This is a genomic window from Pseudomonas sp. GW822-FHT03F04, from assembly GCF_058801405.1.
Genome location: NZ_JBXANF010000014.1, coordinates 53,248 through 151,504, shown reverse-complemented (window position 1 = coordinate 151,504; position 98,257 = coordinate 53,248). Strand labels below are relative to the sequence as shown.

The following is a 98,257-nucleotide window of genomic DNA, read 5'->3' as shown; positions in this document are numbered from 1 at the left end:
ATCAACCTTGGTTACCTGACCCATCCGCGTCCAAGCGGTGGCCAGCCACGCGGCGAAGGTTTCGAGTTAAGAACCGATCGCCATGGCGCGGTGCGTGCCGGTGCCGGCCTGCTGATCACCACCGAGCCGCGCCCGAACGAATCCAAGCACCACAAGGACCTGCCGGAAACCGCCGAACGCCTGGCCACCGCCAGCGATCAGCAGGACGGTTTCGCCACGCAGGCCAAAGAGCTGCAAGCCCAGGAAGCGGGCGACCAGGACGACGTGGCCAAGGCCTTGCACGCGCAGCACCAAGGCGTGCTCGGCTCGGGTCCGGCGAACCTCACCGCCAACGAATTCCCCGAGTTCACCGAGCCGCATCTGGTGCTCGCCAGTCCGGCCGGTATCGCCCTGACCACACCGCGCTCCAGCCACATCGCCACCGGCGAACACCTGGCGCTGAGCAGCACCGGCCACACCAGTTTTTCCATCGGTAAACGCTTGCTGGCGAGTGCCAGCCGTGGCATGCGCTTGTTCGTGCAGAGCATGGGTTGGCGTCTGGTGGCGGCGTCCGGCGACATCGACGTCAAGGCGCTCAAGGACAGCATCAACCTGCTGGCCAAACTCAACATCACCGCCAACGCCGACCGCATCACCATCACCGCCAAGACCGAACTGGTGATCCAGGGCGGCGGCAGCGCCACGACCTACAACGCCGGCGGCATCACCCACGCCACCAGCGGCCCGTACACCGCGCATGCGGCGAACTTCGCCTACACCGGGGCGAAATCCTTGGCGGGCGTGTTCCCGGAACCGCCGAAACCGGGCAAGGGCAATCTCGAATTATTCAACCAGTACGCCGGGCGTCAGGGCATCAAGGAGGGTGATTACGAAGTCATCGACGCCCTCGGCAAGAGCATCAAGGGCAAGCTCGACGGCAAGGGCTTTGCCAGTGTTGCCGGCGCCGCACCGGGGCCAGCGCGGGTGCTGTTCGGCAAGGACCCGGCGGACACCTGGAGCGAGGGCAGCTACATCGGCAAGCCGGAATGGCCGTTGAATCCGCCGGGCGCGGAAGATGTGCCGAGTCAGGTGCAGGCGATGGTCGCGCAGGCGCTGCCGAGCAAGAACTGGGATCTGTTGGAGAAGGGCAAGGAATTGGCACAGACAGGGATGGGCGCGGTGCAGACCGCACAAGGCGCGATGCAAACGGCGCAGCAGGTGAAAGGCGCCGTGCAGGGCGGAGCGGCGGGGCTGCCGAAACTGGCGAGTGCGGCGATGCCGAGTGCTTCCGGGCTGCTCGGGGCGGCGAGCAAGGCGGGCAAGTTGCCGAGTCTGCCGGCGCCGACGCTTCCAAAACCTTCCTTGAAAACCCCGGGCCTGCTGGCGGGTGAGATGCTGTCATGACGATTGAGGATGCTGTTATGAAACGTGAACCTCAGGTAACCCACAAGTCAATGGAGTGACGCAATGAAAGACGCAATTCGTTTGGGCGATTCCACCACTCACGGTGGCAAGGTGCTCGAAGCTTTCTCCCAAACCGACCTCAACGGCAAGGCGATTGCCGGGGTTGGCCACAAGGATAGTTGTCCGCTGTGCAAAGGGGTTTTCCCGATTGCCGAAGGCCGCAGCACCTACACCGTCGATGACACGCCCATCGCGCTGGATGGCATGAAAACCGCTTGCGGAGCTGCGCTGATTGCCAGTGGCCCGAAGGGCGCTGTCATCAGCTGATTTATCCCTAAACGTTTTGCTCTTGTCCTCAGGAAAGCGAATGCGCTAATGCCTGTGGGCCAGGGTCATGCACGCTCAAATACTTTCCTGAAATCCCGAGCTCCCTGCGGGTGAGATACTTTCATGTCGACTGATATTGTTATTGCTAAAAAACGTGAACCGCAGGTCGCTATTGTTCCATTGAACCTCGTCAAAGTGGGAGATGTAGGGCGCAGCGCCGCGCAATTTGACGCGTGGCTGCAGTCGACGAGTGGCGGTGTCGTCACTCTTGATCGTATTAAGAGTGTCGCCGGTGCGCTACCCGTGGTGGGTAACATCATGGCGTTAGTCGATGCGTTAAATGACATCGTCAAGCTGTCGGGCAGTTCTAAGCGCGACCCATTGGACTGGGTAAGTTTAGGTATCAACCTGATTGGTGTTTTGCCTGCGCCACCCACCATGGCCGCCGCTCGGATGAGTCTGCGTCCTACGTTGTTTCTGGTTCGACAGGAATTGAGTCTTGCAGGAAAAGCGCTGTTGGGCGATTCGGTGATTGAAATTATCATTGGCCATCTCAATGCCGATATCGTCGGCACCATTGATGATTTTGTTCAGCAAGCTCAGGCCAAGTTGGGTGAAATACTTCAATCCGCTGGCAAGCTTGGTGAAGAAGTAATCGAGGAAATCGCTTCTGGTTTGGAAAAGGCAGTCAATGGCAAACTTGACGCCAAAGGCAATCTGCAGGACGCCGAACATCTGGCTAGCACGGCAGGTGATCAGTTGTTGCATGATCCCAAGGCGGCCATTAGTAATATCTTCAGTGCAGTCGCCAGTATCTACAAGGCAGCGGGCAAGGGGGTTGCCAATAAAGCCTCCGAGCATCTGCTTCCAGATGAAGTGAAAAAAAAGGTCCTTGCAGGGACTTCATCGTTGCGAGCCATGGGTCCAGAACTGAGAGTTCAACTTAACAGGCTCAGCGATACTCAAATTCAGAACTCGGTCGGCGCGCTGTTAATGGTATTGGCGGGCGCTGTCGCCACTTGGCGTCTACGTAATGCCCATGGACAAAGTGGCAACATTAAACCCGACAAAATCAGCCAGGCAAAACGCAAGGCGGGCGAGGGTAAGACTGAGGTCAGCAAGCATGAGGTACCTGCGAAAAATCGCCCCAACAAAGAAAAGAACCGAGTGTGTGCGGCGACCAAAAGAAGCATCAGTTTCGCGTTGGGTTCAGAATCTTTGCGCCACATTGATTTCAGTTTGCCGGGAGCGTTTCCGGTTGACTGGACCCGCACTTATTGCTCGCGCTTGAAGGAATATGACCAGGACGTAATTGGCGCACGATGGATAACTCCGTTTACCACCCGATTTGATCGTGTTGACGAGGGCTTGGTGTTCCATGACTCTGATGGCCGAGACCATGAGTTCCCACTTCCCAAAGTAGGTCTGTTCCATTTCGACGCTATCGAAAATCTTACGCTCGTTCGTGTGAGTGAAGACCAACTTTTGTTATGCCGGGGTTTTGAACGTAAGGAGACATACATTCGAAATGGGCAGCGTTATTTGCTGAGTGGCGTGGTACTGCGCAATGGCGCCGGAATGATGTTGCATTATGAACACCACCATGGCGAAAGGATGGTGCTGTCAGACCTGATGACCTATCAAGGCGACGTTACCAAGGTCCAACTTCACTTGGGTACAATGATCGACGATTACGGCCGCTTGATTGGACTATGGGAGATTTTTGACGGTACTCCTCGACGCCAGCTTTGCGGTTATCAGTATGATGGCGCGGGGGACTTGATCCAGGCCCAGGATGAAAACGGTGCAGCCTGGAATTATCATTATCTGCATCACTTGATTACGCGCTACACGGACCGCACGGGCCGTGGCATGAATTTGGAGTGGTCAGGAGACGGTGCAGATGCTAAAGCTGTGCGCGAATGGGCAGATGATGGAAGTTTCGATACTCGTCTGGAGTGGGATGAGAATATTCGTCTGACCTATGTCACCGACGCCCACGGTAACGAGACCTGGCACTACTATGACAGTCTCGGTTACACCTATCGTATCCGTCATGCTGATGGGCGCTCAGAGTGGTTCTTCCGCGACGAAGCAAAAAATCTCATCCGTCACGTTCATGCTGATGGCAGTAACGACCGTTATAGCTACGATGACCGTAGTAACCTGTTAGAACATACTCGCGCTGACAATACTGTTACTTACTTCGCCTACGACGATCAGAATCAGTTAATCAAAACACGTGATGCTGAAGGCGGTCTCTGGCAGCGAGTGTATGACGATCACGGTAATGTGGTTGAAGCCATTGATCCGCTGGGCAACAAGACTGAATACGCCTACAACTCGGCGGGATTACCGACGGCGATAAAAGACGCCAGTGGCAACGAGAAAAAACTTGAGTACAACGACGCTTGTCTGTTGGTGAAGTACATAGATTGTTCCGGTAAGTCCAGCGTTTGGGAGTATGACGAACGTGGGTTGATGATCTGCTTTACCGACGCTTGCGGACAAAGTACTCGCTATCAGTATAAGGCGGGGCAACTGGCACTCATTCAGCATTCAGACAAAAGCGAAGAACGTTTTGAACGCGATGCAGAGGGAAGGCTGCTTGCCCATGTCGATGCGTTGGGGCGCTGTACCAGTTGGAGTTATACCGCTGCTGGACTGATTGCTGAACGAGTTGATGCTGCTGAGCAAACTCTGCGCTATCGATGGGATCGATTAGGCAGATTGCAAGCGCTGGAAAACGAAAACGAGCAACGCGTTCAGCTCCACTACGATCAGATGGGGCGGCTGCTGGAGGAGGTCGGCTTCGACGGGCGTACTACTCGCTATCAGCATGATCCGGAGTCTGGCCGATTGCGCTGCACCGTCAATGGGGAGCGACGTATTGATGTCAGTTTCGACCCTATGGGGCGGTTGACCGAGCGCCGTGCCACATTAGGTGAGCAGTCACAAAGCGAAGCTTTCGCCTATGATGGCAACGGCAATCTAGTCATGGCTACCAACGCCGACTCTCGCCTGGAATGGTTCCACGATGCGGCTGGCAACCTTCTGCGAGAACACCAGCATTATCTCGGCCTGGAAAAGCCGACGGTTGCAGTATGGCTTCACGAATACGATGTACTCAATCATCGTACTGCGACTACTCGCCCTGACGGCCATCGGGTCAGTTGGCTGACCTATGGCAGCGGTCATTTGCTTGGGTTGCGCCTTGATCAGCATGAACTGGTTGCCTATGAGCGTGACGATATGCATCGCGAAGTCACTCGTCATCAGGGTAATCATCTGTTGCAGACTCAGTGTTGGGACCCACTAGGACGTCTGCAGGAGCAAATGCTGGGACGTGAGGACGATAAGTCGACGTTACTGAAGCGTGAGTACAAATATGATGCAGCGAGTCAACTGACTGACATCAAAGATACCCGTCGCGGCACACTAACTTATGTTTATGATCCGGTCGGTCGCTTGCTGAACGCCACCAGCCGTCTGGGTATGGAGACATTTACATTCGACCCGGCCAGCAATTTGCTCAACGACAAAACCGCGCATATCCGACGACCATTAGATCAAGAGCAACCGCATAGCAAGCTGGTTGACAACCTGATCCGCGAGTACGCCGGTACCCATTATGAGTATGACGAGCGTGGTAACCAGATTCAGCGTTGGCACAATGGAAGTCGCTATCGGATGCAATGGGATCTATTTGATCGTCTCGTTCATTTTGACGACGCCCGATTGGCGGTGGACTTTGCATATGACGCCCTTGGGCGACGCCTGCACAAATTTTCCAGCGCCCATTACCAGCAACGACCGCAAGCCGGTTCGCAATGGAACAGTGCTGAATACGCCCGTAAACAACGAGAGTACGGTTGCGGCTTCACTCTTTACGGTTGGGATGGAAATAACCTTGCCTGGGAAAGCTCTCCGGCTCAGGTCGACGGTGGCTCGGGCCGCACTGTGCATTACATCTTTGAGCCCGGGACTTTCGTTCCAATCGCCCAGGCTCTAAGGCATGAGTCCATTCGCCTGCAGAACCAGCCGGATTACAGTGGCAGCTATAGCCTGGATGATGATCCGTTATGGAACCATAAGCCGATTGCGCAGCCGTTTGATTTATTGGCGTGGTATCAATGTGATCATCTCGGTACGCCACAAGAATTGACCGACCAAAACGGGGACATCGTCTGGAGTGCACATTACAAAGCATGGGGCGAAATCCGCGAGCAGCGTTCGACGTTGGCGCATCAGCATGGACTGACTAACCCGATCCGCTTTCAGGGGCAGTACCACGATCATGAGACGGGGCTGCATTACAACCGGTACAGATACTACGACCCCCATGTCGGTCGCTTTATCAGTAAAGATCCTATTGGTTATTTGGGCGGCCTGAATCTTTATGCCTTTGCACCCAATCCGGTCGAATGGGTTGACCCATTGGGCCTTTGGGGTGCAAGTCCCATAACAAAATACCGTCACAATGAAAATGGCACACTGAAGAGTGTAACAGCGAAAATCAGGCCAGAAGACTTAGGTACTGGAACCAATACCAACGCTAGCTCACGTGCGTTTGCTAGAGGTTTAGGTTGTGATACGGATGACGCCGGTCATGCCATTGGTAATCGATTAGGTGGAAGTGGTGGCAAGGGAAATATTTTCCCTCAGGCTCCGAATGTCAATCGTGGTGAGTTCCGCGATTTCGAGGGTGATATTGCTGAGGCCGTAAAGGGGGGCAGTAACGTTATAGTGCGTGTTACGCCTCAGTACGATGAAGGGGCAACTCGTCCCCATTCGATTCTGTACCAAGCGAGAATTGACGGACATACTGAAACCCGGATATTTCGCAACCCTTCTCCATGTGATTGTTGAGAGAGATTATTTATGTCGCCAACCGAAACAGTGCAAGACTTTCTGCGCCAGATGCTGAAATGGGAGATGGATTTCCATGCAAAAAAGAGGAGTGAGGCTTACAAGGGCGATCCTGAATATCGAAGATCGGCGGACGAAGCTGCCAGGTCCACCCTCACAAGCATATTTTCTGAACATCTGAGCACGAAAGCTTTGGCAGTGCTTGGATCGGCACGGCTCGACACGCTGGGTACGGGGCAGCCGCCAGAGTACGAGCAAACAGTTCTCACCGACACGGCGGAAGCGTCAGGCGTAGCGACCCATGTGGAAGCTGTAAGGATGAAAGGGCTCAAGCAACGTTACCGGTACTCGGTGATTGAAGAGCAGGGCACCCCGAAAATTGATGGGGTCAGCATTTGGCGCGCCAGCAGCGGGAAATGGGAGCGCCGCAACGCGATCTGAGCGAAAACGCTGAATAAAGGATACGTGAATAAAGGGGGCGGATTATGTTTGCATCACTTTTGCATTATATAAATCTGACTCCCTTTACGCAGTCACCTTTAACGCACAGGAGTTCAGGGGGGGCGGCAATCGATTTCAAGGGTATTGATTTTACCCCTTTGGAAACGGTTGTCTGGTCTGGGATTAGACGAATATGAAAGATGTAAAACCGGATTTTCGCCTGGTCGATAAAACCAACCCTGTTCATATTAAGGTATTTGCAGGCAGCCACTCTGATGGCCCGGTATACGAGGAGCTCCCGGCTCGTCATCGAGGCGCGACAACCTATGAACTGCTGTCCTCACCCGGGCTGGCGCTGAATATGGCTCGCGGAGACGTCATCTCGATCGAAAACAAAAACACCCATGCGGTGGTGCTTGAACGAGGTGGTAACTTTTGCATTCACATCTACGCCGATTCCATTTCTGCTGTGGATATCGCTGAGCTGGAAGGTGATGTGCGGCGTGAACTGGGTGGAACGCTGGACGGCGTGTTTGAGGGCAATCTTTCGTTGGCTGTTCCAGCGAGCAACGGGATGAACAAGATCAACGAGGTTTTTGACCGATTTCGCGATAGAACCGGGATTCAATGGTATTACGCCAACATCTATCAGAACCTGGATGACGATGATGACGAGACGCTGTTGAACTGGTGGCTCGAAGGCTGACGACCCTGCGCCACGGGCGCAAAATTCATCATCGATACCCAAGGGTACGAAGACGTGTGGATGGCTGAGTAACCAGGTCAAAGGAGAGACAACATGAAAGACGCAATCCGCCTCGGCGACTCCACCACCCACGGTGGCAAAGTCCTCGAAGCCTTCTCTCGGACCGACCTCAACGGCAAGCCGATTGCCGGGGTCGGTCACAAGGTCAGTTGCCCATTGTGCAAGGGGGTATTCCCGATTGTCGAGGGCAGCAGCACCTACACCGTCGATGGCACACCCATTGCGCTGGACGGTATGAAAACAGCCTGTGGGGCGGCGCTGATTGCCAGCGGGCCCAAAGGGGCCGTTGTCAGCTAAATCCATATTTGCACATTGATTGCCATCTCCATGACGCGGCCTTTTCGGCGCGTCATTTCAACAAGACTTGCTTCAACCAAAACATGCTTCACCCAAAAAAGAGTTCAAAACTCTCCAACATTTAAAGGAATAAATATGAAAACCGCTTCTTTGATTCTCGCCATGGCAGCCGCTTTTGGCACCAGCATGCTCGCCCACGCCGAAGGGCAAGACGCCGTCACCCTGAAAGGGATATACGACAACGGCCGCAACATGTCAGGCCTGATCAAAAGCTGCGTCGACAAGGGGTTCCTGAAAGCAGATAGCACCGAGAACGCCAACAAGATGGTTGCATTCGTTGGCAACATGCCTGGCGATTTCGACAAGCGTGACGGCGATAAAAACGAACAGTTTGGCCGTAAAGGCGAAGTGTTCACGGATGGGGAATACAAGAGCCTGGAAAGCAACCTGCCGCCGAACCTCACCCTCAAACAATGGTGCGAACAGGCTGATCAAGGCATGCGCGAAGGGTTGAAGCGCGTCGGTCTGTAGCCGTCAGCTGATTCAGGACCGACGGTAACGGCAAGTCGATTGCCGCGGTCGGTCCTGAGGTCAGTTGTACCCCCTCAATAGACAGACCTAAGCTAATGCAGAAAAGATATTTGTTCGGAGTTTTATATATCGTTTAGTTTTGATTCACAGACGAATCAAAGCATCAAACCGACAGACCCCCGATTGCCATGACGGCACACGCTGAATCGATCACAGGCTCTTCAGGTTTGATTCACACGGGAGTGAGTCATGCCGCACACCTCAGACATCACCGCATTACCCATCCTGGACTTGTCCCTGCTCGACGGTACGCCGCAGCAGCGCCAGACCTTTCTCGATGACTTGCGCCACGCCGCGCGCGACGTCGGGTTTTTCTACCTGACCGGCCATGGCATCGACGCTGGCTTGCTCCAGCAAGTGCAAGACCACGCCCGCCAATTCTTTGCCTTGCCCGACAACGAGAAAACCGCCGTCGGCATGGTCAATTCCCCGCACTTTCGCGGTTACAACCGCGCCGCTTCGGAGATCACTCGCGGCCAGCCCGATCAGCGTGAACAGTTCGATCTGGGGGCCGAGCGTGACGTCTTGCCGTTGACGGCCGACAGTCCGTTGTGGGCGCGCCTGCAAGGCCCCAATCAATGGCCGCAGGCATTGCCGCAACTCAAACCGTTGCTGCTCGATTGGCAGCAAGCCATGACCCAAATGTCTTTGCGCCTGCTGCGTGCGTTTGCCCAGGCGCTCGCGCTTCCGGAAGACGCCTTCGACCAGTTGTACGGCGATAAACCCAACGAACATATCAAGTTGATTCGCTATCCCGGGCAGCCTACGACGGCGAGCAATCAGGGCGTCGGCGCGCACAAGGATTCGGGCTTCCTCAGCTTCCTGCTGCAAGACCAGCAGGCCGGTCTGCAAGTGGAAATCGAAGAAGGTCGCTGGATCGATGCGCGGCCTCGCGACAACACCCTGGTGGTCAACATCGGCGAGCTGCTGGAACTGGCCACCAACGGTTATCTGCGCGCCACGGTGCATCGCGTGGTTTCGCCGCCAGCGGGTAGCGAGCGCTTGTCCATCGCGTTTTTCCTTGGCGCGCAACTCGACGCGGTGGTGCCGCTGTACCCGTTGCCGGCGGTGTTGCTGCGCGAAGCGCGGGGGCCGGCGAGTGATCCGCTCAATCCGTTGTTCCGTGACGTCGGCTGGAATTACCTCAAGGGCCGACTGCGCTCCCATCCCGATGTCGCTCAGCGCTTCTATGCCGATGCGTCGAATACCCGGACACCGCTTCGCAAGACCGCCAACGCCTGATTCATCACTCGCAAAAGGACTCTTCGCATGCTGAAAAAAACAGGTTTGACTCTGGCCGTCCTCGGCGCGCTGGTGACTTCATTCAGTGCTCAAGCGCTAGAGCCATTGCGCGTTGCCGCCGACCCGGTGCCCCACGCGCAGATTCTGGCGTACATCCAGAAGATCGATCCACAACTGAACCTCAAGGTGATCGAAATCCCTCAGGGCGTGAACTCCAACGAGCTGCTGGTTCACGGCGATGTGGACGCCAATTACTTCCAGCATCTGCCGTATCTGCAATCCCAGGAAAAAGCCCTCGGCGAGAAACTTGCGGTGGCCGCGACGGTGCACATCGAACCGCTGGGCATCTACTCACATCGCCACAAAACCTTCGCCCAAGTGCCGGACAAAGGCACCGTCGCCGTACCGAACAACGTCACCAACCTGAGCCGTGCGCTGTACCTGTTGCAGGACAACGGCCTGATCAAGCTCAAGCCCGGTTTCAACGACCCGGCAGCCGATCAGGCGACACCCAAGGACATCGCCGAAAACCCGAAACACCTGAAGATTCTCGAAATCGAATCGCCGCAACTGCCTCGTGCGCTGGACGACGTGGACCTGGCGGTGATCAACGGCAACTACGCGCTGGAAGCCGGGCTAGTGCCGGCCAAGGATGCGCTGGGCCTGGAGAAAGCCGAGCACAACCCTTACGCCAACATTCTGGTGACCACGCCGAAACTGGAAAACGATCCGCGCATTCAGCAACTGGCCAAGGACCTGACTTCGCCGCAAGTGGCCAAGTACATCGCCGAGAACTTCAAGGGTTCGGTGATCCCTGTGGCGGACGCCAAGCCATGATCCTCGTCGAGCAGTTGAGCAAGACTTACCCGTCAGCGCCGACACCGGCGCTGGATCAGGTATCGCTGAGTATTCCCGATGGTGCGATCTACGGGATTCTCGGGCGCAGCGGCGCGGGCAAGTCGACGCTGTTGCGCTGTCTCAATCTGCTCGAACGCCCGGACGCCGGGCGGATTCTGCTGGATGGCGAAGACCTCACGGCGCTGTCCGACGGTGAGCTGCGCCGGCAACGTCAGCGCATCGGCATGATCTTTCAGGGCTTCAACCTGCTGCATTCACGCAACGTGTTCGACAACATCGCAGTGCCGCTGGAAATCGCCAAAGTCGCCAAACCACAGCGTCACGAGCGGGTTCGGGAGTTGCTGGATCTAGTGGGGTTGAGCGACAAGGCCGAAGCCTTTCCTTCGCAACTGTCCGGCGGGCAGAAGCAGCGGGTGGGCATCGCCCGGGCCTTGGCGGCGCGTCCGGCGTATCTGCTATCGGACGAAGCCACCAGCGCCCTCGACCCGGAAACCACCGCGTCGATTCTGGAGCTGTTGCGCGATATCAACCGGCAGTTGGGTTTGACCATTGTGCTGATCACCCACGAGCTGGACGTGGTCAAGTCGATCTGCGATCACGCTGCGTCCATGGCCAACGGAAGATTGGTGGAGGCGGGGCCGGTCGCCCGATTGCTGGCGACTCCGGATTCCGCGCTCGGTGCCTCGCTGCGGCCCAGTTGCGGTTTACCGCTGGGGCACGACGCGCCGGGGCTCAGTTTTCTCCGACAATACGGCGTACGGGCGGCCCACTCATGAACCGTACCGTCGACTGGAATGAAATCCTGCAACTGGTGCTCAACGCCACCGGTGAAACCCTGTACATGGTGCTGCTTGCCGGGCTGTTCACGCTGTTGATCGGCCTGCCGCTGGGCGTTTTGCTGTTCATCAGTCGCCGCCAGGGTTTGTACCCGTTGCCCCGGATCAATCAGGCACTGGGCGCAGTGATCAACCTAGGTCGTTCGCTGCCATTCGTGGTGATGCTGATCGCCCTTATCCCGCTGACCCGGCTGGTGGTCGGCACCACGCTGGGCAGCACGGCCGCCGTGGTGCCGATCACCATCGGTGCCTTTCCGTTTTTTGCGCGGATCGTCGAAAACGCCCTGGACGAAGTTGAAAAGGGCCGGATCGAAGCGATCCTCGCCATGGGTGGCGACATTCGCCACGTGATTTTCAAAGTGCTGTTGCCCGAAGCGCTGCCGGCCTTGCTGGCGGGCATCACCCTGACGCTGGTGATGCTGATCGGGTTTTCCTCCATGGCAGGAGTGATCGGTGGCGGCGGACTGGGCGATCTGGCGATCCGCTATGGTTATCAACGGTTCAACAATGAAGTGATGGTCGCCACCGTCGTAGTGCTGGTCATCCTCGTCCAGGGCGTGCAGAGCCTGGGCGATCGGCTAGTGCGATCGCTGGCTCATCGACGTTGAAGGTCGGTTGCAGGCTTACTTTTTGAGGGGCGTGACGAGCGCCGTTTCGTCGGTGTCGAGGACGAACACCGCCAACAAGCGTGCAGGCTGGGTATCGCTGGCGTTGGCACTCACCAGGTGCACGGAGCCCGGCTCCTCGACGAAGTTTTCGCCGACGTGGTAGATCTTTTCCGGCTCGCCTTTGACTTTGATGCGGAACGAGCCTTCCAGAACCGTGGCGTAGATGAAGGCGGTTTTCGGGTGGGTATGGGACGGTGATGCCGCTCCCGGCCCGTATTCGACCACCACACCCCTCATGCTTTTGCCGGGGATGTTGGGAATCGGCCGATCAAAGACCACCGAGACCTTGCCGGCGGGTGGCTCGGCGGCCGATGCGGCGCTGATCGACAGCGCTGCAAAAACGGCGCTCAACAAAAATCGAATTACCATGATTTTTCTCCTTGGCAAAAAGGGAAGGGAATGGCGCGAATGACTATCGCGCTGTCGACCGAGCGATCCAGTCTTCAAAACGAATGGCACCCAGGCGCGACTGCTTGCCGGTGACCAGCGATTGATCGTCGAGCAACGTCCCGTAGTAGCGTGCATGCACGTCCGGTACGACCTTGCGGTTGTCCTGGCTCGCCTGCAGGAAGCGTCGGACCAATTCGTCCAGCGGCAGTGCTTCAGGCCCGCCGACATCCACTGAGCCGTTGAGCGGGGCGGCCAGGACGACGTCTGCCAGCGCCGCCACCACGTCGTCAGAAGCAATCGGTTGAATCAGCGCTGGTGGCACGCGAAGTTCATCGGCGACGGCAAAGGATTCAGCGATGCCACCGACAAATTCGAAAAACTGCGTGGCCCGCAGGATCGAGTAAGGCATGCCGGATGCCTTGATCAGGTTTTCCTGGGCCACCTTGGCGCGCATATAGCCGGCCTCGGGCAAGCGTTCACACCCGACAATCGACAGTGCAACGTGATGACGCACCCCGGCAGCAGCCTCGGCCGCCAGCAGGTTGCGGCTCGAGGTTTCGAAGAAGTCGAGGACGGCCTGATCCTCCCACGACGGAGCATTGGCCACGTCGACCACGACGTCGGTGCCGTCCATGGCGGCCGCCAGACCTTCGCGGGTGATGCTGTTGACGCCCGTGCTGGGGCTGGCGGCGAGCACGTCATGGCCGCGCTCGCGAAGAAGGTTCACCAGTTTCGAGCCGATGAGGCCGGAGCCTCCGATAACGACGATCTTCATGGGGTCTCTCCTCGATGACGCCAACCATTGGCGTCGTTGGAATGGAGAGTGCCGGTGCAGGGGAGAGAAGTCCTTGTGGCGACCTTGGGTTTGCCTTGTCGAACTCTTGCATTTTTGTCCAGCCTGCGCCCCGGAATGGACGCAGTAGCGTGTTCAAGTCAGGCGTATTATCGTTCTCGACTTCTCACCATCTGCCGCCCGGGACACGGAGTTGAAGGCGCGTCGCCAAGGGACGTTCGCTGTGCCATTCACGTTTGAAGACTATGTACTGGATCAGGAACGTCGCGAGCTGACCTTGCGCGGGCAGGTCGTGGCCGTCGGCCCGCAGGTCTTCGATCTGTTGCTGCTGTTCGTCAACAACCCCGAACGCGTGCTGAGCAAGGACGAATTGCTCGGCACGGTATGGAGCGGTCGCATCGTTTCCGAATCGACGATCACCAGCCACATCAACGCCGTGCGCAAGGCTATCGGTGATACCGGCGAGGAGCAGCGTCTGCTGCGCACGGTCGCTCGCAAGGGCTATCGTTTCATTGGTCAAGTCAGTTCCGATATGACCGAGCCGGTGCCTGACACCGACGAGAGCTCAACTGCATCTCCCCGCGTATTGGCGCTGCCGGACAAACCCTCGATCACCGTCCTGCCTTTCTACAATCTGAGCGGCGATCCCGAACAGGATTACTTTGCCGACGGTGTCGTGGAGGACATCATCGCGGCGTTGTCGCGTCTGCGCTGGTTGTTCGTCATCGCACGCAATTCGAGCTTCACGTTCAAGGGGCGCACGGTCGATGCCCAAGGGGTCGGTCAGGAACTGGGCGTGCGCTATGTGCTGGAAGGCAGTGTGCGCAAATGCGGAAACCGGGTGCGCATCACCGGGCAACTGATCGACGCCACGAGCGGGGCACACATCTGGGCCGAGCGGTTCGAAGGCACCCTCGACGACATCTTCAAGCTGCAGGATCAAATCACCGAAAGTGTCGTCGGGGCCATCGCGCCACAACTGGAGCGCGCGGAGATCGAGCGCGCCAAACGCAAACCGACGGAAAGCCTGGACGCCTACGATTACTACTTGCGCGCCATGGCAAAGCTGCACAGCGGCACCCAGGAGGCCATCGAGCAGGCGCTGCCGATGTTCTACAAGACCCTCGAACTCGATCCGGAATTCGCTTCTGCCTATGGCATGGCCGCCTGGTGTCACTTCTGGCGCAAGCTCAATGGCTGGATGACAGATCGGCCAGCCGAGATCGCCGAGGGCATACGCCTGGCGCGTCTGGCGGTCACGCTGGGGCGCGATGACGCTGTGGCGTTGACGCGCGGCGGACATGCGCTTGCGCACCTGGCGGGGGATGTGGACGCCGGCATCGCATTGCTCGACCGCGCGCGCCTGCTCAATCCCAATCTCGCACCCGCGTGGTTTCTTGGCGGAATCCTGCGTGCACTTCGCGGTGAAACCGCGCCGGCCATCAAGGACTTGAACCATGCTGCGCGCTTGAGCCCGCTGGACCCGGAAATGTTCAGAATGCACGTCGGCATGGCTCTGGCGCATTACTTCGCCGGGGACTTCGAGGCCTCGGCAGATTTCGCCGAAAAAGCCTTGGGCAACCTGCCCACGCTGTTGGTGGCGGCGGCGCTGGTGGCGGCCAGTCATGCGCTGGGCGGGCGTCCGGATAAAGCCCGCTGGGCGATGCAGCGTTTGCAGACGCTGAATCCGGCGTTGCGCCTTGGCCACCTCAAGGACTGGCTGCCGATTCAACGGCCCGAGGATTTTGCCCGGTTCATTGAAGGGCTTCGACTTGCGGGGTTGCCGGAGTGATGGCTTGAGTGCACCTGCTCCGATCTCGCGGACATGCACGGCGGTACCGGGCCTAAGCTAATACCAAAACGGTATTTGTTTGTTGTTTTTAAGATCGTTTAGCTTTTACTGACTCACCAATCAGACTTTCAAATAATAGAACCCTCGATTGCCATGACGGCACGCGCTGAATCGATCAAAGGCTCTGCAGAATTTTCTTGCTGATGGGCGCCACACACTGGCCCATCGACTTTAAGGATTTGTATGAGTGCGCCTGTCGCCGTGGCCTCCGAGCCGCTGATTCGTGTACGTGAACTGAGCAAGACCTTCGGCTCGAACCGTGCGCTGGATCGGGTCAGCCTGGAGATATTTCCTGCCGAAGTGGTTGCGTTGCTCGGTGCCAACGGCGCGGGCAAGTCGACGCTGGTGAAGATCCTCGCCGGCAGCCAATCGGCCGACAGCGGCGAGATTCAGGTCGACGGTCAGCCCCGGCAATTCAACTCGCCGCTATCCGCTCGGCGGGTCGGCATCGTTGCGGTTCATCAACAGATCAACGAAGGCATCGCGCCCGGATTGAGCGTGGCAGAAAACCTGCTGCTCGATGAACTGTGCCGGCCGGACGGCGACTTCTGGCTCAACCGCAAACGCCTGCTGGAGCGCGCCGCGAACATTGCTGCCGGGCTCGGTCTGGTGCTGCCGCTGGAACAACCGATCGAGCACCTCGGCCAGGCCGAGCGGCAACTGGTGGTGCTGGCCCGCGCCTTCGCGTTGCAACCACGGTTGCTGATTCTCGACGAACCGACAGCAGCGCTCTCGGATGCCGAAGCGCAGCGCCTGTTCGGCCTGATCGACACGCTGCGCAGTCGGGGCGTGGCGATCATTTATATCTCCCATCGCCTGTCGGATCTGCAACGGGTGGCGGATCGCGCCATCGTCCTGCGTGACGGGCAACTGGCCGGCGAATTCAGTGCCCGGCAATTGCCTCAGGCGCTGGAGGCCATGCTCGGCCAGGCGCTGGAGACGCATGTCTATACGCCGCGAGCGGCGGGGCGCGAAGTGCTGAAGCTGCACGACGTGAAACTGCTGCCGCGCACCCGAGCCTTTGACCTGACCCTGCATGAAGGCGAAGTCGTGGTGCTGACCGGATTGCTCGGTGCCGGCAAAAGCGAGATCGCCGAAGTGCTGTTCGGTCTGCGCAAACCCTTGTCCGGATCATTGCAACTGGATGGCGCCGACTGGCAACCGGGCTCGCCTCGGGTGGCGATCCAGAGCGGGGTGTTCTTCGCCGCCGAAGACCGGGCCAGCCAATCGCTGGTGCCGGATTTTTCCCTGCGTCGCACCCTGACCCTGCCGTTCCTCGAACGCTTCACCCGTGGCGGTTTCATCCGCAACCGCGCCGAAGCGGCAGCGGTGGAAGCGCAAGTCGCGGCGCTGGGAATCAAGACCGCCGGCATCGATGTGCCGATGAGCGCGCTGTCCGGCGGCAATCAACAGAAAGTCGTGCTCGGTCGCTGGCTGCTTGGCGAGGGCAGGGTGTTGATCCTCGATGAGCCCTTTCAAGGCGTTGATGTGCGTGCCCGACGCGAGATCGGTCAGCTGCTGCGTGATAGCGCCGACGGTCGTGCCACGCTGGTGATCTGTGCGGATGTCGATGAAGCCCTGGAAATCGCCGACCGGATCCTGCTGGTACGCGATCACGCCGTGGTGGCCGAGTACCCGCGTGCCGGGCTGGATCGCGCCACCCTGGTCGCCGCGCTGGCCGGCACTGATCCAGAAAATTCTTTTGTTCAAGCCGCGCCAAGGAGTAGAGCGAGTGCCTGATTCGAGTTCCCTGTTGTCATCCGCCCCGGCGCCGTCCGAGCGCTTCGTGCAAGCGTTGATTCGCTACGGCCTGCTGTGGGTGCTGGCGTTGATCGTGGTGTTTTTCAGTGTCGCTGAACCAGCGTTCCTGCGGGTCGGCAACCTGTTCAGCATCTTGCAGTCGGTGTCGATTGTCGCGCTGCTGGCGTTGGGTGTGACCCTGACCATGGCTGTCGGCGGGCTGGATCTGTCCATCGGTGCGGTGGCGGCCATGAGCCTGATGATCGCCGGTTACGTGATGGTGGTGCTCGGTTGGGGCGCGGTGCCGGCGGTGCTGATCAGCCTGGCCGGTGGCGCGCTGGTCGGGCTGCTCAACGGCTGGCTGATCGTGAAGATGCGCGTGCCGGACATTCTCGCAACGCTCGGCAGCATGTTCCTGGTGATCGGCGTGCAACTGATTCCCACCGGCGGACGCTCGATTGCGGTGGGCATGACCCTGCCCAATGGCGACGAAGCCGAAGGCGCGTTCAGTGCGTTGTTTCTGGCGCTTGGGCGCGGGCGGCTGTGGGACGTCGTGCCGATTCCGGTGTTGATCACGGCGGTTGTCGCGGTGGCGGTGTGGCTGTTTCTCGAACGCACGCGCATCGGTCGGTTGTTCTATGCGATTGGCGGCAACGAGCAGGCGGCGCGTCTGGCCGGTGCGCCGGTGCAGCGCTTCAAGCTGCTCGCTTATGTGCTCTCGGCGCTGCTGGCGTCGCTCGGCGGATTGTTGTTGGCGGCGCGCCTGGGGCGCGGCGATGTCAGTTCCGGCAACGGTCTGGTGCTGGATGCACTGGGTGCTGCGCTGATCGGCTTTGCCGTGCTCGGCGCGAAGAAGCCCAACGCGTTCGGCACGCTGGTCGGTGCGTTGCTGGTGGCCTCGTTGCTCAACGGCCTGACCATGCTCAACGCGCCGTATTACGCGCAGGATTTCGTCAAGGGACTGGTGCTGGTGCTGGCCCTGATGTTCACCTTCGGCCTCGCGCATCGGGCGCGCTGAGCCGGTTCATTGAAGCTTCAAGGAAAGATCCATGCACGGTTCAATCAAGCAGTTCGCACGCCATTGTCTCGCTGGTGCCTTGCTCTCGGCACTGGCGCTCAATGCCCAGGCCAAAGCCTTGCCGGGGGCGCCGGCACCGTTCGATAAAGGTCAGGTACAGATCGCGCTGGTGGGTTATCTGTTCTCCGGGGATTTCCCCGAAGCCTACCTGCGCGGCGTCGAGAGACAGACCGAAGCGCTGGGCGCCAACCTGCGGGTGTTCGACGCGCGACAGCAGGCGGCCAGTCAGGGCGAGATGATCGATCAGGCCGCCGACCTTGGCGTCGACGGGATCATCGTGCAACTGGGTCTGGCGGAAACTCTCAAGGGGCCGATCGACCGTGCGTTGGCCAAAGGCATCAAGGTGGTTGCGTTCGACGTCGACCTGAACACGCCACAAGTGACTCAGGTTGAGCAGGATCACCACGCGCTGGCGCGTCTGGCACTCGATCAAGCAGTCAAGGACAACGGCACCCGTTTCGACGCAGGCTACGTCTACATCAGCGGCTTCACACCGATGGAACGCCGCGACGAGATCTGGAGCCAGGTCAAGGCGAGCAATCCGGGGATCATCGAGAAGGCCCGTTTTGGCACGCTCAATCCGCCGATTGCCAACTCGGTGGCCGATCAGGCCAGCGCCGTGTTGCGGGCCAATCCGGGAATCAGCGTGATCTTCGCGCCGTTCGACGAGTTCGCCAAAGGCGCGAAAATCGCCGTGGACGAGGCGGGTCTGAGCAGCAAAGTGAAGATCTACAGCGCCGACATTTCCACCGCCGACATCCAGATCATGAAAGAGCCGAACAGTGCCTGGGCCGCGACGGCAGCGGTCAATCCGCAAGTGGCCGGCGCGATCAGCGTGCGCAGTCTGGCGCTGCTGATCGCCGGGGAAAGTCCGGGGCACAAGGTGCTGGTGCCGCCGACCCTGATCACCCGCCAGCAATTGCTGGATCTGGACGTGAAAAACGTGCGGGATCTGGGGCAGAAACTGCCGTCCTTCGGCGATACCGCCAATGTGGCGCGAGCGTCGTGGATTCCTGTGGCGAACTGAGGAACCGACATGCACGACAAGGCTGCGCGCCTGCGCAAAAGCCGTTCGCCGCAAGCCGATGTGGCGCTGGGCGAACGGCTGCCACCGGGGCAGGTGCTGACGGAGCGTTTCCCGATCCTGCACGAAGGCGAGGTGCCGGCGTATGACCTGGCGACGTGGTCACTGCGCCTGTTCGGCACCTTGGCAAACCCGGTCGAGCTGACCTACGCCGATCTGCAAGCGCTGCCGCAACGCTCGTTGCAATGCGACATTCATTGCGTGACACGCTGGTCGAAGTTCGACACCCGCTGGAGCGGGGTGCACCTGCAGGATCTGTTGCAGGCCCTGGACATCCGGCCGACGTCGTCCTTCGTCATGGCCCACGCCGATCACGATTACCAGACCAACCTGCGTCTCGAAGATCTGTTGCACCCGGACAGTCTGCTGGCCACTCATTACGACGGTCAGCCGCTGACTGCGCAACATGGCTGGCCGCTGCGTCTGGTGGTGGCAGGTAGGTACTACTGGAAGAGCGCGAAATGGCTGCGCGGGCTCGAGTTCACCGATCAGGAACAACCGGGCTTCTGGGAGCGCAACGGCTTTCATTTGCACGCCGATCCGTTCATTGAACAGCGCTTCAGCGGTGATGCGCTGGACATAGCCGAAGATGCCTGGCGGGAAAAGGATTTCGACTGACGGCATTTAACTTCGCGCCGAAAAAAACACAGATTAAAAACGTGCTCTACAACAGCGAGGCGTGAGTTTTTGTGCGTGATTAGTTGTTCGTTAGTTGGTTGTTCATGTTGTTGCGTAAACACAAGTGTTGCTCAGGCAACACTCCGTTCGTTGGGCATAACCTAAGCGTTATTGGTTCTTTTGCGGCGGGCGACCACTCATCTAGGATCGGTAAACAGGGGGTTCTACTAACTTTTGGGTTCTTGCACTCTAACAGTCGATAGTTGTTCGACACACTTCGCTGCCTTTCTGAACATCAAAACTACAGCAGAAATTACTGTGCACTGATTGCCGACGCTTAATGATTCGGCAGCGGCCGGTTATTAACTGCGATTCAAGGAGCTGTCGCATGATTCACCGTTCGCGTTCATTACTCGCCATCGCTGTTGTCAGTGCAATCTGGCAACTTCCTGCGCAAGCCGAAGAGACTTCCGCGCGCGCCGACGATGACACACGGCTGGGTACCGTGCTGGTCACCGGCACCCGGGGCACCGCACGTACGGTGCTGGATTCACCGGTACCGGTGGACGTGCTGACTGCCGAAGACCTGAAGACCGCCGGCGCCAGTGATGGCGAACTCGGTCAGGCGTTGCAGACGCTGTTGCCGTCGTTCAGTTTTCCGCGCCAGTCCAACTCTGGCGGCGCCGACCACGTGCGTGCCGCACAGTTGCGCGGCATGAGCCCGGATCAGGTGCTGGTGCTGGTCAACGGCAAGCGTCGGCACACCTCGGCGGTGGTCAATGACTCGTCGAAAATCGGTCGCGGCACGGCGCCGGTGGATTTCAACTCGATCCCGATCAGCGCCATCAAACGCATCGAAGTGCTGCGTGACGGCGCGGGTGCGCAGTACGGCTCCGACGCGATTGCCGGGGTGATCAACATCATCCTCGACGACGCCCCCGAGGGCGGTGAAGTGTCCACCAGCTACGGCGCCTATCACACCCATCAGGACGCCATCGGCAAAACCACCACCGACGGCCAGAACAGTGTGACCACCGCTAAGATCGGCACGCGGCTGGGCGAAGAGGGCGGCTTCATACGTGGCGGCACCGAGTACAAGAATCGCAACCCGACCAACCGTGCCGGCTACGACGGTTTTGCCGACACACCGAACCAGCGCAACTACGTGATGGGCGACGGCATCGCGCGGGACGTCAACCTCTGGTTCAACAGCGAATTGCCGCTGGCCGGCGGCAAGGCTTATTCGTTTGGTACCTACAACCAGCGGCACACTACAGGCGCCGAGTTTTATCGCTATCCGTCCGAGCAGCCGCAGTTCTACCCCAACGGTTATTTGCCGCAGTCGATCGGCGACAACAAGGACATCTCCGCCACGGCCGGCTTCAAAGGCCTGATCGGCGACGACTGGGACTTCGACAGCAGCGTCACCCACGGTCGCAACCGTTTCGATGGAGCCACCCGGCGCACCCTCAACGTCAGCCTGGGCGAAGACTCGCCGACCCGATTCGACACCGGCGATTACGAGTTGCGTCAGACCACCGCCAACCTCGATTTCAGCCGTGAACTGCGCCTGGGCGGACGCTCCTTTGTCCTCGCGCTCGGCAGCGAATACCGCTACGAAAACTACCTGACGTATGCCGGTGACGAGGCCTCTTACATCGGCTCCGGTGCAGACGGCGCCAACGGTTTGCGCCCGAGTGAAGAATCGGACCTGGACCGCAACGTGTTCGGCACCTACGCCGAATTGTCCGGTGATCTCACCGACCGTTTCTTCGTCGACGCCGCCACACGCTGGGAGCATTACGACGACGCCGGCAGCAAACTCACCGGCAAGCTCAGTGGTCGCTACAAGTTGACCGAGCAGTGGGCGTTGCGCGGTGCGGTATCGAACAACTTCCGTGCGCCATCGCTGGCGCAAAGTGGCTTCCAGAGCACCACCAGCAACTTCGGCGACGGCGGCACGCTCACCGACATTCGCGTGCTCTCGGTCAACGACCCGATCGCCCGTGCCCTCGGTGCGCAGAAGCTCGATCCGGAAACTTCGAAGAACTACAGCCTCGGCCTGACGTTCCAGTTGAACGAACGTTTCGACGCGTCGCTCGACGTGTTCCGCATCGACGTCAAGGATCGCATCACGCTGTCGCAACGCATCGGCAGCGACGCGCTGGAAAGCTACATCAATGACAACTTTGGCGTGGCGGGCGTGCACGATGTCAACTTCTTCACCAACGCCGCCGACACCAGCACCCACGGTGCCGAACTGGTGCTCAACTATCACCAGCCGTTCTACGAAGGGCAACTGGGCCTGACCACCGCGTACACCTACAACCACACCAAAGTCACCAGCACCAAGGGCACGCCGTCGCAACTGACCGCGTTGGGGATAGGCAACGATGCACTGGTCGGCGTCGAGGAAACCAACACCCTCACCGATGCGGCACCGAAGGATCGCTTCGTGTTTTCTGCCAACTGGGCCAGCGAACATTGGGGTTTGCTCGGCCGTCTGACTCGTCAGGGCGAGACCACCCGGGTGTTCGATTTCGGCGACTCGCAGCCTGAGCAAACCTACGGCGCGGTGTGGCAACTGGATGGCGAGGTGACCTACAAATTTACCCCGAAATTCAGCATCGCCCTGGGCGGCAACAACCTGACCGACAACTACCCGGAACGCTCCGGCTCGGCCATCAACTACGGCGGCAACCTGCCGTACGACGTGCTCTCGCCGATCGGCACCAACGGCGCTTACTACTACGCCACCGCCACCTACGGCTTCTGAGTCTTGCCGCCAAGGATGGCGGTTCATCAGCGGGAACACTCATGACTCAAACCAATGGCCCCAAGCGGCATCTGCCGGTATTCCAGGCATTGCTGATCACGCTGGGCATGGTCATCACCACCGACATCCTCAAAACCGCGCCGACCGTTGCCTTGAACGTCGGGCCGGAACACTTCTATTGGGTCTGGGTCCTCGGCGGATTGGCGTCGATGTTCGGGGCCTTGTGCTTCGCTGAGATGGCCACCGCGTTTCCGCATCCGGGCGGTGACTATCATTTCCTGCGCACCGCGTATGGCGAGCGCATGGGTTTCCTGTTCGCCTGGTCGCGCTTCTCGGTGATGCACACCGGGTGGATCGCGTTGTCGGCGTTCATGTTTGCCGACTATTTCAACGCGGTTTTTCCGCTGGGACAGTACGGATCGGGGCTGTTTGCCGGCGCGATCATTGCCGCACTGGTGCTGCTGAATCTGACGGGCAAGCACATCGGTTTCATCACCCAGACCGTGCTGGTGGGGCTGCTTGCCGTGGGCTTTCTGAGCATTGCCAGCGCCGGTGTGTGGCTGGTGTGGCAGGGTGTCGAACCGCTTGCGCCGAGTGCGCCGGTCACACCTGAGCACACGGGGGCGGCAGGATTTTCCGCTGCGATGATCTTCGTGTTTCTGGCCTTCGGCGGCTGGAGTGATGCGGCGACGCTGTCCGCCGAAGTGCGCGATGGCCGACGCGGAATTTTCATTGCCATGCTCGGTGCACTGACGGTGTTGATGGCGATCTACCTGGCACTGAACTGGGCGTTCGTCCAAGGCCTGGGGTTCGAAGGCCTGGCCGCGAGCAGCGCGCCGGCGGTGGAATTGTTGAACCGCGCATTCGGTGCGCCGGGGGTGATGCTGATTCTGTTGATGGTCGGTATCGCGGCCATCGCCACCATCAATTCAACGCTGTTGGTCGGTGCCCGCACAACGTACGCCGCCGCCCGCGACGTGCCGCAACTGCGTCGCTTCGGTGAATGGGACGAACGCGATGGCGTGCCGCGCAAGGCCTTGCTGGCCGAGGGCGCGGTGGCGTTGTTGCTGGTGTTGTTCGGCAGTTTTACCCAGAGCGGTTTCAACACCATGGTCGAGTACCTGACGCCGGTGTACTGGTTGTTCCTGAGTTTGAGCAGCCTGGCGTTGATCATCCTGCGCAAGCGCTTTCCCGAAGTGCCACGGCCGATCAGGGTGCCGCTTTATCCGATTTTGCCGCTGCTGTTTTTCGGGTTGTGCGTGTACATGTTGTATTCCAGCGTGACGGTGGTGGGGTTGGGGGCGTTTTTGGGGATTGGAGTGTTGCTGGTGGGCGCGCTGTTGCTGGCGGTGTTGAGCCGCCTGGTGTCGACACCTCGGCAAGCTCTGCAGCGTACCAGCGATTAGAACGATACCTGCGCCGGTTGCGACAAACGCAGCACCGACAGATCCCCTGTAATCCGTTTGTAAGCCAGACGAATCGCCTCGATGTCGCTCTCACGCTTCGGGCTGCCTTCGTGCAGGATCACAATCACCTTGGTCGCCAGCCGCTCAGGCGTTTTCGCATCATGGTCTTTCCACTGCCCATACGCATCGAACACGCTGAAACCGTCCGGAAAACGCGTCGTCACTTCCTGATCGAGAAACTCGCGCCAGCGCGCCGGGCTTACCACGCCTTCCTTGCCATCAATCGGCCCCACCGAGAAGTACAACTCGGTGCGCACCCACTGCGCCTGCGCCGGGCGTGTGGCATCGCCTTGCAGGGTTGAGCTGGCGGGGTCTTTGGTATGTACGGAAACAGGAGGAGGGCTGGCACAACCGGCGACCGCCAGGAACAGTGCTGCCATCAGGAAACGTTGCGGCATGGAACTTCCTTATTGTTAAGAACTGTCCCGAATTATAGGAGGAGGTGGTAATAGCAATAAAAGATTAAAAAGTGGATTAGTCGTTAACTAATGGAATAAGCTGGTGGCGTGAAAATAATTCCCGCTGGTTAGAACGATTATTTCTTTAAGTTATTTGCTTGGTATTGGATCGCATATCCAGGACGTTGAAAAACCTGTTCTTGCATTTGATAGATCTGTCATTGCGTCTACTCTGCTGCTGCAACGGTTCAAGGCGCACGGAATGCTGCACTTGAAGCGTTTGAACAGCACTTTTTGCTGCTCGATGGGCAGCTTGTTCCGGTTTGGCCAATCCTTAGAATCAGCCCCATCAACTTCTCATCCAGTTCTTAATCCTCAGGGAGCTTCACCATGATGAACGCCATGCAGATGCAAATGCCGATGAACGCCAACATGCCGATGATGCCGATGACAGGCATGCCGATGATGATGGCAACCATGTCCTGTGAAATGATGGACGACGGCATGATGTGCAAGATGATGCCGGCCGCCGGCATGGACATGGCGATGTTCAAGAACAGCTGCGAAATGATGCAGATGATGATGGACTGCGGCATGCCGATGATGATGCATTGCGGCAACATGAGCATGATGTGCATGTCCCAGGCGGCCATGGCCATGCCGATGATGAACATGATGATGCCGATGATGGGCATGCCGATGCCTTCGATGAAGTGCGTGATGGAATGCACCATGATGGCCGACTGCATGATGTGCAAAATCATGCCGATGCCGGGCATGAACATGGACATGATGAAAAACTGCTGCGCCCTGATGATGAAGATGATGAACGACTGCAGCATGCCGATGATGATGAGCTGCAACGGCATGCCGATGATGTGCTGCACCTGCTGATTTCTGACCGCGCATGAAAAAGCCCCCGCAGCTTGATGCTGCGGGGGCTTTTGCATTTCTGGAATTCGGTGAAGGCGTTTGTCAGTCCAGACGTTCGGGGTAGGTGACAACCAGATAGGCCACCGCCTCACTGTCAGCCGGATTGCGATAGCGGTGGGGCTGGTCGGCGTAGAACAGGATCGAGTCGCCGGTCGACAGCAGATAACGCTCGTCGTTGACGCTGATCTCCAGCACGCCCTGTGACACCACCAGATTTTCCTGCACACCGGGGCCGTGGCCCTCGGAGTGATCCTCACCCAGGGGGCTCAGGCGTAATTCGTAGAATTCCGATTGGCGCGCCACATCGAACGGAAACAGCGCCCGACTGACAAATGCGCCGTTGGCGCTTACCAGCCGTTTGCTCTGACTCGCCGACAACACGGCCACACCTTCGAACGCACGGTGCTCCAGAAACGCCGCCACCGACACTTTCAAACCCTTGGCAATTTTGCACAGCACCTTGATCGACGGCACGCTGCGGCCGGACTCGATCTGCGCCAGCATCGCCCGGCTCACGCCGCACTGGCGGGCGAGGGCATCCAGCGACAGATGCCGCTTGCCACGCAGGCGTTGCAGGTTCTGCGCGACGCGCTCGCAGATCGGGTCTTCTTCCAGTGATTCGAGGTTGTTCAGATCCAGCACGGGTTCGTCGGCGCTCGCCAGAAAGCGCGAGGGTTCACGTGCGTTCACGCTTGACGCGGCTCGTCGGAACGAGCGGCCTGCACCCACTGAAAAGCCTGGTAGCCGGCGTTGCGCGCATACATTTCCCACATGGCCCGGGCCCGTTGCTGAGCTTGACGGCGTTTGCGGTAGGCGGCGAAGTCGATCAGGTTGTCGGTTGGATTCATGGCGCACTTCACTGTGATCAATGACGGGATGAGCTGAGAGTACGCCGATATTTTTATAACGATAAATACTGATTTTGTATTTATTAATTCTTTTAGGTTATTTATTCAGCGCCCCTCATGCTGCTTGCGATAAGCCCCCGGTTGCACCCCCACCGACTTGGCAAACGCCCGTGTGAACGCGGCAATCGACTGATAGCCCACGGCAGCGCAAACCTGCTCGACCGTGTGATTGTTCTTCAGCAACTGGCAGGCATGGCGGATGCGCAGCGCCAGCAGTACCTGCCCTGGCGACTGCCCTGCGAGTTCGTTGAAGCGTTTGAAGAACGCCGAGCGCGAGAGTCCGATGCAGGCCGCCATGCTTTCCAGTGACCACGGCAGTTGCGGTTGCTCGATCAGTCGGTCCAGCAGCGGCGCGAATTGCGGATTGCGCGCCAGTGCTACCAGTCCGCCGAGTGACGGGTTGTCGGCCATCTGTTGGCGCAGCACATACAGAAACAGCAGGTGACTCAGCCGCTCCAGCAGCGCCGAAGAGGGCGTCGGCTGGCGTTCGCATTCTTCCAGGATCAACTCGAACAAGGCCCGCGCCGCACTCGAGGAAGGATCCCCCGCTCGCAGGACGATCCAGTGCGGCAAGCCTTCGATGATCAGCGACGACAGCCCTGACTTGAAGTGGAAGAACCCGCAGACCAGCCCGACGCCATCCTCTGCCTGGCTGTCCAGAGCCGTCATGGTCATGCGCGGCAAGGTCTGCGCGATGCCTGAGTCTTCAGCGCTGGACAGCCGATAGTTGAGGTCGCGCAGCAGGAACACCGCATCGCCGGCATTCAGGCGTAAGGCCTGAGTCTCGCCCTCGATGTGCAGCCAGCAATGGCCCTGAACGATGAGGTGAAAACTGGCCCGCGCCAGGCCATGCGTGCTGGCGTGCCAGCCGCCGCAATAGCGGCCGACATGGAACAGGCTGGCGTCGAGTTCGAGGCTCTCTAATAACCAATCAACCAGTGGGCTGGACGAAATCATCTAATGGAAACACTCAGGAGCAAGTAATCGCTACTTTAGAATATGGATCGGAATTCTTATAACCAACAGACTGGCCCGACACCCCAAAAGCAGGAGTCCAGCCCATGTCACGCGTCACGCTACACACCTTGCAAAGCGCGCCCGAAGCGGCCCGGCCGTTTCTTGAGAATGCACAGAAGAATTCCGGTTTCATTCCGAACCTGCTGGCCGTTCTGGCCAACGCGCCGGCCGCGCTGGAAACCTACGTTACGGTATCGGCGCTCAATGGCAAAGCCGAGTTGAGCCTGGCCGAGCGCGAAGTGGTGCAGTTGATCGCAGCGACTAACCATGGATGCGATTTCTGTGTCGCAGGTCATACCGCCGTCGCGCTGAACAAGGCAAAACTGCCACAGGAAGTGGTCAGCGCATTGCGTGAGCGGGCGACCGTTCCCGAGCAAAAGCTTGAGACGCTGGCGGCGTTCGCCCGTGAAGTGATCGCCACCCGTGGCAACGTCAGTGAACAGACCTACAACCAGTTCAAGGCCGCCGGTTACACCGAAGGCAACGCGCTGGAAGTGATTCTCGGCGTGAGCCTGGCGACCCTGTGCAACTTCGCCAACGTGTTCGCCGATACGCCGCTCAACCCGGAGCTGGCGCCGTACCGCGCGTGACCGGCGGATCGATTCAGGCAGCGTGGTCTATGGTTGACGCTGCGTACAAGGAGAGAAACGACATGCTCGATCCGGCATTGAGTCAATGGCTGGACAACCACGCCCAGGCCCTGGACCTGGGCGACAGCGACCCACAGCAGGTGCTGACGCAACTGGCGGCGGCCGATGTCCTGCGGGTTGGTATCAGTCCGTCATTGGGCGGCAGCGGCGGCGACATCAGCGACGCCGTGGAAGTGTTGGCCGAAGTGGCCAGTCATTCGCTGGCAGCGGCTTTCGTGTTCTGGGGCCAGCGGGCGTTTATCGAATACCTGCTGCAGAGCCCGAACGTGGCACTGCGCGAGCGGCTGTTGCCCTCGTTGATCAGCGGCGAACTGGCCGGCGCGACCGGGCTGTCGAACGCGATGAAATTCCTCTCGGGCATCGAGGCCCTGCAAGTGCGCGCTCGCACCGAAGGCAACGGCTGGAGCCTCGGAGGCCGGTTGCATTGGGTGACCAATCTGCGCAAAAGCGGCTTCGTCGTCGCCGCTGCGATTGAGCACGAGGAGGGCGGCTCACCGTTTGTACTGGCGATTCCCGGCGAGGCCACTGGTGTGTTGCGTTCGGCGGATCTGCAACTGATGGGCTTGCAGTCGAGCAACACGGCGGCCATCGATTTTGCCCAGGTGCAGGTCGGTCGCGAGTGGTTGCTGCATGACGATGCGCGGGCGTTTTTGCCGGCGGTGCGCCCGGCGTTCCTCGGCTTGCAATGTGGTCTGGCCATCGGTCTGGCGCGGCGCGCATTGAGCGAAGTGCAAAGCCATTTGCAGGACGGTCGCTCGATCCTGCTGGAGCCGCTGCACGAACAGCGCGAACAGTTGCAACAAACGGTGGAACAACTCAAACAGGGCCTGCTCGATGGCCGCTTCCTGGCAAGGCCCGCTACGTTGTTCCAGCTGCGCATCGCCCTTGCCGAATCGGCGGCCAGCGCGGTGCAACTGGAGTTGCAGGCCAGTGGCGGCAAAGCCTATCTGACCGAACATGGCAGCGGGTTCGCCCGGCGCTGGCGCGAGTCGGCGTTCGTGCCGATCGTCACGCCGAGCCTGGTGCAATTGCGCACCGAACTGCAACGGCAGAAGCGGGAAGCGGCGGTATGACTCAGCCGTTGCTGCATGCCCGCGATATCAGTCTCGGCTATCCGCGCGCCGAAGGCTGGCACACGGTGCTGGAGGCGTTCGACTTGCAGTTGCAGCCGGGTGAAGTGGTGTCGATCCTCGGTCCCAGCGGCGTCGGCAAATCCAGTCTGTTGCGGGTGCTGGCGGGGTTGCAACCGGCGCAGCGCGGCAGCGTCAGCCTGCTCGGTGAACCGCTGAGCGGTCCTCATCCACGGGTGGCGGTGGCGTTTCAGGACCCGAGCCTGTTGCCCTGGCTGACGCTGGAAAAGAACGTGGCGTTCGGCCTCGACTTCGCCTGTCAACCGCACCTGAGTGCCGAGCAACGCAAGGCACGGGTCGACCACGCCATCGCCGCTGTCGGCCTGGAACACGCCCGGCAGTTTCACCCGGCGCAGTTGTCCGGCGGCATGGCCCAGCGCACCGCACTGGCCCGGTGCCTGGCACGGCAGCCGCAAGTTCTGTTGCTCGACGAACCGTTCGGTGCGCTGGATGAAATCACCCGCGCCGACATGCAACAGCTGTTGTTGCAACTGATCGCCGAGCACAACACCGCAGCGCTGCTGATCACTCACGACATTGACGAAGCCCTGCTGCTTTCCGAGCGGATTTTGCTACTGGGTAACAGCCCGGCGCGGATCCTCGGCGAATGGCGCGTCGACCTGCCTCAGCCCCGCGCCGAGCTGGTGGACGAACTGGGTGCGCTGCGTATCGATATCCTCAAAACCCTTCGGCGGGCGAGCCGCAATCCACTTACCCAACCTTTGCCCGAACCGTCGGAGATTGATCATGTGCCTGGACGACTTCACTCACACACGTCGTGACTTCCTCAAACTCAGCGCCTTACTGACCGCAGGCGGCGCTCTGCCGCTGCTCAACAGCCTCAATGCCCGCGCTGCGTCGGAGCCGAACGCGCCGGTGCGCATCGGCTACCTGCCGATCACCGACGCCACGCCATTGCTGGTGGCGCACAACAACGGGCTGTTCGAAGCCGAAGGCATCCAGGCCGAGCGCCCGGTGCTGTTGCGCAGTTGGGCACAGGTGATCGAGGCGTTCCTGTCGGGGCAGGTCAACGTGATTCATCTGCTGTCACCAATGACCGTCTGGGCCCGTTACGGCAGTAAGGTGCCGGCCAAGGTCGTGGCCTGGAACCATGTCGGCGGCTCCGGCCTGACCGTGGCCCCAGGGATCACCGAGGTCAAACAGTTGGCCGGGCAAACGGTGGCGATTCCGTTCTGGTATTCGATCCACAACGTGGTGGTGCAGCAGTTGTTTCGCGATCACGGACTGCTGCCGGTGAGCAAACCGGCAAGCGCCGTGCTGGCCGCCAACGAGGTCAACCTGGTGGTATTGCCGCCCTCGGACATGCCGCCGGCACTGGCCGGCAAACGCATCGCCGGTTACATCGTTGCCGAGCCGTTCAATGCGTTGGCAGAAGAACTCAAGGTCGGGCGGGTGCAGCGTTTTACCGGCGACGTCTGGCGCAATCACGCCTGCTGCGTGGTGTTCATGCACGAGCAGGATCTGAACAACCGCCCCGAGTGGTCGCAGAAAGTGGTCAACGCAATCGTCAAGGCGCAACTCTGGACCCGCGACAACCGCGCCGAAGCCGCGAAGCTGTTATCCAGGGACGGCGACAACCGCTACACACCCCATGCCCAGACCGTGTTGAACCGCGTACTGGCGCCGGCCGCCGCAGATCGCGAGCAATACCTGGCCAGCGGCGCAATCCAGCACAGCCATTGGGACGAGCAGCGCATCGACTTCCAGCCGTACCCGTTCCCCAGCTACACCGAAGAACTGGTCAAGCGCCTCAAGGACACGTTGATCGAAGGCGACAAGGGCTTCGTCGCCAGCCTCGATCCGCAGCACACGGCCAGGGATCTGGTGGACGACCGCTTCGTGCGCAACGCCATTGCAGCGGTCGGCGGGATGCAGGCGTTCGGCCTGCCCGAAGGCTTTGAGCGCAGCGAGGAGTTCAGTCTCTGATGAGCAAGTCGAGTTCACCCATCGTCCACGGGTTGCTGGGCGCGGCAGGATTGCTGGGGTTGTTGCTGCTGTGGTGGTTGGGGGTGCATCTGGCCGGTGGGGACGATGGTCTGGCGGCGCGGTTTTCGCCGCAGGCGACTCTGGTCAGCCTTGTTGAGTTATTAGGGCGGGCCGAGCTCTACGAACATGTGCTGGTCAGCCTGAAACGGATCGTGGTCGGCTTGCTGCTGGCCTTGCTGATTGGCGTGCCGCTGGGGCTGATGATCGGCAGCTACCGGCATCTCGAATCGGCGACCACACCTGCCTTTCAGTTCTTGCGAATGATCTCGCCGCTGTCGTGGATGCCGGTGGTGGTCATGCTGATGGGCGTGGGCGATCAGCCGATCTATTTCCTGCTGACCTTCGCCGCGATCTGGCCGATCCTGCTGAACACCGCCGCCGGGGTACGCCAGCTCGATCCACGCTGGCTGCAATTGAGCCGCAGCCTCAGTGCCACACGCTGGGAAACCTTGCGCAAAGTCATCCTGCCCGGCGTGCTCGGTCACGTGTTGACCGGGGTTCGGCTGTCGATCGGGATTCTCTGGATCGTGCTGGTGCCGTGCGAAATGCTTGGTGTCAGCGCAGGGCTGGGCTACTTCATCCTCGACACACGGGATCGGTTGGCCTACTCGGAATTGATGGCGATGGTGCTGTTGATCGGTGTACTCGGATTTGCCCTTGATGCGCTGGCTCGAGGACTGCACCGGCGCTGGGCACCGGCCTGAACATCGAATGGCTGCTCAGGCCGGGACCGATCACTCAAAGACCTTGAGGGACCATTTTTTCTCCCAGCCTTTTCCGGAGAAGTGAAGGGGTACAAACAGTCCGTAAGTCTGCAGATACGCGTAGGTGATCGTGCCGTCACCGATGATGTCGTTTGCGCCAGTGCAACCGATGATTTTGGCAGTACCGGTCCAGGACGGATAAATCTCGTTGGCAGCCTTTTGTTCCTTTACGTCGCAGTTGAACTGTTTTTCGATCAGCGGCTTGGGCTCCTCGTACCACTTGTGAGGCCTTTGAATCGTGTAACTCAGATGCGCGCCGAGCGGCATGGTCGCCCAGTCGCCGGTGAACCTGAGATCGGTGAGGCCTTCTTCCTCTGTTTCCAGAGGTCTTTTATAAGCAAACGTGGATTTGGCGAGGGGGATCAATCCGCGAAAACTCAATTCGACCGACTGATGCAGATCGAAGCCTGAACGTTCGGTCAGTTGGCTGCCCGCCCTGGCCGGAAGGAATTTATTCATCGGCCCCATGCGTGGCGGCTCGCTTGGCTGGCCTTGGGAAGTAATGACCGTTGACTGTCGCAGACGAGCGACGCTTTTTTCCGGCTCGGGCATCTTCAAGGCTTCGATGGCCTGCTTGACGGTTGGCGCCAGCTCGGGCTCCGGCAACACAAAGGGCTTCAGCTCACGGCCGGTGAAAAGTCTGAGCTGATCCAGCGCCAGCGGCCTGGTGCAGACTTGCTGAAAGATCCGGCGCTGATCATCGTCGAGATTTTTCAGGTCAACCGGTTCGATCGTGGTTTTCAACTCCCCACCCAGCACTTGGCCATATCTGTTGAGCTGGAACATGCTGAGTGGAGTCAGTCGCTGCGAGACGCAGTCGGCTGTCCAGCGTTGCCGGACCTGTGAATACAAGGAAGACGAGCCTGGCGTCCGTATCTCGGCAGGTAGCACCCGGGCTGACCAGAACGTCACGGAATTACCGTCTGCTTTCAGGTTGGCCTGGTCGATCATTTGCCAGACTTGATCTTCGGCTGTCGAAAACACTCGCCATTGTGGTGTTGCGGTCTGGGCGCATGCGTCTTTGAATTGATTGCTGTGCAGGTATTGGCTCTTTTGCTTGTCTGGCAATTGTCTACGATCGCTGGCGCCCCGGCGTTCAGTCGTGAGTACCACGAGCCCGGATTTGGTCGCGTAGCCCATTTGTGCATCCGGTCGATGGCAGTCCGCATCAAATCGCGCGATGTAATTCAGCTTTCCGTTCGCGGGAGATGTCACAAAATAAGTGACGATGTCGGCCTCGCGCACGATCGAGTTGGGGGTGGGGAGCCCCTTCAGGGCGTCATCAAAGATCTCGAATGCAATCGGAGGCGGCTTGGGGGTTGTGTCTATGCCATAGAGCGACTGGCAACCGGACAGTGCTACAACCAGAAAAATCGGGGATAAACGTTTGAGATGATAAATCGTGGCGTCCATGCGGAGTCTGCTGAGGATTAAAATGGTGGCATATTAGCATTATCCCTTGCCATCACTGACGCCTGCCAGCGATCACCTGTTCCAGTCAGCAGGTCTGGAACAGGTGAGAGGGCAAGTTTGCTGCCTGTCTCTTACTGGCTGGCGTTCAACACAATCCGATACCGTGCCTTGCCACTGCGCAAATGATCGATGGCTTCGTTGACCCGGCTCATCGGAAATTCCTCAACCTGCGGCAGGATCTGATGCCGCGCGCAGAACTCCAGCATGGTCGCCGCCGTGGCAGGCGAGCCCACCGGTGAGGCGGACAAGGATTTTTGCTGGGGAATCAGATTGAACACGTGCACCGGAATCGCGTCGGGCACGATACCGACGAAGTGCAGCCGGCCTTTGCCGCGCAGGGTGGCGAGCATTGCCGTCCAGTCGAGGTTGGCGTTGGCGGTGATCAGCAGGAAATCCAGAGTACCGGCAATCGCTTTCAAGGCATTGCTGTCGGTGGAGGCGACGACCTTGTGGGCGCCGAGGCGCTTGGCTTCGTCCTGTTTGCTCAGTGACGAGGTGAATGCCGTGACGTCGCAGCCCCAGGCATTGAGGAAACGCAGCGCCAGGTGACCGAGACCGCCGATCCCGGCGACACCGACCCGGTCAGTGGGTTTGATGCCAAATTCCACCAGTGGGTTGAACACCGTGGAGCCTGCGCAGAACAGCGGGCCGGCGAGGGCAGGGTCGATGTTGTCCGGGAGCTTCAGCGCCCAGGCCCAGTGAGTACGCAGTCGATCGGCGAATCCGCCGTGGCTGCCGATGATCGTGGGTTTGGCGGTCGCGCAAAGGTGATGAGAGCCGCCGATGCAGGACGAGCAATGCATGCAGCTGCTCTTGTACCAGCCGATGCCGACCCGCTGGCCGACTTCCAGACCGCGTACCTGCGGGCCTGCACGCACAATGCGACCCACCACTTCGTGACCGGGAATGAACGGGTACTGGCTGATGCCCCAGTCGTTGTCGATCAGCGACTGGTCGGAGTGACAGACGCCGCAATATTCCACGGCGACTTCGACTTCTTCATCCCCGAGCGGACCGGGATCGTAGCTGTAGCGCTCAAGCGGTGCGCCGGCCGATGTGGCGGCCCAACCGGTAAACGTCGTCGGTTCGGTGTTATTGCTCATTGGACACCTCCAGGTCTGGCGACAGGGCCATGGCGGCCCGGTGCTGCGGGCGCAGCCTGAAGAGTCTAGCGGGTCATCGGGCGATCGCTAGAGCCAGGTGGCGAGGACGCGTCGGTCCAGTTCTTCCCAGTCCGCCATGCCCAGCACTCGCGTGGTATTGAGCCCGCGCAGATAGCCGCGCAATTGATTGGCGACGGCCCGCACCGACTCCGAATCGTCCGCTGACTGGCCCAGCACGGTTTCGTATTCGACGAGGTATTCGGCCACCCGGTCGCGGAATTCGGGCAGCACGGCATCGCGGATCAAATCAAAGGTTCGCACGGATAATCCTCATTTGTTTTCGTTGTGATCGAGTGTGCAGCAGTCTGCACGCTGCGCAACTATTGGTTCAAGTAATAGTGACCATCAAGAAACGCAAGTTCTGCTTTGCGGCCGACAGGCGGAAAATCGCCTCCATCGAAGACGCTGCTGAAGGAATTTGCGCGATGAAGACATTGACCCGACTGGCTGTGGTCGCCCTGCTGATGGGCGGGGTGGCCGTGACCGCACCGACTTACGCAAGCGACGCCGGTACGTGCCATTTTCTGCCCATCGCCGGCGCCAGCAGCGGGCTGCAGCATTCGCAAACCGTGGGTGTGCTGTACAGCGAAAACACGCTGGAGAACCAGCAATACCTGGAGCGTTATCACGACGTGGCGGTGAATGGTGCCAAGGATGCGCTCGATGCGCGGATCCGCGACGCCTTCGTCAACAGCTCCGATCCGGAACTGGCCATCGACTGGTTGATGAGTTCGCTGCAACAGCAATTTCTCTCGGTGACCGTCTACGACAACCTCGATTCATTGGTGCAAGCCCATCCAGATGTGGTGGTGATGCTCGACACCCACAACCGTTTGCTGACGCAACGCAACAGCCAGGTCGAAGCACGGTTCGCCGCACGCTTCTACGACGCCAACCTGCAATACATCGGCAAGGCGGAAGGCGCAGTGCAAAAGCAGATGCCTTCGGTGTGGGTCCACAACAAGGCAGCGCCCGAGATTGCAGCGCAGATTGAACAGCAACGGGATCTGCAATTCAGCGCCCTGAAGCAGTTCGATGACTCGCTCAAGGCCCTGGTGAGTGCTGGCTGAACACCCAAATCAAAAATCGCAACGGCAGCGCCCGTGACGCTGAACGTTGCTTGAGAACCGAACCGTTTATTTTCAGGATTTTATCCATGCGTGCCTTTTTTATCCCTGCCATGGCGTCTGCCACTTTGTTGCTGACTGCTTGCGCCTCCGCACCGAACGACCCGACGCTGACCTTGCAGACCCACAAGACGCCCGCCCAATACGCCGAATGCGTTGTGCCGAAATTGCAGCACGGTGCGATGAACCCGACGGTCTCGCAGACCCAGCGCAGCTACCGGATCGTGGTGCCGAGCAAAGTGTCGGCGGACAACGTGCTGGAAGCCTACAAGGCGCAGGACGGCGGCAAGGTGTTTTTGTACGAGCGCCACTTGCTGGCTTCAAGTTTCACACCGTCGAGTTTTGAACGGGCTGCCCAGGAGTGCCTGTAACGCCTGACGGTTAACGCTTTTGACGATGCTCCTTTGGTTGGCCGCAACCAACCAATTCCTTTGCCCCGCATCTTGCGGGGCTTTTTTTTGCCCGGCGTTTGGCGCAGTCGGCACTACGCTGGAGAGCGGATAAGGTTTTTCGGGAGAGTAAGGAGATGAAGAAAGACAGCAGCGACTCGGCGGCTGAACAGCCTTCTGCACTGATCGACGCAAGAATCCAGGAACTGAACGACTGGCGTGGCCAGAAACTGGCCGAGATCCGCGCGATCATTCACGAGGCCGACCCGCAGGTCGTCGAGGAGTGGAAGTGGCGGGGCGTTCCGGTCTGGTCACACAACGGCATCATCTGCACCGGGGAAACCTATAAGGCCGTGGTGAAAATGACCTTTGCCAAAGGCGCGGCGCTGGAAGATCCGTCGGGACTGTTCAATGCCAGCCTGGAGGGCAATACCCGGCGGGCGATTGATGTTCACGAGGACGACGAAATAGATGCAAAGGCACTGAAAGCGCTGGTGCGTTCGGCGATTACGTTGAATACGAAAAAATGATTTGCCGTTGAGGCAGAGGTGAAGCGGAGGAGGGTGAAACGAGGAAAAAATGGCAGGGGCGGCTGGATTCGAACCAACGCATGGCAGGATCAAAACCTGCTGCCTTACCGCTTGGCGACGCCCCTGTAGCTATTGGTTTCAGTCCCGAGAGGACCTCTGCAACAGTGGGCGGCACTTTACCAGCGCTCTTGCGTTCTGGGAACCCCTGAGGCAAATAAATTTCATGGAAAACAGCTACTTATTTCCCGGAGCGGTTGAAACGGCCGGATTTTCAAGACGCCTGAGGGGGCCAAGCGCCCGAATCCTGCGGGCGCTTGAACCCGATTTCATACCAAAGTACTCGGCGCCACCCCCAACAAACCCGTCAACGTGTTCATGATCGCCTGCTGACGGGCTCGGTCCGTCTGGTGCCGAGCCTCGGCGGCCGCGACGTCGGCGTGGCAGTGTGGGCAGATCGATTCGTGTGGGTGGATGTATTGCAGGCAGCTGCGGCACAGCGCCAGTTGCACGGGGATGCGTCCTTCCTCCGGGGATTTCTGGCCCTGATTGATCCAGGCGAGTTTGATCACCTGGCCGCTGTCACTGACGCTGCTGACGTGCTCGCCGGTGTCGATGCGTTCGGTGATCAGGTCAAAGCGTCCGACGGCGAAGGAACGCTGTGCCGCATCTTCGATCTTGACGATGCGCTCGCGCAGTCCGCGTTTTTGCAGTTCCAGGGTGCGGTAATGGCAGTACGGGTTATTGCCGGGTTTGCCCAGCAATGAGTGCGAAGTCCAGGTGCAGCCGCCCCGGCAAACGTCGTTGTAATAGCAGCTGCGGCAATAGCCCCACAGGTCGTCGACCGAGCGCAGGCGACCGAAGTGGATGCCTTCGCTGTAATGCCAGATATCGTGCAGGCTCATGTTGCGCACGTTGCCACCGGAGAAACCGACGGTCGCCAGTGACGGACAGCCTTTCACCGTGCCGTCGGCTTCGAGCGCCAGTACGGTCTGACCCGCTGCGCAGCCGCTCCAGTGCACGCGTTCGTCACCGAAACCGCGCCACAAATGTTCGTAAGGGCCGTAATAGCCGATGTTGTTGCCGACGTTCATCAGCAGGCCGCGATCCACACCTTCGCGGTACAACCGCGCGAGCAGCGGCATCACTTCAAGCAACTGGTAGGGTTGCAGCAACAGTTCCGGGTGATCCACCGCATTGCCCATGGCCACGGTGATCTGGATCTGCCAGTGGGTGGCGCCGAGTTCAATGATCGTGTCCATCAGCTCCGGCAAATCAGGCAACGTAGCCGCACCGATCTGGGTGTTTACACTGACGGCCAGCCCGGACGCCTTGGCCCGGCGCAGGGTGTCGACCGCCTTGTCGAAGGAGCCGGGGACGTTGCGCACCTGGTCGTGCAATGGTGCGAGCCCATCCAGAGAAATCCCGACCCCGTTGAGGCCCGCATCAACCGCCGCCTGCATCTTCGCCGGTGTCAGGTTGCGTCCGCCGGTCTGGATCGCGCAGTACATGCCGTGGTCGTGGATGGCCTGGATCAGTTGCGTCCAGTCCTTGCGCAAATAGGCTTCGCCGCCGATCAAAGTGATCTCGCGGGTGCCGAGTGCGGCGAGGGAATCGATCACATCAAGGCATTCACGGGTGTTCAGTTCATCGGGGCGTCGATGCCCCGCACGTGAGCCGCAATGCAGGCATTTGAGGTCGCAGGCCAGGGTGATTTCCCAGACCACGTGCACCGGCACGTAGCGTTTGAGATCGGTGTCATTGAGGTAGCGGGCAGGGCGGATGTCTGTCATGGGAGATCCTTGCGCACGGTCCTGTGCGCGGCACGATTGGACTGATCTCGATTCGCCGCAAGACCGGGCGAGGCCAGCAGTGACCTCGCCCGGGGCGTGCGGTTTAGCGTGCTTCCAGACGCGCGATTTCTGCGTTCAGATGCTCAAGGGCACTGCGTAATGCGCCTTGGTGGGCCAGTTGCTGCTCGCCCTGCTGCACCACGGTTTTCAGCTGCGCCAGATCGCCACTGGTTTGCGCTTGCTGCACGGCCACGGCATACAGCGGCTGGAAGTGACGCTCGTGCGGTTGCGGCTCGATGGTCGGCGCCTGATGCACAGCAACGTGTTTCACTTGATGCCCGTCGTAGCTGTAATCGACAAATCCGCTCTCCCAGGTGCCATCAAGGATGCCTTTGAGATGAAAAGTCTCGGCGATCTGGCTGTACGGGCCGCTCGGGCTGCCGTCGAGGACGAGGACGATGTGATTCTCGACCGCCGAGGTCAGTTTGGCCTCGCTGTAGTCGCCCCAGACTCGCGCCCGGAAATTGACCGGCGGCCAGGTGCTTTGGAAGACACTGGCAACTCCGCTGACCTTTTTGCTGACGGTATTGACCAGCAGGTCGAGGGTCAGAACCGGCGCGCCGAGCAATGAATTGCTGGCGATGAGGCGGGTATGGAAAAGTCCGATCGACATGGTGTTACTCCCTAAAGTGAATGATGGATTCAGTGGTCGGCTCAGCGTGCCTGCAACCGGCTGATTTCCTTCTTCGCGGCTTCCAGTGCGCTCTGCAATTGCGGTTGCTGGTCCAGTTGCTGCTTGGCCAGCTTCGCCAGATTCTTCATCTGGGCCAGGTCGCCGCTGGCGATGGCGCTCTGGATAGGAGCGGCATACAGGGGCAGAATCGGCGGGTAATGCTGAATGATGACCGGGCCTGGCTCAAACGGTGGGAAGACCTTTGACTGCACTTCCGCCAGGTGCACAGGGACGTTGTTGACCTCGACCCAGTGCGTGCCATTGAGGTATTGGTAATTGGCGATACCTTCTTTCCAGTCAGTACCGACCACCAGACGAATCTTGAAGTTGATGATGGAGTTGGAGCCGTGGCCGCCATGATTGCCTTCGGCGGTTATCAGGATTTTGCTGACGCCGGGCTTCATGACGGTCAGGTAGGTGTACTCGCCCCACACATCAGAGTGGATATCGAGCGGCGGGTTGGTCGCTTGAGTGACGGTGGCGCCGCCGCTGACCTCATGCTGCGGCGTGGACACTAACAGGTTGAGCAACAGACTTTGCGCGCCGGGCAGCCCCGTACCAATGCGGTAACTCAACGGGAACAAGCCGACATTTTGCTGAGTAGCTGACATAGTGATTGCCTCCATTGCAATGTGGGAAATGGCCTTAGTGTTTTTCCAGACGGGAAACTTCTTTGGCCAGTTTTTCGTACGCGGTTTGCAGCTCTTTCGCTTCCGGCTTCGTTGAATCGCGCTGTTTCAACAAAGTCTTCATCTGTTGCAGATCGCCTCCCGTGATAGCGCTCTGGATAGCGACGCCGTAAGGTGGCATGTTGTGTTTTGAGCCAGTCATATCGAGGTTTTCCTCGTGGTGGTTGCCAAACGTCCCCTTCAGGCGAGGGGAGCCTTCCCTGACAGGCAGGCGACAGCCAACGGCAAGAACGACTGGCGACAGTGGTTCCCGGCTACGTGAACGCCTGATCCGTCTGGATCCGGTGGAGCGGGTCAGTTGATTCGCGCGGGTTCGAGGTCTTTGTCTCGACTCACGCGCAGGCGTCGTCAGCCAAAACCGTCAGGCCTCGCGGCGGGCGTCAATAATGAGGTTTGCCGGAACGGCAAAGGGGGGGAGCTCACCTGTACGTTGGTCATCTTTCTGTCCTTGATAGAAAGCAACGAAACACAGGGATAGGTCGTAATAACCCGCAACCACAAAAACCATCCCTGATTTTTCTTCCAGTGCGGCTGATGGCGCCCATCGAGAGATGTTTGCCAAATGGCCAGCATATCGCCAGCCACGCAACCCTAGCCCCGTTTGTACGGGGCTGCCAGAAAAAGCGCCGAACGGTCATGGCCGCTGCTATCCTTCGCCGATTGCGAGATAAACAGTGGAAAAATTCGACCTGTGAACACGAATCGTGACCAATTTCCCTTGCCCGAAGACCTCAAGGTCTTCCTCACCGTCATCCGCAAGAACAGCTTCGCCAGCGCCGCCGATGAGTTGGGTTATTCGCCGGCCTACGTCAGCAAACGCATCGCGGTGCTCGAAACCACGCTCTCGACAAAGCTGTTGCACCGCACGACACGGCGTATTGCATTGACCGACGATGGTGAACGAGTGCGGATCTGGGCGGAAAAACTGCTGGGTGATTTCGATGACTTTCTCGGCGAGATTGCCCAGGCCCGGCACCAGCCGGCGGGTTCGCTGCACATTTGCAGCAGCTTCGGGTTCGGCCGCAATCACGTCGCGCCAGCGATCAGTGAACTGTCCCGAACGTGCCCGAAGCTCGACATTCGTCTGGACGTGTTCGACCGCGTGGTCGATCTGGTGGGCGAGGGCTTCGATCTGGAAATCCTCGTCGGCGATGACCTGCCGGGCCAGCACCTGGCGCGCAAACTGGTCAGCAATCGGCGAGTGCTGTGCGCCACGCCGGAGTACCTCGAACGCCGGGGTACGCCGCAATCGCTCGAGGACCTGAAGGATCACGATTGCCTGGTGCTCAAGGAGCGCAACAATTCATTCGGCATCTGGAACCTGACCCGCGACGGGCAAGAAGAATCGGTGCGGGTCAGCGGCCCGTTGTCCTCCAACAGTGGCGAAATCGTGATGGAGTGGGCCTTGAGCGGCGGCGGGATTCTGTTGCGCTCGATGTGGGACGTCAAACCGATGCTCGAACAAGGGCGGCTGGTGCAGGTGTTGGAGGATTACACCCAGAGCGCCAACGTCTGGGCGGTGTACCCGACACGGCTCAGCGAGTCGGCCAAATTGCGGGTGTGTGTGGAGTTTCTCGAAGAGTATTTCCGCGACTTGTCGGTTGAATGAAGCCGGGTGGTTCAGTGAACCGCCCGTTTTTTTGTTTTCAGCCCAACCAGGGATTTTTCGCGAGATGCCGCGCTTCAAAAGCGCGAATCTGCTCGGTGCGTTGCAGCGTCGTGCCGATGGCGTCCAGCCCCAGCAACAGTGACTGTTTGCGCAGCTCATCAATCTCGAAAGCGATCAATGTGCCGTCCGCCAACTCGATGGTTTGCTCGGGCAGGTTCACGCGGATGTGCGCGGTCGCCGGAACGCTGATGACGTCGGCGACCTGTTTGAACTGCTCTGCATCGAGTTGAATCGCCAGCACGCCGTTGCGCTGACAGTTGTCATAGAAAATCCCGGCAAACGTGGTGCCGATCAGCGCTCGGATCCCGACCTGCTTCAAGCCCCACACAGCGTGTTCACGGCTGGAACCGCAGCCGAAATTCGGGCCGGTCACCAGAAAAGCCGCTTCCTGCCAGGTGGGCTGATTGAGCACGAACTCGGGATCAGGCTCACCCGAGGCGAGAAAGCGCAGATCGAAAAACAGCCCCCGATCCAGCCCCTGACGATCAATGCCCTTGAGGAACTGCTTGGGCATGATCACATCAGTGTCGATGTTGGACGCGAGGAACGGCGCGGCACTGCCGCTGATGATGGTGAACGGTTGCATGGCTCAAACTCCCGGCGCGAAGGCGCGAACGTCAGTCAAATGTCCGGTGATGGCGGCTGCCGCGACCATCGCCGGGCTCATCAGGTGGGTGCGCGCACCGGCGCCCTGACGGCCTTCGAAGTTGCGGTTGGTGCTCGATGCGCAGCGATCACCTGGCGCCAGTACGTCGTCGTTCATCGCCAGGCACATGGAGCAGCCTGATTGCCGCCACTCGAAACCGGCATCGAGAAAGATCTGCGCCAGCCCTTCGTCTTCGGCCTGATCGCGTACCCGCGTCGAGCCGGGCACGATCATCGCCCGCACGTGAGCCGCGACTCGCTTGCCGCGCACCACGCGGGCCACGTCACGCAAATCTTCGATCCGCGCATTGGTGCAGGAGCCGATGAAGGCGTGGCTGATCACCACTTCGTTCAGCGGCGTGCCGGGTGTCAGGCCCATGTAATCGAGGGCGCGTTGCAGGCCCTGACGCAGAATCGGGTCGGGCTCGCCGGCCGGGTCCGGCACTCGTCCGCCAATCGGGGCGGCCTGATCCGGGCTGGTGCCCCAGGTGACCATCGGTTCCAGCGCGGCGACATCGAGGCTGACTTCACGATCGAACACCGCGCCATGATCGCTGTGCAGGGTTTTCCAGCGCTCGACGGCCTGTTCCCAGATTTCCCCTTTGGGCGTGCGCGGCTTGAGTTGCAGGTAGGCGAAGACCTTGTCGTCCGGCGTCATGAACGCACCACGGGCGCCAGCCTCCACGGCCATGTTGCAGATGGTCATGCGCGCTTCGACGCTGAGGTCGCTGATCGCCGGGCCAGTGAATTCGATCGCATAACCGGTGGCCCCTGAAGCGCCGATCTTTTCGATCAGGGCCATGATGATGTCTTTCGACGTGACGCCCGCACCGAGCTCGCCATTGACCGTTACGCGCAAGGTTTTCAGGCGTTTGTAGACCAGGGTTTGCGTCGCCAGCAGGTGCTCGATTTCCGAGGTGCCGATGCCAAAGCCGAACGCGCCCAGTGCGCCGTAGGTGGTGGTGTGGCTGTCACCGGCCGCGACCACCATGCCCGGCAGAATGAAACCCTGTTCCGGCGCCACGACGTGTTCGATGCCCTGGCGCTTGTCCAGCACGTCGAACAGCTCGATGCCGAAGTCGCGGCAGTTCTCTTCGAAATACGACACCTGCCGCGCACCGCCCGCGTCGGGCATGGTCGCGGTGCGGGTCGGCGCGGTGGGGTTCACATGATCGACCACCGCCAGCGTGGCAGCCGGGCGCCAGACCTTGCGCCCGGCGTCGCGCAAGCCGCTGAAAGCTTGCGGGCTGGTGTATTCGTTGGCGACCTGGCGGTCGATGTAAAGCAGCACGTGGCCCTGATCGTCGAGGGTGCAGACCGTGTGACTGTCGATGTGTTTCTGGTACAGGGTTCTCGGGCTGGGCATGGCGTGGGCTCTTTTCTGTCAGGTGCAAAAACGGCTACTGACAGAATATTGATCGCCGAAACGGCATCAAGAGCGCTTTGGTGGTGCCGTTGAACACGGATTGTGAGCAATTCGAGTTGCTCGCTGCCGCTTTGAACGGCAGCGAACCGTTACGCGGTCGCGTCGAAAGCCTCGTGATACTTCACGACACCGACCGGCAACTCACCGCCAAACGCCAACGCCTGAAAATACTCCGCCGGAATCCCCGGCAACTCCAGACCTGCATGGGCCTTGAAGCCAAAACGCCCGTAGTAGCCCGGATCGCCAAGCACCACGCAACCAATACCGCCGATACGCTGCAACTCCGCCAGCGAGGCTTTCATCAGCGCCGAGCCGATGCCTTGCTGCTGGCGGGTCGGGCACACGGAGATCGGGCCCAGGCCATACCAGTCCTGTGTTCCGGAGGAAATCGTCACAGGTGAAATGGCGACATGGCCGACCACCGTGTCGTTCTCGACGGCCACCAGCGAAACGCTGAGCTGACCGGCGCGGCGCAAGGCGTTGACGATGAATTGTTCGGTGTGGCTGGAGTGTTCTTCGCGCTGGAACGCGGCCTCGGTGATTCGGGCGATGACGTCGATGTCTTCGGGGCGTTCGTTGCGGATTGTGATGTTTGTGTTCATGCGTTCTCGGGTATCCCGGTCGATCAGGGTTCGAAGGGTTTCGAACAGCGGATCGGCGTTGGTGTATTGCTTGCCGTAGGCCAGGTTGAAGCCATAGTCGAAGTCTGGCGGATTCTTGCCTTGAGTGTGTTGTAAAAGTGTTTCCAGCTTGTCCAGCGCCTTCACCGCTTTGGCTTCGGGAGAACGGGCGTTTTCGTAGTCGTCCCAGAGCGCGAGGATTTCGTTTCTCAACGCGTCGTCCAGGGAACGGGTGAGCAGCAGCAAATCGTTGCGTTCCTGTTCGCCCTTGTCGGGGAAGTCGGCTTTGTTGACCGCCGGGATATCACCATTGATGGCTTCGCCGAGGTCGTGGATGACGCACATTTTCAGGACTTTCAGCAGGTCGAGCCCGGACAGGTCGTCGGCGAACACGATCACCATCAGGCACAGGCGCCAGCTGTGTTCGGCGGTGCTTTCGCTGCGTCCGGAGGAGGTGTGGGCGCTTCTGAGGACGTCCTTGAGCCGTTCCGCTTCGCGCAGGAAGTCGAGGCGTCCCTTGATTTTTTCGAGGTTCATACGGTGGCCGGAATAAAGAGAGCAGGGCTCAAAGCCTAGGCCCGGCCTCGATCATCGTCCACGCATAAAATATGCGGCACGCGGCCTACAGCGTTTCCACCAGCCGTGCGGCGGTGCCGTCCGAGAGTGCGATCCGCGTCCAGCGGCAAAGACTTTCGCGGATGGGAACAAGGGTTGAATCATTGTGGCCGGTGACGAATTCCAGTGCCGGCGGCGCCGGGACTTCTCGCCAACCGGTGTCATCCAGCAAGGACTCCTTGTGCTGGATTTCCGCCGTCGCAAAGCGCCACAACGATTGCCCCAGCAGATCGCTCAGTGGGCTTGTGAATTGCGCGGCGCGGGCCGGGGAACAGGCCAGCAGGCGATGGGTCAGGTCGCAGACGAGGTGAACCGGGCGTGCGCTGTCCGTGACCAGTCGCGAGAGGGCCTGATCGGCGGCGCTGTCGAGTCGTGCCGCGAGCAACGTTTCGAGTTGCCGATGCGCGTCTGGGTCCATCGCCTGCACGCCGCTTTCCCAGCGGGAAATCGTCGACTGGGTGACCTTGAACAACTCGGCGGCATGGCTCTGCTTGACGCGGTGCAGCACGCGCCAGCGGCGCAGGGCGATGCCGGGCAGGCTGGGCTTCAACAAGGTGTCGGACATGGCGATGGATCGCAAAAGGAAGGCGGGCCGACAGTCTGAAGTCTGTCAGCCCTTGCTGCAAATCGATGCGATGTCAGGTCATTCCGGCAGCCTGGCGATCACCTTGATCTCGAACTGAAACCCGTACAGCCACGTCACGCCGACCGCCGTAATGGTCGGATGCGGCGCTTCGCCCCAGAACTCGGGCACCACTTCCCAGATGGTTTCGAAGGTCGATTGCGGGTCGACCATGAACACGGTCACGTCCACCACGTCATCAAAGCTGCCGCCGGCCGCGCCGAGAATCGCATTCAGGTTGGTGAAGGCCAGGCGCACCTGTTGTTTCAGATCTGGCTCGGGCGAGCCGTCCTCAAGACTGCCGACCTGGCCGGAGACAAACAGAAAACCGTTGGAGCGTACGGCCGGCGAATAGCGGTTGCGCTCGTAAAGGGCATGGCGTCCGGGCGGGAAAACCACGTCACGTTTTGGCTGAGCGTTGGTCATGGAGTGTCTCCTTCAATGGGTTGAAAACCTGCGATGGAGAAACTCTAGGGACTTGCCTCGGCGCGATAAACGCGCAACCTTGGCGATCACTGTTTGTAAATCCCAAACAATCGAGCCGCTATTAGAGGTTGGCTATGGACCGTTTTGACGCGATGCAAGCCTTCGCCCGGGTGGTGGAGGCGGGGAGTTTCACCAAAGCCGCCGAAACCCTGCACATGAGCAAGACCACCGTGACCCATCTGGTGCAGCAGCTGGAGGCACGCCTGCGGGTCAAGTTGCTCAACCGCACCACGCGCAAGGTCAACGCCACGGCGGACGGCGCGGCTTATTACGAGCGGGTGATCAAGTTGCTGGCCGATATGGACGATGCCGAAACCAGCCTTCCCGGCGCGTCAGCCCAGCCCAAGGGTCGCTTGCGGGTCGATGTGCCGAGCCCCTTGGCCAATCTGATTCTGGTGCCGGCGCTGCCCGAGTTTTGCGCGCGCTATCCGGAGATCCAGATCGACATGGGCGTCAGCGACCGGATCGTCGACATCATCGATGAAAACGTCGATTGCGTGGTGCGCGGGGGCGAGTTGCGGGATCAGTCACTGATGGCCCGGAAAGTGGCGGATCTTCAACTTGGCGTGTATGCCGCGCCGAGCTATCTGGCCCGTGCCGGCACCCCGGCGCATCCCCGAGAACTGGAAGACAGCCATCATCGGGTAGTCGGTTTCCTCTGGGCGCGCACCGGCAAACCCGTGCCTTATGCCCTGCACAACGAACACGAAGATCTGCAGATCAAGGGCCGCCATGTGCTGGCCGTCGATGACGGCAATGCCTACCTGTCGGCGGGCCTCGCGGGGCTGGGCGTGTTGTGGTTACCCAAGTACATGTCCAAGGCTCACGAGGCGAGCGGTAATCTGGTGCCGCTGTTCGAAGACTGGCGCCTCGATCCGATGCCGCTCTATGTCGCCTACCCGCCGAACCGCCACATCAGCCGCAAGCTGCGGGTGTTCATCGACTGGATCGCCGAGGTAATGGCCCGCCACGCACCGGTCATGGATCGCTCAGGTTCGCCAGCAACCACTCGGTAAAACTGCGCGCCATCGGATCGCTCTCGCTGTCGCGGTGGGTCAGCAGCGCCCAGTTCGGGCCGCGAATGGTGTCGTCCACCAAGGGCTGCAACAGCCCGTCGGCCCGGGCCTTGCGGCTGAGCAACTGGCTGACCAGCGCGATGCCGAGCCCGCCGCACGCTGCGTCCAGCAACAGGCCCGGATCGGAGAAATTCAGGCCCTGATCCTGCTGGCCGACATCGATCCCGGATTCCACCGCCCAATGGCTCCAGTCCATTTCCCGCTCGCCGTGCAGGGTGGTGCGCTGTGCGGGTGGAACCTTCAGCAGGCTCGGGTGACACGCCGGATAGAGCCGGTCGGCGTGCAGCACTTTGAAGCTGCATTCGGCCTGGGAGCTGATGTCGTCGCGCACCGCCAGATCGATGGTCTGGGTCGCCATCTCCGGCACTTCGTCGGTGCTGAAAATCCACAGGTCCACATTCGGGTGCTGGCGGCGGAAATCCCCCAGCCGTGGCAACAACCAGTGCCGCGCGAACGCCGGCGTGGTGTTGAGCACCAGTTGATTGGGTTTCTGGTATTGCCCCAGCCGCCGAATCCCTACCGACAGTTGCTGCAGCATCGCCTGAGTGGTGCTGAGCAGATCGTGGCCGGCGTCGGTCAGGCTGACGCTGCGTCCGCTGCGGAAAAACAGCGGCTGCTCTAGATAGGCCTCAAGGCTGCGGATCTGCTGGCTGATGGCCGACTGCGTGAGGCTCAGTTCCTCGGCGGCTTTGTGAAAACTGCCCAGCCTCGCGGCGGCTTCGAAGCCGCGCAACGAGCTGAGGGGTGGCCAGTGTTTCAGCATGATCGATAAGTTCCTCTAATCAGTTTTCCGCTAAATCCATCGTTTGTTTGCCCGTAAGGCCGCCATTAGCATGCACGTCAACGCCGCCAAGGCTGTTTTCATTGAACACAATGGCTTAACTCAAAGGGCTTTTTACCATGCAGCAGAACAAAAACAACAACAACGGTTGGATGATGCCGGCAGAGTGGGTAACGCACGCCGCGACCTGGATGGTCTGGCCACACAATCAGGCCCTGTGGGAGTCGGGCTGGCGCGTGACCTTGCCGTTGGTGCAGGAAGATTTCGCCCGGGTCGCCAATGCTATCGCCCGGTTCGAGCCAGTGAAAATGGTCGTCGATCCATCGGCCATCGCCAGCGCCAAAGCCTTGTGCGGGCCGAACATCGAACTGATTCCGCTGGCAGTCAACGACAGCTGGTGCCGCGACTCCGGCCCAAGTTTCGTCGTGCATCCGGAGCAAGGTCTGGCCGGTGTGAGCTGGCGTTTCAACGCCTGGGGCGGCAAATCGGCCCACGATCTGGACGAAAGCCTGGCCCGCCGCGTGCTCAATCACCTGGGCGGCGAGTGCTTCGGCACGGCGCTGAGCAACGAGGGCGGCGCGATCCACGTGGACGGCGAGGGTACGCTGATCACCACCGAATCGGTGCTGCTCAACCCCAACCGCAACCCCGGCGTTAGCAAAGCCGAGATGGAAGAGATCTTCAGTCGCCTGCTCGGCGTGAAGAAAACCATCTGGCTGCCGGGCGATCCGGATTACGTCACCGGCGACATGACCGACGGCCACGTCGATGGCGTCTGTGCCTTCGCTCGCCCTGGTGTGTTGCTGGTGGACGCCACCCATGATCGCAGCTCGGTGTACGCCGAAGTGGTGCGGGAAAACCGTCGCGCACTGGAACTGGCCACCGACGCCCAGGGCCGCAAATTCGAGCTGATCGAGCTGTATGAAGCCACCGATGCGGTGGACACCGAAGCCGAAGTGTTCTGCGCCTCGTACACCAACTTCTACATCGCCAACGGCGCGATCATCATGCCGGCGTACGGCATCGAGGCCGACCATGTCGCGGCAGAAACGCTGGCCAAGGCGTTCCCGGGACGTGAAGTGGTGCCGGTGCAGATCAATCATCTGGCCCACGGTGGCGGCGGTGTGCATTGCATCACCCAGCAACAGCCAGCCTGGCCGGTGGAGGGTTGATCGATGACGATGCTGAAAGTCGCTACTACCCAGATGCCGTGCATCTGGGATCTGAAAAGTAACCTCGATCGCGCCGAGCAGTTGGTGCGCGAAGCGGCCGCACAGGGCGCACAAGTGATCCTGTTGCAGGAGTTGTTCGCCACGCCGTATTTCTGCATCGAACAGAGCCACCATCACATGGCGCTGGCCGAGGAGTTTCGCGACAGTCAGGTGCTGTCGCGCTTCGCCGCGCTGGCCCGTGAGCTCGGCGTGGTGCTGCCGCTGAGCTGGTACGAGAAGGCCGGCAATGCCTACTTCAACTCCCTGAGCGTGGCGGATGCCGACGGGCGCCTGTTGGGCGTGTACCGCAAGACCCATATTCCCAACGCCATCGGTTATCAGGAGAAGGAATACTTCAGCCCCGGCGACACCGGTTTCAAGGTCTGGGACACCGCGTTCGGTCGTCTGGGCGTTGGTATCTGCTGGGATCAGTGGTTCCCGGAGACCGCTCGCTGCCTGGCCTTGATGGGCGCCGAAGTGCTGCTGTTCCCTACAGCCATTGGCTCGGAACCGGGCTGCGCGGATCTGGATTCGCGGGACCACTGGCAGATGACCATGCGCGGCCACGCCGCTGCGAATCTGCTGCCAGTGATCGCCTCCAACCGCGTTGGCCGTGAAGTGGCGGGCACCGATGCTGCGCTGCAAATGAATTTCTACGGCTCGTCGTTCATCTGCAACCACAAGGGAAAAATGCTCGCCGAAGCCGACCGCGCCAGCACTGGTGTGCTGGTGCAAAGCCTCGATCTGGCAGCCATGCGTGAAGATCGCTTGAGCTGGGGCATCTACCGCGACCGTCGCCCGGAAATGTACGGCGCGTTGTTGAGTCAGGACGGCCGTCACCTTCACGCCCGCTGGAATCCTCAAGGAGTCTGATATGCACACCTCACACAAGTGGTTGCTGGGCGCTCTGGGTCTGGCGCTGGCTGGTTTGATGCCGGCCGTGCACGCCGAAGACAAGACCCTGCGGCTGTACAACTGGGCGGATTATTTCGCCGAAGACACGCTGACAAAGTTCACCGCCGAAACCGGGATCAAGGTGATCTACGACGTGATGGACGGCAGCGAAACCCTGGAAGCCAAGATGCTCTCCGGTGGCAGCGGCTATGACTTGATCTTCCCCGGCGACACCGTGGCCGAACGGCTGATGCGTGCCGGCAGCCTGTTGCCGCTGGATCCTTCGAAGGTCACGGCGATGAACGACATCGAGCCGGGCCTGCAAAAGCTGCGCAGTCATTACGAGCATTCGAACAAGGCCACGGTGCCGTACACCTGGGGCACCATCGGCCTGACCTACAACGCCGAGCAGATCAAGCAGCGCATGGCCGACGCCCCGGTCAACAGCCTCGACATGCTGTTCAAACCGGAACTGGCCGCCAAGTTTGCCGATTGCGGGATTTCGATGATCGACTCGCCGGACGAAGTGCTGGCCGTGGTGCTCAATTATCTGGGCCGCGACCCGCGCAGCGCCAAGCCTGCGGATCTGGCGGCGGCCAGTGACTTGCTGATGAAGCTGCGGCCGTATATCCGCAAGTTCCAGTCGCAACCGGTGACCGATCTGGTCAACGGCAACCTGTGCCTGTCCCTCGGCTACAGCGGCGACATGACCCAGGCCCAGCGCACCTCGGACAGTGCCGGCAAACAGACCCGCTTCCAGTACCGCGTTCCCCGCGAGGGCACCACGGTGTGGATGGACACCATGGCCATTCCGGTCGATGCCAAACACCCGGAGTACGCCTACGCGTTCATCAACTTCGTGATGCGCCCGGAGAACATGGCCGCGATCAGCAATTTCACCGGTTACCCGACCTCCAACGCCAAGGCCCGGCCAAACGTGGATGAGGCGATGCGCAATAACCCGGACATCTACCTCGACGAAGCGACCTATGCTCGTCTGATACCGGGCAAGGACATTCCCCAGGCCGACATGCGCGCCCGCATGCGCACCTGGACCAAGTTCAAGACCGCCACTGCAAAGTGATTTTTCCGGGCCGCTTCGGCGGCCCCTTACACATCAGGAACGTACACATGCCGACTCGTCGCGAGTTCATCAAACAGGTTTCAGTCGCCGCCGGCGTAGGCGCTGCCGTCATGGGCCTCGGCCTGTCCCCGGCGCGGGTGCTGGCGGCCAGCGAAGGTCGCTGGTTCATGCCCGACGAGGGCGACAAACACGAACGCGCCTACATGGCCTTCGGCGCGCAGGACGCGATCTGGGAAGACTTCACCGAAGACGTCCAGGAAGCGCTGGGCCGGATCGCCCGCGCCATCGCCCGTTACGAGCCGCTGACCATTTACTGCCGCAGCAGCGAACGCAGCCTGGCCGAAGAGATTTGCGGCACGTCCAACATCACCTACCAGATCGCCAACCTCGACGACATCTGGATGCGTGACATCAGCGCCAACTTCGTCATCGATGACAAAAGCGGCCTCGGCGCGGTGGACTTCAATTTCAGCGGCTGGGGCAACAAGCAGCAGCACTCCAAAGACGCGAAAATCGCCCAACGAGTGGCGCAAGACGCGCAAGCGACCTACATCCGCAGCGAACTGGTGGGCGAGGGCGGCGGCATTGAGGTCGATGGCCACGGCACCGGGATCATGACCGAAAGCTGCTGGGTCAACAGCAACCGCAACCCCGGCTGGAGCAAGGCTGATGTCGAGGCGGAACTGAAGGCACGCCTGGGCCTGCGCAAAATCATCTGGCTGCCGGGCATCAAGGACAAGGACATCACCGATGCCCACGTCGATTTCTACGCACGCTTCGTCAAGCCCGGCGTGGTGATCGCCAACCTCGACACCGACCCGAAGTCCTACGACAACAAGGTCACGCTGGCGCACCTGGAAATCCTGAAAAAGGCCACCGACGCCGACGGTCGTCCGTTGCAGATCCACACCGTGTCGCCACCGCTGAAACCGCGCAAGACCAAGTTCAACAAGAACAACGACGACTTCGCGGCCGGTTACATCAACTACTTCGTCATCAACGGCGCGGTCATCACCCCGGAGTTCGGCGACAAGGACGCCGACAAAAAGGCCTTCGACCTGCTCAAACAGCTCTACCCGAACCGCGACGTGGTGCAGATCAACATCGACGCCATCGCGGCCGGTGGTGGCGGGATTCACTGCGTGACCAGTCACCAGCCGGCGTAAGGGCCGCGTTCAGCGAAACCGTGGGGGAATCGCCTCGGCAAAGGGATAAAAGTCAAACCACGGTTTGGCTTCTTCAAGGACCTGTTTGAAAGCGGGGCGCTGAACCAGCCGCTCGAAATAGGCATTCAAGTGGCCATGGTCGCCGGGGAACGGCACCAGCGTGCTGGCGTAAAACAGGGCCGGGCTCGCGGAGCAATCGGCCATGCTGAAGTCCGGGCTGGCGATCCACTGACGGGTCGCCAACTGACGTTCGAGCATGCCGTACGCGGTGTTCAGCAGGGTGCGCTGGCTGGTCAGGTCGCCGCGTCGGTCGTGAATCCGGTCGGCGACGATCTGCGACATCGGCGTCATCACGTAGTTGTCGAAAAACCGGTCCCAGAGGCGAACTTGCAGGGCCGTGTCCCAATCGTCGGGGATCAGCCTACCGGCTCCGGCATGGTGGTGATCCAGATACTCGATGATCACGCTGGACTCCGGCACGCTGCGCTGGCGGGCACGATCATGCAGCACCGGGAATTTGACCAGCGGCCACAGAGCCCGCAGCTCAGCGCGCTCGGCTTCGCTGGACAGGTCGATGACACGCTTGTCGAACGCGGTGCCGTGTTCGTAAAGGGCGATCAACACCTTGTGGCAGTAGGACGACAACGGATGGTAATAGAGGGTCAAGTCCATGGTTCAACGCCTCGCGCTGGTGGTGAAAAGCACTACACAGGTATAGCGCGCCTGCGCACGGCCATGCATTTGATTTCCACCAGCAGCCCCGAACGCTGAATCGGGTCACTTCGCGCGAAAGTACCGGATCAGGTTGACCGATTTTGTGAACACCGCGTAAGCCACCGCTGCGATCATGAGTCCGGCCACGGCCGGGCCGACCGCATTGAGGCCGGTAATGAGCAGCATGTAGAGCGACAGCATCAGTATCAGCACGACATAACTGGCGAGTGTCTGTCTAAAGAACGCCAACAGCAGCGGGATGAATGCCACTGCCACCGAGTGGATGGCCACCGCCTGCAAAATCTCGATTATCAGATACGAGAAAGCATCTTCGCCGCTTGCTTGCGTGGCGATCAGCCAGGATTCGTTCATCAGCCAATTCAGGCCGCCAACCACCATCAGGCTGATGACGACAATCAGCGCCATGTTTTTTGCTCGGCTACTCATTGGTCTTCATTGCGCCCATGAGCGGCCGCCGCCAGTTGTTCGGTATCCACCCGAACAAACACCGAATCACCCACCGCCGTCAGCACCTCCCCGGCGTACACCTCGCAGATCACCCGGCTCTTGCGCCCGACTTCGCCTTCTACTCTGGCCTTCAACGTCAGCGGCACGCCCATCGGCGTCGGCTTGATGAACTTGATGCCGAGGTTGCCGGTGACGCAGTTGATCCGTGGCAGGCTTTCGGCCTCGCGATTTTCCGCGCGGTAGTGGTAAGCCATTGCGGTCCAGTTGGAGTGGCAGTCCACCAGCATCGCGATCAGGCCGCCGTAGACCAGCTCTGGCCAGCCGCAGTATTTGGCTTCGGGGATGTGCTCGGCCATGACGTGCACGCCGTCCTCATGCCAGAAACTCTTGATGTGCAAGCCGTGCGGGTTGCTGCTGCCGCAGCCGAAGCAGACGCCGTCGGGGGCGGCGGTGTCTTGCAGGGAAGTGTCGAGGGTGGACATGCCGGGGTCATCCTTAAACTGTTAGCCGAACCGGGCGGATTCTAACCCCGAATAAAGGATGAAGCGTGATTTAGTCCGGCGCCAGATCCCCATACCAGTAGGCCGCCGTGACACCACCATCCATGAGGAAGTCGCTGCCGGTGATGAACGTGCCCTCGGGTCCCATGAGCAATGCGCCGACGGCCGCCACTTCATCCGGTGTGCCGCCACGCCCGGCGGCGCTGCGTTCGATCATGCGCCGGTAGCCTTCACCGCGCGGGCCGCTCAACTCATCCCGGGCCAGTGGCGTGAAGATGATGCCCGGGCTGATCGTATTGACCCGTGCACCCCGTTTACCCCACCGCACGGCCTCGGCCATGACCCGCAGCGAGTTGCCGCGTTTGGAGACTTGATAGGCGTGCAACGGGTCGCTGATGCGCTCGGCCGACAGCATCGGCAACGCCAGCAGTTCCTCGGTCGGTGTCGTGGCCAGCGCCTTGTTCTGTTCAGCGCTCAGCGCCGGCAAGCGGTGACCGGATTGCGAGGCAATCACGATGGCCGAACCACCGGCAGCGATGACCTGGCCAAACTCTTCCAGTACGACGGCCGTGCCGTACAGGTCGACGCGCAAAATGGTTGCGGCTGACGCTTGCGAAGGCGAGACCCCGGCCGCTTGGATCACCCCGCTGATGTCACCGAGGGCGGTAGCGGTCTGGACCAGCGCTTGCACCGAGGCGCGAGAGGCGACGTCCACCACGGTGGTGGTCACGTCGAAACCTGCATCGAGCAAGACCTTTGCTGCTGCATCGGCGTTTTCCTGCTTGAGATCGGCCAGCACTACATGCTTGCCGGCACTGACGCGCCGGGCAATCGCCTGGCCGATGGCGCCTGCACCGATCACCACGATCACTTTCGCTGAATTGTTCATGGGTTCATCTCACGTGAGAGCCGGATTCCCGACGAGGTGAACGACTCTATATTGCTGCTGATTGCTCAACAATATAGGGTTGGCTGCATGCCTTAGTGAGGGATTTTCATCAATGTTGCGCGCAGATTTGCCGGGCCTTACCGCCTTCATCGCCATTGCCGAACAGCGCAGTTTCAGTGGTGCAGCGCGGGTATTGGGAGTGTCTTCGTCGGCGCTCAGCCATTCGATGCGCAACCTGGAGGCGCGCCTGGAAATGCGCCTGTTCAACCGCACGACGCGCTCGGTGTCGCTGACCGAGGCGGGGGAGCAGTTGCTTAACGGAGTGCGGCCGTTGATGAATGATCTGGCGAACGTGGTCAACGAGGTTACATCTGCCCGGATCAGCCCTTCAGGGTCGATCCGCATCAGCGCGTCGGAGTCGTCGATCCGGCCGCTGATTCGCCACGTGGTTCCTGAGTTCATTGCCCGCTATCCGAACATCCACATCGAGTTCGTGGCCGACGCTGCGCTGCAAGACATTGTCGGCGACGGTTTTGACGCCGGCATCCGGCTGATCGATGACGTGCCACGCGACATGATCGCCATTCGCTTCGGGCCGGACGTGTGTTTCGCTGCCGTGGCTTCGCCGGACTACCTTCAACAGCATCCGGCGCCACAAGCGCCGCAGGATCTCAAGGCCCATCGCTGCATTCGCTTTCGCTTCACCGGTGGTGGTCTGTTTCGCTGGGAATTCAAACAGGGCGAACAAAGCGTCAGCCTGGATGTGGAAGGTCAGTTGACGATGGACAACCTCAACTTGATGGTCGAGGCCGCGCTGGCCGGTGCGGGAATCGCCTGGGTGCCGCAGTCACTGGTGGCGGAGGCAATGCAGGCCGGGCGGTTGGTTCGTTTGCTGGAGCAATGGAGTCCGAATTATTCCGGGCTATGTCTGTATTACCCGTCTAACCGTCATCCGCCCACCGCGCTGCGGTTGTTCGCTCAGGCCGTGCGGGACTGGGCGAGCCAGGGTGTGTCGTAGCTTTGCGTCAGATCAACAACCCCGGCGTATCGCGGCGCATCAGTTGCGCTGCGCCAGGTTGCGTTGAAACTCTTCGAAGCTGCACGGCAGCGTCGTGGCCTTGCGCTTTTTCGACTTGTCGCGCTCGTCCGGCAGTTGATCGCTGAGCTCCCAGACCTCGAGCATCTTCGCGTACTCGAAGGCGTGGCGCGGGTCGGTCTGAATCCAGTGCTGGAATTCCAGGCGCTCGTCAGGCGTGCAGGTTTCGTCTTGCAGGCGCAGGCACCAGTGCGCCGCTTGCGTCAGGATTTCTTCGTCTGCGTCGTTCATTGACGGTTCCCAGGATGGCCGAAGCGAGCAATTTACGTGGCGTCTTGCAAAAAAAACGTCAAAGCACGGTGAGGATTTAGTCCGTGTCGCGGACAGAACGCGCGCCCGCCGGACAGATCGCGCCGCCATTTACGCTTTTCGAAGATTTGCCATATTCAGTCACATTGCGTTGTAGATAGTGGGCAGCCCAACCGGTTTCCAATGAGGCTGCATCGTGTTTCCACGTCTTCTGTGTTCGCTGTCCGTGTTGAGTCTGTCCATCGCCGCCGCCCACGCGGCCGACCTTGATACCCCGCGCCTGAAGGGCATCGACAACTTCCGCGATATCGCCGGTATCACCACGGCCTACTCAACGACCCACGACGGCACGATGCGCGCCGGTGTGTTCTACCGCTCCAACGCGCTGACGCCGACGGCGTCGGACCTGGCGACCCTCAACGGTCTGGGCATCAAGGCCGTTTACGACTTGCGCACCCCCAGCGAAATCGCCGGCACGCCGGACACGATGATCAGCGGCGCGACTTACCAGAACATCGACATCATCGGCGCCACCACCTCGGGTGCGAACATCACCACCGTCTCGTTCAAAAGCGCGGCCGATGCGGTTGCGATGATGCAGGAGACCAACCGTGCGTTTGTCAGCGACGCCGGCATGCGCGGTCAGCTCAATGTGCTGTTCAACGAACTGGCCGGCGTCGACGGTGCCGCGCTGTTCCATTGCACCGCCGGCAAGGACCGCACCGGCTGGACGGCGGCCGTGCTGCAAAGCATCGCCGGGGTCGACAACGCCACGATCATGAGCAACTACCTGGCGACCAACGATTACACCGCCACCCGTGTGGCCAAGACCCTGGCGATGATGCCGCCGAGCATGGCCGCGATCTACGCGCCGCTGCTGGGCGTGGAGGCGAGTTACCTGCAAGCCGGCCTGGATCAGGTGACCGCGCAATACGGCAGCATGGACAACTACCTCAAACAGGGGTTGGGTCTGTCTCAGGAAACCATTTACGTGCTGCGCGGCAAAATGGTCGAGTACAACAGTCTGCCCGGTCAGGCAGGGCTGATCGGCAACGCCGCGGCTGGCGCGCAACTGTTGCAGGAGTTGCAGAACAGCAAGCTGTCGGGCACCTACAGCGCCTACAACTACTACCTGCAATCGGCAATCGACGCCGGCACCCTCGGAGGCGTCGAATCCACCGTCGGCGGTCAAGTACACGCCGATGCGGCGAGTTACCTGCTGCGTCAAAACGCGATGATCGAGCAAGCCGCCGCGCCATTCGCCAGCGGTTCCGATCTCAAAGTCGGCCAGTACCGGTTGTGGAGCACCGCGCTCGCCGGCTACCTGGGCACCGACGGTTCGGCCCATGCGCAAAGCAGCAATGAACACAGTCAGGGCCTGATGGTCGGCGTCACCCAACGCTTCTCCGAGCAACTCAGCGCGCGCGGCGGCATCGGTTACAGCAAAGGCACTGTCGGCGGGGCGGGTGGCGAGGTCGATACCGATTTCACCTTCTTCGACCTTGGCGCTCGTTACGGCATCACCAGCCTGGAGCGTGGCCTATTTGTCGATGCCAACATCAGCGCCGGTTACGTCGATTACGACAGCAAGCGCGACCTCGGCGGTGGCCTCGGTTCGGCGAAGGGCGACACCCATGGCAATCTCAGTGGCGCCACCCTGGCGCTGGGTTATCGGATGCCGATGAACAGCGTGATTCTGGAGCCAAGCCTCGGCCTGCGCGTCAGTCGTCTGGATCTGTCGGGCTTCCAGGAGAAGGGCAGCGAACTGGCCCTCGACGTTGATGGCATCCAGCAAACCCGGCGCAGCGCCGTGGCCAATCTCGACGTCTCGTTTGCCCCGATGCCCATGGGCGCGTGGCAGCTGGTGCCGGGTGTGCGGGTCGGTTATGAGCGGGTGCTCGGCGATCATCAGGTCGACAGCGAAGGGCACCTGCTGGGGCTGGATATCGAACAACGCGCGGCGTTCGACAACCGCGATCAGTTCAGCGGCGGCGTCAACCTGATGGCCAACCTCGGCGCGCTGAGCCTGGGCGCCGAAGTCGGTGCCAGCGGCGGGGGCGACAGCCACGGCTTCAGCGGCGGGCTCAAGGCCAGTTATCAGTTCTGATCAACCTGAAGGTGAAGAAAAAGGACTGCCTCAGCGCAGTCCTTTTCGCATTTCTGCGGGGCTCACGCCGTAGGCATCCTGAAAATACTGGCAGAACCGGCCGACGTTGCTGAATCCGTATTGCAGGGCCACATCGGTCACCGAAGACGATTGGCCGTGCTTCAGTGCTTCGCAGGCCCGCTCCAGCCTGACCTGGCGCTGGTACGCGACAATCGACGTCCCGACGAACCGCCGGAAGCCTTCCTGCAAGGCACGCAGGCTGACGTTCACCAGTCCTGCCAGATCCGTCCCGCTGACCAGTTGCTCGGGATGCGCCTGAATGTATTCGATGGCCTGCTTCACATGTCGAGGTGCAATCGATGCCTCGGGGCGGCGCAAGGCTTCGCTGAAGTTGTGCGGCCAGGCTTCCAGTACCGCGTCCACCAGCATCTCCCGCAGGCGTGACGGCATCAGCGAACCGGCGTTCAACAACAGATCGAACTCGGTGCCGGTGGCCAGATCGATCAGCGCGCGAATACCCTGAAACGCAGGGCTGCCGAGGTCCACCCTCGGCTCGAAGTGCAGCTTGTGCACGATCGGTCGGCCCAACAGCGACGACAGCCGTTCGGTGAGCGCTGCGCGGCTGATCGACATACCGTGCTGGGCATGATTGTCGACGAAGCGCATCGAGCGCAGGTCCGCCTTGTCGATGGCCAGCCCGATGTGCGGCAGGCCCAGGGATTCGGCCGAGTCGTTGAAGATGATCCGGCCGGCAGTGGGAATCACAAAGGTGATTTCATCGTAGGGCTCGGGGAACGCCACGGTGAAATCACCCCGGTAATGCATGCGCCGGAAACTGACCCCGTCGTGCCGCCCGTAGACGCCGCCGATGATGATGTCCTTGGGCGGTGGCGGTGTGTCGCCATAACGATTGCCGAACATGCGGGAAAACAGCGCGCCGAAGTCGTCGCAGGACATGTCAGCGGATCTGAGGATGATGGTCTGGCGCGTCGGGCTTGAGTACACCGGGAGGGTCACCTTGGCAGTCGGGGCAAAGAGGCGCGAGGACGTTAGCAACCGTGAATGACAGCGACATGACACAAATGGATTACGCCGCTTGCCAATGCGCCTTCAGGAAATCGATGAACACCTTCACCTTGCGCGTATTGCGCCGATGGGCCTGGTACAGCACGTAGATCCAAGGGCCGAAGGCGCTGGGTTCACGCCAGTATTCGGGCATCAGTTCCACCAGTTCGCCCCGGGCGAGATACGGCGCGGCGCTCCACTGCGGGAGAAATTGCAGGCCCTGGCCGTCGAGCAGACAAGCCAGCAGGAAATCGTAATTGTCACTGGCAATGCGTGGCGTCGGCTGGGTCATGCGCAGGCGTCGCTCGCCCTGTTTGACCCACCAGAAATGCCGGTTGAGCAACGGATGACGGAAGATCAGCCAGTCGTGCTGGTGATAGTTGTCCAGTGACACATCGCTGCCCTTGCGCGCCAGATAGGCCGGGCTGGCGCAGAGCTGTACGCGGTTTTCCACCAGCGGTTGAGCGATCACTCCCGGCAGATCGATCGGCCCGTCACGCAGCGCAAGGTCGTAGCTGCCATCGACCGGGTCGTCGTAGTTGTCGCTCAGATCCACTTCGAGATTCACCTGCGGGTGCTCGTTCAGGAAGCGACAGCACACCTGATTGAGAAAGGCCGGGGCGAAGGAGGGCGGGGCGATGATGCGCAACTCGCCGCGCAATTCGTGCTTGAGCTGTTCGACACCTTCGCTCGCCAGTTGCAGTTGCAACAGCGCCTGACGCGCGCCTTCCAGATAGATCCGCCCGGCCTCGGTCAGCGCCATGCGTCGTGTCGTGCGGTCGAACAAGCGGCTGCCGAGTTCCTCTTCCAGTTGCGCCACGGCCTTGGTCAGGGCCGATGGCGTGTTGCCGAGCACCTCGGCGGCACGGCTGAAATTACCGTGTTCGGCGGTGGCGACGAACATGGTCAGGGCGCTCATTTTGTCCATTGATCTATTCCTGATGGGCACAGAAGTTGTGCGTGAGACGGCATTCAGTTATCCGGCGGGCTTGGCTAATCTGGCCTCAGCCTAACAAAAATAACGAGAACGCTCATGAAGCAGCTTCTGACCCTGATGGTGTCGTCCGCACTGGCTTGTGCCTCGCTGGAAAGTCTGGCGGCCACCGACCTGATCCTGCATAACGCGAAAATCTACACCGCCGAACCCGGCCAGCCGTTGCAGCAGGCTGTTGCCATCGAAGGTGACAAGGTCGTGGCGGTCGGCTCGGATGCGCAGGTGCTGCGCCTCAAGACTGCCGATACCCGGCTGATCGATCTGGGCGGCAAAGTGGTGATGCCCGGTTTCATCGACTCCCATTCCCACACGATCAAGGGCGGCTTGCAGATGCTTCAGGCCAATCTCGATGGGCAGATGCTGCCGCTCGATGAACTGGAATCGCGCTTGCGCCAATGGCGCGAAGACGGCAAGGCCCGGCGCGGCGAATTCCTCAGCGTCGGCGGATTGCCCTCGACCTACTGGAACCAGACCGACGCGCTGGAGAAACGTTTCAATCAGGGCGAGTGGGCTGATCAGCCGCTGTTGCTGCTGGGCTGGGACCTGCACACCGGCTGGGCGAATCGGGCGATGCTCAAGCGCGCCGGCATCGATGCGGCGCGCATTCAGGCCCTCAAGCCCGAAGAGAAAGACACCCTCGGTCATCACCCAAACGGACAGCCGAACGGTTTTATGGTGGACGCCGGGCTCTACCCGGTGCAGGCCCTGTTGCCGCCGCCGACCGATGAAGCGCTGCTGGCGGGCGGTCGTGCGGCGCTGGATTACTACAAGAGTCTGGGCATCACCGGGTGGATGGACCCGCTGGCCAACGAACTGCCCGGCGCCGATGTGAAAAACGACTCGCTGGGCGTGCTGCCGACGTACAAGAAGCTTTCGGAACACGGCGAACTCACCGCCCACGTCGCCGCGTTGCTGATGGCCGATTCGAAGGCCACACCCGCCGACCTCGATGAGCTGGACAAGGTCCGCCAACAGTTCCTCGGCGTGCACAACCTGACGCTGCCGGGCATCAAGGTGTTCGCGGACGGCGTGGCCGAATCGCCCGCGCAAAGCGCAGCCATGCTTGAGCCTTACAAGAACTCGAAAAAGTCCGGCGAGTTGCTGATCGATCCGGCGCACTTTGGCGAACTGGTCAGCGCCGCCGACGCCCGTGGCTGGCTGGTGCATATCCACGCCATCGGCGACCGTGCGGTGCGCGAATCACTCAATGGCATCGAGCAGGCGCGCAAGGATCGCCAGAGCGGCATCGCTCATTCGATCACCCATTTGCAGATGGTCAACCCGAAAGAATTCGCCCGGTTCAAGGCGCTGAACGTCATCGCCTCGATGCAGATGTACTGGGCCAGTGCCGATGAATCGAGCATGGATCTGGTCAAGCCCTACGTCAGCGCCATGGCCTTCATGTACACCTATCCGGCGCGCTCGCTGCTCAAGCAGGGCGCCACCATCGCCGGCGCCAGCGACTGGCCGATCACAACGCCCGAGCCGTGGAAAGCCATTTACCAGGCCGTCAGCCGCAAGGGCCCGAAAGGCGTGCTCAACGCCGCCGAAGACATCGATCGCCAGGTCATGTTCCAGGCCTACACCCTCAATGCCGCCAAGGTCCTGCGCCTGGAAGACAGCATCGGCTCACTCAAACCCGGCAAACAGGCCGACCTGATCGTGCTCGACCGCGATGTGTTCACGGTCGCCCCCGAAGCCCTGCGCGACACCCAGGTGCTCAACACCTTTTTCGCCGGCCGCGAAATCTATCGCCGCCAGCCGTAAGCCGCATTCCGATTACAACACCAAAATAAGGAAAACCTTTCGTGAACCTTCATTGCTTCGTCACCGACACTCGCAACCCGCAAACCCGTGGGCACCAGATCGGTGACGCGTTCAGCGCGCAGATTCGCCAGACCGTTGCGCTGTACCTGGACTTCTTCAATCAGCTCGACATCCCGCCGCAGCAAGTGCGCGCCATCGGAGAAGCCAGCCTGAAAGCCCTGGAAGACTGGAGCCCGGCACTGGCCGAGGAAATCGTCGCCATGGCCGAAGGCGCGGATCTGCCGCTGTGGCAGCTTGCGGCCCTGAATGCCCGCACCGAAATCCTTGCCGTTATGCCATCGACTGAAGGCGAATGCTCGACGGCGGTCTTCGCCCCCCAGGGCTCGGCGGCACCAAAAACGATTCAGACCTGGGACTGGCACGACACGCTGGTACCCAACGGCCTGATCCTGCAACTCACCACCGACGCCGGGATGACCGTCAAGCTGTTCACCGAATTCGGCATGCTCGGCAAGATCGGCGTGAACAGTGCCGGGCTCGGGCTGCACTTCAACATTCTTCACCATGCCAGCGACAACGGCGCCGCCGGTGTACCGGTGCATGCGATTGCGCGACGGATTCTGGAGCAGGCGCGCAGCGTCGATGAAGCCATCGAACTGGCGCGCTCGGCACGGGTCAGCGCGTCCACGGTGTTGACGGTGTTCTCCCGCGCCGACTCGACCCTTCGTGCCGCCAGCATCGAGCTGTCGCCAGCCGCCACAGCCGTGGTGTTGCCGAACGCCGAAGGCTGGATCACCCACACCAACCATTTCCTCGATCCGAGCCTGAGCGCTGGCGAACGCACGCCGGACGCCTCGACCACCTACGCCCGCATCGACCATGTGAACGCCTTGCTGAGCGGCATGACCGAGGGCGACCTGATACTTCGGGCCGATGCCATGTGCGGCGCGGCCGGCGAGGAAGCACCGATCTGCTTCCGCCCCGATCTGAGCATGCCGGCCACCGAGCGTTGGGAAACCTTGCTGACCATTGGCATCGACACCGAACTGGGCGTCCTCGAATACGCCGCCGGCAACCCGAAACAGTTGGCCAGAAACGGTTACCAGCGTTTCTGAAACCCTGAAGCAACGCCCCGAAAAACAACAACAAGAGGAGCACCCCATATGGCCAGTCACCCTGAACGCACGGCGGGTTCACCGTCGGCGCTGAGAACCTTCTTCGTCTCCGGCATGGGCACCGCCCTGGAGTTCTATGACTTCGTGATCTACGGAACCGCCGCCGCGCTGGTGTTCCCGAAGGTGTTTTTCCCGCAGATGGACCCGCTCACCGCGACGCTCGTTGCCTTTGGCGCGTTCGGCGCGGGGTTCTTCGCGCGGCCGTTGGGCGGCATGGTGTTCGGGCACTACGGTGACAAACTCGGCCGCCAGAAAATGCTGGTCATCACCTTGTTGTTGATGGGGCTCAGCACGTTTCTGATCGGGTGCCTGCCGGGCTACGCGTCAATCGGTTTGGGCGCGCCGGCGTTGCTGGTGTTGTTGCGGCTGGTGCAGGGCTTTGCGGCGGGAGGCGAGTGGGGCGGGGCGGCGCTGTTCGGCATCGAGTCGGCACCCGTGGGGCGTCGAGGGCTGTGGGGCAGTTTCACCAGCATGGGCATCGGCATCGGCGGGATTCTCGGCTCGGCGGTGTTCGCTGTGGTCAGTGTGGCGGCGAACGATGACCTTGCCGATTTTGCTTGGCGCATTCCGTTCTGGCTGGGCGGTGTGCTGGTGCTGGTCGGGCTGTATGCGCGGTTACAGAAACCGGCGCAGTCACTCAACGAACCGAACGTCCACGGGCGCATGCCGTTGATTGAAGCGTTGCGTGCGCGACCTCGGGCCATGTTGCTGTGCACCGGCATCGCGTTTGGCTACGTGACCATCGCCTACATCGGCAGCACGTTCTTCCTGTCCTACGCCACGCAGTTGGGTTATGGCAGCACCGATGCGCTGATTTTCGACATCGCGCTGTCGGTCGCCATTGTCATCACCGCGCCGCTGTTTGCCTTGCTTTCCGACCGCATCGGCCGGCGCAAGGTGATGATCCTGGGGGCGTTCATCATGGCGGCCGGGTTCTTCATGTTCTTCCCGTTGGTGGGCCTGAAAAGTCTGTTGATCTCCACACTCGCCTACATCGTGATCGGTGCGTTCATGGGCGCAACGCAAGGGCCGATCCCGGCGTTTCTGGCCGAGCAATTTCCACGGGACATGCGTTATTCAGGGATGTCGGCGGCGTACCAGATCGGTGCCGCGCTGGGAGGCGGGACGGCATCGAGTGTGGCCACGGCCATTCTGATCGCCAACAACCACGACGCGTTTGGCGTAGCAGTTTACGGCGCGGTGGCGTTGGGGATCGTGGCGGTCTGCTCGTTCTTCCTCAAGGAAACCGCGCACTTGAGCCTGGAAGAAATCGATGCGTCAGTGACGGCTGCTTCGACAATCCCGCCTGCCGTGCAACGCTGGGAAACACGGTGAGGCTGGCGCCGCCCCTTCTTTGCAGAAGCGGGCGGCGCTCTATCCTCAGGTGTGATGGATGTCCCGATCCTTGGTTTCCGGCATGAAGAAGATGCCGAGAATCGCCGTCATCACTGCGATGACAATCGGGTACCACAGGCCGTAATAGATATCCCCGGTGGCCGCGACCATGGCGAACGCCACGGTCGGCAGGAACCCGCCGAACCAGCCGTTGCCGATGTGATAGGGCAGCGACATCGAGGTGTAGCGGATGCGCGCCGGGAACAGCTCAACCAGCCATGCCGCAATCGGGCCGTAAACCATGGTCACGTAGATCACCAGCACGGTCAGCAGGAGCAGCACCATCGGGTAATTGGTCTTGGCCGGGTCGGCTTTTTCCGGGTAACCGGCCTCTTTCAACGCGGTGCCGAGGCTGGCGGTGAAGGCGTCGTTGCGGGTCTTGAAGTCGGCGGCTGGCATGGCGGTGCCTTCGAAACTTTCGATGACTTTGTCGCCGATACGCACCTGAGCCACGGTGCCCGGTTCCGCCACCACGTTTTCGTACGGAATCGCCCGTTTGGCCAGGATGGTCTTCGCCAGATCGCAGGAACTGGTGAATTTGGCCTTGCCTACCGGATCGAACTGGAACGAGCACTGGTCAGGGTTGGCGACCACTTTGACCGGGTTCTTTTCCTGGGCGACGAATACGTCAGGGTTACCGTACTGGGTCAGCGCGTGGAAGATCGGGAAGTACGTCACCGCCGCCAGAATGCACCCGGCCATGATGATGCCTTTGCGCCCGATTCGGTCGGACAGGCTGCCGAAAATCACGAAAAACGGCGTGCCGATCAGCAGCGAACCGGCGATCAGCAGGTTGGCGGTTTGCGGGTCGATCTTCAGTGTTTGCAGCAGGAAAAACAGCGCGTAGAACTGCCCGGTGTACCAGACCACCGCTTGCCCTGCGGTGCCGCCAAGCAGCGCCATGATCACGATTTTCAGGTTGTCCCAACGGGCGAAGGATTCGGTCAGCGGCGCTTTCGAGGACTTGCCTTCGGCCTTCATCTTCATGAACACCGGCGACTCGTTCAGTTGCAGACGGATGTACACCGACACCGCCAGCAGCAGGATCGACAGCAGGAACGGAATCCGCCAGCCCCAGGCCTCGAACGCCTCGGTGCCCAGCGCGGTGCGGCAGGCCAGAATCACCAGCAGCGACAGAAACAGCCCCAGCGTCGCCGTCGTCTGAATCCAAGACGTGAAATACCCGCGCTTGCCCTTCGGCGCATGCTCTGCGACATAGGTCGCCGCGCCACCGTATTCACCGCCCAGCGCCAGACCTTGCAACAATCGCAGGGTGATCAGAATGATCGGCGCCGCGACCCCGATGGTCGCGTAACCCGGCAGGAACCCCACAATCGCCGTCGACACCCCCATGATCACTATCGTGATCAGAAACGTGTGCTTGCGCCCGATCATGTCACCCAACCGCCCGAATACCACCGCACCAAACGGCCGCACCGCAAAACCGGCGGCGAAGGCGAGCAGGGCGAAAATGAAGGCCGTGGTCTCGTTGACCCCGGCGAAGAAGTGCTTGGCGATGATCGCGGCGAGCGAGCCGTAGAGGTAGAAGTCGTACCACTCGAACACCGTGCCGAGGGAGGAGGCGAAGATGACCTTGCGCTCCTCTCGGCTGACGCTGTGGTGCGGGGCACTGCCGGTGGACATGCTGTCGAGTACTGCCATGGGTGTTCTCCGTCGTGCTTGTTGTTGTAGGCCGGAGCACCTAACAGTGTTGCTGTACCCGTGGCCTGGGGGTGTTGCGCTTCACCGGGTGGGTGGCGCGCGGACAGACTGACGGCCTCGCAGATTGGGCGAGGTTCTATTGAGCATAATTGGGTTTGGGGGGATATCCAGTTGCGAAGAGCTATCAAACAACTCGGTGACGGCGGGGGGAGACCCCGCCGCTGGGTATTACTCGGTCGGTACGACCTTATCCAGAACCTGATTCACCGCCAGTTCCGCCAACATCACGACCTGCGCAATACCCTGCGCGGTCTTGCGGTGGGGGCCCTGGAGGAGGTCGGCGAAGTTGTTGAGCATGACGTTGGCCGAGCCTAGGGTTTCGACGGCGTCGACCAGCAGGGATTCGTTGTTGCTGGCCGGGTTGGCCTGGTAGAGCCGATTGGGGGAGTAGGGCGCGGCCATCATGTGGGCTGAGATCGGGCCGAGGTGGTAGTCGAGGGCGCGGTTGGCGGCTTCGTTGAATCTCTTGGAGTCAGGGCATTCGTAGGGGGAAGTCGGGTCGGTGATGCTGGCCGGTTCGGTGACTGGTGGATTTGGAGTCGGTTTGAACATGGTGGGTAACCTCTAATTGAGGCCGCGACCATATCGCTGCTAAACGAATGGAGGCAGCTGTGCGCAAGTTAGCAGACCGGCCAAAGTCACCCAAAAAACCGGCGCGTCCGAGGACGCCATGCGCACAGCCACCATCAAATACAGGTCATGACCTGATTGGATAATGCACGTGCAGCTTTGGGTGAAATACTCCGGGCTGCTAAACCCGATCACTGCGAATCAGTGACCCGATCCAAGTTACCGGCCGACCCCAAGGCGCACAAGCCGGCGGATTCTGGCGTAGCCGTAGGCTCTGGCGCAAGGATTTGTGGGCAATTGCGCGTAACTCCAGGTGTCTTTAAACACACGCATCGAAACCTGTTTATCAGCCAACAAAACACGCTGAAACATCCGTCAGAAATCACCCCGAAAACCGCCATGTCTTCAAACCCGCCGCCGTGTCTGTAAACTGGCCGCCCGAAACGGCGCGCGATGGCGCCGTCCTCACTGCCAGCGAAGGACTTTCCCATGGCCAACCAAGACATCACCTACACCCCGGATCCGGATGCAGACTCGATCTCTTCGGACGTGACCGAATTCAACGGCATCCTGATGTCGACCCAGATTCCGACCCGTGCCGACGGCAGCCTGGAACTGGGCGACGTCACTGCGCAAAGCGAATGCACGTTGCAGGCGCTGAAAGTCGCACTGGAAAAGGCCGGCAGTTCGATGGACCGCGTGCTGCACCTGACCATCTACCTGACCGACATGGCTGACCGCGCCGCATTCAACGAGGTGTACAAGCGCTACTTCGCCAAGCCTTGGCCGGTGCGCGCAGCGGTTGGCGTGGCGGCGCTGGCGGTTGAAGGGATGAAGGTGGAAGTGACTGCAATGGCCGCCAAGGCCTGAGTTTGCGGTTCGGTATGGCAACTCTGCCCTGAGCAGGGCTGCCACCCGGCAGCACAGGCGTGCCGGCCACGCGTTTCGCGGCTACAATGCGCGCCTCGACCGTGACAGCCTGACTAAAAAAACATATGTCCTTGCCCAAACATCACCTGGAACTGCTCAGCCCCGCCCGTGACGTGGCCATCGCCCGCGAGGCCATCCTGCATGGCGCCGACGCGGTGTACATCGGCGGCCCGAGCTTCGGGGCGCGCCACAACGCGTGCAACGAGGTGAGCGAAATCGCCGAACTGGTGGAATTTGCCCGTCGCTATCACGCGCGCATCTTCACCACCATCAACACCATCCTGCACGACAACGAACTGGAGCCGGCGCGCAAGCTGATCCATCAGTTGTACGACGCCGGCGTCGATGCGCTGATCGTCCAGGACCTGGGCGTGATGGAGCTGGACATTCCACCCATCGAGCTGCACGCCAGCACCCAGACCGACATCCGCACCCTTGAGCGGGCCAAGTTCCTCGATCAGGCCGGTTTCTCGCAACTGGTACTGGCCCGTGAACTGAACCTCAAGGAAATCCGCGCGATCGCCGATGAAACCGATGCCGCCATCGAGTTCTTCATTCACGGCGCGTTGTGCGTGGCGTTTTCCGGCCAGTGCAACATTTCCCACGCGCAGACCGGGCGCAGTGCCAACCGTGGCGACTGCTCCCAGGCCTGCCGTCTGCCGTACACCCTGAAAGACGAAAAGGGTGGCGTGATCGCCTACGAAAAACACCTGCTGTCGATGAAGGACAACAACCAGAGCGCCAACATCCGCGCACTGGTCGAGGCCGGTGTGCGTTCGTTCAAGATCGAAGGTCGCTACAAGGACATGGGCTATGTGAAGAACATCACCGCCTATTACCGTCAGCGCCTCGACGACGTGCTCAACGACCGTCCGGATCTGGCCCGCGCCTCTAGCGGCCGTACCGCGCATTTCTTCATGCCGGACCCGGAAAAGACCTTCCACCGTGGCAGCACCGACTACTTCGTCAGCGAGCGCAAGATCGACATCGGCGCGTTCGATTCGCCGACCTTCACCGGTCTGGCGGTGGGCACGGTCGAGAAAGTCGGCAAGCGTGACATGCAAGTCATCACCCACGAGCCACTGTCCAACGGCGACGGCCTCAACGTGCTGGTCAAGCGCGAAGTGGTGGGTTTCCGCGCCAACATCGCCGAAGCCAAAGGCGAGTTCGAGGAAGAAGGCGAGAAGCGCTACCGCTACCGCGTCGAGCCGAACGAAATGCCGGAAGGCCTGTACAAGCTGCGCCCGAACCATCCGCTGAACCGCAACCTCGACCACAACTGGCAGCAGGCCTTGCTCAAGACTTCTGCCGAGCGTCGTATCGGCGTGAGCTGGCTGGCGAAGCTGCGTGAAGAACGTCTGGAACTGACCGTCACCAGCGAAGAGGGCATCAGTGCCAGCGTTGCGCTGGAAGGCCCGTTCGGCGTCGCCAACAAACCGGAACAGGCGCTGGACACCTTGCACGACCTGCTCGGTCAACTCGGCACCACCGAGTACCACGCGACCTCGATCAAACTCGATGCGCCACAAGCGTTCTTCATCCCGAACTCGCAGCTCAAGTCGTTGCGCCGCGAAGTGATCGAAGCGCTGACCGCCGCCCGTGTTGCCGCCCACCCGCGCGGTGGACGCAAGGCTGAAACCACGCCACCGCCGGTGTACCCGGAGGCGCACCTGTCGTTCCTGGCCAACGTCTACAACCAGAAGGCTCGCGACTTCTACCACCGCCACGGTGTGAAGCTGATCGACGCCGCGTACGAAGCACACGAAGAGGCGGGCGAAGTGCCGGTGATGATCACCAAGCACTGCCTGCGGTTCTCCTTCAATCTGTGCCCGAAACAGGCCAAAGGCGTGACCGGCGTGAAAACCAAAGTCGCGCCGATGCAGCTGATTCACGGCGACGAAGTGCTGACCCTGAAGTTCGACTGCAAACCGTGCGAGATGCACGTGATCGGCAAGATGAAGGGCCACATCCTGAATCTGCCGCAGCCGGGCAGTGTGGTGGGGCATATCAGCCCTGAAGACCTGATGAAGACCATTCCTCGGGCACCGCACTGATTCAAAGGCAATAAAAAACCGGTGACGAAAGTCACCGGTTTTTTTATGCCCGCCAGAAACTCAACTGGCTTCGTAGCGTGATCCCGTTGTCGGCGCCGCTTCGCCACTCAACGCATCGACCATCGGCGGATGCTCCTGCGCGGCCTGACGCAGATCCTCGGTCACCCGCAGCTCGGCGCCGGTCGGCGAGAACGTCGCTGCTGCCGCGAACGGCGCCGGGTTGGCCGGCACCGGACGTTTGCCACGGCGCCAGAAGAAGAACGTCACCATGCTCAGGTTGACCAGCGCGAAGGCCCAGAACAGGCCGCTTCCGCCATGGGCGTTCATCGCGGGCGAAATCAGCAGCGGGCTCATCGCCGAGCCCAGCGAGTTGATCAGCAGCATGCCCTGAATCATCGGCACCAACGTTTCAACCGGCGCACGGTCGGCAGCGTGGCTGACGGCGACCGGGTACAGCGCGAACACGCCGCCGCCCAACAGGAACAGCGTCGCCGCGAGCAGGGCCGAGGACAGCGGCACCAGCACGATCACCAGCGACAGCACGGTGCACGCGGCGCACAGCACGGTCAGCACTTGCAGGCGATCCTTGCGGTCGGACCAGCGCCCGACCGGGTATTGCAGAAGCATCGCGCCGAGGATCGTCCAGGCCATCATGCTGCCGACTTCGCCGACGTTCAGGCCGATGCGTTGCAGGTACAGCGGCAGCAGGGTGTAGATCGCCGCGATGGTCACGCCGGAGCCGAAGCAGCCGACCAGCCCGGTCGGTGATACGCCCAGCAGTGCCCGTGGCTTGAGCGGTTCGACCTGTTCCAGCAATGGCGACACCCGCGGCAGGATCACGATCGGCAGCACCGACAACGTCGCCAGCATGCCGGCCACCATGAACGGTGCGGTATCGCCCAGGCCGGTGATTTTCCCCAGCGTGGCCTGGCCGAGCACGCCGGCGCCGTAAAGGACGATCATGTACAGCGCCAGCAGACGCCCGCGAATCTTCGCGTCGCCGGCCAGCAGCAGCCAGCTCTCGATCACCAGAAACACGCCGACCGTGGCCCAGCCGTTGATCAGGCGCAGGACGACCCAGCCCCAGGTGTCATAAAACAGCCCTTGCAGCAGGATGGTCGCGGCGATCAGCGAGGCGAAGCTGCTGTAGGCACGAATGTGGCCGATGCGCAGAATCAGCCGGTCGTTGAAGATCGCGCCCAACGTCAGGCCGATGAAGTAGGCCGAGGAGACGATGCCGATCATCGTCGCCGATTCGCCGGCAGCGCCCAGGCGCAAGGTGGTCAAAGAAGACAGAAAACCGTTGCCCAGCGCAACAATGAACAGCCCGAGCAGGGGCGCCAGCGCCATGGCCAGCAAACGCGGTGTCATAAAAACCTCAAGTGATCGAACAGCGGAACGTGCGCCTCTGCGCATGCGAGTGCCAAGCCGAAGTGTGTTGAAGACAAGCGACCGCCGAACGGGCAGGACGATTGAGCCTGGCGCACTGTGTGAAAGTGGCCGGCTGTTCAAACCTGAGGGTTGTCATGGCTGCGGGCAGGCGCCGGTCGGGCGACTGCAAGAGGAGGCGCGATTTTAAGCCTTGTGTGGCGTTTGCCAAGGTGCCGGGCCTGCGACGCTGGGACGCAGGCCCGGCCGATGTTGCCCCGAATGCCGGTCAGCCCACGGACTTCAACGGAATCGGCCCCTTGAGCCGGTCCGTCATCGTGGCGCAGTACCAGTCATCGAACTGGCAGACGCCGGTCTCCGCTGTTTCCGAGAACGGCCCCGGTTCATAGGACGGAGAGGTCACGCCACGCTGGGTACCTTCGACCAGCGTGCGGTCCTGATCGTTGGTGGCGACCCAGACTCGGGTCAGGCGTTCGAGGTCGTAATCCACACCTTCCACCGCCGTGTCCGGCACCAGCCATTTGGTGGTGACCATGGTTTGCGTGGCGCTGATCGGGAGCACCCGGAAGCTCAGGGCGTGGTCGCCGAGGAAGTGGTTCCAGGTGGACGGGTAGTGGAAGTACAGCAGCGCACCGATGTCCGGTTCGGCGGTCTTGTCCAGACGCCCTGCGACTGCAGGCTTGCCGTCCATGGTGTAGCTGACGGCTCCGGAGGACAGCGGGATGCGGGTCATGCGGTACTGGCCGTTGATGTCCATCACCAGTCGGCTCGGCAGCCCGGCTTTCTCGCAGGTGTTCCAGTAGGCCGTCAGGTGCGGATCATCTTCGCCGCCGGCGCCACCCACGGACGGGTTGTCGACGTAGGATTTCAGCAGTTCGGGGTGGGAGCCGTCGCAGTGGTAGCACTCGCGGTTGTTCTCGAACACCAGTTTCCAGTTGCCGTTCTCGATGATGGTCGACTCGAAAGCCACTTTGCAGTTGTCCAGATAATGCGGGGCAATGAACGGGCTGACGGCCTTGCGAAAGCCTTCGAAGTCCGGCGCCCTGGTGGCGACGCAGACATAGATGTAGCTGTGCACGATTTCGCAGTGCACGGATTTGAGGTTGTACTGCGCCTTGTCGAAATCCGGGCCCATGTTGCCGGCGTACAGCAGGTTGCCGTCCAGCTCGTAAGTCCACTTGTGGTAGGGACAGACCATCTTCGCGACTTTGCCGTGCTCGTGTTCGCAGATCTTGGCGCCGCGATGGCGGCAGGCGTTGTGAAACGCGCGGACTGCGCCGTCCTTGCCGCGCACCACGGCGACCGGGTAATCGCCGATCTGCAGGGTGAAGTACTGGCCGGGCTTGGAAATTTCGAAGGTGTGCCCGGCGAAAATCCAGTCTTTGTGCCAGATCTGTTCGAGGTCCTGGCGGTAGACGTTTTCATCCTTGTAGAGGGCGCCCGGCAGCGAGTGCCAGGGTTTGCGCTGGGCGATCAGGTCAACCACGGTGTCGTTGTTATTCATTGTTATCCTCGTCATGCGCGTAGGGCCGGAACGGGTTCCAGCCTATCTGTGCCAGGAAAGCCGTCACAAACGACATTTCCGGTGGGCAATCGATGCGTTGAGGTTATGGGTGAGGGCGCGCGAAAACCGGCTCGAGCGCGGCGATGGCCGACGCAGACTGATCCAGATTGCGAATGGCCTGTTTCACCGCGAGGCTGCGTTCGCGGCCGAGGCTTGAGGCGAACAGGTCAAACTTCTGCTCCAGTTCTTCGCGGCTCAGGGCCGTTTCGGGATCGCCGCGTGCGGCGGTGATCGGGCTGACGAGCACGCTGCCGTTTTTCAGCGTGACGGTCAGGCGCGACAGAATTTCATTGGGGAACCGCGCGGAAATATCGGCCGCCTCGACGATCTCGATGCGTGCGCTCAGGGCGCGAATGTCGGCGGCGTGGATGGATTCGCCGGTGACTTCGTCCGGCCCGAGTTTGCCCCTGACGATCAGCGCCGCCAGCGGAAAGGCCAGGGCGTATTGCGCCTGATCGGCATCCGCCGGGGTGTGACCTTGCAGGCACATCGACTCGTAGAAGGTCTCGACGCGGATCGTTTCGATCACCTCGGCATTGAGCGCTGGATTCTCCTTTTGCAGTTGCAGCATCGCGGTCAGCGCCGGTTGCGCCCAGCGGCACACTGGCCAGGGTTTGAAATACTGGCTGTCGATTTCCCAGCGCTCACCAAGGTCGCGCCAGTGCTCGGCCACCGAGGCGTCCTCGACGGTTTCTGCCGGCGCGCCGGTCACCCCTTCCTTGGCCATCAGCAGGGCATTCAATCCGACAAAGGCGCCGCTGCCGTGGGCATCGCGCAACATGGTCGGAAACGCGATCAGGCGCATCATCGGGCAACGGGCGCTGAAGTACTCGGCGATGCCGAGTGCATGGCGGAACGTCGGCTCGTCAAAACCCAGCAACCGGGCGCCGGCGCAGATCACACCAATCGCCGAAAAACCGCCGGACGCGTGATAAGTCGGGGAGGTCGCCATCAGGGCTGTTCCGGCGCGCAGTCCGGTTTCATAACCGAGGCACAACGCGCTCAACAGTTCATGCCCGCTAATGTCCTTGCCTTGGTGATGCAGGGCATCGGCGAGGGCAAGGAGAGCCGGTACCACGGTCGCGCCGGCGTGCCCCTTGGATCGGAAGTGGCCTTCGTGGGCATCGAGGCTGTCGGCGGAAAAGCCACCGGCCCAACCCGCGCCCAGCAGATTGACGCGCTGACCGTCGAACAGCAGGCGGCTGCCGTACTCGCCGGCGGGGTAGTGTGAAACGGCAAAACGGCGCAGCGCCACACTGGTGTCGTTGGACGCAGCACCGGCCATGACGCCGACGATATCCAGCAAACTGTTCTGCAGGATCTCCCGGGTCTTGGCCGGCGCCTGGAGGAAATCAAAGTCGCGGCAGAATTCGTAGAGTGACATTCAACAGTTCCTTCCTGTGAGGGGAACCGGCCAGATCCCGGCCGGCGCCGCTCCACAATGAGTCAGGAAGGTGATGCCGCTCCAACGACATTTTCGTCGGGCAATTGATAACTAAACCGATGGCTAGCGGCGCGGAAACTTCGACAGGATCCAGTCGCGAAACCGGCGCAGGGCGTCTTCGTTGTCCGCCGTCTCTCGGCAGCTCAGGTAGTGCCAGCTGTTGCGCAACTGCACTTCCTGTTCAATCGGGCGCACCAGCAAGCCGCGCTGCAACAGCGGCGCAACCAGGTGATTCCAGCCCAGTGCGATGCCCTGATGGGTCAGCACCATGCTGATCAGCAGGTTGTAGTCGTTGGCATTGAAAATCTGCGGGCTGGTCGCCGGGCGGTCGTCGATGTCGATGGACTGAAACGCCAGCCACACGCCCCAATCGACATGCTCGGCGACTTGCGAGCGACCATAAGGGCTCAGGTTCAGCAGGGCCGAATCGCGCACGCCTTCGATGGTCGAGATTTCCGGGTGCTGCTCCAGGTACTGCGGCGTGCACACCGGGTAGATCAGGTCGTGGCACAGCGGGTAGCTGCGATAGCCTTCGCGGATGCGCGAAATCTTGGTGATGAACACGTCGGGTTGCACGCCCGGTTCCATGGTCAGGAAATTCTGGGTGGTGATCAGGTTCAGTTCGATGCCTTCGCTCTGGGCGAAGAATTCCGGCAGGTGATTCGACAGCCACAGCGCAGAGAACGCCGGGGAACAGCAGATGGTCAGCACTTTCTTGCCGGACTGGCTGCTGCGGATGCGCTCGGCGGCCTGGGCGATGTTCACGAATGACAGCTGCGCGGCGTCGAAAAACAGCGCACCCGCCGAAGTGAGCTCGACGGCCCGCCCGACACGGGTGAACAACTGCGCCCCCAGGTAGCTTTCCAGTTCGCGGATCTGCCGGCTGATGGCGGCTTGCGAAACGCACAATGCTTCGGCGGCACGGGTGAAACTCTGATACTTGGCGGCAGCGACAAATGCCTTTACGGCCCTCAAGGACGGCATCTTCAGCAAGATGGTGTCAGGGTCGACATGCTTGGTCATTCGTACGGCCTCCTCACGATACGGCTCCCCGGCGAAGCGCGACGAGGGTAGCCCAAGCCTGCGCGCAGGGATATGCCGGCGTCGCAGCAAGGATAGTCGCAGTCGCTGGTGGGCGATGCCCGCTGCAAGGGGCGGATGCCGGCGTGATCGATAACCCGACGTTATCAACTTGCCCCTGTAAATGTCGTTGGATTAAGCGCGGGGATGCTAATAAATTTGAAACGTCCCTCGTTCCTGGGGTCCCAAAAATAATAAAAGGAAACCCGTCGTGACGACATATGACTATTACCGCTGCCGCTTAAAACCAGTTTCGCTCGATTGCATGTTGCTTGAACCCGAATATGCACAACGCGATGGAGGCAAGGTATGACTCGCTCCGACGAAATAATCTGCGTCAAGAATGTATATAAAGTCTTCGGCTCACAGCCAGCACTGGCCATGAAGTTGATAAAAGAAGGTGCATCGAAAGCCGAAGTCTTCAAAAAGACCGGGCAGGCCATTGGTGTGTTCGATGCCAACTTCTCGGTCAAGCGAGGCGAGATCTTTGTCATCATGGGTTTGTCCGGTTCCGGCAAATCGACCATGGTCCGACTGTTCAATCGCCTGATCGAACCCACCGCCGGCAACATCTTTCTGAATGGCCGGGAAATCACCGGTCTGGGCGACAAGGACCTGTTGCAGGTGCGCCGCAAAGACATGGGCATGGTCTTCCAGTCGTTTGCCTTGATGCCGCACATGAGCGTCATCGACAACGTCAGCTTCGGCCTGGAAATCAGCGGAGTCGGCGAAAAGGAACGTTACTGCCGGGCCATGGGCGCCCTTGAACAGGTCGGGCTTTCCGGGCAGGAAATGTGCTTCCCCCATCAGCTCTCCGGCGGCATGCAACAGCGGGTCGGCCTGGCCCGGGCGCTGGCTAACGATCCGGCCATCCTGCTGATGGACGAAGCGTTCTCCGCGCTCGATCCGATGATCCGAAGCGAGATGCAGGGCGAGCTGATCAAGCTTCAGGCCGAGCAGGATCGCACCATCATTTTCATCTCCCACGACATTGAAGAAGCCGTGCGCATCGGCCATCGCATCGCGATCATGGAGGGCGGGCGCGTGGTGCAGATCGGCACGCCCCGTGAATTGCTGTGCAACCCGGTGAACCAGTATGTCCGGGATTTCTTCAACGGTTTCGACACCAGCCGGATATTGCGGGCAGGCGATATCGCGCAAACCGATTCGGGCATTACGTATGACCCGGCCCGTCAAACCCCGATCAAGGCCGACGCTTCCTTGCGCGAGATCTTTCATATAGTCGCCGCTTCTTCAACACCGATGCCGGTGGTCGATGAAGTTGGACTTTATAAAGGGTCGATCTCGCAGGGGCATCTTTTAAGTTGTCTCGGTAATAACTGAACGCTTGTTTAACAGCGCTTCTGTTTAAAAAGAATGATCACGCAGTACGCAAGTGCGAGGTAGCGTCATGTCCGACTTTAACTTTCTGGATCCCTTCCAGAGTTTGAATATTCCTCTGGGGTCGTGGGTTGAAACCGCCCTTAAATATCTGGTGCATAACTTCCGGGATGTCTTCCGCTCGATTCGCTGGCCGGTCGATCAGGTGCTCGACGGCGTCCAGTGGGGGCTGCTTTCGCTGCCGCCGACGGTCTTCATCATCATCGCCGGGCTTATCAGCTGGCAGATCGGCGGCAAACGTATCGCGATCTTCAGTGTGGCGACGTTGACCGGGCTCGGACTGATCGGCGTGTGGAACGACGCGATGGTCACCCTGGCGCTGGTGCTGACCTCGCTGTTGTTCTGCGCGGTGATCGGGATTCCGCTGGGCATCCTCTGTGCCCGCAGCGACCGCACGGAAATGATCATCCGCCCGGTGCTCGACGCCATGCAGACCCTGCCGGCGTTCGTGTACCTGGTGCCGGTGGTGATGCTGTTCGGCATCGGCAACGTGCCCGGTGTGATTGTCACGATCATCTTCTCTGTCGCGCCGCTGGTACGGCTGACCAATCTCGGCATCCGTCAGGTGCCGGCGGACAAGGTCGAGGCGGCGCGGGCCTTTGGCTGCACACCGATGCAGATGCTGATGAAGGTTCAACTGCCGCTGGCCGCGCCGACCATGATGGCCGGGTTGAACCAGACCTTGATGCTGTCGCTGTCGATGGTGGTGGTCGCCTCGATGATTTCGGTCGGCGGGCTGGGGCTGATGGTGCTCAGCGGCATCGGTCGCCTCGACATGGGCCTGGCCAGTGTCGGCGGGGCAGGGCTGGTGTTGCTGGCGGTGTTCCTCGATCGCCTGACCCAGGCCATGGGTGAACGCAGCAGCGATCTGGCCACCGGGCAGCGCTGGTATGAGAGCGGGCCGGTCGGCCTGGTCATGAAGTTGAAGAAAAAGAAGAACGTTGCTCGTGCGGTCATTAACTGAACCTTTCTGCTCACCGATCAAAACTCCAAAGCGTGGTGAAACATGAAACTGGCAAATCTCAAGAAAAGCGTCGTGGCGAGTCTGGTTGCTTCAGTCATGGGCACGATTCTGTGTTCCGCAGCGTACGCGGCTGACGCCAACAAGCCCGGCGCCGGTGTGTCGATCACGCCGATTTTCCCGACCATCGCCGAAGAGCGTTTTCGCGGTGAAGTGGTCATGGCCGGGCTCAAGGAACTGGGCTACGACGTCAAGCAGCCTAAGGAGACCGATTACCCGGCGATGTTCCTGGCGCTTTCTTACGGCGACGCGGATTTCACCGTGCATGAATGGGAAAACCTGCACGAAGCCTTTTATGAAAAGGCCGGCGGTGATGACGTGATGGTCAAGGTCGGGCAGATCATGAAGGGCGTGTTGCAGGGTTACCTGATCGACAAGAAAACCGCAGACGCCTATCACATCAAGGATCTGTCGGATCTGAAGAAGCCGGAGATCGCCAAACTGTTCGACAGCAACGGTGACGGCAAGGCCGATCTGACCGGTTGCAACCCGGGCTGGGGCTGCGAGGTCATGGTCGAGCACCACATGAAGGCTTACGGCCTGGAACCCACCGTCGTCGACAACCGCGGCTCGTACTTCGCGTTGATGGCCGACACCATCGCCCGCTACCAGCAAGGCAAGCCCGTGCTGTTCTTCACCTGGGTGCCGCAGTGGATTTCCAGCGTGCTGGTCGAAGGGCGCGACGTGGTCTGGCTGCCGGTGCCGTACACCGACCTGCCTGACGGCAAGGAAAGCAAGGACACCTTCTACGAAGGCAAAAACCTCGGCTTTCCGGTGGACACGATCAATGCCGTCATGAACAAGGAATTCGCCGAGAAGAACCCGGTGGCCCGCAAGTTCCTCTCCGAAGTCAGCATCAGCACCGCCGACGAAAGTGCGCAGAACCTGAAGATGCAGCAGGGCGAGAAGTCCCTCGCCGACATCAAGCGCCACGCCGCCGAATGGATCAAGGCCCACCAGCAAAGCTACGACGGCTGGCTGAGCGATGCGCGCGCGGCGGCCAAGTAAGCCGGTTCGATTTGTCCTCCCTACGATAGACGGTTCAACACTATGAAAGTCAGTTCGCTACCTGCCGATGATGACAGTTGTGGCTGGTTCCACCTGAGCCGCCCACGCAGCCCCGAGCCCGGTCATCGGGGACATCGCTCGGCCCGTTGGGTGATTGTCGGTGCCGGTTTCACCGGGCTGGCCGCTGCCCGGCAACTGGCGCTGAGTTTTCCTGATGACGAAGTGGTGCTGGTCGAGGCGCAGGAAGTGGGGTTGGGGCCGTCCGGTCGCAATGCCGGTTTTGCCATCGATCTGCCCCACGACATCGGGGCCGAGGACTACATCGGCGATATCGACCTGGCCCGGACCAGTCTGAAACTCAATCTGGCCGGCCAGTCGATCCTGCGTTGCCTGGTCGACCGGTTCAACATCGAGTGCCAGATGAAAGCCTGCGGCAAGTATCAGGCCGCCGTCGAAGAGCGTGGCATTGCGGTGCTGGAGGCTTATCGCCGGGGGCTCGACAAACTCGGTCAGCCTTATCAGATGATCGATGCGGACGAGTTGCCCTCGCACCTGGGAACGCACTTTTATCGCAAGGCCTTGTACACGCCCGGTGCGGTGCTGGTTCAGCCTTCGGCGCTGGTGAAAGGGCTGGCGGACAGTCTGCCGGCGAACGTCACCTTGTACGAACGCACGCCAATTCTGGAAGTGGAGTACGGCCGCCAGACGGTTCTCAAGCACGCTTACGGCAGCATCACCGCCGACAAACTGATCCTCGCCAACAACTCGTTCGGCATGCGTTTCGGCTTTCTGCAGGGGCGAATGCTGCCCATCTACACCTACGCCAGCATCACTCGGCCGCTGACTGAAGAAGAGCAGGCGCGCCTGGGTGGCAAACCGTTCTGGGGCGCGATTCCGGCCGATCCGTTCGGCACCACGGTGCGCCGCACGCCGGACAACCGCTTGCTGATCCGCAACAGCTTCAGCTTCAACCCCGACGGGCGCAGCAACAGCAAATACAACGAGCGGTTCGTGCACCGTCACCGAGCCTCGTTCGATCAGCGCTTTCCGATGCTGCCGGGCGTGCCGTTCGAATACACCTGGGGCGGCGCGCTGGCCATGTCGAGGAACCACAACGGCTTCTTCGGCGAACTGGCACCGAACGTTTACGGCGCGCTGGGTTGCAATGGCCTGGGCGTGACCCGGGGCACGGTCACCGGCAAGTTGCTGGCCGACTGGCTGGCCGGGCAGCGTGACGAACTGATCGATTTCCTGCTGCAAGCGCCGGGGCCCAACGGCAATCCACCGCAACCGTTTCTTTCCCTCGGGGTGAACATGAACCTCAAGTGGGGGCAGTACCGCGCCGGTCGAGAAAGTTGAATGAGGTCTTCGAGTCATTGAGGGCTTAGCGATTGAACACTGCAAACACTGGAGAAAACCCTATGAACTTTGACGGCATCTTTACCCCCGCCATTACGCCTTTGTCCGCCGATGGCCAGATCGATTACTCGGCCTTCGCCGAGGTGCTCGAGTACCTGATCGAGTCGCGGGTTCACGGCATCGTTATCGGTGGTTCGACCGGCGAGTACTACGCCCACACCACCGCCGAGCGGTTGAAAGTGGCCGAGCGCGCCAGGGAAGTGATCAACGGTCGCATTCCGCTGGTGATCGGCACGGGCGGGATCCGCACCGAAGATGCGGTGGCCTTCGCCGAGCACGCCAAGTCGATCGAGGCCGACGCCATTCTGGTGGGCTCGCCGCCGTATGCCTTGCCGACGCAAAAGGAAATCGCCGCGCACGTGCTGGCCGTGGACAAGGCTGCCGGTCTGCCGATCATGCTCTACAACTATCCGGCGCGGATGGGCGTAGCGATGGGCCCTGAGTTCTTCGATGCGATTGCCGGTTGCAAGAACATCGTCGCGATCAAGGAAAGCTCCGGCGACACCGCCCAGTTGCATCGTCTGGCGCATTCGCATTCCTCGATCCAGCTGTCCTGCGGCTGGGACGACATGGCCCTGGAGTTCTTTGCCTGGGGCGCGCGCAGCTGGGTTTGCGCCGGTTCGAACTTCATTCCGGCCGAGCACATCGCGCTGTACGAAGCCTGCGTTCTGGAGAAGAACTTCGACAAAGGGCGGCGGATCATGTCGGCCCTGTTGCCGCTGATGGACGTGCTGGAAAGCGGCAAGTTCGTCCAGTCGATCAAGCACGGCAGCGAGCTGGTCGGCCTGCGTGCCGGTGGCGTGCGCAAGCCGATGCAGCCGCTGGAAGCGTCCGAGAAGGAAGTGCTGGAAAGCGTGATCAAAACCCTCAAACAGAATGTCGCGCGCATCGTCGCGGAGGTTTGAAATGGCCGAACTTCTGAGTCAAGCGCAATACCGCGAACTGGCGGCGAAGCTTGAGTTTCGCAATCAGACGTTCATCAACGGCGAGTTTCGCAGCGCGCTGTCCGGCAAGACGTTCACCACGACCAACCCGGCCACGGAAGCGGTGTTGACCGAGATTACCGCTTGCGGTGCCCAGGACGTGGACGTTGCTGTCGCCGCCGCCAAGGCCGCGTTCGAAGACGGGCGCTGGCAAGGGCTGGCGCCTTCGGCGCGCAAATCGGTGTTGCTGCGGTTCGCCCAATTGCTGGAAGACCACTCTCATGAACTGGCGGTGCTGGAAAGCCTCGACAGCGGCAAACCGATCCGCGAATGCCAGAACATCGACGTGCCCGAAACGATTCATACCCTGCGCTGGCACGCCGAGCTGATCGACAAGATCTACGACTCGACTGCGCCGACCGGTAACGGCGCGGTGACCATGGTGGTACGCGAACCGATCGGCGTGGTCGGCCTGGTGTTGCCGTGGAATTTCCCGCTGCTGATGCTCGCGTGGAAGATCGGCCCGTCGCTGGCCGCCGGTTGCTCCATCGTGGTCAAACCGGCCAAGGAAACCACCCTGAGCACCCTTCGCGTGGCCGAGCTGGCGCATCAGGCGGGGCTTCCAGCCGGTGTGTTCAACGTGGTGCCCGGCGGCGGCAAGGAGGCGGGCGAACCGCTGGGCCGTCATCCGGATGTCGCGATGGTCAGCTTCACCGGATCCACCGAAACCGGGCGCTTGTTCCTCAAGTATTCCAGCGAATCCAACCTGAAACGCATCGTGCTGGAGTGCGGAGGCAAGAACCCGGCGGTGGTGATGAACGATGTCGAAGACGTCGATCTGGTCGCCCAGCACGTGGTCAACGGTGCGTTCTGGAACATGGGCGAGAACTGCTCGGCTTCGTCGCGGCTGATCGTGCACACGGACATCAAGGAACAACTGCTCCAGCGCGTTAAGGTGCATCTGGCCGACTGGAAAATGGGCGATCCACTGGACCCGGAAAACCGTCTGGGCTCGATGATCAGCAAGGCGCATTTCGAGAAGGTCCGCTCGTACCTCGACCATGCCCGGGACGAGAATCTTTCGGTGCTGGCGGGGGGCAATACGGCCGACAACATTTTCGTCGAACCGACCATCGTGGATGGCGTCGGCCGTGACAGTCGTCTGTTCCAGGAAGAAATCTTCGGCCCGGTGCTGAGCGTGACCACGTTCACCTCCGTTGACGAAGCGATCAACCTGGCTAACGACACGGCTTATGGCCTGGCAGCCTCGGCCTACACCGGCAGCCTGCGCCATGCGCTGAAACTCTCGCGGGGTATCCGCGCCGGCATCGTCACCGTGAACTGCTTCGGCGAGGGCGACGCTTCGACGCCTTTCGGCGGGTACAAGGAGTCGGGTTTCGGCGGGCGCGACAAGTCGATCTGGGCCCATGACCAATACACCGAGTTGAAAACCATCTGGATCGACGCGTCCTGATCCATCGCGGTTCGCCGCAGGTCACTTTCGCCCCGATCGGCACGCGCGTGCCGGTTGGGGCGAATTGCGTTCATTCCCGAGTATTTTGCCGCCCCGGCGGTTAGCATGGCGCTACAACAATGAAACCGATGGACCACACCTTGATCGAACGACGCCAATTCAGCGGTGGCATGAAGGGCAAGAACCTTCGCTACCTGAACGAGCCTTCCTCCGGGGCGGGGCGCATGACCCGCACGGGTTTTGTGCTGCTGGAGCATTTTTCCCTGCCAGCGTTTACTCAGGCGCTGGACACCATCATTACTTCGAATCTGCTGCGCCCCGGTCTGTTTTCCACGCGAACCTTTGGTCTGAGCGATGGCGAGGTGATCAGCGATCTGGGTCTGGTCATTCGCCCGGATGCGCGACTGGAGGCGGGCGCGATACAAGAACTGGATCTGCTGGTGATCTGCGGCGGCTACCGCACGGAATTGAAGGCCAGTGACGAGTTTATCGGTCTGCTGAAAATGGCCGCCGAGGCGGGAGTGATACTCGCCGGGTTGTGGAACGGTTCATGGTTTCTGGGGCGGGCAGGAGTGCTGGAAGGCTATCGCTGTGCGATCCACCCGGAACATCGGCCGGCGTTGGCGGAAATCTCCAAAGCGACCCAGGTCAGCAGCGAGCCCTATGTAATCGACCGCGACCGGTTGACGGCATCGAGTCCGTCCGGCGCCTTCCACATGGCGCTGGACTGGATCAAGAGCCTGCACGACAAGGCGCTTGTCGAAGGGATCGAAGACATTCTGGCGTTCGAGGAATCGCGCTACCGGCGGATCAAACCCACCGAAAACATCAGCGTCAGCGCGCCGTTGCGCGAAGTGGTGAAGCTGATGGATGCCAACCTGGAAGAACCGCTGGAGCTGGAACAACTGGCGGTGTATGCCGGGCGTTCCCGGCGTCAGCTGGAGCGGCTGTTCAAGGAACAACTGGGCACCACGCCGCAGCGTTATTACATGGAACTGCGCATCACCGAGGCCCGGCGTCTGCTGCAGCACACCGAGCTGTCTCAGGTGGATGTGCTGGTGGCTTGCGGGTTCGTCTCGCCGAGTCATTTCAGCAAGTGCTACAGCGCCTATTTCGGTTATCGGCCGTCCAAGGAAAAACGGCTCGTCAAATGATAAGAACAAGGTGCATATCGTGGACACCCGAAGTCGCAGCGCTGACACGCTGCCGGAGCTCCACCGGATACAGTTCCGAGACCGGCCCACCGCGGCATGGGCGATAAGCCGGCAACGTTGCACGGTTCAACGCTTGAGCAGATCCAGCGCGACGTCGACGATCATGTCTTCCTGACCGCCGACCATGCGCCGCTTGCCCAGCTCGACAAGAATGTCGAGGGTCTTGAGACCATATTTGGCGGCGGCAATTTCGGCATGCCGCAAGAAGCTTGAATAGACGCCGGCATAACCCAGTGCCAACGTTTCACGGTCGACCCGCACCGGCCGGTCCTGCAGCGGGCGGACGATGTCGTCGGCGGCGTCGAGCAGCGTGTAGAGGTCGGTGCCGTGGTTCCAGCCGAGACGTTCGGCGGCGGCAATAAAAACCTCCAGCGGCGCGTTGCCGGCACCAGCCCCCATTCCGGCCAGACTTGCATCGATCCGGTCGCAGCCTTCCTCGACGGCGGTTATCGAGTTGGCGACGCCCAGCGACAGGTTGTGGTGGGCGTGCATGCCGGTTTCGGTTTCCGGTTTCAGAACGGCTTTGAAAGCCCGGAAGCGCTCGCGAACATCCTGCATGTTCATCGCGCCACCGGAGTCGGCCATGTACACGCAGGTGGCGCCATAGCTTTCCATCAGCCGGGCCTGGGCCGCCAGGTGCTCAGGGGCGATCATGTGGCTCATCATCAGGAAACCGACGGTGTCCATGCCCAGCTCGCGAGCATATTCAATGTGCTGTTTCGAAACGTCGGCTTCCGTACAGTGCGTGGCGATGCGCACCACCCGTGCACCGGCGTCATAGGCGGCCTTGAGGTCGTGCACCGTGCCGATCCCCGGCAGCAGCAGGGTGGTGATTTTGGCGTGCTCGAGGACATCGGCCGCCGCTTCGATCCATTCCAGATCGGTATGGGCAGCGAAACCATAGTTGAAGCTCGAACCCTGCAGGCCGTCGCCGTGAGCGATTTCGATCGAATCGACCCTGGCCTTGTCCAGTGCGCGCGCAATGTCCTGCACATTCTGAAGAGAGTACTGATGGCGGATGGCATGGCTGCCGTCGCGCAGGGTGACGTCGGAGATATAGATTTTCTTGCCGGGATTGAATGTCATGTCGGGCCCCTCAGGCGTTGAGCATCGACTGCGCCATGCGCTCGGCGGTGGCCAAGGCAGCGGAGGTCATGATATCGAGATTGCCGGCGTACGCAGGCAGGTAATGGGCGGCGCCTTCGACCTCAAGGAATACCGAGATTTTGAGGCCGCTGAAGCGCCCCAGTCCCGGAATGTTCAGAGGTGTCGATTCGGCAATGACGTCAAACTGAACCTTCTGTTTCAGGCGATAGCCCGGCACATAGGCCTGGACTGCCGCCACCATCTCCTCGACGGAAGCCTCGATCTGCGCCTGATCGGCGGTTTCGGACAGCACGAATACCGTGTCACGCATCATCAGTGGCGGTTCGGCGGGGTTCATGATGATCATCGCCTTGCCTTTGGAAGCCCCACCCACCATTTCGATGGCCCTGGAGGTGGTTTCCGTGAACTCGTCGATGTTGGCGCGGGTGCCGGGGCCGGCAGACTTGCTGGCGATCGAGGCGACGATTTCGGCGTAGTGAACCCGGGCAACACGGGATACGGCGGCGACCACTGGAATGGTCGCCTGACCACCACAGGTGACCATGTTGACGTTGAGTCGATCCAGGTTTTGCTCCAGGTTGACCACTGGAATGCAGTAAGGGCCGATAGCCGCCGGAGTGAGGTCGATCAGGCGGATACCCGGCTTGATCGAGCGCAGGCGTTTTTCGTTCTCGATATGGGCGCTAGCCGAGGTGGCGTCGAAGACGAAATCGATGTCCTTGAACGCGTCCATGCGGGCCAGGCCTTCAACCCCCTCGTGGGTGGTCGCGACGCCCATGCGTTCGGCGCGGGCGAGGCCGTCGGATGCAGGGTCGATCCCGACCATCACCGCCATTTCCAGGTGTCTGGCGTTGCGCAGAATCTTGATCATCAGGTCGGTACCGATGTTGCCGGAGCCGATGATGGCGACCTTGAGTTTGGTTTGACTCATGGGAGCAATCTCTCAAATTGGCCAGGCCACGACAGCCTGGCGCAGAAGGACGGGCAGGTCAGATGAAGCGGCAACGGATCTGGCCAAGTCGGGTCAGGTGCAAGTGCAGGCTGTCCCCGGCCACGACAGGCGTCATCGGCCCCAGGGCGCCGGAAAGCAGCACCTCACCGGCCTGCAAGGGACGGCCCATCCGGGCCATGGTGCGAGCCAGCCACAGGCAGGCGTCCACCGGATTGCCGAGGCATGCGGCACCGACACCGATCGAAGCCGTGGCGGCATTTTTTTCCAGCAGCATGCCTTCCAGCCGAAGGTCCAGCGAGGCGAGTGGAGTCGGCTGTTTACCCAGCACATACAACCCTGATGAAGCGTTGTCCGCCACCGTGTCCACCAGCGATATGTTCCAGTTCTCGATGGCCGAGTCGACGATTTCCAGCGCAGGCACCACGTACTCGACCGCCCGCAGCAGTTCCGCGAGGGTCGTATCTTCATACGGAAGATCGCGGCCCAGAACGAACGCAATCTCGCCTTCGGCCTTGGGCTGAATCAACTGACTGATCTGGATCTCACCGCCATCGGCGATTTCCATATCGGCGAACAGCATGCCGAAATCCGGTTGATCGACGCCCAGTTGCTGTTGCACGGCAGCCGAGGTCAGTCCGATTTTGCGGCCGACCAGACGCCGCCCCTGGGCCAGGGCCCGTTGGGTGTTGATCTCCTGTACGGCATAGGCGCCGGTCAACGAATCGATACCGAAAGTGGACGAGATCCGTGCACAGGGCTCGCGTTGCTCCCGTGCTCTGGCCAAGGCAGCGGCGGCGTCTTGCAGAGGCTGCAAAGGGAACTGGCTCATGCGATTTTCCTCAGCAGCCGAGGCTCGTCTGCGACGACTTCAGCGCCGGGGCTCCATTGCAGCTGGAACTTGAGTTCGTTGATGGCCCGATCCAGATCCGCAGCCTCGACCATGGCGAAGGTGAATTTGTCCGGGCGCACCACGGCGATGGCTCCGCTGGAGAACCCCGAGCGTTTGAACCAGGCGACCATCTCACCCTGCACATCCTCCAGTTCGACCAACTCTTGGGTATTGGAACGATCGGTACCGGCGCCCTGTGGACGGGTGCCGAACGGGAAGAGGGTGGCGAAGCGTGTGTGCTGGATATCCAGCAGTTTCCGGGACGCCTGACTCAGGTGGACGCGTGGATCGACCTCAAGTCCTATCAAGGCAAAACCGTCGCCCAGCAGATCATCGAGCAATACACGCTGGCCCTTGAAGGTGCGGACTTCGGGTTGCGGAATCATCCGGCCTTCCGGCGAGCGCCGATGGCGGCGAGGCATGCCCAGATAGCTGTCAGGGGCATAGGTCGGGGCCGGTTTGAAACGGCCTTCGCGAACATAGCGGCCGAGAAATGGCGTCGCCAGGACGGTCTTGACCAGCAGGTTGCGCATCAGGCTGGAAACCGGGCTGGACATCGAGACGAAGTCCTTCATCTGCACCGAAATATCAATCATCGCCTTGGCATGGTGGAAGCGTTCGCTGCCATAGGTGTCGAGCAGCCGATCACCGGCTTGCCCCTTGATCACGGCGTCGATTTTCCAGGCCAGGTTGTAGGCGTCACGCACGCCGGAACTCATGCCCTGGCCCATGAACTGCGGCGTCATGTGGGCAGCATCGCCGGCAATCAAAACCCGGCCCTTGCGCCAATCCTTCGCCACCAGCGCGTTGAAGGTGTAGACCAGCTTGCGTTTGACCTCGAACTTGTCCGGATCGACGTAGCGGCTGATCAGGTTACGCACCACGGTCGGGTCTTCCATCTGTTCGCGAGTCTGGCCGGGCATCAGCATGAATTCGAAGCGATGGAAACGACCGGGCTGAGGACAGCAGACTGTCGGGCATTCAGGGTCGCAGATAAAGCTGAAGTAGGGCAGATGACGCAAGGCATCCTCGCCTTCCTTCATTTCCAGGTCGACCACCAGCCAGGGTTCGGGAAAGTTCTTGCCGCTCATGCCGATGCCCAAGGCCTCACGGACCGTACTGCGGCCGCCGTCAGCCCCCACCAGATAGCGCCCGCGAATGGTTTGCGGATCCGGATCGATTTCGCAGGCCTGACGGGCATCCGTCGCATCACTGAAGCGGAAGGTGCTGGTGGCCTGATGGGTCACGGTCACGCCCTGTTCATCCTGGGTGAACTGCGTGAGTTCACGACCACGGGCAACCCTCACATTGGGATAGCGCTCGAGCAGATCGCTCAGCGTGGTTTCCAGCCAGGGCTGGTAAAGGAAGTTGATGATCGGCCAGCCATAGGGGCGATCGAGGCGCCAGTACTGGCCGAGGATCTTGCCATTGGCCAGCACCCACTGAGCGGGCGTATCGACTTGCATGTTGGCTGAAAGCTCGGAGGCAACGCCGGCCGCCTGCATGACGCGCATGCACTCGTCGTCCGTATAGACCGCCCGGGCGTTGCCATAAAACATGGGCTCGCGTTCCAGCACCAGCACCGACAGACCACGCTTGCCGAGCAGATGCGCGAGCGTGGCGCCCGTCGGGCCAAGCCCGGAAATAATCACATCGACGCTCGTTACAGACTCGCTTTTGTTATTCATGACGATATCTCTCTTACAGCGGTGAATATTCGGGCTTGAGCAATGAACGTGTGGCGCGGGCGAAGTTGGCCAGGTTGGTGGTCAACGTGTGCCAGGCACCGCTTTTCTCCGGGCGATGCCCCCAAAGGCTGATGCCTTGATAGGAGGTTGTGCGCCACTGCGCCTCATCGACCACCCTGGCGTTGCAACCCAGTTCCAGCTCGAAACCGCTGGGGCTCATCACGTAGAACGATTGCTCACGGTCGTTGGGGTGCTCACCGATTTCGTGGGCCATTTCGAAACCGAGGGTCCGGCAGCGCAAATAGGCGTTGGTCAGTTCGCTGACCGAGGTGGTCAGCATGTTCATGTGCTGCACTCGGGTACGAATCGGATCCATCGGCAGGCCACGCACGCGGGCGATGGCAATCGAGTGGTGACGTTCGTTGACCCGGAAGAAATCAATGTCCAGGGTCACTCCGGCAATCCGCTCGACGATGTGGTCGCTGGCTCTTGCATCAAATATTTCCTGCCAGAAACGCTGCATCTGCTGTGGCTTGCGCGAGGTGATCGCCAGGTGGCCCATGCCGGCGGACCCGGTGATGAAACCTGCACTGAGCATGTTCAGCGGCTTGTCGCTCAGCAGCGGCTCCCAGAACAGCTCGACGGCCATACGTTTGGGGCCGAGCACCCGCCAGAACCTTTTCACCCCACGTTGTGCGGCTTCTTCCGGTTGGCTGGGTTGCGCTTCGATACCGAGGCGTTGCAGGCGCTTGAGCACTTCGTCGAGGGTGGACTGGTCGCGTAATTGCCAGCCGACGGCAAGAAAATCTTCCTGCGGACCGCGCTGGATAATGATCCGCCGCTGGTGCTGATCCATACGAAAAGCCAGGGTTTGCTCGTCCGAGCTGGCCAGGTGCAGGCCGATGCCGTGCTGGAGCAGCTCACGCCAACGCGCCAGGTGGCGGGACTCGATCAATGCATAGCCCATGCTGCTGGCGCCGAAGATGTCCGTCGTTGTCCGACTGATCGTTGCTTGATTGTTCATGACGACAACTCAGCGCGCTGTGCGACTGGCGAGGAACGCCAGAGTCACGGAGTTGAATTCGTCCGCACGTTCCCACTGAACCCAATGACCGGTCCGGCTGAACAGGTAGAGGTTGCAATCCGGCATGCGGCTGCGCAGCGCCTCACCGCCGCTGGGACGATTGACCTTGTCGTCCGCGCCCCAGAGCACCAGGGTCGGAACCTGACAATGCTTGAGGCGTGAATCGCGGGTGAAATCCCAGCGCGAGAAGCGGGGAATACCGGTTGGCCGGCGCAGGGGAGGGGCCGCAATGACCTGCGGGTCGATACTCGCCTCGAAACGCTCGCGGATCATCTCGTCACTGACCTGGCTGCCGTCATACACCAGGTAGTCCCGGATAAAACGCGTGATCTTGGCCAGCGTCGGGCCTTCACCGTTGTAGTAGTCGAGCAGCAGCTTGAGACCGGGTGACGGCAGGCTGCGAGTGGTATTGACGCCACCGGGGCCCATCAGCACCAGAGCCGACACCCGGCCGGGTGCATCCAGCGCCATGCGCAAGGCACAGGCACCACCCAACGAGTTGCCCACCACGTGAGCGCTGCTGATGTTCAGGGTGTCGAGCAGGCCGAGCATCGCCCCCGCCAGATCGCCGAAGGGGTCCTTGCGCTCCACACCTTTGGTGGATCGGCCGTAACCGGGCATGTCGACCACAATGACGCGGAACTGCCGGGCAAGCGATTCGATATTGCGCGAGTAGTTGGAGAGCCCCGAGGCTCCCGCTCCGCCACCGTGAAGCATCAGCAGGGGATGGCCGACGCCCGTTTCGCTGATGAAAATCTGCCGACGACCCACTTGTACCGTGCGCGAGGTCAGGGCAGGAAGAGGTTCTTTATTGTTCATTGTCAGTTCCTGGCGTAAGGCACTTCGACCCGGGCGGTGGGTCAGTGCTTGCGACAGACTCTAACACTCAAGATTAGAATTGAACAACGGTGTTCAATTATCTTTTTTCGGGCAATAAAAAAGCCAGATTCCCCAAGGGATCTGGCTCAAGAAAATCAGCGTAGGACTTCAGGCTGCGAGAAGGGGCAGATCGTGTGTAGCGATGCCGCGCGCTTCATCCGCTGGCACGCCGAGAGCCCTGAGAATGAATTCGGCCATATCGGAACCCGCGTCGCGCCAGGTCTTGTGACCTTGAAGTACCAGCATCGTGGCCCCCAGTACGCCACCTCCGATCATCGCCATCACCGAAGGCAGTTGCTCCTGTCTAAAGCTGTATTGCTCACTGGTCAGGCCGCTGAGCACATCGTGCATAGGTGGACCGCCCCACATCTGTTGCAGCGTCTCATTGCTGGCCCCGTAGCGCACGATGAATGCCCCCCAGTGCGGCTCTTCATGGGCGCGGCGGATATACAGGCGGATACCGGTGGCCAAGCGGACGGCAGGGGACGCATGGGGATCTGTACTGCGCGCGGCCCTGTCGTTCATTTCGGCACTGAGCTGGCTGGCGACATCTTCGAACAGCGTCTCCACCGAGTTGAGGTTGTTGTAGATCGTGCCGCGCGCTACCCCGGCGATCTGTGCCAGTTCGCTGACATTGACCTCTTCGACACGTTTCTCGACAAACAGCCGGATCGCAGCTTCATGGATGCGCTTCTGCACGGGACTGAGTTTCAAAGCAATGAGCTCCAACGGAGAGATTCAGGACATTGAACAAGCGCGTTCAAAATAAAGCAAATCAGCGTTTGCCGATCATTGACATAATTGAACACAAATGTTCAATATTGATCTCAAGAGCTGTGCGGCCACCGAGCACGGTTCTTTACCCAGTGGCCGCAGGCGCTCGGTCGAAGCCCAAACAAGAGAGTCAGCATGTCAATCAAGCAAGGCCGTATCGATGTCCACCATCACATCATTCCACCTGCATTCGTCGATGCGATGAATGCCAGAGGGCTGCACTCCGTTGCGGGAGCGCCGCTGCCAGACTGGACCCCGGAAAAATCCATTGAGGTGATGGATGCGAACGGCATCGAACGGGCAATTACCTCGCTGTCTGCGCCCGGCGTCCACTTCGGTGACGGGGTCCAACAAGCCAGCGAGCTGGCGCGACGCTGCAACGAGTTCGCTGCGCAGATGCGTACACGCTATCCGAGCCGCTTCGGCAACTTCGCGGTGCTGCCGATGCCGTTCACCGAGGCCGCTTGCCGTGAAGCCGTTCATGCGCTGGACGTGCTTAAGGCCGAGGGCATTGTTTTGCTGGGCAGCACCGACGGGGTGTTTCTGGGTGATCCGCGCTTCGACGAACTGATGGCCGAACTCGACCGCCGAAAAGCCGTGGTATTCATCCATCCCAACATGCACCAGACCAGCGAAAGCATCGGTCTGCAGACCCCGGGATTTCTCATTGAGTTTCTCTGCGACACCACGCGCGCGGCGGTCAATCTGATCCTTGGCGGGACCATGGAGCGCTATCCCGGCATTCGCTGGATTCTGTCCCACTCCGGCGGCTTCCTGCCGTTTGTAGCCTGGCGTGTCTCGCTGGCCAACATGTTGCCGGAATTTCAGCAGCACGCGCCGCAAGGCGTCATGACCTACATCCGTCGCTTTTACTTCGACACGGCGTTGTCACCGTCACCTTATTCCATGGCGGCGCTCAAGGAACTGGTGGAGCCGTCACACATTCTTTTCGGCAGTGACTATCCCTTCGCCCCGGCTCCCGCCACGGCGCTGCAGTGCCGGACGCTGGAAAGCCTGGAGATGTGGTCGCCGGCGATCATGCATGGCATCAACCGTGCCCATGCACTCAGTCTTTTTCCGCAGTACAGCCAGCCAAATGAAGTGGTCACCCCGGCACCGATCTATGAGGGCGAATCCTTCTCTCAACGCTTGCGACGCAGCATGACCCGACCGATCGGTGCGCTGGCAGAGCGGATGCGCAAACGCTGAACCAAACCCGTCGCCATGGATGGCCGGCGACCTATCTCATCATTGAATCCAACGATCCATCCGCGTGCCTTGGGTGTTCGCGCCCACCAAAAAAATAACAAGAGCCAGATCATGACAATAAGAAATCAGCTTTGTGTGCTGGGGCTTTGCCTCACCTCCACTCAACTCCTGGCCAACGGCCTGCAAATCAACGAACAGAGCATCAGCTCGGGAGGCAAGGCTTATTCCGGTCGGGCTTCTGATGTGCAGGACGCCTCGATCGTTTACGGCAACCCCGCCGGCATGTCCCGCCTGGCGGGTGAACACGTCAGTGGCGGTCTCAGTTTCATTGATGTCAGTTCGCGCATCAGCAACGTCAATACCACGGTGTCGGGCACTTCGCACGGCGATATGGTGCCTGATCCGATCGTCGTGCCATCGGGCTTCTACACGCTGCAACTCAACGAGGACTGGCACGTTGGGTTTGGGGTTTACGCCCCGTTTGGCGGGAGCACGGACTACGAAAGCAACTTCCAGGGACGCTACCGCAGCTCGCAGACTCAGGTGAAGGTCGTCACCTTGCAGCCGACGGTCAGTTACCGGATCAATGATCGACTGTCCGTGGGTTTTGGGCCGACGATCAACCGCCTCGACGGGCTGCTCGAAAGCAAGATCGCCAACAGCGCGGTGGGCGGGCAGGGCGACGGGACTGTCAAAGTCACCGGCGACGACACAGCCATGGGCTTCAGTCTGGGCATCCTGTTCGACCCGCTCGACGACCTGACCCTGGGGCTAACCTATCACTCCAGAGTCGATTACAAGCTGAGCGGAAAGACCAAGGTCTCCGGTGCCAATGGATTGCTGGCACCGATCCCGGGGCTGGGGCTGCCGGGGCTCAACGGCAAATATGACGCGAGCCTGGATTTCACTTCACCGGAAACGGTCGATGCCTCGGCGACCTGGCGCATCAATGATCGACTGGATGTCTCCGCCGGTGCGTTGTGGAGTCGCTGGAGTCGCGTGCAGGAATTGAGGGTGCTGAACTCCGGTGTGCCACAGGCCTATGGCCCTTTCGATACGATCCTCGAAACCCTGAAGTGGCGTGATACCTGGTCGTTCTCCACCGGCATGTCCTATCGCCTGAACAAGCAATGGAAGGTTCGTGGCGGGATCGCCTATGAGCCGACGCCGATGCCCAATCAGTACACGTCCACCCGTGCACCAACGGGAGACCGGAAGATTTTCACCGTTGGCCTGAACTGGCAGATGACCGATCAGACCTCTCTGGATCTGGGATACGGCTACATCCACGAAGATCCGGTAAAAGTGTCACAGGACACGTCCCAGGGTGGGCTGCGTCCGGGTTACAGCGCCACCTACCAGAACACGATCAACGGACTTGGGCTGCAGTTGAATCACAGCTTCTGATCAGTCTTGCTCGACGACAAGATTGCGCTGGACACCCAGATCGACAATGCCGTCCGCGCTACGGATTCTCGCCTCGACCCTGTCGCCCGGCTTGAGGTAGCGCTCGCGGCTGGCCTGGGCCTTCAGAAACAGTTTCCACTTGAGGGCCTCGGGCAGCAGGGTGGCAATGCGCTGGGTGGCGGGTGATGGAATGGCCAGCGCACAGCCGGCCGGAGTGCCTGTGGCAATCAGGTCTCCGGCCGCGAGGTCTTGCACGGCAGACAGTTCTGTCAGGGTCTGCGCAGGGGTGTAAACCATGTTCGCGGTATTGTCCTCTTGGCGCAGTTGGTCGTTGACGGTCAGGCGCAGCTGCAGGGCCTTGAGGTAATGCATCTGGTTGGCTTCCAAAAGACACAAATAAGGTCCGACCGGACCGAAGGTGCGGAAACTTTTGCCTTTGTAGAACTGCATCTGCGGAATCTGGATGTCCCTCGCCGAATAGTCATTGACGATGACCAGTCCGGCCACGAACTGGTGCAGGTTGCTGTCGTCAATCTGGACCGGGCCGTTGATGTCGCTGCGCATGACCAGGCCCAGTTCAATCTCGTAGTCGAGAAAGCGGACATGGCGTGGCTTGATCAGGTCGCTGTCGGCCGGGCAAATGCAACTGGCTGCCTTGGTAAACATCATATTGTACGACTTGGCGTCCGGATCCATCCCGGACTCGATCATGTGCTGACGGTAGTTGGCACCCTGACAGACAAACTGCTGGTTGCGGGTGACCGGGGAGAGCAGCCGCACTTGATTGAGTTCGAGTGTCGGGCTCTTTAGGTCGCGCAACTGCTCGATGCTGACTTGCCGGATGAACTCGCCGGTTGTCGCGTATTGCCCAGAAACGGGCGTGATGCGCTGATTGTGAATACGTCCCCATTGGACGGTGTTCTGATATTCGAAACGGACAACCTGCACAGCCATGACAACGACTCCTGGGGGGTGAGGAGGGGGCCAGCGCCAACCTCGTGTGGTTTGCGACGCTGCAAAATCAGGCGAACAGGCGTGCCAGTGTGATCAGCTTGCGCACGCTCAGATCCGGACTGCGGCGAAGATGGCGGAACAAGGAAAGAACATTCGCCGGTGTCAGTTTCGGTTTGGTAAAACTTCTGGGCATGGATTTGCCCCACTGGGACATCGCCGCTGCGCTGATACTGTGCACACCTGTGGGCTGGTCGGCAGTGAATCGGTCACCATCACAATAGTGCTCGTGCTTGTCGCCGAACGGGTCCTGCCAGTAATCGAAGATCTGGCTTCCAAGAATGTGCCGGCCAATACCCCAGGCATGGCGCCAACCCCGATCCCGAAGAACCTTCTGGCCCATGCCGACGGCGTCCAGATCGACCACCTCATAAGCGCTATGGCTGTAGGCCGGCATGAATCCCTGGGCCAGGGCCAGCGTGTGATGGTCGGCTGGCGTGTCGCCCAGATTCAGACGCAGGAAGGCCACCGCCGGCGAACCGTCAGGCAACAACTGCACATCGCTGGGAATGAATCCGAAGTGTTGTGTGTACCAGGCGCAGGTGCGCTGGAAGTCCGCCACTTCCAGCACGAGATGGCCAAGGCGGATGATCTCCGGTGGAGCAATCGGCGGACGCTGGGTTGCATTGATGCGCACCACGCTATCCCCAAGGTTGAGTGGCAAGGGCGAGCGATGGGGCCTGGAGCCAACCACCGACTGGCCATGAAGGGCCTCGACGAGGAAACCGGACGGGTCGCGCAAGGTGACTTGTTCGCCACCGCCGGGGTGATCGCACGGCATGATGGATGATGCTTGCGGTAACAAGCTCAGACGCTGCAGGTCGGGACGGGAATCGACGCTCAGACCGAAACCAATAAAACGTGGCTTCTTGCCGCGATGTACGCGATAGCAATAGGGTGCCGTTCCGGTACCACGCAAAAGCAGCAGATCCGCATTGCGCAGAACCGTCAGCAGTCCGAAGTCCCGTAGAAATCGCTCGGTCCGTTCCAGATCCGGCCGCTCGAAAATCAGATGAGTCAGCGCATGGGCGCGCACGGTGGGTGCCTCGTGGCGTGCTGGCTGCAGGTTTTTTTGTACATTAACGGGCTGCTGTGCGGGATTAAGCTTCACTACGGGAGCCTCCAGACGCAGGAATACGGCACAGCACAAATTGAACATGATTGTTCAATTTGAGTCAAATTTGTAGTTCTGATGGATTTCGGAGTAAGCATAAATTTTCTCGGCCTGGCCGAGATCAGTTTTCTGCAAGCGCCCATGGACATGGTTCATTCATCGTGAATGCCAAGGTCTGCGCAAGTTTCACGCATGTCCATGGGTTGACATCTTTCCTTTACATCGATGAGCCGTTTGGCGTGCTACTTCAAAGGTGATCGGCGTCGATGATCGCCTTGGCAAAGGTCTGCGGACTTTCCTGCGGCAGGTTGTGGCCGATGCCGCCGTTGATCAGACGGAACTCGTACTTGCCGGTAAACCGCTTGGCGTAATCCTCGGGCGCCGGGTGTGGCGCGCCGTTGGCATCGCCTTCCAGAGTGATGGTCGGCACGCTGATCGATGGCGCGGTGGCGAGTTTCTGTTCCAGCGCTTCGTACTGGCTTTCACCCTGCACCAGGCCCAGACGCCAGCGATAGTTGAACACGGTAATGGCGACGTGATCGGGGTTTTCCAGGGCCTTGGCGCTGCGGTCGAAGGTGGCGTCGTCCAGCGCCCATTTCGGTGAGGCGGTCTGCCAGATCAGCTTGGCGAAATCGTGGGTGTTCTTGGCGTAACCGGCAGCACCACGGTCGGTGGCGAAGTAGAACTGATACCACCATTGCAGCTCGGCCTTGGGCGGCAGCGGATTCTTGCCGGCGGCCTGATTGCCGATCAGGTAGCCGCTGACCGACACCAGCGCTTTGACGCGTTCAGGCCACAGCGCCGAGACGATATCCGCCGACCGCGCGCCCCAGTCGTAGCCGCCGAGCACGGCTTGTTTGATTTTCAGTGCATCCATGAAGTCGATGACGTCACTGGCGAGCGCCGCAGGCTGACCGTTGCGCACGGTCTTGTCGGAAAGGAAGTGCGTATCGCCATAACCCCGGGCGTACGGCATCAATACCCGATAACCCTTGGCCGCCAGCAGCGGCGCGACGTCGTCGTAGCTGTGAATGTCGTAGGGCCAGCCGTGCAGCAGAATCACCACCGGGCCATCGGCCGGGCCGGTTTCGGCGTAGGCCACGTCCAGTACACCGGCCTTCACATGCTTCAACGCGCCGAAGGGCAGGTCGGCTTTCACGCTGGCGACTTCAGCCTTGACCGATTGCGGCGCCGTCGATTCTGCGTTGGCGAACGTGCCGAATTGCATCAGGGCGGTGGCGAGAATCGACAGGCCCAGCAGGCGACGACGGGTGTTGCCGGTAGCGGTGGTGTGCAGTGCATGCTTCATGGGAAGACTCCTTTGCAATCGACGGGGCCGGGTTCGGGGTGAACCCTTCTGAACTGGAGTCCAGTAAAGCCCGGCGATGTATCCGCGCTGTTTCCGGTTTGCGCGCCAGATGCAGGCGGGTGTATCCGGGAGGCGGTCGTACACACTGAGATACAAACCCGTTGCAATGCGCCGGTGGCTGCACAAATCTTCTAAACGCGCTGGCGCGAAGCGCGGTAATTTAGCCGTTGAACCCATTTCTCTGGAGCCTTGCGTGGACAAACGCAACTGGATCGACCTGTCCCAGGATGCCGACACCGGGATCGAGTCGATTCGTGCCCACTTCCAGGGCCATGCCTATGACCCGCACTGGCATGACAGTTTTCTGGTGGGCGTGACCGAGCAAGGGGTTCAGCAGTTCGATTGCCGGCGCGTGCGGCACTTCAGTACGCCGGGCAAGGTGATCATGCTGGAGCCGGGGGAAATCCACGATGGGCATGCGCCGACCGAGGAGGGTTTTACTTACTCCATGCTCTATTTCGATCCGCACTGGCTGGAGCGCGAGTTGCTTGCGCTGTTCGAACACGTGCCGGACAACAGTCAGCTCGGGTTCGCCGACACCCTGAGCCAGGACCCGCGCCTGGCCACTTCCATCAATCAGGCCTTTCACGCCCTGCATCACGGCGATTTGCGCATCGTCCGGCAAAGCGCTGTCGACCACTTGCTGGGTTCTTTGACGTCCCACCTCGACTGGCGCAAGCGTCAGGTGTTCGATCCGCGCTTGCCGCGGGTGGCTCAGGTCGCGCGGGATTATCTGCATGCTCATGCTTTCGAAGATATCGGACTCGATGATCTGGCCCGGGCCTGTGGGGTTGATCGTTTTCGTCTGACCCGGGCTTTCAAGTCGGCCTTCGGTCTGGCGCCCCATGGCTACTTGATCCAGCTACGACTGGCTCGGGCCCGACAAATGCTGGCGCGAGGCGAAACGCCCGCCAACGTCGCCAGCGCGCTCGGGTTTGCCGATCAAAGTCATTTGGGGCGCTGGTTTCGTCGCGCCTATCACCTGACCCCTGCCGACTACCGCAAACGCTGCTCAAACCTTCCAGACTGAACGTCTCGCAACCGCGACCATGGCCTCCTGTTCTGATCCGG

At 60.6% G+C, this 98,257-nt stretch carries 92 protein-coding genes, 1 tRNA gene and 1 pseudogene; 50 read left to right on the top strand and 44 right to left on the bottom strand.

Annotation, left to right across the window (positions count from 1 at the left end; all coding sequences use genetic code 11):
• The 11 genes from AC1RMX_RS27700 to AC1RMX_RS27650 all read left to right on the top strand — a co-directional run.
• On the top strand, positions 1–1,383 hold a 1,383-nt coding region (locus AC1RMX_RS27700), incomplete at its 5' end, for a DUF2345 domain-containing protein (protein ID WP_493073662.1).
• Positions 1,384–1,446: 63 nt separating this feature from the next.
• Complete coding sequence (locus tag AC1RMX_RS27695; RefSeq protein WP_493073660.1) at positions 1,447–1,710, top strand: PAAR domain-containing protein; 264 nt, start codon at positions 1,447–1,449, stop codon at positions 1,708–1,710.
• A gap of 123 nt (positions 1,711–1,833) precedes the next feature.
• The gene (locus AC1RMX_RS27690; protein ID WP_493073659.1) at positions 1,834–6,579 is read left to right on the top strand and encodes an RHS repeat-associated core domain-containing protein; all 4,746 of its coding nucleotides are present in this window, start codon (positions 1,834–1,836) and stop codon (positions 6,577–6,579) included.
• 12 nt (positions 6,580–6,591) lie between these two features.
• Entirely contained in the window at positions 6,592–7,020 is a 429-nt protein-coding gene (locus tag AC1RMX_RS27685; protein ID WP_493073658.1) for an NTF2 fold immunity protein, read from the top strand.
• Positions 7,021–7,213: 193 nt separating this feature from the next.
• Positions 7,214–7,726 (top strand): DUF4265 domain-containing protein, encoded by a 513-nt coding sequence (locus AC1RMX_RS27680; protein ID WP_493073657.1) that lies wholly within the window; start codon positions 7,214–7,216, stop codon positions 7,724–7,726.
• A gap of 93 nt (positions 7,727–7,819) precedes the next feature.
• Positions 7,820–8,083, top strand: coding sequence for a PAAR domain-containing protein (locus AC1RMX_RS27675; protein WP_493073655.1), 264 nt, complete (start codon positions 7,820–7,822; stop codon positions 8,081–8,083).
• A 30-nt stretch (positions 8,084–8,113) separates the two neighbouring features.
• Complete coding sequence (locus tag AC1RMX_RS27670) at positions 8,114–8,614, top strand: hypothetical protein (RefSeq protein WP_493073654.1); 501 nt, start codon at positions 8,114–8,116, stop codon at positions 8,612–8,614.
• Positions 8,615–8,863: 249 nt separating this feature from the next.
• The gene (locus tag AC1RMX_RS27665) at positions 8,864–9,916 is read left to right on the top strand and encodes an isopenicillin N synthase family dioxygenase (protein ID WP_493073653.1); all 1,053 of its coding nucleotides are present in this window, start codon (positions 8,864–8,866) and stop codon (positions 9,914–9,916) included.
• Between the two features lie 27 nt (positions 9,917–9,943).
• Positions 9,944–10,753, top strand: coding sequence for a MetQ/NlpA family ABC transporter substrate-binding protein (locus tag AC1RMX_RS27660; protein ID WP_096821621.1), 810 nt, complete (start codon positions 9,944–9,946; stop codon positions 10,751–10,753).
• The gene (locus AC1RMX_RS27655; protein ID WP_493073651.1) at positions 10,750–11,550 is read left to right on the top strand and encodes a methionine ABC transporter ATP-binding protein; all 801 of its coding nucleotides are present in this window, start codon (positions 10,750–10,752) and stop codon (positions 11,548–11,550) included. The genes AC1RMX_RS27660 and AC1RMX_RS27655 overlap by 4 nt, the downstream gene beginning before the upstream one ends.
• On the top strand, positions 11,547–12,218 hold the full coding sequence (locus tag AC1RMX_RS27650; protein ID WP_493073650.1) for a methionine ABC transporter permease: 672 nt from the start codon (positions 11,547–11,549) through the stop codon (positions 12,216–12,218). Before AC1RMX_RS27655 ends, AC1RMX_RS27650 begins: the two co-directional genes overlap by 4 nt.
• Positions 12,219–12,233: 15 nt before the next feature.
• Here the strand turns inward: AC1RMX_RS27650 and AC1RMX_RS27645 are convergent, their stop codons facing one another.
• Entirely contained in the window at positions 12,234–12,647 is a 414-nt protein-coding gene (locus AC1RMX_RS27645; protein ID WP_096821624.1) for a cupin domain-containing protein, read from the bottom strand.
• A gap of 43 nt (positions 12,648–12,690) precedes the next feature.
• Complete coding sequence (locus tag AC1RMX_RS27640) at positions 12,691–13,443, bottom strand: SDR family oxidoreductase (protein WP_096821625.1); 753 nt, start codon at positions 13,441–13,443, stop codon at positions 12,691–12,693.
• A 241-nt stretch (positions 13,444–13,684) separates the two neighbouring features.
• Between AC1RMX_RS27640 and AC1RMX_RS27635 the strand changes: the two genes are divergently transcribed.
• The 7 genes from AC1RMX_RS27635 (at position 13,685) to AC1RMX_RS27605 (ending at position 24,015) form a co-directional block, all read left to right on the top strand.
• The gene (locus AC1RMX_RS27635) at positions 13,685–15,253 is read left to right on the top strand and encodes a winged helix-turn-helix domain-containing tetratricopeptide repeat protein (protein ID WP_493073649.1); all 1,569 of its coding nucleotides are present in this window, start codon (positions 13,685–13,687) and stop codon (positions 15,251–15,253) included.
• A 243-nt stretch (positions 15,254–15,496) separates the two neighbouring features.
• The gene (locus tag AC1RMX_RS27630; RefSeq protein WP_493073647.1) at positions 15,497–17,053 is read left to right on the top strand and encodes a sugar ABC transporter ATP-binding protein; all 1,557 of its coding nucleotides are present in this window, start codon (positions 15,497–15,499) and stop codon (positions 17,051–17,053) included.
• Positions 17,046–18,071, top strand: coding sequence for an ABC transporter permease (locus AC1RMX_RS27625; RefSeq protein ID WP_493073646.1), 1,026 nt, complete (start codon positions 17,046–17,048; stop codon positions 18,069–18,071). The genes AC1RMX_RS27630 and AC1RMX_RS27625 overlap by 8 nt, the downstream gene beginning before the upstream one ends.
• Positions 18,072–18,102: 31 nt before the next feature.
• Positions 18,103–19,158, top strand: a complete 1,056-nt coding sequence (locus AC1RMX_RS27620; RefSeq protein ID WP_493073645.1) for a substrate-binding domain-containing protein — start codon at positions 18,103–18,105, stop codon at positions 19,156–19,158.
• A gap of 9 nt (positions 19,159–19,167) precedes the next feature.
• Positions 19,168–19,833 (top strand): sulfite oxidase-like oxidoreductase, encoded by a 666-nt coding sequence (locus AC1RMX_RS27615; RefSeq protein WP_493073644.1) that lies wholly within the window; start codon positions 19,168–19,170, stop codon positions 19,831–19,833.
• A gap of 388 nt (positions 19,834–20,221) precedes the next feature.
• A complete protein-coding gene (locus tag AC1RMX_RS27610; RefSeq protein ID WP_493073642.1) occupies positions 20,222–22,609 on the top strand; it encodes a TonB-dependent receptor plug domain-containing protein in 2,388 nt (795 codons plus the stop codon).
• Positions 22,610–22,650: 41 nt separating this feature from the next.
• Positions 22,651–24,015, top strand: a complete 1,365-nt coding sequence (locus tag AC1RMX_RS27605; protein WP_493073641.1) for an APC family permease — start codon at positions 22,651–22,653, stop codon at positions 24,013–24,015.
• Here the strand turns inward: AC1RMX_RS27605 and AC1RMX_RS27600 are convergent.
• Complete coding sequence (locus AC1RMX_RS27600; protein ID WP_096821632.1) at positions 24,012–24,473, bottom strand: DUF3574 domain-containing protein; 462 nt, start codon at positions 24,471–24,473, stop codon at positions 24,012–24,014. The genes AC1RMX_RS27605 and AC1RMX_RS27600 overlap by 4 nt on opposite strands.
• A 390-nt stretch (positions 24,474–24,863) precedes the next feature.
• On the opposite strand from AC1RMX_RS27600, the gene AC1RMX_RS27595 reads away from it, so the two are divergent.
• Complete coding sequence (locus AC1RMX_RS27595; RefSeq protein WP_493073640.1) at positions 24,864–25,367, top strand: hypothetical protein; 504 nt, start codon at positions 24,864–24,866, stop codon at positions 25,365–25,367.
• Between the two features lie 81 nt (positions 25,368–25,448).
• Here AC1RMX_RS27595 and AC1RMX_RS27590 read toward each other — a convergent pair whose 3' ends face one another.
• The 3 genes from AC1RMX_RS27590 to AC1RMX_RS27580 all read right to left on the bottom strand — a co-directional run bounded on the left by AC1RMX_RS27590 (position 25,449) and on the right by AC1RMX_RS27580 (position 27,271).
• A complete protein-coding gene (locus AC1RMX_RS27590) occupies positions 25,449–26,039 on the bottom strand; it encodes a helix-turn-helix domain-containing protein (protein ID WP_493073664.1) in 591 nt (196 codons plus the stop codon).
• A gap of 53 nt (positions 26,040–26,092) precedes the next feature.
• The gene (locus tag AC1RMX_RS27585) at positions 26,093–26,254 is read right to left on the bottom strand and encodes a hypothetical protein (RefSeq protein ID WP_170929559.1); all 162 of its coding nucleotides are present in this window, start codon (positions 26,252–26,254) and stop codon (positions 26,093–26,095) included.
• Positions 26,255–26,359: 105 nt separating this feature from the next.
• Complete coding sequence (locus AC1RMX_RS27580; protein WP_096821634.1) at positions 26,360–27,271, bottom strand: AraC family transcriptional regulator; 912 nt, start codon at positions 27,269–27,271, stop codon at positions 26,360–26,362.
• Between the two features lie 104 nt (positions 27,272–27,375).
• Between AC1RMX_RS27580 and AC1RMX_RS27575 the strand changes: the two genes are divergently transcribed.
• The 5 genes from AC1RMX_RS27575 (at position 27,376) to AC1RMX_RS27555 (ending at position 31,822) form a co-directional block, all read left to right on the top strand.
• On the top strand, positions 27,376–27,921 hold the full coding sequence (locus tag AC1RMX_RS27575; protein WP_493073638.1) for a carboxymuconolactone decarboxylase family protein: 546 nt from the start codon (positions 27,376–27,378) through the stop codon (positions 27,919–27,921).
• Between the two features lie 62 nt (positions 27,922–27,983).
• Positions 27,984–29,054 carry an acyl-CoA dehydrogenase family protein gene (locus AC1RMX_RS27570; RefSeq protein WP_493073637.1) on the top strand — a complete coding sequence of 357 codons (1,071 nt, stop codon included), beginning with the start codon at positions 27,984–27,986 and terminating at the stop codon, positions 29,052–29,054.
• A complete protein-coding gene (locus AC1RMX_RS27565) occupies positions 29,051–29,893 on the top strand; it encodes an ABC transporter ATP-binding protein (protein ID WP_493073636.1) in 843 nt (280 codons plus the stop codon). Before AC1RMX_RS27570 ends, AC1RMX_RS27565 begins: the two co-directional genes overlap by 4 nt.
• Positions 29,859–31,058 carry an ABC transporter substrate-binding protein gene (locus tag AC1RMX_RS27560; RefSeq protein WP_493073635.1) on the top strand — a complete coding sequence of 400 codons (1,200 nt, stop codon included), beginning with the start codon at positions 29,859–29,861 and terminating at the stop codon, positions 31,056–31,058. Before AC1RMX_RS27565 ends, AC1RMX_RS27560 begins: the two co-directional genes overlap by 35 nt.
• Complete coding sequence (locus AC1RMX_RS27555; RefSeq protein ID WP_493073633.1) at positions 31,058–31,822, top strand: ABC transporter permease; 765 nt, start codon at positions 31,058–31,060, stop codon at positions 31,820–31,822. The genes AC1RMX_RS27560 and AC1RMX_RS27555 overlap by 1 nt, the downstream gene beginning before the upstream one ends.
• Before the next feature lie 30 nt (positions 31,823–31,852).
• Here AC1RMX_RS27555 and AC1RMX_RS27550 read toward each other — a convergent pair whose 3' ends face one another.
• The 3 genes from AC1RMX_RS27550 to AC1RMX_RS27540 all read right to left on the bottom strand — a co-directional run bounded on the left by AC1RMX_RS27550 (position 31,853) and on the right by AC1RMX_RS27540 (position 34,779).
• On the bottom strand, positions 31,853–33,295 hold the full coding sequence (locus tag AC1RMX_RS27550; RefSeq protein WP_493073632.1) for a hypothetical protein: 1,443 nt from the start codon (positions 33,293–33,295) through the stop codon (positions 31,853–31,855).
• A gap of 131 nt (positions 33,296–33,426) precedes the next feature.
• Positions 33,427–34,458, bottom strand: coding sequence for an NADPH-dependent aldehyde reductase Ahr (gene ahr / locus AC1RMX_RS27545; protein ID WP_493073631.1), 1,032 nt, complete (start codon positions 34,456–34,458; stop codon positions 33,427–33,429).
• A gap of 87 nt (positions 34,459–34,545) precedes the next feature.
• On the bottom strand, positions 34,546–34,779 hold the full coding sequence (locus tag AC1RMX_RS27540; RefSeq protein WP_192560641.1) for a hypothetical protein: 234 nt from the start codon (positions 34,777–34,779) through the stop codon (positions 34,546–34,548).
• Between the two features lie 164 nt (positions 34,780–34,943).
• Between AC1RMX_RS27540 and AC1RMX_RS27535 the strand changes: the two genes are divergently transcribed.
• The 3 genes from AC1RMX_RS27535 (at position 34,944) to AC1RMX_RS27525 (ending at position 36,564) form a co-directional block, all read left to right on the top strand.
• Positions 34,944–35,588, top strand: coding sequence for an ATPase (locus AC1RMX_RS27535; RefSeq protein ID WP_192560642.1), 645 nt, complete (start codon positions 34,944–34,946; stop codon positions 35,586–35,588).
• A gap of 86 nt (positions 35,589–35,674) precedes the next feature.
• Positions 35,675–36,016: a hypothetical protein gene (locus AC1RMX_RS27530; protein WP_096821644.1), complete on the top strand. Its 342-nt coding sequence runs from the start codon at positions 35,675–35,677 to the stop codon at positions 36,014–36,016.
• Between the two features lie 155 nt (positions 36,017–36,171).
• Positions 36,172–36,564 (top strand): DUF1801 domain-containing protein, encoded by a 393-nt coding sequence (locus tag AC1RMX_RS27525; RefSeq protein ID WP_493073629.1) that lies wholly within the window; start codon positions 36,172–36,174, stop codon positions 36,562–36,564.
• Positions 36,565–36,614: 50 nt separating this feature from the next.
• Here the strand turns inward: AC1RMX_RS27525 and AC1RMX_RS27520 are convergent.
• The 5 genes from AC1RMX_RS27520 to AC1RMX_RS27500 form a co-directional block, all read right to left on the bottom strand.
• Positions 36,615–36,689 (bottom strand) — tRNA-Gln (locus AC1RMX_RS27520).
• A 201-nt stretch (positions 36,690–36,890) separates the two neighbouring features.
• Positions 36,891–38,354 carry a GDL motif peptide-associated radical SAM/SPASM maturase gene (locus AC1RMX_RS27515; protein WP_192560644.1) on the bottom strand — a complete coding sequence of 488 codons (1,464 nt, stop codon included), beginning with the start codon at positions 38,352–38,354 and terminating at the stop codon, positions 36,891–36,893.
• A gap of 103 nt (positions 38,355–38,457) precedes the next feature.
• A complete protein-coding gene (locus tag AC1RMX_RS27510) occupies positions 38,458–39,027 on the bottom strand; it encodes a DUF1842 domain-containing protein (protein ID WP_096821647.1) in 570 nt (189 codons plus the stop codon).
• 41 nt (positions 39,028–39,068) lie between these two features.
• Positions 39,069–39,698, bottom strand: coding sequence for a DUF1842 domain-containing protein (locus tag AC1RMX_RS27505; RefSeq protein WP_096821648.1), 630 nt, complete (start codon positions 39,696–39,698; stop codon positions 39,069–39,071).
• A 34-nt stretch (positions 39,699–39,732) separates the two neighbouring features.
• A complete protein-coding gene (locus AC1RMX_RS27500; protein ID WP_085708738.1) occupies positions 39,733–39,918 on the bottom strand; it encodes a DUF1843 domain-containing protein in 186 nt (61 codons plus the stop codon).
• 549 nt (positions 39,919–40,467) lie between these two features.
• Between AC1RMX_RS27500 and AC1RMX_RS27495 the strand changes: the two genes are divergently transcribed.
• A complete protein-coding gene (locus AC1RMX_RS27495) occupies positions 40,468–41,385 on the top strand; it encodes a LysR substrate-binding domain-containing protein (protein ID WP_273540520.1) in 918 nt (305 codons plus the stop codon).
• 37 nt (positions 41,386–41,422) lie between these two features.
• On the opposite strand, the gene leuD is transcribed toward AC1RMX_RS27495, so the two are convergent.
• The 6 genes and pseudogenes from leuD to AC1RMX_RS27465 all read right to left on the bottom strand — a co-directional run bounded on the left by leuD (position 41,423) and on the right by AC1RMX_RS27465 (position 45,799).
• On the bottom strand, positions 41,423–42,031 hold the full coding sequence (gene leuD / locus AC1RMX_RS27490; protein WP_493073627.1) for a 3-isopropylmalate dehydratase small subunit: 609 nt from the start codon (positions 42,029–42,031) through the stop codon (positions 41,423–41,425).
• A 3-nt stretch (positions 42,032–42,034) separates the two neighbouring features.
• Complete coding sequence (leuC, locus tag AC1RMX_RS27485) at positions 42,035–43,456, bottom strand: 3-isopropylmalate dehydratase large subunit (RefSeq protein ID WP_493073626.1); 1,422 nt, start codon at positions 43,454–43,456, stop codon at positions 42,035–42,037.
• Between the two features lie 149 nt (positions 43,457–43,605).
• A complete protein-coding gene (locus AC1RMX_RS27480) occupies positions 43,606–44,118 on the bottom strand; it encodes a GNAT family N-acetyltransferase (protein WP_493073663.1) in 513 nt (170 codons plus the stop codon).
• Positions 44,116–44,673: pseudogene (locus tag AC1RMX_RS27475) on the bottom strand (HD domain-containing protein); the annotation flags it as partial. The gene AC1RMX_RS27480 and the pseudogene AC1RMX_RS27475, both read right to left, overlap by 3 nt.
• 85 nt (positions 44,674–44,758) lie before the next feature.
• Positions 44,759–45,316: a helix-turn-helix domain-containing protein gene (locus AC1RMX_RS27470; protein WP_493073625.1), complete on the bottom strand. Its 558-nt coding sequence runs from the start codon at positions 45,314–45,316 to the stop codon at positions 44,759–44,761.
• A gap of 78 nt (positions 45,317–45,394) precedes the next feature.
• Positions 45,395–45,799: a RidA family protein gene (locus AC1RMX_RS27465; protein WP_493073623.1), complete on the bottom strand. Its 405-nt coding sequence runs from the start codon at positions 45,797–45,799 to the stop codon at positions 45,395–45,397.
• A 134-nt stretch (positions 45,800–45,933) separates the two neighbouring features.
• On the opposite strand from AC1RMX_RS27465, the gene AC1RMX_RS27460 reads away from it, so the two are divergent.
• Entirely contained in the window at positions 45,934–46,875 is a 942-nt protein-coding gene (locus AC1RMX_RS27460; protein WP_096821655.1) for a LysR family transcriptional regulator, read from the top strand.
• Here the strand turns inward: AC1RMX_RS27460 and AC1RMX_RS27455 are convergent.
• Complete coding sequence (locus AC1RMX_RS27455; RefSeq protein WP_493073622.1) at positions 46,838–47,698, bottom strand: LysR substrate-binding domain-containing protein; 861 nt, start codon at positions 47,696–47,698, stop codon at positions 46,838–46,840. The two genes, AC1RMX_RS27460 and AC1RMX_RS27455, sit on opposite strands and share 38 nt — an antisense overlap.
• 137 nt (positions 47,699–47,835) lie before the next feature.
• Between AC1RMX_RS27455 and AC1RMX_RS27450 the strand changes: the two genes are divergently transcribed.
• From AC1RMX_RS27450 to AC1RMX_RS27435, 4 genes are read left to right on the top strand one after another with little or no spacing between them, the layout of a single operon-like run.
• Positions 47,836–48,888 (top strand): agmatine deiminase family protein, encoded by a 1,053-nt coding sequence (locus AC1RMX_RS27450; RefSeq protein WP_493073621.1) that lies wholly within the window; start codon positions 47,836–47,838, stop codon positions 48,886–48,888.
• Between the two features lie 3 nt (positions 48,889–48,891).
• A complete protein-coding gene (gene aguB / locus AC1RMX_RS27445; RefSeq protein WP_493073620.1) occupies positions 48,892–49,800 on the top strand; it encodes an N-carbamoylputrescine amidase in 909 nt (302 codons plus the stop codon).
• Position 49,801: 1 nt separating this feature from the next.
• Positions 49,802–50,905: an extracellular solute-binding protein gene (locus AC1RMX_RS27440; RefSeq protein ID WP_493073618.1), complete on the top strand. Its 1,104-nt coding sequence runs from the start codon at positions 49,802–49,804 to the stop codon at positions 50,903–50,905.
• A 47-nt stretch (positions 50,906–50,952) separates the two neighbouring features.
• Positions 50,953–52,071 (top strand): agmatine deiminase family protein, encoded by a 1,119-nt coding sequence (locus tag AC1RMX_RS27435; protein ID WP_493073617.1) that lies wholly within the window; start codon positions 50,953–50,955, stop codon positions 52,069–52,071.
• A gap of 9 nt (positions 52,072–52,080) precedes the next feature.
• Here AC1RMX_RS27435 and AC1RMX_RS27430 read toward each other — a convergent pair whose 3' ends face one another.
• From AC1RMX_RS27430 to AC1RMX_RS27415, 4 genes are all read right to left on the bottom strand, one after another.
• The gene (locus AC1RMX_RS27430; protein WP_493073616.1) at positions 52,081–52,743 is read right to left on the bottom strand and encodes a glutathione S-transferase family protein; all 663 of its coding nucleotides are present in this window, start codon (positions 52,741–52,743) and stop codon (positions 52,081–52,083) included.
• A 105-nt stretch (positions 52,744–52,848) separates the two neighbouring features.
• Positions 52,849–53,211 carry a hypothetical protein gene (locus tag AC1RMX_RS27425; protein WP_493073615.1) on the bottom strand — a complete coding sequence of 121 codons (363 nt, stop codon included), beginning with the start codon at positions 53,209–53,211 and terminating at the stop codon, positions 52,849–52,851.
• 17 nt (positions 53,212–53,228) lie between these two features.
• Entirely contained in the window at positions 53,229–53,735 is a 507-nt protein-coding gene (locus AC1RMX_RS27420) for a PaaI family thioesterase (RefSeq protein WP_096821663.1), read from the bottom strand.
• Between the two features lie 70 nt (positions 53,736–53,805).
• A complete protein-coding gene (locus AC1RMX_RS27415) occupies positions 53,806–54,642 on the bottom strand; it encodes an SDR family oxidoreductase (protein WP_493073613.1) in 837 nt (278 codons plus the stop codon).
• 112 nt (positions 54,643–54,754) lie between these two features.
• Here AC1RMX_RS27415 and AC1RMX_RS27410 point away from each other — a divergent pair, with 112 nt between their 5' ends.
• Positions 54,755–55,660 carry a LysR family transcriptional regulator gene (locus tag AC1RMX_RS27410; protein WP_493073612.1) on the top strand — a complete coding sequence of 302 codons (906 nt, stop codon included), beginning with the start codon at positions 54,755–54,757 and terminating at the stop codon, positions 55,658–55,660.
• A gap of 39 nt (positions 55,661–55,699) precedes the next feature.
• Here AC1RMX_RS27410 and AC1RMX_RS27405 read toward each other — a convergent pair whose 3' ends face one another.
• The gene (locus AC1RMX_RS27405; protein WP_096821666.1) at positions 55,700–55,969 is read right to left on the bottom strand and encodes a FecR/PupR family sigma factor regulator; all 270 of its coding nucleotides are present in this window, start codon (positions 55,967–55,969) and stop codon (positions 55,700–55,702) included.
• Positions 55,970–56,183: 214 nt separating this feature from the next.
• On the opposite strand from AC1RMX_RS27405, the gene AC1RMX_RS27400 reads away from it, so the two are divergent.
• Positions 56,184–58,094 (top strand): tyrosine-protein phosphatase, encoded by a 1,911-nt coding sequence (locus AC1RMX_RS27400; protein WP_493073611.1) that lies wholly within the window; start codon positions 56,184–56,186, stop codon positions 58,092–58,094.
• Between the two features lie 30 nt (positions 58,095–58,124).
• Here the strand turns inward: AC1RMX_RS27400 and AC1RMX_RS27395 are convergent, their stop codons facing one another.
• A complete protein-coding gene (locus AC1RMX_RS27395) occupies positions 58,125–59,051 on the bottom strand; it encodes a helix-turn-helix transcriptional regulator (protein ID WP_493073609.1) in 927 nt (308 codons plus the stop codon).
• A 130-nt stretch (positions 59,052–59,181) separates the two neighbouring features.
• Positions 59,182–60,087, bottom strand: a complete 906-nt coding sequence (locus tag AC1RMX_RS27390; RefSeq protein WP_096821669.1) for a LysR family transcriptional regulator — start codon at positions 60,085–60,087, stop codon at positions 59,182–59,184.
• A 105-nt stretch (positions 60,088–60,192) separates the two neighbouring features.
• Here AC1RMX_RS27390 and AC1RMX_RS27385 point away from each other — a divergent pair, with 105 nt between their 5' ends.
• Genes AC1RMX_RS27385 through AC1RMX_RS27375 form a run of 3 tightly spaced genes read left to right on the top strand, consistent with a single transcriptional unit; the run spans position 60,193 to position 64,430 of the window.
• Positions 60,193–61,920 carry an amidohydrolase gene (locus tag AC1RMX_RS27385; RefSeq protein ID WP_493073608.1) on the top strand — a complete coding sequence of 576 codons (1,728 nt, stop codon included), beginning with the start codon at positions 60,193–60,195 and terminating at the stop codon, positions 61,918–61,920.
• 41 nt (positions 61,921–61,961) lie between these two features.
• Entirely contained in the window at positions 61,962–63,035 is a 1,074-nt protein-coding gene (locus AC1RMX_RS27380; RefSeq protein ID WP_493073607.1) for a C45 family autoproteolytic acyltransferase/hydrolase, read from the top strand.
• A gap of 48 nt (positions 63,036–63,083) precedes the next feature.
• On the top strand, positions 63,084–64,430 hold the full coding sequence (locus tag AC1RMX_RS27375; RefSeq protein ID WP_493073605.1) for an MFS transporter: 1,347 nt from the start codon (positions 63,084–63,086) through the stop codon (positions 64,428–64,430).
• A 45-nt stretch (positions 64,431–64,475) separates the two neighbouring features.
• Here AC1RMX_RS27375 and AC1RMX_RS27370 read toward each other — a convergent pair whose 3' ends face one another.
• The gene (locus tag AC1RMX_RS27370; protein WP_192560664.1) at positions 64,476–66,152 is read right to left on the bottom strand and encodes an MFS transporter; all 1,677 of its coding nucleotides are present in this window, start codon (positions 66,150–66,152) and stop codon (positions 64,476–64,478) included.
• A gap of 228 nt (positions 66,153–66,380) precedes the next feature.
• Complete coding sequence (locus tag AC1RMX_RS27365) at positions 66,381–66,764, bottom strand: DUF6124 family protein (RefSeq protein ID WP_493073604.1); 384 nt, start codon at positions 66,762–66,764, stop codon at positions 66,381–66,383.
• 507 nt (positions 66,765–67,271) lie between these two features.
• On the opposite strand from AC1RMX_RS27365, the gene AC1RMX_RS27360 reads away from it, so the two are divergent.
• On the top strand, positions 67,272–67,652 hold the full coding sequence (locus AC1RMX_RS27360; RefSeq protein WP_007955413.1) for a RidA family protein: 381 nt from the start codon (positions 67,272–67,274) through the stop codon (positions 67,650–67,652).
• 125 nt (positions 67,653–67,777) lie between these two features.
• Positions 67,778–69,766, top strand: a complete 1,989-nt coding sequence (locus AC1RMX_RS27355) for a peptidase U32 family protein (protein WP_474734869.1) — start codon at positions 67,778–67,780, stop codon at positions 69,764–69,766.
• 60 nt (positions 69,767–69,826) lie between these two features.
• Here the strand turns inward: AC1RMX_RS27355 and AC1RMX_RS27350 are convergent, their stop codons facing one another.
• The 4 genes from AC1RMX_RS27350 to AC1RMX_RS27335 all read right to left on the bottom strand — a co-directional run bounded on the left by AC1RMX_RS27350 (position 69,827) and on the right by AC1RMX_RS27335 (position 75,186).
• Complete coding sequence (locus AC1RMX_RS27350) at positions 69,827–71,137, bottom strand: MFS transporter (protein WP_493073603.1); 1,311 nt, start codon at positions 71,135–71,137, stop codon at positions 69,827–69,829.
• Between the two features lie 286 nt (positions 71,138–71,423).
• Positions 71,424–72,659 (bottom strand): aromatic ring-hydroxylating oxygenase subunit alpha, encoded by a 1,236-nt coding sequence (locus tag AC1RMX_RS27345; RefSeq protein WP_493073601.1) that lies wholly within the window; start codon positions 72,657–72,659, stop codon positions 71,424–71,426.
• Positions 72,660–72,762: 103 nt separating this feature from the next.
• Positions 72,763–74,103 carry an MmgE/PrpD family protein gene (locus AC1RMX_RS27340; RefSeq protein WP_493073600.1) on the bottom strand — a complete coding sequence of 447 codons (1,341 nt, stop codon included), beginning with the start codon at positions 74,101–74,103 and terminating at the stop codon, positions 72,763–72,765.
• Between the two features lie 123 nt (positions 74,104–74,226).
• Complete coding sequence (locus AC1RMX_RS27335; RefSeq protein ID WP_096821679.1) at positions 74,227–75,186, bottom strand: LysR family transcriptional regulator; 960 nt, start codon at positions 75,184–75,186, stop codon at positions 74,227–74,229.
• Positions 75,187–75,552: 366 nt separating this feature from the next.
• Between AC1RMX_RS27335 and AC1RMX_RS27330 the strand changes: the two genes are divergently transcribed.
• From AC1RMX_RS27330 to AC1RMX_RS27300, 7 genes are all read left to right on the top strand, one after another.
• Positions 75,553–76,587, top strand: a complete 1,035-nt coding sequence (locus AC1RMX_RS27330; RefSeq protein WP_493073599.1) for a quaternary amine ABC transporter ATP-binding protein — start codon at positions 75,553–75,555, stop codon at positions 76,585–76,587.
• 67 nt (positions 76,588–76,654) lie between these two features.
• Positions 76,655–77,608 (top strand): glycine betaine/L-proline ABC transporter permease ProW, encoded by a 954-nt coding sequence (gene proW / locus AC1RMX_RS27325; RefSeq protein ID WP_085708380.1) that lies wholly within the window; start codon positions 76,655–76,657, stop codon positions 77,606–77,608.
• A gap of 42 nt (positions 77,609–77,650) precedes the next feature.
• Positions 77,651–78,673 (top strand): glycine betaine/L-proline ABC transporter substrate-binding protein ProX, encoded by a 1,023-nt coding sequence (gene proX, locus AC1RMX_RS27320; RefSeq protein ID WP_493073598.1) that lies wholly within the window; start codon positions 77,651–77,653, stop codon positions 78,671–78,673.
• A 42-nt stretch (positions 78,674–78,715) separates the two neighbouring features.
• On the top strand, positions 78,716–80,032 hold the full coding sequence (locus AC1RMX_RS27315; RefSeq protein ID WP_096821682.1) for an NAD(P)/FAD-dependent oxidoreductase: 1,317 nt from the start codon (positions 78,716–78,718) through the stop codon (positions 80,030–80,032).
• A 62-nt stretch (positions 80,033–80,094) separates the two neighbouring features.
• Positions 80,095–80,997, top strand: a complete 903-nt coding sequence (locus AC1RMX_RS27310) for a dihydrodipicolinate synthase family protein (RefSeq protein ID WP_493073596.1) — start codon at positions 80,095–80,097, stop codon at positions 80,995–80,997.
• A gap of 1 nt (position 80,998) precedes the next feature.
• The gene (locus AC1RMX_RS27305; protein WP_493073595.1) at positions 80,999–82,489 is read left to right on the top strand and encodes an aldehyde dehydrogenase; all 1,491 of its coding nucleotides are present in this window, start codon (positions 80,999–81,001) and stop codon (positions 82,487–82,489) included.
• A 128-nt stretch (positions 82,490–82,617) separates the two neighbouring features.
• On the top strand, positions 82,618–83,643 hold the full coding sequence (locus tag AC1RMX_RS27300) for a GlxA family transcriptional regulator (protein WP_096821824.1): 1,026 nt from the start codon (positions 82,618–82,620) through the stop codon (positions 83,641–83,643).
• Positions 83,644–83,769: 126 nt separating this feature from the next.
• On the opposite strand, the gene dmpG is transcribed toward AC1RMX_RS27300, so the two are convergent.
• The 7 genes from dmpG to AC1RMX_RS27265 form a co-directional block, all read right to left on the bottom strand.
• On the bottom strand, positions 83,770–84,789 hold the full coding sequence (gene dmpG, locus AC1RMX_RS27295) for a 4-hydroxy-2-oxovalerate aldolase (RefSeq protein ID WP_096821685.1): 1,020 nt from the start codon (positions 84,787–84,789) through the stop codon (positions 83,770–83,772).
• Between the two features lie 10 nt (positions 84,790–84,799).
• Entirely contained in the window at positions 84,800–85,741 is a 942-nt protein-coding gene (locus AC1RMX_RS27290) for an acetaldehyde dehydrogenase (acetylating) (protein WP_096821686.1), read from the bottom strand.
• A gap of 58 nt (positions 85,742–85,799) precedes the next feature.
• Positions 85,800–86,591, bottom strand: a complete 792-nt coding sequence (locus AC1RMX_RS27285; protein ID WP_096821687.1) for a 2-keto-4-pentenoate hydratase — start codon at positions 86,589–86,591, stop codon at positions 85,800–85,802.
• Positions 86,588–88,339, bottom strand: coding sequence for a bifunctional 3-(3-hydroxy-phenyl)propionate/3-hydroxycinnamic acid hydroxylase MhpA (mhpA, locus tag AC1RMX_RS27280; RefSeq protein WP_493073593.1), 1,752 nt, complete (start codon positions 88,337–88,339; stop codon positions 86,588–86,590). Before mhpA ends, AC1RMX_RS27285 begins: the two co-directional genes overlap by 4 nt.
• 13 nt (positions 88,340–88,352) lie before the next feature.
• Positions 88,353–89,363 (bottom strand): VOC family protein, encoded by a 1,011-nt coding sequence (locus AC1RMX_RS27275; RefSeq protein ID WP_493073592.1) that lies wholly within the window; start codon positions 89,361–89,363, stop codon positions 88,353–88,355.
• 9 nt (positions 89,364–89,372) lie between these two features.
• Positions 89,373–90,242 carry an alpha/beta fold hydrolase gene (locus AC1RMX_RS27270; protein ID WP_493073591.1) on the bottom strand — a complete coding sequence of 290 codons (870 nt, stop codon included), beginning with the start codon at positions 90,240–90,242 and terminating at the stop codon, positions 89,373–89,375.
• A 168-nt stretch (positions 90,243–90,410) separates the two neighbouring features.
• Positions 90,411–91,016: a TetR/AcrR family transcriptional regulator gene (locus AC1RMX_RS27265; protein ID WP_096821825.1), complete on the bottom strand. Its 606-nt coding sequence runs from the start codon at positions 91,014–91,016 to the stop codon at positions 90,411–90,413.
• Between the two features lie 195 nt (positions 91,017–91,211).
• Here AC1RMX_RS27265 and AC1RMX_RS27260 point away from each other — a divergent pair, with 195 nt between their 5' ends.
• Both AC1RMX_RS27260 and AC1RMX_RS27255 read left to right on the top strand, forming a co-directional pair.
• Entirely contained in the window at positions 91,212–92,285 is a 1,074-nt protein-coding gene (locus AC1RMX_RS27260) for an amidohydrolase family protein (protein WP_096821691.1), read from the top strand.
• A gap of 111 nt (positions 92,286–92,396) precedes the next feature.
• The gene (locus AC1RMX_RS27255) at positions 92,397–93,692 is read left to right on the top strand and encodes an OmpP1/FadL family transporter (RefSeq protein ID WP_493073589.1); all 1,296 of its coding nucleotides are present in this window, start codon (positions 92,397–92,399) and stop codon (positions 93,690–93,692) included.
• Here AC1RMX_RS27255 and AC1RMX_RS27250 read toward each other — a convergent pair whose 3' ends face one another.
• The 3 genes from AC1RMX_RS27250 to AC1RMX_RS27240 form a co-directional block, all read right to left on the bottom strand.
• Positions 93,693–94,646 (bottom strand): fumarylacetoacetate hydrolase family protein, encoded by a 954-nt coding sequence (locus tag AC1RMX_RS27250; protein WP_096821693.1) that lies wholly within the window; start codon positions 94,644–94,646, stop codon positions 93,693–93,695. It lies immediately after the preceding gene.
• 67 nt (positions 94,647–94,713) lie between these two features.
• Positions 94,714–95,862 (bottom strand): VOC family protein, encoded by a 1,149-nt coding sequence (locus AC1RMX_RS27245; protein ID WP_493073588.1) that lies wholly within the window; start codon positions 95,860–95,862, stop codon positions 94,714–94,716.
• A gap of 202 nt (positions 95,863–96,064) precedes the next feature.
• A complete protein-coding gene (locus AC1RMX_RS27240) occupies positions 96,065–97,126 on the bottom strand; it encodes an alpha/beta fold hydrolase (protein WP_102621640.1) in 1,062 nt (353 codons plus the stop codon).
• 253 nt (positions 97,127–97,379) lie between these two features.
• On the opposite strand from AC1RMX_RS27240, the gene AC1RMX_RS27235 reads away from it, so the two are divergent.
• On the top strand, positions 97,380–98,216 hold the full coding sequence (locus tag AC1RMX_RS27235) for an AraC family ligand binding domain-containing protein (protein ID WP_493073586.1): 837 nt from the start codon (positions 97,380–97,382) through the stop codon (positions 98,214–98,216).
• Positions 98,217–98,257: the final 41 nt, after the last annotated feature.

Bases quoted from the DNA above. Each gene is read 5' to 3' on its own strand.
- AC1RMX_RS27405 (WP_096821666.1), bottom strand. From the start codon at position 55,969: ATGAACGACGCAGACGAAGAAATCCTGACGCAAGCGGCGCACTGGTGC.
- AC1RMX_RS27630 (WP_493073647.1), top strand. From the start codon at position 15,497: ATGAGTGCGCCTGTCGCCGTGGCCTCCGAGCCGCTGATTCGTGTACGT.
- AC1RMX_RS27365 (WP_493073604.1), bottom strand. From the start codon at position 66,764: ATGTTCAAACCGACTCCAAATCCACCAGTCACCGAACCGGCCAGCATC.
- AC1RMX_RS27360 (WP_007955413.1), top strand. From the start codon at position 67,272: ATGGCCAACCAAGACATCACCTACACCCCGGATCCGGATGCAGACTCG.
- AC1RMX_RS27620 (WP_493073645.1), top strand. From the start codon at position 18,103: ATGCACGGTTCAATCAAGCAGTTCGCACGCCATTGTCTCGCTGGTGCC.
- AC1RMX_RS27605 (WP_493073641.1), top strand. From the start codon at position 22,651: ATGACTCAAACCAATGGCCCCAAGCGGCATCTGCCGGTATTCCAGGCA.
- AC1RMX_RS27550 (WP_493073632.1), bottom strand. From the start codon at position 33,295: ATGGACGCCACGATTTATCATCTCAAACGTTTATCCCCGATTTTTCTG.
- leuC (WP_493073626.1), bottom strand. From the start codon at position 43,456: ATGCCCAGCCCGAGAACCCTGTACCAGAAACACATCGACAGTCACACG.
- AC1RMX_RS27685 (WP_493073658.1), top strand. From the start codon at position 6,592: ATGTCGCCAACCGAAACAGTGCAAGACTTTCTGCGCCAGATGCTGAAA.
- AC1RMX_RS27250 (WP_096821693.1), bottom strand. From the start codon at position 94,646: ATGGCTGTGCAGGTTGTCCGTTTCGAATATCAGAACACCGTCCAATGG.
- AC1RMX_RS27270 (WP_493073591.1), bottom strand. From the start codon at position 90,242: ATGAACAATAAAGAACCTCTTCCTGCCCTGACCTCGCGCACGGTACAA.
- AC1RMX_RS27460 (WP_096821655.1), top strand. From the start codon at position 45,934: ATGGACCGTTTTGACGCGATGCAAGCCTTCGCCCGGGTGGTGGAGGCG.
- AC1RMX_RS27680 (WP_493073657.1), top strand. From the start codon at position 7,214: ATGAAAGATGTAAAACCGGATTTTCGCCTGGTCGATAAAACCAACCCT.
- AC1RMX_RS27425 (WP_493073615.1), bottom strand. From the start codon at position 53,211: ATGGCGCTGATTGTCGTCATCAGCCTGATGGTGGTTGGCGGCCTGAAT.
- AC1RMX_RS27275 (WP_493073592.1), bottom strand. From the start codon at position 89,363: ATGAACAATCAAGCAACGATCAGTCGGACAACGACGGACATCTTCGGC.
- AC1RMX_RS27500 (WP_085708738.1), bottom strand. From the start codon at position 39,918: ATGACTGGCTCAAAACACAACATGCCACCTTACGGCGTCGCTATCCAG.
- AC1RMX_RS27610 (WP_493073642.1), top strand. From the start codon at position 20,222: ATGATTCACCGTTCGCGTTCATTACTCGCCATCGCTGTTGTCAGTGCA.
- AC1RMX_RS27690 (WP_493073659.1), top strand. From the start codon at position 1,834: ATGTCGACTGATATTGTTATTGCTAAAAAACGTGAACCGCAGGTCGCT.
- mhpA (WP_493073593.1), bottom strand. From the start codon at position 88,339: ATGAATAACAAAAGCGAGTCTGTAACGAGCGTCGATGTGATTATTTCC.
- AC1RMX_RS27240 (WP_102621640.1), bottom strand. From the start codon at position 97,126: ATGAAGCATGCACTGCACACCACCGCTACCGGCAACACCCGTCGTCGC.
- AC1RMX_RS27510 (WP_096821647.1), bottom strand. From the start codon at position 39,027: ATGTCGATCGGACTTTTCCATACCCGCCTCATCGCCAGCAATTCATTG.
- AC1RMX_RS27665 (WP_493073653.1), top strand. From the start codon at position 8,864: ATGCCGCACACCTCAGACATCACCGCATTACCCATCCTGGACTTGTCC.
- AC1RMX_RS27480 (WP_493073663.1), bottom strand. From the start codon at position 44,118: ATGAACACAAACATCACAATCCGCAACGAACGCCCCGAAGACATCGAC.
- AC1RMX_RS27355 (WP_474734869.1), top strand. From the start codon at position 67,778: ATGTCCTTGCCCAAACATCACCTGGAACTGCTCAGCCCCGCCCGTGAC.
- AC1RMX_RS27410 (WP_493073612.1), top strand. From the start codon at position 54,755: ATGTTGCGCGCAGATTTGCCGGGCCTTACCGCCTTCATCGCCATTGCC.
- AC1RMX_RS27455 (WP_493073622.1), bottom strand. From the start codon at position 47,698: ATGCTGAAACACTGGCCACCCCTCAGCTCGTTGCGCGGCTTCGAAGCC.
- AC1RMX_RS27695 (WP_493073660.1), top strand. From the start codon at position 1,447: ATGAAAGACGCAATTCGTTTGGGCGATTCCACCACTCACGGTGGCAAG.
- AC1RMX_RS27615 (WP_493073644.1), top strand. From the start codon at position 19,168: ATGCACGACAAGGCTGCGCGCCTGCGCAAAAGCCGTTCGCCGCAAGCC.
- AC1RMX_RS27385 (WP_493073608.1), top strand. From the start codon at position 60,193: ATGAAGCAGCTTCTGACCCTGATGGTGTCGTCCGCACTGGCTTGTGCC.
- AC1RMX_RS27290 (WP_096821686.1), bottom strand. From the start codon at position 85,741: ATGAGTCAAACCAAACTCAAGGTCGCCATCATCGGCTCCGGCAACATC.
- AC1RMX_RS27245 (WP_493073588.1), bottom strand. From the start codon at position 95,862: ATGTTCAATTTGTGCTGTGCCGTATTCCTGCGTCTGGAGGCTCCCGTA.
- AC1RMX_RS27285 (WP_096821687.1), bottom strand. From the start codon at position 86,591: ATGAGCCAGTTCCCTTTGCAGCCTCTGCAAGACGCCGCCGCTGCCTTG.
- AC1RMX_RS27565 (WP_493073636.1), top strand. From the start codon at position 29,051: ATGACTCAGCCGTTGCTGCATGCCCGCGATATCAGTCTCGGCTATCCG.
- AC1RMX_RS27310 (WP_493073596.1), top strand. From the start codon at position 80,095: ATGAACTTTGACGGCATCTTTACCCCCGCCATTACGCCTTTGTCCGCC.
- AC1RMX_RS27390 (WP_096821669.1), bottom strand. From the start codon at position 60,087: ATGGACAAAATGAGCGCCCTGACCATGTTCGTCGCCACCGCCGAACAC.
- AC1RMX_RS27595 (WP_493073640.1), top strand. From the start codon at position 24,864: ATGATGAACGCCATGCAGATGCAAATGCCGATGAACGCCAACATGCCG.
- AC1RMX_RS27440 (WP_493073618.1), top strand. From the start codon at position 49,802: ATGCACACCTCACACAAGTGGTTGCTGGGCGCTCTGGGTCTGGCGCTG.
- AC1RMX_RS27670 (WP_493073654.1), top strand. From the start codon at position 8,114: ATGACGCGGCCTTTTCGGCGCGTCATTTCAACAAGACTTGCTTCAACC.
- ahr (WP_493073631.1), bottom strand. From the start codon at position 34,458: ATGAGCAATAACACCGAACCGACGACGTTTACCGGTTGGGCCGCCACA.
- dmpG (WP_096821685.1), bottom strand. From the start codon at position 84,789: ATGACATTCAATCCCGGCAAGAAAATCTATATCTCCGACGTCACCCTG.
- AC1RMX_RS27415 (WP_493073613.1), bottom strand. From the start codon at position 54,642: ATGAACAATTCAGCGAAAGTGATCGTGGTGATCGGTGCAGGCGCCATC.
- AC1RMX_RS27580 (WP_096821634.1), bottom strand. From the start codon at position 27,271: ATGATTTCGTCCAGCCCACTGGTTGATTGGTTATTAGAGAGCCTCGAA.
- AC1RMX_RS27315 (WP_096821682.1), top strand. From the start codon at position 78,716: ATGAAAGTCAGTTCGCTACCTGCCGATGATGACAGTTGTGGCTGGTTC.
- AC1RMX_RS27345 (WP_493073601.1), bottom strand. From the start codon at position 72,659: ATGAATAACAACGACACCGTGGTTGACCTGATCGCCCAGCGCAAACCC.
- leuD (WP_493073627.1), bottom strand. From the start codon at position 42,031: ATGCAACCGTTCACCATCATCAGCGGCAGTGCCGCGCCGTTCCTCGCG.
- AC1RMX_RS27370 (WP_192560664.1), bottom strand. From the start codon at position 66,152: ATGGCAGTACTCGACAGCATGTCCACCGGCAGTGCCCCGCACCACAGC.
- AC1RMX_RS27375 (WP_493073605.1), top strand. From the start codon at position 63,084: ATGGCCAGTCACCCTGAACGCACGGCGGGTTCACCGTCGGCGCTGAGA.
- AC1RMX_RS27435 (WP_493073617.1), top strand. From the start codon at position 50,953: ATGCCGACTCGTCGCGAGTTCATCAAACAGGTTTCAGTCGCCGCCGGC.
- proW (WP_085708380.1), top strand. From the start codon at position 76,655: ATGTCCGACTTTAACTTTCTGGATCCCTTCCAGAGTTTGAATATTCCT.
- AC1RMX_RS27655 (WP_493073651.1), top strand. From the start codon at position 10,750: ATGATCCTCGTCGAGCAGTTGAGCAAGACTTACCCGTCAGCGCCGACA.
- AC1RMX_RS27430 (WP_493073616.1), bottom strand. From the start codon at position 52,743: ATGGACTTGACCCTCTATTACCATCCGTTGTCGTCCTACTGCCACAAG.
- AC1RMX_RS27530 (WP_096821644.1), top strand. From the start codon at position 35,675: ATGCGTGCCTTTTTTATCCCTGCCATGGCGTCTGCCACTTTGTTGCTG.
- AC1RMX_RS27645 (WP_096821624.1), bottom strand. From the start codon at position 12,647: ATGGTAATTCGATTTTTGTTGAGCGCCGTTTTTGCAGCGCTGTCGATC.
- AC1RMX_RS27600 (WP_096821632.1), bottom strand. From the start codon at position 24,473: ATGCCGCAACGTTTCCTGATGGCAGCACTGTTCCTGGCGGTCGCCGGT.
- AC1RMX_RS27305 (WP_493073595.1), top strand. From the start codon at position 80,999: ATGGCCGAACTTCTGAGTCAAGCGCAATACCGCGAACTGGCGGCGAAG.
- AC1RMX_RS27560 (WP_493073635.1), top strand. From the start codon at position 29,859: ATGTGCCTGGACGACTTCACTCACACACGTCGTGACTTCCTCAAACTC.
- AC1RMX_RS27575 (WP_493073638.1), top strand. From the start codon at position 27,376: ATGTCACGCGTCACGCTACACACCTTGCAAAGCGCGCCCGAAGCGGCC.
- AC1RMX_RS27515 (WP_192560644.1), bottom strand. From the start codon at position 38,354: ATGACAGACATCCGCCCTGCCCGCTACCTCAATGACACCGATCTCAAA.
- AC1RMX_RS27650 (WP_493073650.1), top strand. From the start codon at position 11,547: ATGAACCGTACCGTCGACTGGAATGAAATCCTGCAACTGGTGCTCAAC.
- AC1RMX_RS27535 (WP_192560642.1), top strand. From the start codon at position 34,944: ATGAAGACATTGACCCGACTGGCTGTGGTCGCCCTGCTGATGGGCGGG.
- AC1RMX_RS27450 (WP_493073621.1), top strand. From the start codon at position 47,836: ATGCAGCAGAACAAAAACAACAACAACGGTTGGATGATGCCGGCAGAG.
- AC1RMX_RS27420 (WP_096821663.1), bottom strand. From the start codon at position 53,735: ATGTCCACCCTCGACACTTCCCTGCAAGACACCGCCGCCCCCGACGGC.
- AC1RMX_RS27395 (WP_493073609.1), bottom strand. From the start codon at position 59,051: ATGTCCTGCGACGACTTCGGCGCGCTGTTTTCCCGCATGTTCGGCAAT.
- AC1RMX_RS27585 (WP_170929559.1), bottom strand. From the start codon at position 26,254: ATGAATCCAACCGACAACCTGATCGACTTCGCCGCCTACCGCAAACGC.
- AC1RMX_RS27570 (WP_493073637.1), top strand. From the start codon at position 27,984: ATGCTCGATCCGGCATTGAGTCAATGGCTGGACAACCACGCCCAGGCC.
- AC1RMX_RS27255 (WP_493073589.1), top strand. From the start codon at position 92,397: ATGACAATAAGAAATCAGCTTTGTGTGCTGGGGCTTTGCCTCACCTCC.
- AC1RMX_RS27300 (WP_096821824.1), top strand. From the start codon at position 82,618: ATGGACCACACCTTGATCGAACGACGCCAATTCAGCGGTGGCATGAAG.
- AC1RMX_RS27260 (WP_096821691.1), top strand. From the start codon at position 91,212: ATGTCAATCAAGCAAGGCCGTATCGATGTCCACCATCACATCATTCCA.
- AC1RMX_RS27675 (WP_493073655.1), top strand. From the start codon at position 7,820: ATGAAAGACGCAATCCGCCTCGGCGACTCCACCACCCACGGTGGCAAA.
- AC1RMX_RS27505 (WP_096821648.1), bottom strand. From the start codon at position 39,698: ATGTCAGCTACTCAGCAAAATGTCGGCTTGTTCCCGTTGAGTTACCGC.
- AC1RMX_RS27350 (WP_493073603.1), bottom strand. From the start codon at position 71,137: ATGACACCGCGTTTGCTGGCCATGGCGCTGGCGCCCCTGCTCGGGCTG.
- AC1RMX_RS27330 (WP_493073599.1), top strand. From the start codon at position 75,553: ATGACTCGCTCCGACGAAATAATCTGCGTCAAGAATGTATATAAAGTC.
- AC1RMX_RS27470 (WP_493073625.1), bottom strand. From the start codon at position 45,316: ATGTCCGACACCTTGTTGAAGCCCAGCCTGCCCGGCATCGCCCTGCGC.
- AC1RMX_RS27465 (WP_493073623.1), bottom strand. From the start codon at position 45,799: ATGACCAACGCTCAGCCAAAACGTGACGTGGTTTTCCCGCCCGGACGC.
- AC1RMX_RS27660 (WP_096821621.1), top strand. From the start codon at position 9,944: ATGCTGAAAAAAACAGGTTTGACTCTGGCCGTCCTCGGCGCGCTGGTG.
- aguB (WP_493073620.1), top strand. From the start codon at position 48,892: ATGACGATGCTGAAAGTCGCTACTACCCAGATGCCGTGCATCTGGGAT.
- AC1RMX_RS27340 (WP_493073600.1), bottom strand. From the start codon at position 74,103: ATGTCACTCTACGAATTCTGCCGCGACTTTGATTTCCTCCAGGCGCCG.
- AC1RMX_RS27525 (WP_493073629.1), top strand. From the start codon at position 36,172: ATGAAGAAAGACAGCAGCGACTCGGCGGCTGAACAGCCTTCTGCACTG.
- proX (WP_493073598.1), top strand. From the start codon at position 77,651: ATGAAACTGGCAAATCTCAAGAAAAGCGTCGTGGCGAGTCTGGTTGCT.
- AC1RMX_RS27335 (WP_096821679.1), bottom strand. From the start codon at position 75,186: ATGACCAAGCATGTCGACCCTGACACCATCTTGCTGAAGATGCCGTCC.
- AC1RMX_RS27555 (WP_493073633.1), top strand. From the start codon at position 31,058: ATGAGCAAGTCGAGTTCACCCATCGTCCACGGGTTGCTGGGCGCGGCA.
- AC1RMX_RS27640 (WP_096821625.1), bottom strand. From the start codon at position 13,443: ATGAAGATCGTCGTTATCGGAGGCTCCGGCCTCATCGGCTCGAAACTG.